This is a genomic window from Paenibacillus chondroitinus NBRC 15376 (genome assembly GCF_004000765.1).
GTDB lineage: Bacteria > Bacillota > Bacilli > Paenibacillales > NBRC-103111 > Paenibacillus_E > Paenibacillus_E chondroitinus.
The window spans coordinates 1-111,479 of record NZ_BILW01000023.1; the positions used below are offsets into that span (position 1 = coordinate 1).

General features: G+C 47.1%; 97 protein-coding genes and 1 riboswitch. Of the genes, 16 read left to right on the top strand and 81 right to left on the bottom strand.

Annotated elements, in window-relative coordinates; translation table 11 throughout:
- Positions 1-201 precede the first annotated feature (201 nt).
- The 18 genes from PCH02S_RS22545 to PCH02S_RS22630 form a co-directional block, all read right to left on the bottom strand.
- Complete coding sequence (locus PCH02S_RS22545; protein WP_127456286.1) at positions 202-1,686, bottom strand: putative glycoside hydrolase; 1,485 nt, start codon at positions 1,684-1,686, stop codon at positions 202-204.
- Positions 1,687-1,859: 173 nt separating this feature from the next.
- A complete protein-coding gene (metE, locus tag PCH02S_RS22550) occupies positions 1,860-4,148 on the bottom strand; it encodes a 5-methyltetrahydropteroyltriglutamate--homocysteine S-methyltransferase (protein ID WP_127456431.1) in 2,289 nt (762 codons plus the stop codon).
- 138 nt (positions 4,149-4,286) lie between these two features.
- Positions 4,287-5,192 (bottom strand): LysR family transcriptional regulator, encoded by a 906-nt coding sequence (locus PCH02S_RS22555; protein ID WP_127456288.1) that lies wholly within the window; start codon positions 5,190-5,192, stop codon positions 4,287-4,289.
- 10 nt (positions 5,193-5,202) lie between these two features.
- Positions 5,203-7,680: an ECF transporter S component gene (locus PCH02S_RS22560; protein ID WP_127456290.1), complete on the bottom strand. Its 2,478-nt coding sequence runs from the start codon at positions 7,678-7,680 to the stop codon at positions 5,203-5,205.
- Positions 7,653-8,543 (bottom strand): energy-coupling factor transporter transmembrane component T, encoded by an 891-nt coding sequence (locus PCH02S_RS22565; protein WP_127456292.1) that lies wholly within the window; start codon positions 8,541-8,543, stop codon positions 7,653-7,655. The genes PCH02S_RS22560 and PCH02S_RS22565 overlap by 28 nt, the downstream gene beginning before the upstream one ends.
- Positions 8,540-9,460 (bottom strand): DUF4430 domain-containing protein, encoded by a 921-nt coding sequence (locus tag PCH02S_RS22570; RefSeq protein WP_127456294.1) that lies wholly within the window; start codon positions 9,458-9,460, stop codon positions 8,540-8,542. The genes PCH02S_RS22565 and PCH02S_RS22570 overlap by 4 nt, the downstream gene beginning before the upstream one ends.
- Before the next feature lie 13 nt (positions 9,461-9,473).
- Positions 9,474-11,117: an S-layer homology domain-containing protein gene (locus PCH02S_RS22575; RefSeq protein WP_127456296.1), complete on the bottom strand. Its 1,644-nt coding sequence runs from the start codon at positions 11,115-11,117 to the stop codon at positions 9,474-9,476.
- A gap of 322 nt (positions 11,118-11,439) precedes the next feature.
- Positions 11,440-11,642, bottom strand: a riboswitch (cobalamin riboswitch).
- A 39-nt stretch (positions 11,643-11,681) separates the two neighbouring features.
- Complete coding sequence (locus tag PCH02S_RS22580; RefSeq protein ID WP_164819695.1) at positions 11,682-12,200, bottom strand: NUDIX domain-containing protein; 519 nt, start codon at positions 12,198-12,200, stop codon at positions 11,682-11,684.
- Between the two features lie 77 nt (positions 12,201-12,277).
- The gene (locus PCH02S_RS22585; protein ID WP_127456299.1) at positions 12,278-13,525 is read right to left on the bottom strand and encodes a serine hydroxymethyltransferase; all 1,248 of its coding nucleotides are present in this window, start codon (positions 13,523-13,525) and stop codon (positions 12,278-12,280) included.
- 137 nt (positions 13,526-13,662) lie between these two features.
- Complete coding sequence (locus PCH02S_RS22590; RefSeq protein WP_307719944.1) at positions 13,663-14,259, bottom strand: ABC transporter ATP-binding protein; 597 nt, start codon at positions 14,257-14,259, stop codon at positions 13,663-13,665.
- The gene (locus tag PCH02S_RS22595) at positions 14,252-15,169 is read right to left on the bottom strand and encodes an ABC transporter ATP-binding protein (RefSeq protein WP_127456303.1); all 918 of its coding nucleotides are present in this window, start codon (positions 15,167-15,169) and stop codon (positions 14,252-14,254) included. The genes PCH02S_RS22590 and PCH02S_RS22595 overlap by 8 nt, the downstream gene beginning before the upstream one ends.
- 36 nt (positions 15,170-15,205) lie before the next feature.
- A complete protein-coding gene (locus tag PCH02S_RS22600; RefSeq protein ID WP_127456304.1) occupies positions 15,206-16,033 on the bottom strand; it encodes an ABC transporter permease in 828 nt (275 codons plus the stop codon).
- Complete coding sequence (locus tag PCH02S_RS22605) at positions 16,030-17,058, bottom strand: ABC transporter permease (RefSeq protein ID WP_407670117.1); 1,029 nt, start codon at positions 17,056-17,058, stop codon at positions 16,030-16,032. The genes PCH02S_RS22600 and PCH02S_RS22605 overlap by 4 nt, the downstream gene beginning before the upstream one ends.
- On the bottom strand, positions 17,046-18,641 hold the full coding sequence (locus tag PCH02S_RS22610) for an ABC transporter substrate-binding protein (protein ID WP_127456305.1): 1,596 nt from the start codon (positions 18,639-18,641) through the stop codon (positions 17,046-17,048). Before PCH02S_RS22610 ends, PCH02S_RS22605 begins: the two co-directional genes overlap by 13 nt.
- A gap of 347 nt (positions 18,642-18,988) precedes the next feature.
- Positions 18,989-20,209, bottom strand: a complete 1,221-nt coding sequence (locus PCH02S_RS22615; RefSeq protein WP_127456306.1) for a GTP-binding protein — start codon at positions 20,207-20,209, stop codon at positions 18,989-18,991.
- 9 nt (positions 20,210-20,218) lie between these two features.
- Complete coding sequence (locus tag PCH02S_RS22620; protein ID WP_127456307.1) at positions 20,219-21,175, bottom strand: metal ABC transporter substrate-binding protein; 957 nt, start codon at positions 21,173-21,175, stop codon at positions 20,219-20,221.
- 39 nt (positions 21,176-21,214) lie between these two features.
- Positions 21,215-22,102 (bottom strand): metal ABC transporter permease, encoded by an 888-nt coding sequence (locus tag PCH02S_RS22625; protein ID WP_127456309.1) that lies wholly within the window; start codon positions 22,100-22,102, stop codon positions 21,215-21,217.
- On the bottom strand, positions 22,048-22,755 hold the full coding sequence (locus tag PCH02S_RS22630) for a metal ABC transporter ATP-binding protein (protein ID WP_127456311.1): 708 nt from the start codon (positions 22,753-22,755) through the stop codon (positions 22,048-22,050). Before PCH02S_RS22630 ends, PCH02S_RS22625 begins: the two co-directional genes overlap by 55 nt.
- A gap of 278 nt (positions 22,756-23,033) precedes the next feature.
- Between PCH02S_RS22630 and PCH02S_RS22635 the strand changes: the two genes are divergently transcribed.
- From PCH02S_RS22635 to PCH02S_RS22650, 4 genes are all read left to right on the top strand, one after another.
- A complete protein-coding gene (locus PCH02S_RS22635; protein WP_127456313.1) occupies positions 23,034-24,053 on the top strand; it encodes a CobW family GTP-binding protein in 1,020 nt (339 codons plus the stop codon).
- A 19-nt stretch (positions 24,054-24,072) separates the two neighbouring features.
- A complete protein-coding gene (locus PCH02S_RS22640; protein ID WP_127456314.1) occupies positions 24,073-25,086 on the top strand; it encodes a permease in 1,014 nt (337 codons plus the stop codon).
- Positions 25,087-25,111: 25 nt separating this feature from the next.
- Complete coding sequence (locus tag PCH02S_RS22645; RefSeq protein WP_164819696.1) at positions 25,112-26,122, top strand: TIGR03943 family putative permease subunit; 1,011 nt, start codon at positions 25,112-25,114, stop codon at positions 26,120-26,122.
- A 529-nt stretch (positions 26,123-26,651) separates the two neighbouring features.
- Positions 26,652-27,677: an ABC transporter substrate-binding protein gene (locus tag PCH02S_RS22650; protein WP_246069214.1), complete on the top strand. Its 1,026-nt coding sequence runs from the start codon at positions 26,652-26,654 to the stop codon at positions 27,675-27,677.
- A 238-nt stretch (positions 27,678-27,915) separates the two neighbouring features.
- Here PCH02S_RS22650 and PCH02S_RS22655 read toward each other — a convergent pair whose 3' ends face one another.
- The 14 genes from PCH02S_RS22655 to PCH02S_RS22720 all read right to left on the bottom strand — a co-directional run bounded on the left by PCH02S_RS22655 (position 27,916) and on the right by PCH02S_RS22720 (position 45,036).
- The gene (locus tag PCH02S_RS22655) at positions 27,916-29,301 is read right to left on the bottom strand and encodes a sulfatase-like hydrolase/transferase (protein WP_127456318.1); all 1,386 of its coding nucleotides are present in this window, start codon (positions 29,299-29,301) and stop codon (positions 27,916-27,918) included.
- Between the two features lie 47 nt (positions 29,302-29,348).
- Positions 29,349-30,296, bottom strand: coding sequence for an ABC transporter permease (locus tag PCH02S_RS22660; protein ID WP_127456320.1), 948 nt, complete (start codon positions 30,294-30,296; stop codon positions 29,349-29,351).
- Positions 30,293-32,572: a helix-turn-helix domain-containing protein gene (locus tag PCH02S_RS22665; RefSeq protein WP_164819697.1), complete on the bottom strand. Its 2,280-nt coding sequence runs from the start codon at positions 32,570-32,572 to the stop codon at positions 30,293-30,295. The genes PCH02S_RS22660 and PCH02S_RS22665 overlap by 4 nt, the downstream gene beginning before the upstream one ends.
- A 60-nt stretch (positions 32,573-32,632) precedes the next feature.
- Positions 32,633-34,216 (bottom strand): type 2 periplasmic-binding domain-containing protein, encoded by a 1,584-nt coding sequence (locus tag PCH02S_RS22670; RefSeq protein WP_127456323.1) that lies wholly within the window; start codon positions 34,214-34,216, stop codon positions 32,633-32,635.
- 67 nt (positions 34,217-34,283) lie between these two features.
- Positions 34,284-35,141 carry a carbohydrate ABC transporter permease gene (locus PCH02S_RS22675; RefSeq protein ID WP_127456325.1) on the bottom strand — a complete coding sequence of 286 codons (858 nt, stop codon included), beginning with the start codon at positions 35,139-35,141 and terminating at the stop codon, positions 34,284-34,286.
- A gap of 354 nt (positions 35,142-35,495) precedes the next feature.
- Entirely contained in the window at positions 35,496-37,484 is a 1,989-nt protein-coding gene (locus tag PCH02S_RS22680) for a YjhG/YagF family D-xylonate dehydratase (RefSeq protein ID WP_127456327.1), read from the bottom strand.
- Positions 37,485-37,521: 37 nt separating this feature from the next.
- Positions 37,522-38,991, bottom strand: coding sequence for an alpha-ketoglutaric semialdehyde dehydrogenase GucD (gene gucD / locus PCH02S_RS22685; protein WP_127456334.1), 1,470 nt, complete (start codon positions 38,989-38,991; stop codon positions 37,522-37,524).
- Between the two features lie 40 nt (positions 38,992-39,031).
- Positions 39,032-39,913, bottom strand: coding sequence for a fumarylacetoacetate hydrolase family protein (locus PCH02S_RS22690; RefSeq protein ID WP_127456336.1), 882 nt, complete (start codon positions 39,911-39,913; stop codon positions 39,032-39,034).
- 88 nt (positions 39,914-40,001) lie between these two features.
- Positions 40,002-40,763 (bottom strand): IclR family transcriptional regulator, encoded by a 762-nt coding sequence (locus PCH02S_RS22695; protein WP_127456338.1) that lies wholly within the window; start codon positions 40,761-40,763, stop codon positions 40,002-40,004.
- Positions 40,764-40,838: 75 nt separating this feature from the next.
- A complete protein-coding gene (locus tag PCH02S_RS22700; RefSeq protein WP_127456340.1) occupies positions 40,839-42,098 on the bottom strand; it encodes an FAD-binding protein in 1,260 nt (419 codons plus the stop codon).
- A gap of 78 nt (positions 42,099-42,176) precedes the next feature.
- Positions 42,177-42,806: a LysE family translocator gene (locus PCH02S_RS22705; protein ID WP_127456342.1), complete on the bottom strand. Its 630-nt coding sequence runs from the start codon at positions 42,804-42,806 to the stop codon at positions 42,177-42,179.
- A gap of 424 nt (positions 42,807-43,230) precedes the next feature.
- Positions 43,231-43,743, bottom strand: a complete 513-nt coding sequence (locus PCH02S_RS22710) for an SRPBCC domain-containing protein (protein ID WP_127456344.1) — start codon at positions 43,741-43,743, stop codon at positions 43,231-43,233.
- Between the two features lie 40 nt (positions 43,744-43,783).
- On the bottom strand, positions 43,784-44,110 hold the full coding sequence (locus tag PCH02S_RS22715; RefSeq protein ID WP_127456434.1) for an ArsR/SmtB family transcription factor: 327 nt from the start codon (positions 44,108-44,110) through the stop codon (positions 43,784-43,786).
- A gap of 122 nt (positions 44,111-44,232) precedes the next feature.
- Complete coding sequence (locus tag PCH02S_RS22720; protein WP_127456346.1) at positions 44,233-45,036, bottom strand: uroporphyrinogen-III synthase; 804 nt, start codon at positions 45,034-45,036, stop codon at positions 44,233-44,235.
- 192 nt (positions 45,037-45,228) lie between these two features.
- Between PCH02S_RS22720 and PCH02S_RS22725 the strand changes: the two genes are divergently transcribed.
- The 6 genes from PCH02S_RS22725 (at position 45,229) to PCH02S_RS22750 (ending at position 50,904) form a co-directional block, all read left to right on the top strand.
- Entirely contained in the window at positions 45,229-46,830 is a 1,602-nt protein-coding gene (locus PCH02S_RS22725; RefSeq protein ID WP_246069215.1) for a spore germination protein, read from the top strand.
- 127 nt (positions 46,831-46,957) lie between these two features.
- Entirely contained in the window at positions 46,958-48,055 is a 1,098-nt protein-coding gene (locus PCH02S_RS22730; protein ID WP_127456348.1) for a GerAB/ArcD/ProY family transporter, read from the top strand.
- Positions 48,042-48,839, top strand: coding sequence for a Ger(x)C family spore germination protein (locus tag PCH02S_RS22735; RefSeq protein ID WP_127456350.1), 798 nt, complete (start codon positions 48,042-48,044; stop codon positions 48,837-48,839). Before PCH02S_RS22730 ends, PCH02S_RS22735 begins: the two co-directional genes overlap by 14 nt.
- 8 nt (positions 48,840-48,847) lie before the next feature.
- Entirely contained in the window at positions 48,848-49,201 is a 354-nt protein-coding gene (locus tag PCH02S_RS22740; protein ID WP_246069218.1) for a Ger(x)C family spore germination C-terminal domain-containing protein, read from the top strand.
- Between the two features lie 119 nt (positions 49,202-49,320).
- On the top strand, positions 49,321-50,106 hold the full coding sequence (locus tag PCH02S_RS22745; RefSeq protein ID WP_127456354.1) for a class I SAM-dependent methyltransferase: 786 nt from the start codon (positions 49,321-49,323) through the stop codon (positions 50,104-50,106).
- A 162-nt stretch (positions 50,107-50,268) separates the two neighbouring features.
- The gene (locus tag PCH02S_RS22750) at positions 50,269-50,904 is read left to right on the top strand and encodes an isochorismatase family cysteine hydrolase (protein WP_127456356.1); all 636 of its coding nucleotides are present in this window, start codon (positions 50,269-50,271) and stop codon (positions 50,902-50,904) included.
- Between the two features lie 145 nt (positions 50,905-51,049).
- On the opposite strand, the gene PCH02S_RS35845 is transcribed toward PCH02S_RS22750, so the two are convergent.
- A complete protein-coding gene (locus PCH02S_RS35845) occupies positions 51,050-51,223 on the bottom strand; it encodes a hypothetical protein (protein WP_164819698.1) in 174 nt (57 codons plus the stop codon).
- A 172-nt stretch (positions 51,224-51,395) separates the two neighbouring features.
- On the opposite strand from PCH02S_RS35845, the gene PCH02S_RS22755 reads away from it, so the two are divergent.
- The 3 genes from PCH02S_RS22755 (at position 51,396) to PCH02S_RS22765 (ending at position 54,361) form a co-directional block, all read left to right on the top strand.
- Positions 51,396-52,460 carry an LLM class flavin-dependent oxidoreductase gene (locus tag PCH02S_RS22755; RefSeq protein ID WP_127456357.1) on the top strand — a complete coding sequence of 355 codons (1,065 nt, stop codon included), beginning with the start codon at positions 51,396-51,398 and terminating at the stop codon, positions 52,458-52,460.
- Positions 52,461-52,822: 362 nt separating this feature from the next.
- Positions 52,823-53,140 carry an ArsR/SmtB family transcription factor gene (locus tag PCH02S_RS22760; protein ID WP_127456435.1) on the top strand — a complete coding sequence of 106 codons (318 nt, stop codon included), beginning with the start codon at positions 52,823-52,825 and terminating at the stop codon, positions 53,138-53,140.
- Between the two features lie 105 nt (positions 53,141-53,245).
- Positions 53,246-54,361: an NADH:flavin oxidoreductase gene (locus PCH02S_RS22765; RefSeq protein ID WP_127456359.1), complete on the top strand. Its 1,116-nt coding sequence runs from the start codon at positions 53,246-53,248 to the stop codon at positions 54,359-54,361.
- 237 nt (positions 54,362-54,598) lie between these two features.
- Here PCH02S_RS22765 and PCH02S_RS22770 read toward each other — a convergent pair whose 3' ends face one another.
- From PCH02S_RS22770 to PCH02S_RS22805, 8 genes are all read right to left on the bottom strand, one after another.
- Entirely contained in the window at positions 54,599-55,360 is a 762-nt protein-coding gene (locus PCH02S_RS22770; RefSeq protein WP_127456360.1) for an arylamine N-acetyltransferase family protein, read from the bottom strand.
- Positions 55,361-55,452: 92 nt separating this feature from the next.
- Positions 55,453-56,271 (bottom strand): inositol monophosphatase family protein, encoded by an 819-nt coding sequence (locus tag PCH02S_RS22775; RefSeq protein ID WP_127456362.1) that lies wholly within the window; start codon positions 56,269-56,271, stop codon positions 55,453-55,455.
- Between the two features lie 34 nt (positions 56,272-56,305).
- A complete protein-coding gene (locus PCH02S_RS22780) occupies positions 56,306-56,749 on the bottom strand; it encodes a DMT family transporter (protein ID WP_127456364.1) in 444 nt (147 codons plus the stop codon).
- An 18-nt stretch (positions 56,750-56,767) separates the two neighbouring features.
- On the bottom strand, positions 56,768-57,712 hold the full coding sequence (locus PCH02S_RS22785) for a ComEC/Rec2 family competence protein (RefSeq protein ID WP_127456366.1): 945 nt from the start codon (positions 57,710-57,712) through the stop codon (positions 56,768-56,770).
- Between the two features lie 14 nt (positions 57,713-57,726).
- A complete protein-coding gene (locus tag PCH02S_RS22790) occupies positions 57,727-58,830 on the bottom strand; it encodes an ABC transporter ATP-binding protein (protein WP_127456368.1) in 1,104 nt (367 codons plus the stop codon).
- A gap of 12 nt (positions 58,831-58,842) precedes the next feature.
- Positions 58,843-60,489 (bottom strand): ABC transporter permease, encoded by a 1,647-nt coding sequence (locus PCH02S_RS22795; protein ID WP_127456369.1) that lies wholly within the window; start codon positions 60,487-60,489, stop codon positions 58,843-58,845.
- 87 nt (positions 60,490-60,576) lie between these two features.
- On the bottom strand, positions 60,577-61,689 hold the full coding sequence (locus PCH02S_RS22800) for an ABC transporter substrate-binding protein (protein ID WP_164819699.1): 1,113 nt from the start codon (positions 61,687-61,689) through the stop codon (positions 60,577-60,579).
- A gap of 66 nt (positions 61,690-61,755) precedes the next feature.
- Complete coding sequence (locus PCH02S_RS22805; RefSeq protein ID WP_127456373.1) at positions 61,756-63,090, bottom strand: hypothetical protein; 1,335 nt, start codon at positions 63,088-63,090, stop codon at positions 61,756-61,758.
- A 315-nt stretch (positions 63,091-63,405) separates the two neighbouring features.
- Here PCH02S_RS22805 and PCH02S_RS22810 point away from each other — a divergent pair, with 315 nt between their 5' ends.
- On the top strand, positions 63,406-64,119 hold the full coding sequence (locus PCH02S_RS22810; protein ID WP_127456375.1) for a GntR family transcriptional regulator: 714 nt from the start codon (positions 63,406-63,408) through the stop codon (positions 64,117-64,119).
- A 58-nt stretch (positions 64,120-64,177) separates the two neighbouring features.
- Here PCH02S_RS22810 and PCH02S_RS22815 read toward each other — a convergent pair whose 3' ends face one another.
- The 4 genes from PCH02S_RS22815 to PCH02S_RS22830 form a co-directional block, all read right to left on the bottom strand.
- The gene (locus PCH02S_RS22815) at positions 64,178-64,477 is read right to left on the bottom strand and encodes an iron-sulfur cluster assembly accessory protein (protein ID WP_127456377.1); all 300 of its coding nucleotides are present in this window, start codon (positions 64,475-64,477) and stop codon (positions 64,178-64,180) included.
- 113 nt (positions 64,478-64,590) lie between these two features.
- Positions 64,591-65,313, bottom strand: a complete 723-nt coding sequence (locus PCH02S_RS22820) for a stalk domain-containing protein (protein ID WP_164819700.1) — start codon at positions 65,311-65,313, stop codon at positions 64,591-64,593.
- 93 nt (positions 65,314-65,406) lie between these two features.
- Complete coding sequence (locus PCH02S_RS22825; protein ID WP_127456381.1) at positions 65,407-66,138, bottom strand: anti-sigma factor; 732 nt, start codon at positions 66,136-66,138, stop codon at positions 65,407-65,409.
- Entirely contained in the window at positions 66,135-66,713 is a 579-nt protein-coding gene (locus PCH02S_RS22830; RefSeq protein ID WP_127456383.1) for an RNA polymerase sigma factor, read from the bottom strand. Before PCH02S_RS22830 ends, PCH02S_RS22825 begins: the two co-directional genes overlap by 4 nt.
- 161 nt (positions 66,714-66,874) lie before the next feature.
- On the opposite strand from PCH02S_RS22830, the gene PCH02S_RS22835 reads away from it, so the two are divergent.
- Positions 66,875-68,500, top strand: coding sequence for a copper amine oxidase N-terminal domain-containing protein (locus tag PCH02S_RS22835; RefSeq protein ID WP_127456385.1), 1,626 nt, complete (start codon positions 66,875-66,877; stop codon positions 68,498-68,500).
- A 124-nt stretch (positions 68,501-68,624) separates the two neighbouring features.
- Here PCH02S_RS22835 and PCH02S_RS22840 read toward each other — a convergent pair whose 3' ends face one another.
- From PCH02S_RS22840 to PCH02S_RS22970, 28 genes are all read right to left on the bottom strand, one after another.
- Positions 68,625-68,834, bottom strand: coding sequence for an alpha/beta-type small acid-soluble spore protein (locus PCH02S_RS22840; RefSeq protein WP_127456387.1), 210 nt, complete (start codon positions 68,832-68,834; stop codon positions 68,625-68,627).
- 55 nt (positions 68,835-68,889) lie between these two features.
- On the bottom strand, positions 68,890-69,426 hold the full coding sequence (locus PCH02S_RS22845) for an RsfA family transcriptional regulator (protein ID WP_127456389.1): 537 nt from the start codon (positions 69,424-69,426) through the stop codon (positions 68,890-68,892).
- A gap of 122 nt (positions 69,427-69,548) precedes the next feature.
- Positions 69,549-69,707, bottom strand: a complete 159-nt coding sequence (locus tag PCH02S_RS22850; protein WP_127456391.1) for a DUF3934 domain-containing protein — start codon at positions 69,705-69,707, stop codon at positions 69,549-69,551.
- 59 nt (positions 69,708-69,766) lie between these two features.
- Entirely contained in the window at positions 69,767-70,675 is a 909-nt protein-coding gene (locus PCH02S_RS22855; RefSeq protein WP_127456393.1) for a DMT family transporter, read from the bottom strand.
- Positions 70,672-71,379 carry an ABC transporter ATP-binding protein gene (locus PCH02S_RS22860; protein ID WP_127456436.1) on the bottom strand — a complete coding sequence of 236 codons (708 nt, stop codon included), beginning with the start codon at positions 71,377-71,379 and terminating at the stop codon, positions 70,672-70,674. Before PCH02S_RS22860 ends, PCH02S_RS22855 begins: the two co-directional genes overlap by 4 nt.
- The gene (locus PCH02S_RS22865) at positions 71,379-72,161 is read right to left on the bottom strand and encodes an ABC transporter ATP-binding protein (RefSeq protein WP_127456395.1); all 783 of its coding nucleotides are present in this window, start codon (positions 72,159-72,161) and stop codon (positions 71,379-71,381) included. The genes PCH02S_RS22860 and PCH02S_RS22865 overlap by 1 nt, the downstream gene beginning before the upstream one ends.
- Positions 72,158-73,459: a branched-chain amino acid ABC transporter permease gene (locus PCH02S_RS22870; protein WP_127456397.1), complete on the bottom strand. Its 1,302-nt coding sequence runs from the start codon at positions 73,457-73,459 to the stop codon at positions 72,158-72,160. Before PCH02S_RS22870 ends, PCH02S_RS22865 begins: the two co-directional genes overlap by 4 nt.
- Before the next feature lie 9 nt (positions 73,460-73,468).
- Positions 73,469-74,455, bottom strand: coding sequence for a branched-chain amino acid ABC transporter permease (locus tag PCH02S_RS22875; RefSeq protein ID WP_127456399.1), 987 nt, complete (start codon positions 74,453-74,455; stop codon positions 73,469-73,471).
- 74 nt (positions 74,456-74,529) lie between these two features.
- A complete protein-coding gene (locus tag PCH02S_RS22880; RefSeq protein WP_127456401.1) occupies positions 74,530-75,744 on the bottom strand; it encodes a branched-chain amino acid ABC transporter substrate-binding protein in 1,215 nt (404 codons plus the stop codon).
- Positions 75,745-76,302: 558 nt separating this feature from the next.
- A complete protein-coding gene (locus tag PCH02S_RS36750) occupies positions 76,303-76,425 on the bottom strand; it encodes a hypothetical protein (RefSeq protein WP_268597584.1) in 123 nt (40 codons plus the stop codon).
- Between the two features lie 60 nt (positions 76,426-76,485).
- Positions 76,486-77,406, bottom strand: a complete 921-nt coding sequence (locus PCH02S_RS22885; RefSeq protein WP_407670119.1) for a C40 family peptidase — start codon at positions 77,404-77,406, stop codon at positions 76,486-76,488.
- A 20-nt stretch (positions 77,407-77,426) separates the two neighbouring features.
- Positions 77,427-78,530 carry a dipeptide epimerase gene (locus PCH02S_RS22890; RefSeq protein WP_218033175.1) on the bottom strand — a complete coding sequence of 368 codons (1,104 nt, stop codon included), beginning with the start codon at positions 78,528-78,530 and terminating at the stop codon, positions 77,427-77,429.
- 12 nt (positions 78,531-78,542) lie between these two features.
- Positions 78,543-79,475 (bottom strand): S66 peptidase family protein, encoded by a 933-nt coding sequence (locus PCH02S_RS22895; protein WP_127456405.1) that lies wholly within the window; start codon positions 79,473-79,475, stop codon positions 78,543-78,545.
- A gap of 74 nt (positions 79,476-79,549) precedes the next feature.
- On the bottom strand, positions 79,550-81,193 hold the full coding sequence (locus PCH02S_RS22900; RefSeq protein WP_127456407.1) for a peptide ABC transporter substrate-binding protein: 1,644 nt from the start codon (positions 81,191-81,193) through the stop codon (positions 79,550-79,552).
- Positions 81,194-81,224: 31 nt separating this feature from the next.
- Positions 81,225-82,271: an ABC transporter ATP-binding protein gene (locus PCH02S_RS22905; RefSeq protein ID WP_127456409.1), complete on the bottom strand. Its 1,047-nt coding sequence runs from the start codon at positions 82,269-82,271 to the stop codon at positions 81,225-81,227.
- A 5-nt stretch (positions 82,272-82,276) separates the two neighbouring features.
- Positions 82,277-83,194, bottom strand: coding sequence for an ABC transporter permease (locus PCH02S_RS22910; protein ID WP_127456411.1), 918 nt, complete (start codon positions 83,192-83,194; stop codon positions 82,277-82,279).
- A 3-nt stretch (positions 83,195-83,197) separates the two neighbouring features.
- A complete protein-coding gene (locus PCH02S_RS22915; RefSeq protein WP_127456412.1) occupies positions 83,198-84,130 on the bottom strand; it encodes an ABC transporter permease in 933 nt (310 codons plus the stop codon).
- Positions 84,131-84,151: 21 nt separating this feature from the next.
- A complete protein-coding gene (locus PCH02S_RS22920; protein ID WP_127456413.1) occupies positions 84,152-84,976 on the bottom strand; it encodes a M55 family metallopeptidase in 825 nt (274 codons plus the stop codon).
- Between the two features lie 123 nt (positions 84,977-85,099).
- A complete protein-coding gene (locus PCH02S_RS22925; RefSeq protein ID WP_127456414.1) occupies positions 85,100-85,456 on the bottom strand; it encodes a DUF3870 domain-containing protein in 357 nt (118 codons plus the stop codon).
- Positions 85,457-85,618: 162 nt separating this feature from the next.
- Positions 85,619-86,776, bottom strand: coding sequence for a serine hydrolase domain-containing protein (locus tag PCH02S_RS22930; protein ID WP_127456415.1), 1,158 nt, complete (start codon positions 86,774-86,776; stop codon positions 85,619-85,621).
- Positions 86,777-86,827: 51 nt separating this feature from the next.
- A complete protein-coding gene (locus PCH02S_RS22935; RefSeq protein WP_246069216.1) occupies positions 86,828-88,066 on the bottom strand; it encodes an MFS transporter in 1,239 nt (412 codons plus the stop codon).
- Positions 88,067-88,093: 27 nt separating this feature from the next.
- Positions 88,094-89,668: a response regulator transcription factor gene (locus tag PCH02S_RS22940; protein WP_127456417.1), complete on the bottom strand. Its 1,575-nt coding sequence runs from the start codon at positions 89,666-89,668 to the stop codon at positions 88,094-88,096.
- Positions 89,665-91,458: a cache domain-containing sensor histidine kinase gene (locus PCH02S_RS22945; RefSeq protein WP_164819702.1), complete on the bottom strand. Its 1,794-nt coding sequence runs from the start codon at positions 91,456-91,458 to the stop codon at positions 89,665-89,667. Before PCH02S_RS22945 ends, PCH02S_RS22940 begins: the two co-directional genes overlap by 4 nt.
- A 125-nt stretch (positions 91,459-91,583) precedes the next feature.
- Positions 91,584-92,411: a carbohydrate ABC transporter permease gene (locus PCH02S_RS22950; protein WP_127456419.1), complete on the bottom strand. Its 828-nt coding sequence runs from the start codon at positions 92,409-92,411 to the stop codon at positions 91,584-91,586.
- A gap of 28 nt (positions 92,412-92,439) precedes the next feature.
- Positions 92,440-93,312, bottom strand: coding sequence for a carbohydrate ABC transporter permease (locus tag PCH02S_RS22955; RefSeq protein WP_127456420.1), 873 nt, complete (start codon positions 93,310-93,312; stop codon positions 92,440-92,442).
- Positions 93,313-93,416: 104 nt separating this feature from the next.
- A complete protein-coding gene (locus tag PCH02S_RS22960; RefSeq protein ID WP_127456421.1) occupies positions 93,417-94,550 on the bottom strand; it encodes a Gfo/Idh/MocA family protein in 1,134 nt (377 codons plus the stop codon).
- Between the two features lie 20 nt (positions 94,551-94,570).
- Positions 94,571-95,368, bottom strand: coding sequence for a sugar phosphate isomerase/epimerase family protein (locus tag PCH02S_RS22965; protein ID WP_127456422.1), 798 nt, complete (start codon positions 95,366-95,368; stop codon positions 94,571-94,573).
- Positions 95,369-95,424: 56 nt separating this feature from the next.
- Positions 95,425-96,756, bottom strand: coding sequence for an extracellular solute-binding protein (locus PCH02S_RS22970; protein WP_127456423.1), 1,332 nt, complete (start codon positions 96,754-96,756; stop codon positions 95,425-95,427).
- Positions 96,757-97,025: 269 nt separating this feature from the next.
- Between PCH02S_RS22970 and PCH02S_RS22975 the strand changes: the two genes are divergently transcribed.
- On the top strand, positions 97,026-97,745 hold the full coding sequence (locus PCH02S_RS22975) for a 3-ketoacyl-ACP reductase (RefSeq protein ID WP_127456424.1): 720 nt from the start codon (positions 97,026-97,028) through the stop codon (positions 97,743-97,745).
- Between the two features lie 280 nt (positions 97,746-98,025).
- Here PCH02S_RS22975 and PCH02S_RS22980 read toward each other — a convergent pair whose 3' ends face one another.
- The 8 genes from PCH02S_RS22980 to kynU form a co-directional block, all read right to left on the bottom strand.
- On the bottom strand, positions 98,026-101,148 hold the full coding sequence (locus PCH02S_RS22980; RefSeq protein ID WP_127456425.1) for a glycosyl hydrolase family 95 catalytic domain-containing protein: 3,123 nt from the start codon (positions 101,146-101,148) through the stop codon (positions 98,026-98,028).
- A 46-nt stretch (positions 101,149-101,194) separates the two neighbouring features.
- The gene (locus PCH02S_RS22985) at positions 101,195-102,067 is read right to left on the bottom strand and encodes a carbohydrate ABC transporter permease (RefSeq protein WP_127456426.1); all 873 of its coding nucleotides are present in this window, start codon (positions 102,065-102,067) and stop codon (positions 101,195-101,197) included.
- A 12-nt stretch (positions 102,068-102,079) separates the two neighbouring features.
- Complete coding sequence (locus PCH02S_RS22990; protein ID WP_127456438.1) at positions 102,080-103,009, bottom strand: ABC transporter permease; 930 nt, start codon at positions 103,007-103,009, stop codon at positions 102,080-102,082.
- A 129-nt stretch (positions 103,010-103,138) separates the two neighbouring features.
- Positions 103,139-104,779, bottom strand: a complete 1,641-nt coding sequence (locus PCH02S_RS22995; RefSeq protein ID WP_127456427.1) for a type 2 periplasmic-binding domain-containing protein — start codon at positions 104,777-104,779, stop codon at positions 103,139-103,141.
- 227 nt (positions 104,780-105,006) lie between these two features.
- Positions 105,007-107,373: a helix-turn-helix domain-containing protein gene (locus tag PCH02S_RS23000; protein ID WP_246069217.1), complete on the bottom strand. Its 2,367-nt coding sequence runs from the start codon at positions 107,371-107,373 to the stop codon at positions 105,007-105,009.
- Between the two features lie 522 nt (positions 107,374-107,895).
- On the bottom strand, positions 107,896-108,753 hold the full coding sequence (kynA, locus tag PCH02S_RS23005) for a tryptophan 2,3-dioxygenase (RefSeq protein ID WP_268597563.1): 858 nt from the start codon (positions 108,751-108,753) through the stop codon (positions 107,896-107,898).
- 27 nt (positions 108,754-108,780) lie between these two features.
- Entirely contained in the window at positions 108,781-109,407 is a 627-nt protein-coding gene (gene kynB, locus PCH02S_RS23010) for an arylformamidase (protein ID WP_127456429.1), read from the bottom strand.
- A gap of 14 nt (positions 109,408-109,421) precedes the next feature.
- The gene (gene kynU, locus PCH02S_RS23015; RefSeq protein ID WP_127456430.1) at positions 109,422-110,708 is read right to left on the bottom strand and encodes a kynureninase; all 1,287 of its coding nucleotides are present in this window, start codon (positions 110,706-110,708) and stop codon (positions 109,422-109,424) included.
- Positions 110,709-111,479: the final 771 nt, after the last annotated feature.

Genomic DNA, 111,479 nt, shown 5'->3' on the forward strand with positions numbered 1-111,479 from the left:
AAAGTAATATACCATGTAAGATTTTCAATTGCAAGTGTTTTTTTTATTAATTTCTAGTAGCTATTCAGAAGTCTGCATCTCACTTCTTGCAAGACAGGTTTCATAATATACCATGGATGTTTAGGTAACACAAGCACTTTTTTCGCAATAAAAAAAGCCGCCGAGGACATCGAAATAATGTCCAAGACAGCCGCGGCTTTTTTACGGAATATAGGTCACACCTTCTGAATAGTTATTGTTTGCATTCCAGATGAGATACTCCTGAACGCCTGCATCGTGTAATGCTTTAATTTGTGCATCTACCTCAGCCTTGCCGTATTTGATATAATTGCCTGCCCCTAACCAGCTTGCCGTAAAATCTTGAATCCACGGCCGTGACTGGGGTGGAGACTGAAGCTGGGCAAACTTCGCTTTTTCGGCTTTCATGTACTCAGCCACGAGATTATATGGTTCTTTATCAGGTCTCGAAATACCGAAATAACCGTTAGACCAATGGCTTGGATAAATCATGGAAGATATGACATCTACCGAGCTGGCAATGCGATTAAAGTTCTGGCCGATCCCCGGAGCCTCAGGCAATGTCGCTGAGTACCCGAATATGTCCACAGAAACATCTACGCCATATGGTTTAAGCTGATCTTTGGCATAAGCAACAAAGTCGCTGACTGCATCAACACGAAGCTGCGTCATACGTGCCTTATCGCTAAAGTCCGGCACTCGAGGCGCTCCTTTTTTAAGATCAGACACGTTCTTTTGAGCATCGTCCATGACCTTTTTATTTGCTTCGCTTTTCTCAACATTGTAGGCATTGGAGGCATCTGCTAACTTCAACTCCAAGGAAGCCAGATCCTCTTGGTACTTCTTGGAAGCCTCGGCGTAGTCTTTTTCCTCCTGTACGAACTTCGTTGGTTTTTTATCCTTGTAATCGCCCATGGTATATTTGAGGACATTGTCCCTGCTTTCAAAACCTTCCGGGAAGCGAACATAATCAAATTGGATCTCTTTAAATCCAAGTTCAGCCGCTAATTTTGCTACTTCAACATTATGATCCCACGTTTCTTTCAGGAATGGGTTGATAAAACTGTCACCGTTCGAATTACGCCAAATGCTGCTGCCATCTATAAAAGAAAGATCAGACCGTTTTTTTGCCATAACCGTATCTTTAAAAACGACGATTCTAGCGATCGGGTAGATTTTATGCTCCTCGAGTGTCTTCAGAAGTGCTTTGGGGTCCTTGATGTAAGGTTGACCAAATTCCGCAAGCTTGCCATCAGGTTTAAAAGTGATATAGCCATCATCATCCTTCATATCGATGACCATTGCATTCAAATCCGTGTTATCAACGAGTGAAAGAAGTTTGGACATACGCTCCCCGCCAGCTGACCAGCCTGTCACATAAATTCCACGTACGGCATCTGGATATTCGAAATGAAATGGAGGAACAAAACCGGGTGCTTGCGTTGCCGCCGGAGTTGGCGATACCGCAAGTGGAGCGTCAGATGGCGATGCAGGTGTCGATGTTGGCATTACTGTTGATGCGAGCGTGGGTGACGGCGTAGGCCCTGGCGTCGTTACTGATGGCTGCTCCGATGGATTCGTTGTGGTCATAGCGTCTTGGGACGACTGACAAGCCGACAACATGAGAGCTAAACCTAACATCAAGCAAATTAGAACTTGTTTCTTCACCTTGCTCTCCCCCTATTTCAAAGCATGTTCTGTAATTCAATGCTCATACTTGAAGTATTCGGGAAACGGCAAAACTATGCTGCACTTGGCCCTCTCTCGCAAAAAAAAGAGCAGCTGCCATCGCAGATCTGCTCTTTCAATGCAATCTCTATGTTTGAATCGGTTGTTGTGCGTTACACCGTTGCAGCATGGTTCTCACGAGCAATCTTCGTTGCTTCAACCATGTTGCGCAGGGAAGCAACGGTCTCTTCGAGTCCGCGTGTTTTCAGGCCACAATCCGGATTAATCCAGAACAACCGGGCATCCAATACGCGTAGTGCTCGATCAATCATTCCTGTCATTTCTTCTACACTAGGAACACGAGGACTGTGGATATCGTATACCCCTAACCCGATACCTAACTTGTAGGTATTTAGCTCAAAACTATGAATCAGCTCGCCATGGCTGCGGGATGTCTCAATGGAGATAACATCGGCATCCATCGCTTCAATGGAGTCAATCATGTCATGGAACTCGCAATAACACATATGGGTATGGATTTGTGTTGTTTCTTGTACGGTGCATGTGGTAATGCGGAAAGCTTTGACTGCCCAAGCAAGGTAACCGGCTTGCTCTTCTTCTTTCAGCGGCAGACCTTCGCGAACAGCGGGCTCATCCACCTGAATCATGCCAATGCCTGCTTGCTCAAGAGCCTCCACTTCTTGTCTAAGCGCATAAGCTAATTGATAAGCAATTTGCTCACGCGGAATATCGTCGCGAACGAATGACCAGTTCATGATGGTAATCGGTCCTGTCAGCATCCCTTTTACAGGACGTGAAGTTTTGGACTGGGCATACTTCGTTTCTTCAACCGTCATCTCACCCTTGAACGCCACATCTCCGAAAATAACCGGCGGCTTCACGCAGCGTGAACCATAGGACTGCACCCAACCGTTCTGTGTGAAGGCAAAACCAGCCAGCTTCTCACCAAAGAACTCGACCATATCGGTACGCTCAAACTCGCCGTGTACGAGAACATCCAACCCGATCTCTTCCTGCAGGTCGATCCAAGTGTCGATTTGATCGCGGATATACTGCGCATACTGCTCGTTATTCCACTCGCCTTTACGCCATGATTGACGCGCTTTGCGCACTTCTGCCGATTGTGGAAAGCTGCCGATCGTCGTTGTCGGAAAAATAGGCAGCTGCCACTTTGCTTGTTGAGCTTGATGGCGCTCGGCAAATGGATGGGAGCGCTCCGGTTGTTGGGTGCTTAGCGCTGCGACGGCTTGCTGAATGTTGACGCGGTTGCGTTCCTCCGATTGCTGCAAGGCTTGAATGGCTGCATCGCTTTTGACTAGTTCATCTATAATGCCTTCGGTGTCGGAAGCTAATGCTTTTGTTAAAAGAACAAGCTCTCCGAGCTTCTCATCGGCAAATGCCAGAGCGTTTCTCAATTCTGTTGTGAGTTTCGTCTCGCGTTCTGTCGTTACCGGAACATGAAGCAAGCTGCAGGAGGACTGGACAATTAGGCGATCAGCGGATACGAATTCCGTTAGCTCATTAAGCAGCTCCAGCTTCTCGCGAAGCGACGCTTTCCAAATACCGCGTCCGTCAATGACACCTGCGCCTAACACCTTGTCCGCTGGGAACCCTAGCGCTTTAATGGCGATCAGATTGCCAGTATATCCATGCACGAAATCAAGTCCGATCCCTTTGACCGGTAATTTTACAATGTCGTTATAGTGCTCTACCGATTCAAAATAGGTTTGCAACATGATGTTAAGGCTTGGAACGGCTGCAGTAATCGTTTCATAGATACTCGACAAACGCTGTAGGTCTTCCTGGCTTAATTTGGTTACAAGAATGGGCTCATCGATCTGTACCCATTGCACGCCTTCTTCGGCAAGCTCTTGAAGGACTTGGACATAAAGCGGAACTAAGCGCTCCAGCCATGCATCCGTCTCCGATGCGCTGTATCCTTTAGAAAGCTTGAGGAAAGTTAATGGTCCAACAATCACCGGTTTCCCTTCGATACCAAGCTTCTCTTTAGCTTCTCTATACGCTGTAAGAGGTTTGTTTTCAGTAAGTACAGGGGAAGCATCCGCCAATTCAGGGACGATATAGTGATAGTTCGTGTTAAACCACTTCGTCATTTCACTTGCTGCCGCACCCTTCGTTCCACGAGCTACGCCATAATAAACCGATAACGGTACAGGGCCACCCTCATAAGAGAAACGTTTCGGAATAATTCCGAACATAGCGGCTGTATCCAGGATATGATCATAATAACTGAAATCATTAACCGGAATGAAATCGATGCCCTTTTCTTGTTGTTTACGCAAATGAGTCAAACGAATTTCTTGCAGTTTAGCTTGAAATTCTGTTTCTTCGATTTTTCCTGCCCAGAACGCTTCCAAAGCTTTCTTCCATTCGCGATCTACACCGATACGCGGGTATCCCAATACACTGCTTTTCGCCATCATTAAAACCCCTCTTCAATTTGTTATATAAAAATTATCACAAATTCGCAGATATAAAGTAATTCGAATAACATATATCCAGCTATAGTTTTGGGCTATAATGATCACGTGCAGAAAGTGCTTGGAATTGCATGTCGTTTACTTGGAAATTGCCTGCTTTAGCGCTTCAACATAAGCTGCGCCTAGCTTCGTTAACATCGTATTTTTATGGGATATCCAGCCCACATGGATGGTTTCCTCACAATCCAAAGGGACAGGAATAATCTCGTTACCGTTCAAATCCGCGTTCAAAACACCGGTTGAAATCGTATAGCCATTGAGTCCTATTAACAAATTAAAGAGCGTAGCGCGATCCGTTACCCGTATGCTTTTCTTATGGGAGATCGTACTCAGAATTTCCTCTGAGAAATGAAAAGAATTATACTCACCTTGATCAAAGGAGAGGTAAGGATATTCCTCGAGCTGTTCGATGGTGACAATCGACTGACTGGCCAATGGATTTTTAACGCTGATAAACACATGCGGTTTCGCTTTAAATAAACTGTTAAATTGCAAATTGGCGGATTTCAGCATCTTGTTTATGACTTTTTCATTAAATTCATTCAAGTATAAAATACCGATTTCGCTTCGCAGCGTTTGGACGTCTTCGATAATTTCATGCGTTTTGGTTTCACGCAGCGCAAATTCATATTCATCTAAACCGAATTCCTGGATCAGACTGACAAAGGCATTGACCGCAAACGCATAATGCTGCGTGGAGACTGAGAAATGCTGCGGTGAAGGCTTCGCATTCAGGTACCGGCTTTCCAATAATTCAGCCTGCTCGACGACTTGCCGCGCGTAACTCAGAAATTCAACACCTTCTTTGGAAAGTGTTATTCCTTTATTGGATCTTTCAAATATGGAGATTTGTATTTCTTCTTCCAAATCCTTGATCGCATTCGATAGGCTAGGCTGCGTAATAAACAACCTTTTAGCCGCTTCATTAATCGATCTGCGGTTCGCTACCTCAATTACATATTTCAATTGCTGCAAAGTTGTCATCGCTATCCCCCTAGGAATCAATTAGACCATATTTCAACTTTATTCGATCAAGCTTGGAAAGCATAGGTTTCGCAATAAAATACAAGAAAATCACTGTAGAAACGGCATGTATAAGATCAAAGGGGATTCCTTGCAGATAGGCTAACAGGAACATTTCTTTGGTTGGCTGTACAGGGGACATCAGCACGGAGGCAGGGTTGAGAAGACCGCCATAGATGAAGAAAGTCGTGAGCCCTCCAAAGATGCATAAGGCTGCTTTATTTCTCCTTAGTATACCTTTCTTGAATAGCAGGCCGGCCAGAAAGCCGATGATGCCGAAAGCAAACATTTGCCATGGTGTCCAAGGTCCTTGCCCGAAGAAAAAGTTGGAAACAAACCCGGTAACCACGCCAACAAGAAATCCCGCTTCTGCGCCTAAACATACGCCCGAGATAATCACCATCGCAACAACCGGTTTAAACTGGGGAACCATAAAAAACGCGGCTCTCCCAGCTACCGCTATTGCACATAATACCGCTATCACGATCAACTCTCTCGCTTGGGGTTTCCTGGATTCAAACAGCATCACGAAAGGCAGCATGGTTTCAAGGATCACGAGCAAGCTGATAAAATAGTACTTTCGATCATTCAAATAATAAATACCAAACCATATGGTTAACGGTATAATCAGCAAAATCATAAAGGATGCGATGATGGTTCGTTGAGATAACTTCCTTTTATCAATAGGTGTTTGATCCATTACATCACTTTTTGGGAAGTCTGCTTCTTTTTTTGTAAGCCGTGATTCTGGCAACTTTCGGATACGAAAATCCCGCTCCGGCACGGTTCCACCAAGAGCCCTGATCACATCTTCCGTTGTAACCGCACCGGGAATCAGATGCCTGGACATGCGGCTTGCTGCCGTTGTATAGAAGCTATTGCCTGTAAAAAACTGCTGCGGTGTGCCTTCTGACACAATCTTGCCGTCGAAAAACATTGCACAGGTATCCGCATAGGATGCACAAAACTCCACATCGTGACTGACCATAATGATGGCCGTTCCTGCAAGCTTGAGACTATGAAGAATCTCGCCCAACTTCAGTTTAAAATGGTTGTCCAGCCCTTTCGTAGGCTCATCCAACAACAGGATTTCAGGCTCAAGCAGCAAGATCTTCGCTAGTGCGGCTCTCTGCTGTTCACCTCCGGACAAGTCATACGGATGGCTTCGTAATAGAGCGCCAAGCTCACATAGCTCAGTTACTTGCTCTATTTTTTCTTGCACAACCTCTTTGTTGACATCTCTTCCGATGAACATCTCGCGAAGATCCGCTTCCACGGTTTTACTTACAAAAAGGATTTGCGGATTTTGCGGCAGCACCCCGAGCAAACCGCCGTATTTCTCATGATCGGATAGATCTTGAATTTTTTTGCCACCAAGTTTAACCTCTCCCCGATATGGCTTTTTTAAGCCTGCTATCAGAGATAAAGCGGTCGTTTTGCCAGCGCCGTTCCCTCCTAGAATGGCATATATTTCACCGGAGTGAACGGATATAGACAAGCCTTTCACAATATCTGGGGCTGTTTTCTCGTACTTAAACCACGTTTCCTTTAACTCAACGGCAACCTTGCCCTTTTGATTCGCTTGCGTCTTTTCCGGTGTAGTTGTCATGACATGCGAAGTCTGAACTAGGTCGTCCAGCCACTTCCGGCCTTCCCGAACCGTAATCGGGCACTCCAGATCATTAGGGATGTGAGAATAAATTCTCATTGGCGCAGGCATGGCGAAGAACATCGCATCCTTCGTTTCTTTAAGCAATTTACCCACATTTCGGGGTGAATCATAGGTAATGACTTTACCGTGATCCAAAATGGCTACCTTGTCGGAAACCGGCAGAAGCTCTTCCAAGCGATGCTCGGAAATAATGATTGTTGTTCCTAATTCTCTATTAACTTTCACCAGTGTATTCAGAAAATCTGAAGAAGCGATCGGATCAAGTTGGCTCGTTGGTTCATCCAAAATTAAAACCGAAGGCTGCATGACCATCACAGAGGCCAAGTTTAAGAGCTGCTTTTGCCCACCCGAGAGCTCTGAGACGGACTTATGAAACCAGGTTTGCATCCCGAAAAAGTTAGCGATCTCAGCAACCTTCAGCCTGATGGCTGGCGTACGATATCCTAAGCTTTCCAGCCCGAAGGCCAGCTCATGCCAAACTTTATCGGTCACAATCTGATTGTCTGGCGACTGAAATACATAACCGATCTGGGATGACTGCGTTCTTGTATCGACCGCACCAAGGTCGGCACCTTCAAAGCGAACCTTGCCGCTCCTTTGGCCATGAGGCGTTAGCATAGTTTTAAAATGGCGCAGCAGTGTCGATTTACCGCACCCTGATTTTCCACATAAGGTAATGAATTCGCCTTGTTTTATTTGTAAAGAGATGTTGTCGAGTGCCAGTTTATCGCTACCAGGATAAGAAAATGTTAAATTTTCGATTGCAAAAGCTTCCACTTCCTATCCTCCCATACATTCATAATTAAAGGAATTGCACACATAACAACATAAGAACCTAATGCACTAATCGTAAAAGCGGAAAGTCCATGCCCTTTCATCGACGGATAATATCGGAAATACATCGCTCCGTATAACGAGCTTATCAAGACATAACCTCCTACTAGCGTTAAAGCAGCAAGAGCCCATTGATCACGTCGGTCAAACGTGTAATTGGAATAGGCTGTTCTTCCCTTCAGCCCGTATCCGCGGCTTCTCATGGAATCCGACGTTTCGATGGCATTCTCTAGCACCCAGGTTATCATAATGGACATGATTCGAATGCCATGTCTGATCCGTGTAATCACGCCGCCATTCGAAATGTCTCTGCCCACACATTTTTGTGAATCCGATACCCTTTGGAATTGGGCCTTGAATGTCGGAACAAAGCGCAGCACCATCGAAAAAATGAGCGACATTGCCGGGATCAGTTTCCCGAATAAATAAATGAACTTATCGGAGGTCATAACCGCGTTGTAACAAGAGAACCAACAGATGACCGTTATCAGCATCGCAGCCGAAGCCACACCAAACGTAATGGATTCCAAAGTGAGCGGATTCCCGTTCTCCAAATACGTTAGGATCGTTACGCCTTCGTGATTAAATGCAGGATTGATGAGTGCCGTTATGATTAACATGGGCAGCATAACCAGAAAATTAAATCGAATCGCCTTTTTCCCGTTCAAGTAGATCGAGTAAGCGAATGAAAAAAACAAAGAGATGATCAAGCATGCCGGATGCAGAAAAAACATCGAACACGCAATGACCATAACAAAATAAAGAAAATTAACAAGAGGATGATAGCTTGAGAACGCATCTTTCATTGTTTGGTTGCTCCCATAGCATTATAAGTGTCGCCAACGTCACGTCCTAAGTCACACGTATAGACCCATTCAATCACGTCGCCATCTTTCAACTGATACCGGCTGCTTCCATAATTGGGAAACCAGCCGTTAACTTTAAACATCCAGCCCGAGAGTTCTCCGACATCAAATTCGTAGAGATTGTTGATTCCTTCGATATAGGCGGAATTGTAGATGGGGGTATTCACGAACTCCATATGAATTTTATGCTTTTTCATTTCCCTTTGCAGAACGTTAAACACAGATTCGCCTTCGTAAAAGGTTACTTTAGTGGCTGGAAGGATGATTCCATCCTTGGGCACCAGTTCTACCTTTTCCTTATCCAGCAGCTTCATGTTATCTAAAATGGTCAAACAAGTAACGGATAGGGTAGCCGTCATGGCCTTGTCAGAAATTTTGATGTTCTGAGGTTCAACAGGCAGCGGCTTCCCGGACGGAACTGGCTCCGTTAAGTATTTATCTTTACCTGTCTTAGGATCAATCTCTTGCTTGACGGCAGGTTGGCTGGCAGTAGGTTGGCTTTCAGCAGGTTGAGTGGCAACAGGCGTAGGCGTTTCCTTTGGAGAGTCTTTATCGGATTCTTTAGCAGGTACTGCCTTCGTTGGTTCCGGCGTTTGCGTAGGAGCTGCTTCGGGCGGTTTAACCGTACTTACAGGCTGTTCCGTTGATGGCTGCACGGCTGAGGGTTCAGCTTTAGAAGAATCAGGCTGCTGCCGGGCAGCTTGACTCTTCCCTTCAACTTGCTGCCCAGCCGCTTCCGTCGTTGGTGCAGGCAATTTCGCTGGGGTATTCGGTTGCGGTCCCATAAACAGGTAACTGGCTACGAGCGCAACCACGATAACGATGCCCGAAACGAGTTTCGTTTTCGTTATTTTCATAGGATCACCTGTTTCACAAAAGTTTAGATATCATTAATAGTTGATATAGCATATCTGATACTTCACTGCGCGTTACAGCCGCTTCAGGTTGTATCTCTATCATGTCTTGGGACAAAATATGTTCACGATAAGATAATGCTAGACTTGCTCTTGCCCATTCGGCCGTTTTCGTGTAATCCGTAAACTGAGCAAGCATATCTCGGATTTCGATGTCCTGTACATTCGTATCCAAGCCGCAAAGTTTGGCCGCACGGGCAACCATCACAGCAGCTTCCTGACGGGTAATGGTTTGTTCAGGTGTAAATGTATCCTCTGAAGTTCCTTGGATGAGGTCATAGGTGTAAGCTGTGCCTACATAGGGTGCATACCAGCTATCTGCAGTGACATCTTTGAAAACAAACGCTGCCTTCGGTGTCAGGCCCAGACTTCTGGTTACAATGGCTGCAAATTCAGCCCTTGTCATCGTTCGATCCGGTGCAAATTGGGTGTCCGATATGCCGTTAAGGATATTTCTGGCAGCCATCGCTTCTATGGATTTCTGATTGACATGTCCTTGAATATCCGTAAAAGTTCTACCTGCATTCGTGATAACGCTCGGCTTAACATCTTTATTTTTATTCGGCAATCCTTCGGTTTCCGGTGTCTTGGTTTCGTTGCCCGGATTCGTCTGGGAGCCCTTTTTGACATCTGCCATGTTGTAAAGACTAGTTTTCCCTGCACCTACTCTTTGTACGTTAACCAGCGTATAAAAAGCCTGCTCCGTAGACATCAGATTTTCACCGCTGCCGTCAGCTGTATGCATAAATCCCTGTCCTTCTCGATAATAACTTAACAGATTTTCGACAAGGTTATGACCATTTTTAGTAAATCTGCGATCATCTGGACGGATGCCAAGCTCACATAAAGCCATGAGAACTTGCGCTGCGCTTTCCACATTCTCTGTTCCCCAGGTCGCATACCCCCCCGAGTTATTCTGCATGTTGGATAGGGCTTCAACGGCCTTATCCGTTGCTGCTTTTACCTTTTCCCTACTTTGATATTTGGCAAGAGCTTGCAATGCCATACCCGTCACATCAGGGTCAGCTGTGTTACCGGATAAAGCAAATCCCCCGTCTGCCAACTGCCTTGTCAAGATTTCGTCGATATACATCTCTCTAGTCGCTTGAGTCTTCGCGTTTTTGTTCACAGGTATCTCATATCGGCCTGAATCTAAGGCAATCAGAGCGAAAATCGGACCGTTAATGCCCTGCCAGTTCGTTTTGTCGAAATCCCCTAAAGGCTCTAACAGGTTATAACCTGCTACATTAGAGGGATCTTTGCCAATAGCGCTCAAAGCCAGAATCACTCTCGAATACTCCGTGTATTTCTTGTCATGCAAAACGCCGCCAAGCTCCTTGACATACTTTTCTACAACTTTGTAATAATCGTCATAATAGCTCTGTGGGACTGAATATCCAGAACGAGCCAGCCCTATAACTGCCCATTCTCCACCTATAGATCCTACCTGCGGCTCTGAAACGGTCTTCGTCAGATAGGATGCTGTGTTCGTAACAACCTGAGAAATCTCGGCTTGATCTGCTGCAAAAGCTTGAATCGAACTGCTTAAATAAATACAAAAAATAAGAAGTAGAACTGAAAGCTTCTTCATCATTCTCATTGCTCTCCCTCCAATATTTCAAATCAAATATTGGAGAAGGAGCAGAAATTGTTCTGCTCCTTCTCCATACATGCCTGTGTACACCTAAAGATGAAAATAAAAGCATAAAAGACATCAATAGTGCAAAAACCGACTTCTTTACATGACTATGAGTTATATAGTAACATTCCCCTTCTCTCTTACTGATTTAATTAGCAACGCAAAAAAGCCACCCTCTTCAGGGTGGCCTAACTTCAAATCATTGCGCGCAAAAATACACAATCTCAAATAAAATTATGCTAACGCATAATTTTGGTTCCCTCTTCTCACCCCCAAAGAATTAGAAACACCATGAACAAAGGCAGGTCTCCTGGCTTATACGTCATTGCTTCTCTTCGCCTTCCCAATCTAGTATGTAAGACAGTGGCATTTTATGAAGAGTCGCTCAGTAATTACAGTGGTTGGGACCGCGTCGGCTTCGTACCGAGCTTCCCTTTTAAGCAAGCACCCGAAGGGAATACTTGCACCTTTATCTAGAACATTATTAAATTATGAACTAATGGTATCTTCTTTCTACTGTTTTGTCTACTTACTTTCATTTACTGTTAGCTTGAAACTATCTCTAATAAACCGATGATCCTTAATCCATTGGGATACAATCATATAGACATTATCCTTCATATAAGGACTAAATGTTTCATCATTCGTAATCTCAACTTGCTTCGGAATCGTGTCTACCAGCATGATACCATCGGTCTCAAATCCGCTCGGGAGCGCTCCAAGAACAAGGACCGTGGAAATATAAATATTTTTCACAAATACTAGCTGGTCATTTTCAAAAATCAGATATTGCCCAATTCTCTCGATCGCATCCAGCTCTCCTCCAGCCTCTTCCTGCATCTCTCTTCGAACCGTTTGAAGAACGGGCTCCCCCTTCTCTCTCTTCCCTCCTGGCAACTCCCACCCCCGGCTGTTATGTCGAACAAGAATCAGTTTACCTTGATAGAATGCACAAATCAGGACACAATTAGCTTCCTCAATGAGACATTCCCTGGATAAAATAATCTTTTGATTCTGTAAAGCACCTGGAAATTCATACTTCACTATGCCACCAACTTTATTTTTCTTGTAATAAAAAAAGTACTTGATCCAAAGATCAAATACTTGGTCCAGATGCAAATTTAGTAGCTCAACCCTGGATATAATGGGAATTGCTCTGTCAGATCACTGACCATTCCCCGTACTTGGTTATGCACAGCTTCGTCCGTAGGATTTTTCAACGTTAACGCCACAATTTTGGCAATTGTTTTCATAGCTTCTTGATCCATGCCACGGGCGGTAACTGCTGGAGTGCCGATGCGGACTCCGCTTGTAACCATCGGTTTCGCAGGGTCGAAAGGAATCGCGTTTTTGTTTACCGTTACGCCTACTTCATCCAGCAAATGTTCCGCCTCTTTACCGGTGATACCCAGACTACGCAAGTCGATCAGCATCAGATGGTTATCTGTGCCTCCGGATACAAGATTGACACCTTCAGCCAAAAGCTCTTCTGATAACGTTTTGGCGTTAAGAACAACATTTTGAGCGTACGTTTTAAAATCTTGTTGAAGCGCTTCGCCAAAAGCAACGGCTTTAGCGGCGATGATATGCATCAATGGCCCGCCTTGCGTTCCGGGAAATACTGCTTTATCAATCGCTGCAGCCCAAGGCTTGCGGCAAAGAATCATACCGCCGCGGGGTCCCCGAAGAGTTTTATGCGTAGTTGTAGTTACAAAATGAGCGTGCGGTACAGGGCTAGGATGCAACCCTGCGGCAACTAACCCGGCAATATGTGCCATGTCCACAAAGAACAAAGCTCCCACGTCATTTGCAATTGCACCTAATGCTTCAAAATCAATAATGCGAGCATATGCGCTGGCACCAGCTACAATCATGCGAGGCTTATGCTTGAATGCCAATTTGCGAACTTCATTGTAATCAATAAGCCCGTCGCTTTCTCTGACACCATAAGGAATAAAGTTATACAAAATACCTGAGGCATTAACATGACTTCCATGTGTTAAGTGACCGCCATGCGCCAAGTTCATACCCAGAACGGTATCTCCCGGGTTCAGAGCAGCTAAATATACCGCCAAATTGGCTTGCGCGCCGGAGTGCGGCTGCACATTGGCATGCTCTGCGCCAAATAATTCTTTCGCACGATCACGCGCGATATCCTCAACGATATCGACATGCTCGCATCCGCCGTAGTAACGTTTTCCCGGATAGCCTTCTGCGTATTTATTCGTCAAAACCGTTCCCATTGCTTGCAGAACAGCTTCGCTGACGAAGTTTTCAGAAGCGATCAACTCAATTTTGTCACGTTGACGGCCAATCTCCAAATTCATTGCCTCAACAATTTTGGGGTCTTGTTTACGTAATTGTTCCACAGTCTATTGCTCCTTAGCATCGTTTTGTTATAAAAAAGATATCATAGAGCTGTGGCTATAGAGTAACTGGATTTAACTATATCTAGATATAGTTAATGGCTATATCAGTAAGAGACAGAGGAAACTTACCTACCTCATTAGAATGGAAAACGAATCACCCGACTACACAGCCGCTCAATCAATTCCCGCTCATGGCTAATCACCATAACACCCGCACGCTGGCGCTCAGCCCAGCGCAGAACCGCATGCCAGATTTGCGCTTGTGTAATAGCATCTAACATGGTGGTCATCTCATCTGCAATCAAATAGCGTGTTTCCGGCCCCAGCGCTCTCGCCACACAAATCCGCTGCAGCTCCCCGCCGGACAGTTCGTTCGGATAGCGATCTAGCCATGCGTCCTCAATCGAGAGTTCCGATCGCATAACAGGGTCCATCATACCTGACTCTTGAAGAGTTCTCCGCAGCTTCCACCTCGGATTAACCGCTTGTTCAGGATGCTGCAGCACGAACTGAACGGGGTTTCGCAAACCCCTCCTATGCGGAACACCGTCCACACTCACATGTCCTTCTTGCAGTCCCACATGACCAGCAAGTAATTGACCTAGCGTGGACTTTCCGCAACCACTTGGTCCGACGAGTCCTACGATTTCTCCTGCTCCCACTTGAATATCAAGGTTATGGAATACCCACGCCTCTTTCCCATACCGATACCCCAAAGTTTTTCCCTCAAGCACTATGTATGCACCTAACCTTTCCGCTTCTTACCGTGCGCGACTCAGGAGCTTGCTGTTCACATTCCGAGGTGGCCATAGAACAGCGTGGAGCAAAAACACACCCTGTCGGCAAAGCATCCGGCAGCGGTTGAGCCCCAGGCAAAGGAATAAATCCGTTGCCCGGGAGCGCTCTCCATAGCGCTTGCGTATACGGATGCCGCAGTCTCTGCCCATCTCCTGTGAAATCGCTGCGGGGGGCAATTTCAATTACGGTCCCGGCATACAACACAGCAATCCGATCGGCTACCGTTAAAGCCGCTTCAATGTCATGTGTGATTAACATGACCGCACAACCTTCCTGAGCCAGCTGCTTGAATCGGCTTAAGGTCTCACTCATAGAAGGCGCATCCAAGCCTGGCGTAGGCTCATCCGCAATCAACAACTGAGCTCCGCTTACAGTTGCCGTTGAGACGAGAACTTTTCGCGCCATTCCTCCGGAAAGTTGTAAGGGAAACAGCTTGGCGACAAAGTCCGATAACTTATATTTGCTAAAAGCTTTCCGCTGAAGCTCGTCGGGATTTCCTCGCCGAACCGCTTGTCTCACCTGATCGCCGACGCGCATTAAGGGATCCAGATACTGCACAGACTGAGGAATTAGCGCGATTTCTTTCCCACGCAAACCCGCCTGCCTTTCAGCAGTCAGCTTCTCGCCTTTAAAGCGAATTGTCCCCGTAACTTGAGCATTGCCGGGAAGTATGCCCAGAATGGCATGCGCCAGCAGACTTTTGCCGGAACCGCTGGAACCTACGACGGCCAGAATTTCTCCTGCATCGATCGAAAGCTCCAATTTATGTATGGCTTCCGTTTTTTTAGGGCGAAAGTGGCGATCCAACGAATTAAAGCTGATCGATAGTTCACTAACCTCCAACATATAACTGAATCCCTCTTTTCCAAGCTTAAAATGTGTTTAATGCTTATGTGCGCGTCTGGGATCTACCCACGTCTTCAAGTTCTCTCCCAACATGGCAAAAGCCCGAACCAACAGAAGCAAGCACAAGCCAGGGAACAACGCCAGCCACCACATGCCGGAAGATAAATACCTCATAGATTCGGATAAAATAATGCCAATCGCCGGCTCATGCGGGGAAAGTCCCATCCCTATGAAGGTAACGGCAGCTTCGTGCAAAATAGCATGCGGAACGATGAGAATAAGCCCGACCAAAAGCTGGGGCAGCAGATGCGGGATAATATGCCTTGTCGCAATCCACCAACTGGATTTTCCGAAATTACGCGATATGGAAACATACGGTGCGAAGCGGATCTGCATCACCTCAGCACGTATGACCCTTGTTAAAGCAGGCCAATGCGTTAGTGCGACACCGATGATAATACCTTTAGCCCCCCCACCTACAACAAAAGCAATCAAGAGGAGCGTTACAAGATGCGGGACGCTGAGAAATAAGTCCGTCAGCCAGCTCACTAGTCGATTCACGGTTTTTCCCATAACGGCTGCCGCAAGCCCCATAATCCCCGCTATGATGACGCTTGAAGCTCCAGCAACAACACCGACCCTAAGGCTAAGCGCCAATCCTTTGATCGTGCGTGTTAACATATCTCTTCCTAACCAGTCCGTCCCAAAAGGATGCGCGACTGACGGCGCGAAATTACGCTGGTTCAAGCTGGTAGACAAGCCTGAGGAATCCATTCCTACAGACATAGCGAAAATGATAAGTAAGAAGAGCACAGCAGCAGCCGAAGTTAACGCAAGCCTGTGACGATCATGCAGCCATTTCATGGTTTACCGCCTTCTTTCATTCTGGGATCAATCAGGCGATAACTCATATCAGCCATTGCATTTCCTGAATACACGAACACAGCGCTGAATAAAACAATGCCTAGCAAAAGCGGAACATCGCCTCGTAGCCCTGCTTCCACCGCCGCCTGCCCGAGCCCAGGATACGAAAATACCTGCTCAGCAAGAACCGCTCCGCCAAACAACTCACTAAATGAAGCAAATTGCAGCGTGATTGCGGGTAAAGCCACATTCCGAAGCCCATGTCTCCAAAAAATTTGAAAACCCCGCTCCCCTCTCGCTCTTGCAAATATCCAATAGTCTTTGTTTGTAAGATCAACCAGTTTTTCTCGCGTATGCAAAGCGATTGCTGCAACTCCGGTTACACTGAGTGTCAATGCGGGCAGCAGCATATGGCGGATACGATCTAGCAGGTTCACTTCCTCTGAAGTAACCCCGGCAGGAACAGCCAGACCAACAGGCAGCCATCCCAACCATACCGCAAAAACGAGCATAAACAGCAAGCCAATCCAAAAAGTAGGCGTCGAGGATAGCGTGTAACAATACCAGCGAATCAGACGATCGATCCAAGTATTCCGATTCATAGCAGCTAGAACACCGGAAACAAATCCGATGATGCCGGAAAGTACCCAAGCAATCCCCATCAGCGCAAGAGAGGCAGCAAATCTTTCGCCAATCACTTCGAGCACAGGCCCTCGATAGATCATTGACGTTCCTAAATCACCGCTTGCCACAGCGCACAACCAATTCCAATACCATGTTACCGGCGGTTCATTGAGTCCCCAGTACTGCATGATCAGTTCTCTCTGTTCAGCGCTTACCTTCATCATATCGGCACCAACATAAGCCTGAACCGGATCAATTGGTGAGAAGTGAACTAATAGAAAAGAAATAGCGCTCACGGCAAGCAAAAGACAAATCAACCCTAGTCCTTTTCGTAAAAGGAAGGGAACCAGCATTCGGCTGACCCTTGTCAAGTTAGAGGATTCCCGCTTTATGACTTCCATTGCCATTCCTCAATGTTATCCGTTACCGGCCAGCCATGTCCGTGCGGATGGATTTTTTGCTTGCCGATATCAAGTCCTGTTCTCACCAAGTACAGATGATCCAGATTAATCAACCATGCCCAGGGTGCATCGCCTAACGTGCTTAATCCGGTTTCGCCATCCCACTGCGCCTTTTTCCAAAAGCCCCATGCCTCTTTTTCGTTCGTTGCTTTTAAAGCTTGACTCATATAGCCTTCAACCTTCGAGTTGCTGTAGTACCCCGGGTTATAATAGTCCACTCCTCCATATTTACTGCTATATACGTTATACATCTCCAAGGGATCTTGACTTCCCCATCCAAAAAGAACAGGGTTCGCGTGCATTTGTTTCTCGAGCTCATCCCAGCTTTTACCTTCGGCTTTCACTTGAATGCCCAGAGGCTTTAACATATCTGCCGATGCTATGGCGAGCGATTGACGCGTGACATCACTGGCAGGATAAAGCAGATTGATTACTGCTTTCAGTGTTCCTTTTTCAACAATGCCATCATTGTCGGTGTCTTTCCATCCGTTATCTGCGAGCATTTTCTTCGCTGCATTCATATCCGCGTCAGCAAAAACAGCTTCAGGATTAAACCAAGGAAGTCCATCATTTAACGTGTAAGCGGGAGTTCCGTGGCCTTCTAGAACGCCTTGAACCAAAGCTTTTCTATCTAGCGCTAGATTAATTGCCTTACGAATCGCAACATCCGCAGTGACATCGTTGCCGATCGGGTAACCGTCTTTCGTTTTCTCTCCGGATTTCACATAAGGAAACATGATGCCCCGATTGTCCACGGTTGCTGCTGTTTGTAACTCCATACCGTTCACGGTTTGCTTGCTAAAAGCCGCAGGAATCGCCGCCATATCCACCGTTCCGGCTTTGGCTGCTGCAAAAGCGGCATCCTCCCCTAGGAAAAGGAAGGTGATTTTTTCGAAAAACGGCTTTTTCCCATAGTAATCTTGGTTCAATTCGACAATCAGCTGCTGTCCTTTATCCCATTGGACCCATTTGTATGGACCGGAGCCAATCGGTTTGTTGGCGTAATCCTTGCCATGGGCATGCTTGGGGACAATACCGGTTGCAACAAGCATCTGCGTAAACGTCGATTGCGGTTCTTTCAGTGTGAACTTGACCGTTGTCTCGTCAGGAGCTTCTGCATGTTTGACATTGCTCAGATCAATGGCAGATCCGCTCGACGCAGCGGTTTGATAGGTATATACGACATCAGCTGACGTTAACGGTTGACCATCGCTGAACTTGATATCTTTGCGCAGCTTCACGGTCCAGATCAAGCCATCCGGGCTAACCTCATAACCCGTGGCGAGATCATTTGTAATATTCAAATTGCTGTCACGCTTAAGCAGTGTACTTTGGAAAAGCGGCGAACCGTATCGCCCCCACCCCGTCGTTGGATCAAAACCGGCTTCAGGCTCTCCGCCAATAGCTAGAACGAGCTCTTTCTTGCTTGCCTCTGCCAACGGTTTTGGTTTCTCCACCGAACAGCCGCTAATCCAAATCATGGTGACGATCAAAATCAAAAAAATGACTAGTCGATGTTTCATTTTTATTTCCACCTTTCAATGTTCACGTGTGCAGTAGCACGATTAATTGAAATGGTAGCACAAAAATGACGACTAGTCATTATTCATTTCATCGAAATCACATACGCCACTCCACAATTTCCCGAAAATGAGCCGGAATCCGGCCGATTTCGTAGCAAAAGGGAACTGGCGTCCTTTATTTTTGGGGAAGCTGAGCTGTTTGCTATCCGAGCGGAACTACAGGCTCTTATTTGTCCACCACGGTGCATTTTTCAGCTGAAAATTGGCCAAATAGCGGAACGTAGTTCCCATTCCCCGTGGCACTGGTGCTTTTTCACTGAAATAGCAGACCCTAGTTTCCTCCAAAACTATGCTTCTATAGCATCCTCGAATTCCGTCACTGTATTTGGCAGGCGATCATCAAATTGATGCCAATCGCTGAGCATCTCATCATCGGTCAATAAACAACCATCCAGCGAAGCCGTAATATCAGCCCGATCCATCTCTATCCCAATAAAGACGACCTTATTCATTCGATCCCCGTAAGTGGCATCCCAATGCGAGATCTGGTCCGCTTCCTCCTCAAGAATAGCGTCTCTTTCCTCTTCCGGAAGCGCCGCTATCCAATATCCTGCAGGACCGAATCGAACAGATGGACCTGCTTGGCTCAAATTCTGGGCATGATCGTTCCGGGTAGCGAGCCACATGATCCCTTTGGCTCTTACAATCTCTGCAGGCCAATCTGCCATCCAGCTCATCAGCCGCGAAGGCTCGAAGGGCCGCGCTCTTTCGTACACAAAGGAAGAAATCCCATATTCCTCGGTTTCGGGAGTATGCGCTTCCTTCGCCAGCTCCTTCATCCAACCTGCAGACGTGCTAGCCGCTTCAAAATCAAAAAGATGCGTATTCAGAATATCCGCTGGCGCCACCTGCCCATGAACAGAGCGAATAAACCTTGCTCTTGGCTGCAGCACACGAAGAACGCCTTCCAGCTCATTCAGCTCCTCTTCTTCCAGCATGTCGCATTTATTCATAATGAGCACATCGCAGAATTCGATTTGATCGATCAGCAGATCCACCACTTCTCTTGTGTCGTCATCCCCAACGGCCTGACTGCGTTCCAGCAGCGTTTCGCCTGAAGAATAGTCCGTCCAGAACCGGTAAGCATCTACAACCGTCACCATGCTGTCCAACCGACAAAACCGGGAGAGATCTATCCCCTGTTCCTCATCAATATAGGTAAAGGTTTGCGCCACTGGCAGCGGTTCGCCGACACCGGTTGACTCAATCAGGATATAGTCAAATGTATGATCTTTGGCCAGCCGTTCCACTTCCCTCAGCAAATCGTCCCGCAACGTGCAGCAGATGCAGCCATTGGACATTTCAACCAGACTTTCATTCGTCCGAGATAGTCCATTCCCCTCACGAATAAGCCCGGCATCGATATTCACTTCGCTTAAATCATTGACAATAACAGCAACTTTCAAGCCATCCCGATTATGTAAAACATGATTCAACAAAGTGGTCTTACCGGCTCCCAAGTACCCGCTCAAAACTGTAACTGTTATTTTATGATCTGACATATTCATTCTCCATTCCTATTCATTTAAAGCTTTCTTGAGTGCTTCCAGGTTTTTGGTCATGATCGCGAGATAATCCAAATTTTGCTTCTTATCATCGTCCGTCAAGCCCTCTAATGGATTCAGCACATCCGTTTTCGCATTGATTTCTTTGGAAATCGTTTGGGCGACTTTCGGATCGACCAATGTTTCAAAGAAAATCGTTTTGACTTGATTTTGTTTGGCAAAATCAATGATTTCGGCCATTTTAGCCGGTGATGGCTCTTCTTCCGGCGAGAGTCCCGCGATTGGCACCTGCGTCAACCCATATTCTTTGGCCAAATAACCGAATGCGGCGTGCTGTGTCACGAAATCTTTCTGTTTCACATTGTTGAGCCCCGTACGGAAGGACTCATCTAAGGCTTTGAGCTTTGCAATAAAAGCATCGGCATTCCTCCGATAGTCCTCTTTGTGCGCAGGATCCGCTTGGGTCAACCCAGCCACAATGGCCTCCACCTCTTTCTGAGCGAGGGCAGGGCTTAGCCACACATGCGGATCAAGGATTTTACCGTCAGCAGACTCCTTGTGTTCGTCCTTGTGTTCATCTTTGTGCTCTTCTTCTTCTTCCGGCAGTCCTTCCATCAATGCAATGCCTTGGCTGGCTTCCACAACAACCCGCTTCGAATTGCCTGCGCTCGCAAGCGCCTGTTCAGCCCAACCTTCGACGATCCCGTTGAACACGAACACATCGGCATCGCTCACTTTCTTCATATCTTTGGCGCTCGGCTCCCAATCATGCGGCTCGCTACCCGCAGGTATTAAAGCGATAACGTCTGCATGCTCCCCAGCTACTTGCTTGGTAAATTCATACATCGGATAAAAGGTGGTGACGACGTTAAGTTTCCCGGTGCCCGAGGACTGGGCTGCGCAACCTGATAAAATGAGTGTTGATAAAGCAGTGAATACGAGTGATTTTGCCATCCATGAATTTTTCATTGTCGTTAATTCCTCCAAATAGATGTGAAATGATAAGCATCAAGCAGACTCCTGTGAAGATGGAAGCAGAGCGCTGAATGCCGCTTGTTCGGCTTGAAGATTTTTTCGGCTGCTGACTTTGCTGAACTTGATGATTAACTTTTTGATGCTTAAGCCGGTGATTAAGACGATTAATAAAAAAATCGCAATGGTTCCGCCAGGCGGGGTGCTTAATTCATAGGAAGCTGTAAGGCCTGAAAAAACACCAACCAAACCAATCCCCATGGCGATAAAAAGGGATGAAACAAAGCTGGGCGCAATCCGGATTGCCAATGCCGCTGGAAGTATAATAAGCGCGGATACGAGGAGCACGCCGACAATCGGCATGGCAGCGGCCACGATCATGCCCGTCACAACACTAAAGCCAAGGGAGATCCACCTTACAGGCAATCCATTCGTTTTCGCGGTATCTTCATCGAACGTAATTTGATACAACGGCCGGCGAAATACAAAGAAGAAGAGACCGCCTATGCAGGCTGCGATGGACATGAACAGCAGCTCGATTTCATTGACGGCAACGACGGAACCGAACAAATAAGCGGAAAAGCCCTTATTTATGCTTGGATTAAGGCTCATGATGATGACAGCGGAAGACAAGCCGCCAACCATGATGATCGCAACTGAGATCTCACTATAGGATTTATAGGACCTTCTCACATATTCAACAGCGATCGCCCCCAAAGTTGCCACAACGAATCCGGATAAAGTAGGGTTGATATGCAAGTAAGCACCTCCCGCTACGCCCGCCAAGGAGACATGCGAGAGCATATCCGCCATAAGCGCTTGTCTTCGAAGCATCAGATACACTCCTAGAATGGAACCTATGATCGCGATTAACCCACCGGCACAAAATGCCCGCTGCATGAAGTCGTAGTGCAGCATTTCCATCCGCCATCCTCCTTTCTTTCCAGTTCAATGATGCGATTGAGATAAGGGGCTGCTTCTTCAAGATTATGCGTCACCATAATGACTGTGCGTCCGTGAGCTTTGACTTGATGATGCATAAGTTGATAAAACCCGCACCGGCTATCTTGATCCATTCCTGTCGTAGGCTCATCTAGCACAAGCAGATCCGGCTCCTGCGCGAGAGCTCTGGCGATGCATATCCGCTGCTTCTGTCCGCCGGAGAGTTCTCCTATTTTGCGCTTCCGCAAATCCCACATGCCCACCTGCCGCAGCGTAATCTCCGTCAAGCGGTCATCTTCTTTCAACAGCTTCCTGAACCAGGAGCTGCTCGCGTATCTGCCTGAACGGACAAACTCCAGGATTGTGCTTGGGAATCCGCTATTAAACGCCGAGATTTGCTGTGATACATAGCCCACTTTCAGCTTTCTGCCCTCTTCATTCGCTGTCGATAAGAACACCTTCCCCTTCCATGGCTCAAGCAAGCCTAACATGAGCTTAAGCAAGGTAGACTTCGCTGCGCCATTAGGGCCTGTAACCGCAACAAACTCACCGGATTGAATCTCAACATTCGCATCTTGTATACAGGGAATATCGTTATAGCCGAACTCCACCGCTTTCAAAGAAGCCACTAACATACGTGCAATCCTCCCTACATGTAAAAATTACGAATAAACATTAATAAAAAAAGATGCACCTGCTTATACATGTAAAAGTGATGACAACCGAATCATTAAATCGTAATTTTTACTATTACTCCGACAAATATAGCCTGTTAAAAAGACGTTGTCAACACCGAAATCACCAGATGCCTATCTTCTTGTTTTTTATTTAAAAGCTTATCTTGCAGCTATCCCTTATTTGTACTACAATCTAATTCGTAAACATTACACTTAAAAGAGAAGGGAACCTCCTTATGAATAAAGTACCCGTGATCATACTGAGTGGATTTCTAGGCAGCGGCAAGACGACTCTGCTTCTTCGCATGCTCCGAGAAGCTGCCGCCTATCACCTCTTGCCAGCAGTTCTAATGAATGAATTAGGGAAACAGGATGTCGATGGACATCTGCTGTTGGACGTTTCTCCACACCTTCCTCTGGCGAAACTGCTGGATGGCTGCATTTGCTGCACCAAAAAAAGCGATATCCAAGATTCGCTCAAACAACTAGTAGCACGTATGCCGGATGTCATTCTCATCGAGTTGACCGGTGTCGCTAACCCCGAAGAAATCGTCGATGCTATAACAGAACCGGCACTGCTGCCTCATATAAAACTTCATACTGTCATCACAGTTCTTGACGCCGAGCATGTACTTGATTACAACAGTATTTTTGCTTCAGATCGCGAGCTCGTTCATACGCTTAGAAGACAGATCGAAGTTGCCGACCTTCTTCTACTGAACAAAATCGATCTCATCTCAGACAAGCAGCTGAAGTCTATCGAGAAAACGGTTCGCAAGTTCAACAGTCAAGCTTTGTTGCTGCCTACGACATTCAGTCAACTGGATTTAGAGCCGCTTTTCGGCAACCTCCCATCCAGACAATCGCAACCCCGGGCCACACCTAATTTGAGTAAAAGTATAAACATGCGCGTAGTCAAAGCTGCACAAGAACCTCGCACGGCTTCCAAGCACACCGCTTCTTTCTCACGTATTCAAACACTCGCCATTTCAATTGGACATGATGTTGTGCTAAATCAAAGTCTTGTGGAGCATTACTTGGGAAAATGGGGCAAATCGCTGCTTCGCGCCAAAGGCTATTTACGAATTGGCACCAAACGCGAAACTTTCCTGCTGCAGTTTGCAGGCAAACGTACGACTTGGCAACCTGCTGCCTATCAAGAAGCTCCTTATCTGGTTCTCATAGGGCTTGATTTGGACGTGCAATTGATCGAGGATGACTGGAAAAAATGGCTGAATGACTCTCAAACGAGATAACAGGAAGGAGCCTTTTCTAATGCCGAACACCGTATTTCGAGTGAGTATGCATCTCATGACCGCCCTCATCTTCCTCCTTCTCGTCCTCATCTTTTGGAACAAAGATGTCTCGCTGCCGGTAATCCTGCAAACGGAGTCTATGCAAGCATTTAAAACTATTTTTATAAGTATCCTGTTAGAGGCCATTCCTTTCATATTGGTAGGTGTATTGCTTTCATCGCTGCTGCAAACCTTTGTATCCGAACAAACCATTCGTCGCTTTATTCCAAAGAACCCTATCCTCGGCATTTTATTTGCCTGCTTGCTGGGTATCCTTTTCCCCATGTGCGAATGCGGTATGATCCCTGTCGTACGTAGGCTTATTCTCAAAGGAATGCCTGTTTACATAGCCGTTGTTTTCATCCTGACCGGTCCGATTATTAACCCGATTGTGTTTGCAGCCACCTTCATGGCCTTCCGAAATCACCCTGCTATCGCCTATTCCCGCATAGGACTAGCTTTTGCCGCCGCTGTTATCATAGGCCTTATCCTCTATCGATTTGTCAAAAGCAATCCACTGCGCAACAGCCGCGCTAACTTCTCAAATCAAGCTGATTGGGAAGGCCATTCGCATCAAGGGGGAGGCTTCACAAGCAAAATAAACACCTTTTTCGTACATGCCTCTGATGAATTTTTCGAAATGGGCAAATATTTGATCTTCGGTTCCCTGCTTACAGCTCTGATTCAAATCTTTATGCAGCGCGAAAGCCTCCTGGCGATTGGTCAAGGCCCGATCAGTTCCCATGTGTTTATGATGGGATTTGCCTACATTCTTTCGCTATGCTCGACCTCGGACGCCTTCGTCGCTTCCTCTTTTCAGACTTCGTTCACGTCCGGATCTCTACTTACCTTCATGGTATTTGGGCCCATGCTGGATTTCAAAAGCACGCTCATGCTGCTTTCCATTTTTAAATCTAAATTTGTCCTTCTGCTTTCGATCTTGATTGTCATTACGGTTCTCAGCTGCTCGCTGCTCGCCCAACATTTCTTATAAAATTAGCTTCCAAGGAGGAATAAAATTGAGTCAAGCTCGCATCATCAGTTTTCATTATTTCTTACGCACAGCAATTTTGTTGGGATTCTCAAGCTATATTGTAGTCCTTTCCAAAGCGAATGCCCTTACTTATTACATTGCGCCGCGCATGATGATCTATGTGAAAATAGCTTCCGTTGTCCTGTACATCATTGCTTGTTTTCAAGGCTACATGGCCTTACGCGCCTACTGGGGAAATCCTGTCACCTGTGAATGCGAACAGCCCGTTTCCCGCTCCGTTTTACGGAATACGCTGGCGTACGGGCTTTTGATAATACCGTTGTTCATCGGTTTTGGGCTGCCGGATACGGCATTGAGCAGTACAATGGTCGCTGCCAAAGGGATGAATCTCTCGGCTTCCAAATCGAGTCTTACGAAGACTGCGGCGGCACCAACGACAGGGAGTACAGGGACAACAGGGTCAACAACATCGAAAGCAACGACAGAGACAGCGACAAAAGCGACGGATCCAGCCCCTGCAGCGGCTCCCTCCATTCCGAGCACGGAGATGCCAGCTCCCGCAAACACGGATGCGGACTTGCAGAAATTATTTCAAGCGGATAAGGAGTGGGACGAAGACTTTTCCAAAATCGGCATGATCCTTTATAAAAAAGATACCATCGTCGTGAAACCCGAAATTTATATGGAGATCCTCTCCTCGATCGACTTATTCAAAAATAATTTTATCGGTAAAAAAATTGAACTCACCGGCTTCGTTTATCGGGAAGACAATATGGCCAGCAACCAGTTTGTCGTTGGCCGCTTTGCGGTTAGCTGTTGTTCCGCGGATGCGACTCCTTACGGCGTTATGATTGACTTCCCAACTGCGGCAACTTACGCCAAGGACATGTGGGTCAAGGTCACGGGGACTGTTCAAAACGGCAGCTACAATGGCAATGATATTTTCATCATCAAGGCCACGCAAATTGATAAAATGGCAGCGCCCAGCTCGCCGTATGTTTATCCTAATTTTGAACCGCTCAAGGAGCTTCAATAAGTGATCTTGCTCCGCCCATCGAGGAGCTTCATTGAGCAATCTTGTCCTGGCCATCGAGGAGCTTCAATGAGCGAACTTGCCTTGCCCGGTTTTTAGGGGAACTCCTGTCCCTTATTTGACCCAAAAGCGCGATTCTGCGAGTTGGCGGAGAACTACAGGGTCTTATTTCGCCCCAATCCCCCAAGTTTCCGCCAGCAACGGCGAAATAGTGAACCACAGTTCCCTTGGCAGAATCAAATCGACAGTTCTGAGCAAAATAGCGCCCTCTAGTTCCCTTCCCCTGCTAATTATCCGGCACAACTCCGCTCTGGCGAGCAATACTTATGCACTACCGTCGATTTCCCAACGCGCGCGCTAAACATCGGCACGCATTGGGAAGTCGGCGTATGCCTGCGGTCGCGCTAGTTTGATCCGACAAGCCAAATTCACCAATTGTACCTTGACAATCTGCCCCATAATGCATAGAATTAGACTCGAAAATGATAATCATTCTCATAAAAATCATCTTCATCAGGGGGTACAGAGATCAATGTTACGAAGAAATGTCCAGATGTTTCGCAATTTCAGGAGTATGGCGCTAATCCTTATCACAGCCTGTGTGTTCATTGTGGCAGGTTGCGGTCAACAAGCACCAACTTCCCAAACCACAGATAAGGCAGCAGCAAGTAATTCGCCTGCACCTTCACCGTCCGCTCAACCGAGCAGTTCTGCAGAGTACACCGTAAAACACGCCATGGGTGAAACGAAAATAACAGGAACACCTAAGAAAGTCGTCGTTCTGACGAACGAAGGAACAGAGGCCGTTTTAAGCCTAGGTATCAAACCTGTCGGAGCTGTAAAATCTTTTACAAGTACGGGTGACTGGTACGAGCATATTAAAGCTGACATGCAAGGTGTTACAGTCGTAGGTGACGAAAATCAGCCCAATTTGGAACTGATTGCTTCCCTGAAACCTGATCTCATCATCGGCAATAAATTGCGCCAAGAGAAGGTCTATCAGCAATTGTCCGCTATCGCGCCAACTGTATTTTCCGAAAAGCTTATGGGCGACTGGCAAATTAACTATCGTGTGTACGCGGAAGCTTTGAACAAAAAGGCCGAAGGCGATAAAATCATCGGTGATTTTGAAAATCGCATTACGGCTTTCAAACAAAAAGCTGGGGACAAACTCAATACCAAAGTATCCATCGTTCGCTTCATGCCAGGTAAAGTTCGGATTTATATGAAAGATACATTCTCTGGCGTTATCTTGAAAAAACTCGGCTTCCAGCGTCCAGCACCGCAAGATCAAGAAAAATTCGCTGATGATGTGCAAAAAGAACGAATTCCGGATATGAATGGCGACGTGCTTTTCTATTTCACCTATGAGAATGATAAAGGCGAAGGCAGCAAAATTGAGCAGGAGTGGCTAAACGACCCTCTATGGAAAAATTTAGATGTAGTCCAAAAAGGTCATGTTCAACAAGTTAGCGACGCCATTTGGAATACAGCCGGTGGCATTAAAGCGGCTAATTTACTGCTTGATGACCTGGAAAAGTATTTTCTTAAAAAGTAAGGAAATGAAAAAAGAAGCCGGATCATAGATCCCAGCTTCTTTTTTTGTTGCGTTTGATGTGGCAGTAGAATTTAACCATGCTGCAGGCAATACTTCATACAATTTTCTATTCCAATTTGGATATCATTTTTCTAAGCGAACATTATCCGGTAAACAGGTTTTCTTTCTTTTCCGCTTTTCACGCAATAAAAGCTAGTATTCCCCGAATTCAATTAAATATACATGAAGAAATCTTTTTTTATAACGGCACTCTAACTTCCGCAACCGAGATCCTTCTTTGCTCCAGCTTTCTAGCTTTGGCTGGGCGTATCACCGGCTCCTCTTCACCTGCTTCAACGATGCGGGCAAGGAGTCGCTCTCTCAGTTCAGCCGTAATGGCTGTGTAGCTTTCCACGCCGATGAGATTGCTCAACTCATGCGGGTCCGCATGAAGATCGTATAAGAACTGTTCCTCATACACATCCGATGCCGCATCATTCCAAGCATTTTTGTCTGGCGCATGAACGCTGTATTTCCACCGGTTCGTCCGGATCGCCCGACCTACTTCGGATTCACTGATTTGCAAAAACACTTCCTTCGGCCAATCCACACTTTTCTTTTGCGCCAAAGGCAAGATGGAACGCCCCTGCATGCTTTCCGGAACAGGAATGCCAGCAGCGTCTAGCAGGGTAGCCGGCAGATCCAGCAAGCTAACCAGCTCCTGAATTCTACCTCCTGCCTGAAAGCCTGGCCCTATCAAGGCCGTTGGAACTCGAATTGAGCTATCATGGCAGGAACGCTTGTATTCCGAATTTCGCGTCTTAAAATGACAACCATGATCGGATGTGAACAACACGATTGTATTGTCTAGCAGCTGCAAGCTCCGCAATGCATCAATCAGGCGGCCAAGCGCTTCATCCAATCGCTTGACCATCCCGTAGTAACCGCCCAAGTGCTGATGGGCAGTTCCACCGAGAGCAGCGAGATCCGGCGGTATCCAACGTCCGCTATATTGATCCTCATACCCGATTGGAGCCGGATAATTGTCCAGATGATTTTGGTGATGAGGCTCGATATAGGACACGAATAGGAAGAAAGGATCTTCCGTCTTCTCCTGACGGTTCCGTTTCTGCTCCTTATGTACAAATTGGATCGCGGCATCCGTTAAAGCATCCGCTCGGTAACCCGGCAGGTTAACGGGTTCATTATCATTATTGTACATGACCGTATCGTACGCATCGGAGGAAAATTCCAACACATTAGAGGCCAACCAATGCTCGTAGCCACCCCTTTGTTCCTCAGGTACAGGTTCCGTGCCAGCCAAATGCCATTTGCCAATATACCCCGTATGGTATCCTGAATCACGGAAATAATGGGCTAACGTCTTGCTTTCAGCAGGCAGCGGAATCCCGTTCCGGTAACAGCCTGTAGACGTTGCATACTTGCCGGTTTGCAGGCAGGATCGAGCGGGACCGCATACCGGTTGGCAGGTGATCGAATGATACACATGCGTACCTTCGACCGCCATCCGGTCGAAATTCGGGGTAAGCCCCAGTGGATTGCCATGCACCCCTGTGGTATCCCATCTTTGTTGATCGGTAAAAAATACGATAACGTTCGGACGTACAGCTCCCTTTTCTCCCATAACATCACGCCTCCTTCATCTGATCCCTAACTATATTCTCTTGTAATCTACCATAATCCTTGATCGCTGAATCGGCGCGCCAGCCAGTTGGTAAACAGCAGCAGCAGCAAACCAGCCAAGGACTGAAACAATCCTGCGGCAGTCGCAATCGAAAACCGCCCCAAACTGAGCCCGACCCGATAGACGTACGTATCCAAAATATCCGCAACATGAAGCACAACATCGTTAGATAAAATAAAGACCTGATCGAAGCCTGCGGACAAAATTTGCCCTGTTCGGAGGATCAGCATAATCACAATCGTCCCTGATATCGCCGGAAGCGTCACGTGGCTGATTAACCGAAATCGATTGGCGCCATCCATGCGTGCCGCTTCATACATTTCCGGATTAATTCCTGCAATCGCCGCCAAATAAATGACCGTCCCCCAGCCCACTTCCTTCCAAATATGCGAGACGACGAGTAATGAGCGGAACGACTCCGGCTGCATAAGCGGGGAACTGCTGAACCCTAACCACGAGATTAAGCCCGTTCCCGGCGATAAAATAGCAAACAAAATGCCTCCCAGAACAATCCAGGATAAAAAGTGCGGGAAATACAAAATGCTCTGAATGATCCTTTTGAATCTGCGATGGATGACCTCATTCAGCAAAATGGCAAGAGCAATTGGCGCAGGAAAACCAAAGATTAGCTTATAAAAACTTATTAGAAGCGTATTGTAGAGCGCATTCCAGAAATCCCCTGTTGACCAAAGAATACGGAACCACTTCAGCCCCACCCAAGGGCTGCCAATTACCCCCTGCGTTAGCTTATAGTCTTTAAAAGCAATGATAACGCCGCCCATCGGAATATACTTGAATACAATAAAATAAATAAGGCCCGGCAGCAGCAACGCGTAATAATATCTATACTTCAGCAGCTTGCGAATAAAAGAGCTGGATGGCGCTGCTTTTGTACCTAAAACAGAAGGCTTTGGATGGCTCGCTTGACTGCTCATAAGGCACCTCCTTTTTCTAACTGAAGCTTGCGGTATTCACCTGGCGTGATTTTTTCCCATTTTTTAAAAAATCGGATGAAGCTCTGCACATCGTGGTAACCGATCTGACCACAAATTTCCTGCAAGGAATATTGGCAGTTACCTACGAACAGCAGCTCCTTGCTTTTATCAATGCGCAGCCGGGTCAAGTAATCAAGCGGTGCTTTCCCCGTCTCCGCACGAAACATTCGGCTTAAGTAGCTGGAGCTGACACCGACGTGCTCGGCAATATCAGCAATGGATTCGATCCGATCGTAATGGGCCTGCATATAGTCAATTGCTTTGCTGATGTAGGCATTGCTCATCTTATTATCCTGGAACTGTTCAAGCAGGTTCATGATGTCGGTGATATAGCCATAGAACAGCTCCTTTACTTGACCAATATGTTCGCATTCACTAACAGATTGGAACCGTAAATGGACCTTATCCAGCGAATAACCATCCTCATACAGCTCTTGTACGATCGCGCCCATCATCAAGGTGATGGTGTCTTGTACTTCATCTCGGGTATAGGATTTGCCGACCATATAACGGTCAAACAATTCGTCGAGAGACAACTTGGCTGACTCTCTATCTACCGATTTAAGGCGACGCAGCAGCTCCTTCTGGATAGCCAGTGGATAACTCCATTTTCTGGAATCCGCCGTATCTTCGAAAAAAACACAATCGGTTTGGTAGGTCCAAGCCGTATTGTGCAGCGCACGTTTGGCCTCGTGATAGGACTTGTTCAAACTGTTCATCGACGAATAAATGCCCCCTAGGGCAATCTGCAGGGTAATTCCGAATTCCTCCTGCCCGATCTGGTTCGCTGCCTGACAGCAAGCATCCAATTCCAGTTTTAGCTGGGTCATGTAAGTAGCAACAGGCGCATTCAAAATAAACCCGAACTGATGATTTTCAAGTATGGTGCCGACAACAAACAAGCGCCTCCTCAGTTCCTTCTCAATGGTGCTGAACAGCAGCAAGCGGATATCGTTGTAGTCCTCCTGGTCCTCCAATGGCTGCATGTCTGCTCGCACAATAATGGCAGCGTAATAAGAATGGGGGAATACAATGCCAAGATGCTGAAGTCGATTCGCCATCACCGAGGTTTCGAACACCCGATTGGTTAAAATGTCATAGATCAACCGGAACCGGATGATCGGTTTACTCTGCTCCAAGGTTTGTTTAATGTAGCGATTTTCTGATATGAGCTCCCGGATCGCCTCGGCGACCAGCTGGCTTTCATCCTTTTTCACGATATTCCCAGGGTGGCCAGCCTGCTGTTCGACATAGTCCCTCACCATGTTTTTCCATGGTCTGGTGAAGCGAATACTATAGAGGAATGCAAGCGCTATACTGATCAAAATAATGACTGCCGCCACCTGAGTTGCAGCATGTACTTTACTTTTCCAGGCAGCTTGGTAAACCGCGTAGGGAATGCGTTCTGCAACCATCCAAGGGGTCGTGTCAGACCTGGCATAGCTGAGGAAATAAGTTCCATCTTCCCCCTGTACTTTCACCATCCCTGTGGAATCTGACAGTGAATGTCCCGTCTTCAGAGATTGCAAAGCCATCGTGAATGCTTTGCTTCTGGCATTATTTTCTGAAAGAATGGCATAACTTTCGCTGTCCATAATCATCATTTTGCTGCTATCCACGTTCGCATAACGAAACAAGGCATCGAAGAACGCTTGACGCTTCACATTCAGAATGAGTTCTCCAAGAGGCTCTTTGGCGGTCAAAGGTACCAGCCTGTGAAAGGTAAGCAGTTCAACCGGCTCCGAGGGTGATGTATCCTTCAGACTTCGCATCTGATAACCTTTGCTGTTGTCAGCTTCAAAATTTGTCGTAATAATTTGCTTATCAAAAAATTGATCCAGCGCATAGATGCCTTCATTCGTCGTCAAAATACGGTTGTTAAGGCGAAAATACAAATAGATGGAATATAAGAGATTGTTGGAATTCACTTCCTCTTTCAACTGATTCTTTAAAGCGCCATATTGCAAAATGGAATAAGGATATGGATTCGTTAGCGCCTCATTGACTCCTGGCTTCAGAGAAACTTGCAAGGACAGCTGCTCGATATTCTCAATCAATGATTCGGTATGCTTCATCATCCCCGAGATTTCGTTCTGAGACGAACGCGCAAGCTCGGATTTGATATCGTGGGATACAATCATCAGGTACGACGAACCGACCGCCAAAATGAGGATCACTATGATAGTCATATAGGATACGAGCATTTTATTAAACATAGACTGTCCCCTCTCTGTTTCAAGCATGATTCGATTCGTCGTCCTTTGTTTACTTGCCGATTATTTCGCTTTCTTCCATTCCGCATTAACCTGCTTCTCAATTTCTTGCCCGCCTTCTTGGTAATACCGTTTGACTAGTTCATCCCATTTATCGACGGACCAGGCACCGGTGACAATTTTGGCGAAGTACTCATCCCAAAGCTTTTTGATATCCGGATAGTCGTTCATGGCCTGCACGCTCTTCCAGAACTCGTTGTGAACCAGATTCTGAGGGTCATTGGAAATGGTCATCGCCGCTGTCGCTTCGTCCGTTAACCAACGGCGGTCTACGACTTGCAGGAAGCGGATTGGATTCGAATACCCTTTCTTATACAGCTCGGAATAATTCGGTACAAGCAGCTTAATTTTGTTTTTGTCTTTATCGAATTGATAATCCTCATTCTCGATCCCGTAAGTGACCAGATCAAAACCTGGGCCCGCCGACCAGTTGATCAACTCCATCAGCTTCTCCGGATTTTTGGCTTTGGCCGAAATCGCCCGAATATCGCTATAGGCCGGCGAATTCTCGGCAGCTCCCTTTTTCCCGCCCGCGCCGGCAGGAGGTGTAAGGAAGGAAAGTTTCGCAGTCGCTACGGTCTTCTTCAGAGCGCTATAGTTGGCTCCTGTAGGATCGGCATCAAAGGCTGTTCCCTCAAAAATGCCGGCTTTGGAGTTAATGATCTTTTCATTCATTTGCTTCGCTTCCATAATAGGGAACTCCGGATCGATAATGCCTTCTTTGTACCAGCTTTGCAATAAAGCAAGCGCTTGCTTCGTTTCCGGCAAGACCATTCCCTGCTTCAATTGCCCGTCACGCTGCTGCCAGAACGTCGGAACGACACCGAAAGCGCCAAATACCGTGCTGAAATAATTCCCATTGGCACCGGCTCCGAGAAGCTTGTTAGTCGTTATGCCAAATGTATCCTTTTTCCCATTTCCGTCTGGATCATTAAACGTGAACGCCTTAAGCACATCATGAAGCTCATCCAACGTGGTCGGCGTTTTCAGCTTGAGGGCATCGAGCCAATCCTGGCGTATGAGAAGCCCATTCACGTTAGGTCCATTGAAGGTCTCCGGGCGATAGCCAGGCGGCAAACCGTACAACTTGCCTTTGTATTTGAGAATGTCCAAATCCTCAGGCTTTAGAAACTTCGTAACATTAGGCGCATTCTTTAACAAATCGTCCAATGGCAGAATCAAGCCTTCATCCGTCAACCGATTCAGTGTCAGGAGATCCGGCACACTAAAGTAATCCGGCAGATCCCCGGAAGAAGCAAGCAAGTTCAGCTTGGTCTTGTACTCATCCCCGGAAGCCATGGAAATGTTATAATCAATCCCTTTGATTCCCGCTTGATCCAGCGCTGCCAACACCTTTTGCTTCGCTGGCCCGCCATCTGCCGGGTATTCAGGTGCTTGGAAGTTGCGGAAAATCTTGAATGTGACTTTGGCAGAGTCCCCACCGCCGGAAGCATTGTTTGGCTGAGCTGCTGCGCTAGGTGCGCTTGTCGACCCGCTGTTCTCGGACGCTGGGTTACTGCTGCACGCGGCCGTAAGGCCAGCTGCTATAGTTAAGATAAGAACCGTTTTATATGTATGAAATGACATGGTTTTGTCCCCTCCTGTACAATCTATTCCATCTTGCTCCACAATAATATTAAATCCGAAGCTTATCTTAAGCTTTAACCGAACCGATCAAGGTCCCCTGTACGAAGTACTTTTGTAAAAACGGATAAACAATAAGGATCGGAAGCACCGCCATAATCGTCGTTGCTGCGATGACCGATTCCGTCGAGGAACCTGTGCTTTCCCCCGTCATTTGGGCGATGGTCTGCCCGTTGATAATATCCCGGAGAAGAACGGGAAGTACGTACTTGCTTTTGTCATTCAGATAAAAAAGCGCCTGCAAATAGTTGTTCCAATACCCAACCGCTTCCCACAAGGCAATTGTTGCGAGCACCGGTTTCGAGAGAGGGAGAATAACGCTGCCAAAAATACGAATGGCGTGAGCCCCATCCATGGTTGCCGATTCATCCAACTCCCGGGGGAGCGTCCGAAAGAAGCTCATCATAACGATGACGTTATACGCCGATATCACCGTCGGCAGAATCAACGACCATAAAGAGTTGATAAGTCCAACGCTTTTTACCAGTAAATAAGTAGGGATAATTCCACCGCTAAACAACATCGTGAACAAAATAAGAAGAACGAACCACTTTTTACCGGGCAAGTCTTGTTTAATGAGGGGAAATGCGGTTGCCGCCGTCAGAAATACGCCGATGAATGTGCCAACCACTGTAATAAATAAACTGTTGCCATACGCAAGCCATAAATACCGGGAATGCAAGATGTTGACATAAGCATCCGTAGTAAAATCTCTTGGCCACAGAAATAGGCCGCCTTTCATTGCCTCCTCCATACCGCTGAAGGACACGGCCGCTTCCCGCCACATCGGGTAGAGAGTGGCCAGGGTTAACGCGATTAAAAAAATGATATTGAAAATTGAAAATAGGTTGCCTCCTTTTGAACTCATCTGCTAGCTCTCCTCCGTCAAACGCTATTGTCATTCGGCTAATTCCGACTAATTTAATTATGTATAAAATGCGTGTATGAATATATATTTAGTTTTTGTACTAATGATAAAAATTTGAATTAAACGTCCGAAAAGCTTGTCCTATCAAGGTTTTATTAAAAATCAAAAAAATCAGCACGCCGTTCTCGATTGTAAAATAAATGAAATGAGCAAGCGATAAATTAAAATTAATCTTACTATTTAACTCGGAATAATTCAATGAAAAAACAATAAACCGGCACAACCTTTCAACAAACGCAAAAAAGCAGTCCTGTTGAAATCATCAACAGAACTGCTTTATTCGACCTATCCGTTCTACGCATTCCGCCCGGCCTCAGCCAAAGCTTTTTTACCTGCTTCCAAAACAGCGATAATCCGCTCGACGTCATAAACGCTTCCTGCCCATGTCCCACCGCTGACAGCCTGCAAAGCTGCCCATAACCGCGTATCATCTGGAAGTTTCGGATCTGCGGCGAGCTCGGGATGAGGCTCGCGGGCTGCAAGCACAAGCGCTCCTTCATCAGGGCTGAGCACTTCGTCACCGGCACCTAGGAAATGAATTGTGCCTTCCAAACTGTTGCGGTCCACTACGATATCGATGGTATCCCCATCCCGCAGCTTCCCAATCGGACCGCCGGCCAGCGCCTCAGGTCCCACATGGCCGATGCACGCACCTGTGGACACGCCCGAAAAACGCGCATCGGTAATTAGGGACACGTATTTGCCGAACGGCAGATGTTTTAGCGCCGAGGTTAATTGATACGTCTCCTCCATCCCCGTACCCGATGGGCCACGTCCGATTAACGCCATAATATCGCCGGCTTGAATGCCGCCATTTTTGATGGCCAGGATAGCGGCTTTCTCCGAGGTAAACACTTTCGCCTTGCCCCGATGCCGGTAAATGCCATCTTCCCCGACGGTTGTCGGGTCAATCGCTGTTGATTTAATGACCGAACCTTCCGGCGCCAAATTCCCCATAGGGAACGTGACTGTTGAAGTTAATCCTCTTTCTTTGGCACGTTCCGGACTCATGATGACCTGATCGGGATCAATGCCATCCATTTCCATGAGCAGGCTCCGCATTTTACGGCGACGATCGCTTGACTCCCACCAATCCAGGACAGTCCCCAGCGTTTCGCCTGTTACGGTCAACGCCTCTTCTTTCAGGACGCCCAGACGGCGAAGATGCAGCATCACTTCCGGCACCCCGCCAGCCAAAAATACCCTCACAGTCGGATGATATTCCGGGCCGTTCGGCAAAACGCTGACTAGTCTTGGCACTTGCTTATTCACACGGATCCAGTCCTGAACTGTCGGAACCGGCAGTCCTGCCGCATGGGCGACAGCCGGAATATGCAGCAGCAGGTTTGTCGATCCTCCGAAAGCCGCATGAACGACCATGGCATTGTGGATGGACGCTTCCGTCAAAATATCCTTCATCCGAATGCCCTTCTCCTCCAGTGTCATCATGGCGCGTGCCGATTGCCTAGCCATCTCTTCCCAAACGGGCTGTCCGGATGGGGCAAGTGCAGCATGCGGCACCGTCATCCCCATTGCCTCTGCAATGACCTGCGAAGTAGCAGCCGTTCCAAGGAATTGGCAGCCTCCGCCCGGTGTTGCGCAAGCCCGGCAGCCGAGATCCGCAGCGTCTTCCAGGCTGATTTCCCCATTCGCGTACCTTGCGCCAATGGTTTGGATTTTCCCGGCATCCTCACCTTCCGTCGGAGGCAAAGTTACGCCCCCAGGCACGATCACGCATGGAAGCTCATGCATCCCGGCCAGCGCAATCATCATCGCCGGCAGTCCTTTATCGCAGGTTGCCACACCGAGAACGCCTTTGCGTGTCGGCAACGAGCGGATCAGACGCCGGAAAACAATCGCTGCATCATTCCGGTATGGAAGAGAATCAAACATCCCTTCCGTTCCCTGGGACCTGCCGTCGCAAGGGTCACTCACATAACCGGCGAAAGGAACCCCGCCGCTTTCTGTAATCACTTCGGCAGCCGCCTGCGTCAAAAGGCCAACTTCCCAGTGGCCGGTATGATAGCCAAGAGCAACAGGACTGCCGTCCTCCTTACGAATACCGCCTTGCGTGCTGAGCAAAAGGTACTGCTTCCCCTTCAGGCGAGACGGCTTCCACCCCATCCCCACATTTTGGGTCAGACCGAACAACTCTCCGCTTGGAGCGTTCAATAACATCTCTTTCGTTAACGGCAACGAGCCTTTTGGGCCTTGTGCATGCGTATGAATGGTATATAAATCGTTATTTTCATTAGCCATAATCGATGCTAACTGCTCAGTCATTAACCTTCACCCTTCCGAATCAGCTTCTAACCAGGAGCTACGCTTTGAGAAATACGGTTTTTATCGAGGTGAAAAATTCAATAGCCGCCTGCCCTTGCTCACGCGAGTGAGAGCTGGACTGCTTCATACCACCGAACGGTGCCTGCAGCTCCACGCCGGCTGTCTCCGAGTTAATTCTTACCAAACCGGCATCCATATCTTGGATAAACGAAAGAATATTGCCGATGTTTTGCGTGTAAATGGAAGCGCTCAAGCCGAAATCCGAATCATTCGCTACCTGAATGGCTTGTTCCATGGACTCAACCTGAATAAGCGCAAGAACGGGTCCGAAGATTTCTTCCCGGGCAATCGCCATTTCCGGCGTTACTTTATCGAAGACGGTTGGTTGTACATAAAAGCCTTCGGCAAGATCCGGATGGTCCGGGGATGAACCGCCGAACAACAGCATAGCGCCTTCTTCAATCCCTTTTTGAATGTAGGATTGCACCGTTTTTAGCTGATTTTCGTTTGCGCAAGGTCCTAACCATGTTCCGGCATCCATACCGTGACCTACGGTTAATCCTTTTAATTTGCTCAGCAGCTTTTCTTTAAAAGCTTCATAGACCTCGCTCATCACAATGACACGGCTTGTCGCCGTACACTTCTGGCCTGTCGAACGGATGCCTCCGCTGATCGTCGCGTCAACCGCTAAATCCAGATCCGCATCCGCAGCGATCAGGATCGGATTTTTCCCGCCCATCTCGAGCTGATATTTCGCTCCTCTGGCAAGTGCCGCTTGGCCCACTCGTTTGCCAACTTGATTGGAGCCCGTAAACGTAATTCCGTTCACATCCGGATGCTCCGCAAGGCCTTGCCCAATAACGGCTCCGCTGCCGGTTACCAAATTCAATACACCCGCTGGAAGTCCCGCTTCTGCGAAGCATTCCACGATTTTGGCAGCCGTTACGGCCGTCTCCTGAGCAGGCTTCAGCACAACGGCATTGCCGTAGATTAAAGCTGGAGCCATTTTCCAAATTGGAATGGCCACGGGGAAATTCCAAGGAGAAATAACGCCGACAACGCCAAGGGGAGTACGAGTCGTAAACATCAGCGCTTCGCTATCTGACGAGGGAATGACATCGCCGATTTTCCGCATGCCTTCACCGGCGTAATAGCGCAAGATGGCTACGCCTCTTGCCGTTTCCCCTTTGGCTTCCGGCAGCGTTTTGCCCATTTCACGCGTCATGCTTTCCGCAATTTCATTGATGCGGCTCTCAAGCACATTGGCTGCTTTGAACAAATAGTCGCCTCTTGCTGCTCCCGACAGCTTTCTCCAACCTTGCTGTGCCGATTTGGCGGACGCAACCGCTTGGTTTAAATCCTCCAATGACGACGATTGCACGTAGCCCACGACTTCGCTTTTTTTAGCCGGATTGATGCTCGGGACCGTTTGCCCAGTACCGGCTGCCTGCCATTCCCCGTTGATGTAATTCAAATACGTTTGTCCGCCGACGAATTTGGTTGTCATGATTAATCCTCCTACAAGATATGTTTTTTATAAGGTAAAATTAGCGGCCAGCACTTACGACATGATTAACAAGTGTCCCGATACCTGAAATCTCAATCTCAATTCTGTCGCCATGAGCGAGCGTGAATTCGTTAGGAGGGACAATACACGTTCCAGTCAGCAAGACGGTACCTTCAAACAGCTCATTATCCCGTATCAAATATTCCGTCAGTTCCTCAAGTTTGCGTTTGAGTTGACCGGTACTCGCCGTTCCCTCGACTGCTTTTTCCCCGTCCCGATAAATTAGGCTTGTAATCTGCAAGTTATACGGGTCTTCTACGGTTTCGGCTAAGCGAATTGCGGGTCCTAGCGAGCACGAACGCTTCCACACTTTGGCTTGCGGCAAATACAGCGGATTCTCGCCTTCGATATCCCGGCAGCTCATATCGTTGCCAATGGTATAGCCGACGATGTTCCCCTTCGCGTTAAGAACAAGTCCTAACTCCGGTTCTGGCACCTGCCATACGGAATCGCTGCGAAGCTGTACTTCGCCGCCGGGACCTACTGTTCGCGCTGCGGTTGACTTAAAAAAGATTTCCGGACGCACAGCATCATAAACTTTATCGTAAAATGTGGAAGCATCCAGTCTGCCTTCCGTTGCTTCATAATTGCGCGCATCACGACTTCGCTCATAGGTAACCCCGGCAGCCCACACTTCCGGTGCTTCAATGGGAACGAGAAGTTGAAGTTGCTCGATTTGATCAGCTAACGCTTCACTACCTTCAATTGTTTTGAGAACCAATGCCAGCGGTGTTGTTCCCAAAGCGTCAGCTTCATGAATCAGTGCCAAAAAATCGCCTTGCGGCAGCGTAAAAATTTGCTCTTGATCATTGACGGCAGCTAGCTGTGTAGACCCTTCTTTTACATAACGGATAATTCTCATTGTTAGCTCACTCCTCTAATTTGTTTTATATTATAAAACAGTGTTCTATAATACAGTTGAAAAAAATGCCTGGACTCGACATGCTCGATCAAACGTGCCGAAACCCCAGGGTTAGCGAAATTGCTTCTGCCTCCTTTTTAAGAAGAGCAATATACGCCTTAAACAATGAATCATCCACCGTTGAGAGTAAAGTTGAAATACTGATTGCTGCTACAATCGAGCCATTATGCTCGAAAATAGGTGCCGCTGCACACCGAACGCCAGGTTCGTTCTCCTGGTTGTCAATGGAATAACCCTGCTCTCTTACCTGATTAAGCTCGTTAACGAAAGCGTCTTTTCCCGTAATCGTCATGTCTGTAATCTTGGAGAATTGGTAATTGCGTAGGAGCGCATCGATCTCATCCTTCGTTCTAAAAGCTGTCAGGACCTTGCCTACCGCACTGCTGTGAAGTGAAATTCGGCGCCCTATTCGGGAGTAACGAATTGCAGCTTTTTCCCCTTCGACTTTATCCAGATACACGCCTTCTTTCCCATCAAGAATAACGAGATGAGTTGTTTGCCCTGTCTGTTCCGACAAAGCAACCAAATGCTTGCGGGCTGCAGTACGGATGTCCAAGCTTTGCAGCATCAGCTGTCCTTTTTCCAAAAGCTTAAGTCCCAGCTTATACTTCCCAGTCTCTACATCCTGATTGATGTAACCGTGCATCTGAAGCGTTTTCAATAAGGAGTGTACCGTGCTTTTGTGAAGCTCCATTCTTGCGCTGATTTCTGTAATTTTTAACTCTGTCGTGTACTCGTCGAATAAATCCATAATCTTCAATGCTCTGTCCAGCGCTTGAATTATAGGCATGGTTTCACCTCTATCTACACATCCATAATAATCCTAATCGTCCATTCAAGCAAGATGAACTTCTTTTCGCAGATTTTATTCGCCTAATACATACGTGTTTAAAAAATCATTTCTAAACTTCCCTTGCGGATCATAACGAAGGAGCAGCTCCTGGAAATCCGGCAGTTTCTCATATAAGGATTTCAAAACCGCAGGCTGCATCGTGAACAATTTCGCCCAATGCGGACGAGCCTGAAATGGTGCAAGCTGCTTTTCAATGACCGGCAGAACTTGCTTCACGGCTTCCCAATTCGGCTTCCAAGTGAAATGAATACCAACAGAATCCTGTTTATAATTCGGACTCATCCACAAAAGATCTTTTGCGACTGAACGAACTTCAGAAATGTACAAAAGCGGTGCAATTTGCTCCCGGATTTCATTAATCGCACACAAGGCCTGATAAGCTGCTTCACGTGGCACGAAATACTCGCTTTGCAGCTCTTCTCCGGCGCTCGGCGTGAAATCCATGCGGAAGTGAGGCAATCTTTCGTGCGATGGTCCCGGAATCCCCATTTGCTCACTGCAATTCTCCCCCGTGTGTCCCGGTACCGGATGCCGTGGCGCATCTGCCAACTTGGCGCCAAAAAATTCAGCCTCTGCCTGAGTTGAAGCAGGATCTGTCACTTTCTTTTTTAGCCAAACTTGATTAATGGTCGTACTCTTCCAATCTGTAAATAAACTTACGCTGTAGGCGTGGGAAAAAATATCATCAAAGTGCGCCTCCAGTTGCTCAAAAGGAAGGTTGTCATAGACATGCTGGCTAATTTCAAAAGCCGGGATCACATCCAGCGTCATTTGAGTAACAACGCCCAGTCCTCCTAGTCCAACAACAGCGCCTTCGATATTTTGTTGTTCGCGAGAGAATACGTCCAGTTCTCCGTTCGCCTGAACTACCTCTATCGAGTCAACAATACTAGCAAGGTTGCTATTCCGATCGCCAGAACCGTGCGAAGCGGTAGCGCAGGCACCCGCAACGGTGATGTGCGGCAGGGACGCCAAATTGTGAATCGCGTAACCATGTTTATGTAGGTACTCACCTAACTCGCCATACCGGACTCCTGCTTCAATCGTTACCTTATTGCGAACGGTATCTAATGCCACTACGCGATTCAGGTTTTGAAGCGAAAGCAAACTTTCGGTACAATCGGCAATGCTATTAAACGAATGCCGTGTGCCAAGCACCTTGATTTGTTTACTTCTAGCCACTAATTCTTGGACTTCTTCTACTTTTACGGGAGTATGCAGTTCTGTAGCGCTGTACCGGAAGTTTCCAGCCCAGTTCAAATTGTTTTTCATCTGTTCACGCTCCTTCGAATTAAACGTTCGCTTTAAACATTCGCTACAGCGATCATAATTCCTTGCTTAGGAGAGAAATTACCGGCGCTGGATCGCCAGCTTCACGGCAAGCCCCGCCAGCACTCCGGACATAAGCCATCGCTGTGCTTTAAGCCATGTCGGGCGTTTGCCGAACCAGCCGGCAATTTTGCTTGCAGTAAGCACAATTAACAGATTCACTGCAAAGCTGATTACGATTTGCGTCAATCCTAGCGTCGCACTTTGCGCCAGCAAGGAGCCTTGTGTCGGATCTTGAAATTGCGGAAGAAGCGAGATGTACAACACGGCGATTTTGGGGTTAAGCAAATTGGTGATGAAACCCATCAGGAACAATTTCCTTGGTTTCTCAATCGGGAGCGCGATGGGTTCAAGCAGTGAGGCGGATCCGGATTTCATTGCTTTCCATGCCAGCCAAAGCAGGTACGCCGCTCCCGCCCACTTCATAGCCGTGTAAATAACCGGCACCGTATTGAAAATAGCGATCAATCCCACCATAGAGGCAATCAGATAAACGAGAAATCCGAGCACAACGCCCATTAAAGAGATCATGCCGGCTTTGCGACCTTGCGATATCGAACGCGAGATCAAGTAAATCATATTGGGCCCGGGAGAGCATACCATCCCTAGCGATACAATTCCAAAAGCAACTAATGTAGTAAGACTGATCAAGGGCGTCCCTCCTATGGTTAAATTCAGAACATCGTATCACAATTCAATTTTGATGTATATCTATAAAATAAAACCGCCAGGAGGTTTCTCTTGACGGTAAATTGTACTCGCTTCCACAAAGGGCATATTAGGTGATACGGCGGGGACGGGATTTAGCTTGTTCAAGAGCACGGGGGTACGCGTAACGCCGCTGACAATTCGGCGTTACTGAGGAGCTTGGTGGAGAGGTGCAACCTCAACAGAGTTAAGTTGGCTGCCCAGCCAACTTAAAGGAACGACAGTCCGCTATTTCGGTGCATAGCGGGGATCGGACTGCCCGCGGGGAACTACAGGGCTTTATTTCCCCATTCCACCATTACACGTAAAAGAGGGTGTCCCTCGGTCACTACAATGACTGAAGAATACCCTCTTTTTATCTGAATGATTATGCCTGAACCGACTCCAAGTGTTCGCCAAGTCTGTCCCAAGTTTCTGTGATACCTTGCAGCATGCCCATATCCATTACTTGCTGCAAACCTTCTGCTGAAGCATATTCTCCGCGGTTAATGACCTTGGTCCCGTTCTCCGTCTCGATGAATTCCAGTGTCACGATCGTTGACGGCATATTTGGCGCTTCGTTGCCTTCTGCATCGGAGAAGAAATCCACGTACACGATTTTCTCAGGCACGACGATTTCACGGTACACAGCTTTGCCCCATGATTCCATGCCATAGAAGTCGCCCTGGTTCTTATCCTCGCACTTCATGCAATAATGCCATACCCCGCCTACGCGGAAATCAACATGACATACTGGAACCGTCCATCCTCTAGGTCCCCACCAATGTTTCAGATGTTCCGCTTGTGTGAAAGCCTGAAATACCAGCTCGCGAGGGGCCTTGAACTCGCGCTCCAAAATTAATACCTTATCCTCTACCTTGGATACCAGTTGATCCGCCATTTTAACTTCCTCCTCGATATCTTTGATGGGTCACAATCGTTCAATTCTTGGTGTCCTTACCCTGCAGCTTTTGCAAATAGTCATCCAGGCGGTCGAAGCGCTCCTCCCAGATGACGCGGTAGTTCTCCAACCATTTGTCGAGTTCTTGAAAAGGATCCGGCCGCAGCCTGTAGATTCGGCGATTCGCATCCACCTCGGCTTCCACAATGCCGGCCTCGCTGAGAACACGCAAATGCTTGGAAGCTTGTGGCTGCCGCAGCTGCAGCCGTTCGGCGATTTCCCCTACGGTCAGCGGACATTCGCGCAAAAGCTCAACCATTTGCATGCGGGTTGGTTCTGCTAAGGCACTCATGACGTTAATATCCATTGTCATCATCCGTTCTCTTGCTGTAAGTATACGGGGCCTTCGGTTCGTGTGAGTCATGGATGCTTCACTTGCTAAACCGAATATACCACGAAAGGAATATTCCTGTAAAGGAATATTAAAAATTATTTACTGTAATCCTTCACTAATTCAATAATCATAGCTCCCATTCGTTCCGTTTCAGGCACAATAACCTGATTCAGCCCTTCATCTCTCAGTGCCTCGGCGGTTACTTTGCCGACTGCAACTGCTTTTACCTGGGTGGAAAAAGCTTGTCTCACGGCATCACTAATCCCTTGGCGTCTCGTATATTCGAACAAGTACCTCACTTGCACGGCGGTGGTGAAGCATACCGCATCAATCGAACCTGTTGTAAGTTCGTGGCACAACGTTTCAAGTACGGCGGATTCCGGTTCAATATGCCGATAAGGCAAAAGCTGAACGACAGCAGCCCCCCGCTCCTCCAGGAATTGAATCAACGCGGGCTGTGGTTCTCCATGCAGTTGCACGACGACTGTTTGATTCGCGAAATCGCAATTATCCAGACGGTTAATTAAACCTTGGATCGTCCCATCTTCATCAATGACGGTAGGTTTTATCTCTAACTTCTTAAGTAAATTGATTGTCTTATATCCGCGCGCAGCAACATTCGCATCTTTCATTTTTTGCAGCAGTATGGCAGCAACACCTAACTTTTCAGCCGCGTCAAGCAGCGTTTCGGTGCCAACTCCGGTAGTGAATACAAACCAGTCCACTTGGTTATTTGCGCAAAATAGCAATTCTTTCTCTACGGCCGACTCATCCAAATAAATGAAGCCCTGCAAGGGACGAACTACGGGTATTCCACCCTGTTTCTGAATGAGCAAACTCATTTCCTCTGTTTTTCTGGAACCCGCAATAACGATCTTTTTACCCGATAATTTATCCATCTCTCTCCAATTCCCCCTATCTTACTATGAAAAGTATATAGAAATTAGCCGCTGAATTCATCAACCAATTCGAAATTTTATGAACCATCCACAAACCAGGCTTCTGATCTTCCCCGATTTCAGCTTGTATCGCCACTCATCCATACATGAAAATTCTGTTAAATAAACATAATAAATGCGGGGGTGTTGTCGATGTGGCGCACAATTGTGGAAGCTCTTCCGGGTTGGAAAACGCTCATTTGGGCTTTATTCACTTTTCTTATTCCTTATAGTACCTCTAAATTATTCAATTGGTTTCATCAAAAGGAACGGATTAATCGCGGTTGGGACGAAGAAAATAAATCTACAGTTCCTAATCACCCCTTCACAACCAACAGCAGCAACTCACCATCAAAACCATGGACGAATTGGCCGCCTTGCGATACGCTGACTAACCAGTTACAAGTGAATTTAAATCTGCTATCCGAACGACTTGGCTGCGACTCGGACTATTCCGTGCGCGAATTTAACATCGGAGGGAGCTCTATTCGTGCGGCTATTGTCAGTATGAGCAAATTGTCCGACTCAACCATCATTCAAGAGCATATTCTCAAACCGTTGATGTTGGATCTTTGGAAATCCAATGTGACAGACATGTATGCCCGCACCGATTTCAAAGTTTTTATTAAAGATCATGTTTTACCGCTTTCCAAAATAAACGAGGCTGAACTTGTCCATGAGGTCATTGAAAAGGTGATAACAGGTTCAACCGCATTGCTTATTGAAGGTATTTCCGGTTGTTTAATCCTCGGAACCAGTTCTACTGCGCCGCAAAATTTCGAAGAACCGTCTTCGGAATCGCTTGTCCGCGGACCAAAGCTCGGCTTTGTCAACTCGCTCGACGAGAACATTTCCCTGCTGCGCTCACGAGCATCCGATCCGAATTTGCGAATGCTGAGCTTCCAAGTTGGCGAGAGGAATAAGAAGAACCTGGTTATCTCCTACGTAGAGGGAATCGCGGATCCGAATCTGGTGGATGAGGTGAAGCGCAGAATCGAGAAAATCAAGATCGATGACGTTCTCGAATCGGGATACATCGATCAATTGATTGAAGATAACTTCATGTCACCATTTCCACAGGTTCAAAGCACGGAACGTCCAGATCGAGTCATTGGCTCCTTGTTGGAAGGCCGAGTAGCCATTCTGACGAATGGAAGCTCCTACGTTTCCATCGTTCCAGTGACGTTCAGCATGCTGCTGCAATCACCCGAAGATTATTATGTGCATTGGATTCCATCTTCTTTGGTGCGCTTATTGCGCTTTTTTGCCGCTTTCGTAGCATTGCTCGGACCTGCCATCTACATCTCTTTCTTATCGTTTCATCAAGGGCTGATCCCGACGAAACTTGCTATTTCTATGGCCGGGACCCGCGAAGGCGTTCCATTCCCCCCATTCTTGGAAGCTCTGATCATGGAGGTTGTTATTGAAATTCTGCGTGAAGCAGGACTTCGTTTGCCCAAACCTGTCGGTCAGACAGTCGGCCTTGTCGGTGGACTGGTCATCGGTCAAGCCGCGGTTGAAGCAGGCATCGCAAGTCCATTAATGGTTATCGTTGTATCCTTAACCGCTATCTCCTCATTTGCTATACCTCAATACGATGCTGGTATTGCTTTGCGCATGCTGCGTTTTGTCGCCATGTTATCGGCAGCGGCGCTTGGGATCTACGGAGTTGTCATGTTCACCCTTTTCCTGAGCATACATTTTGTCAAAATTAAAAACTTTGGCATCCCTTATGCCAGCCCATTTGTCCCTTAGCGGCCAGGTGATTGGAAGGATCTCTTCATACGTGCTCCTCTTTCGAGTATGAAAAAACGGCCCCGGATGATGCATCCGCTAGACCAAACACGGCAAGGAAATCCTTCATTGAAAGGGAAACAATCACATGATCCGTCCGAATGATCGAATTACGACTCCTCAAGCTGCTGTCATTTTAGCGAATATTCTCCTAGGAGTGGGCATTCTGACCTTGCCAAGATTTTTGGCGGACAAGATGGAAACTCCTGACGGATGGATCACGGTGATCGTCGGTGGCATCCTGGCGTTTGGTTTCGGTTTGATTATGGTCAAACTTAGCCAGCGCTTTCCTGGGAAAACCTTTTTTGATTACAGTCAAATCATCGCAGGCAAATGGATAGGAAAATTGCTTAATCTGATTTTGATCGTGTATTTCGCTCTGTTTGCCGGATTTGAAATCCGTGATATGTCCGAGATCATCAACTATCTTTTCCTTGAAAAAACGCCTAAGGAGTTTATTATTCTCGTCTTTATGTGCGTTGCCGTCTACCTTACCACCGGAGGGATCAGCTCCATCGCAAGACTATTTGAATTCATTTTACCGCTCACCCTTGTCATTATTATTGCAAGCTATTCGTTAAGCTTAAATCTTTTTGAACTTGAAAATTTACGGCCGGTGCTGGGTATGGGGATTGGACCCATTTTCAAAGGATTACCGGAGACTTGGAGGGCCTTTGCAGGTATTGAAACGATGTTATTCGTTACGGCTTATATGAGTCGGCCTGAAAAAGCTAGCAAAGCACTTTTAGCCGGAATCAGTATTTCCGTTTTCGTTTATTTAATTACCATCATCGTCGTCTTGGGAGGCATACCGCACGAACAAGTCGCCACGTTGACATGGCCTGCGATATCCATCGTCCGGTCTTATGAGCTTACCGGCTTTTTCCTGGAACGTTATGAATCATTGCTCATCGTGGTTCGCTTAGTCCAAGTGTTCACGGGATTTGTTATGTACCTTTACATTGTCTCTCTGGGGCTATCGCATACGTTTAATCAAGCTTACTACCGCTATATTTACGCCGTATTACCGGTGATTTTCATCATAGCGATGTATCCCAAAAGTATCAATCAAGTTAAAGCGCTCGGAGATGTTATCGGCGGCATCTTTTTTGGAATCATCGGCCTGGTTGCCCCCATTCTTCTTCTCATTACTGTGCTAAGGAAGATCTCTTATGTTCAAAATTAAAGTACTCACCGCCAATTTGCTTTTGCTGTCGCTATTCTTGTTAACGGGATGCTGGGATAGTAAAAACATAACGGAAATGTCGATTGTCGTTGGCGAAGCTATCGATCAAGGCGATGAAGCCCCGAAAGAGGACAAATTGGACGAAAAAGGCGGCGGCTACCGCAAACAAGACTTGATCACCATCACATGGCAAGTTGTTATCCCCAAGATTGCTGCGTCAAGGAATGCCTCCGGCGACCTGAAGCCGTATAAGAATCACTCCCTGTCAGGAGATATGATTCATCAATTCGCACGCGAAGTTTCACTCGAGTCCAAACCCCTTTTCAACCAGCATCAGAAAATGTTCGTCTTCGGGGAGAAGCTCGTGCGCAGCATGGATTTACAGACGTTGATCGATCAACATTTCCGCGATAATGAGGTGAGAGAAAGCGGTCTTGTCCTCATAGCCCGAGGGTTGGCCAAAGATACATTAGAGTCAAAAAGCCCGGAAATCCCCGTAGACCGGCTAGTCCGAATTTCAAAAAATCAATACAGATCTACGAGGATTTTACCGTCCATGACGATTCAAAATGTGATGGAAAAGATCGCAACCCATTCCAGCTTCCTGATCCAAAGCGTAGCTGCTTCGCAGGGAGAAGTGAAATTTGCCGGAGCTGCCGTGTTCAAGCAAGAGGAAAATAAGCTGATCGGCTTTCTAAGTGAAGAAGAATTGGAAGGCTTGACCTGGTTAACACTACGGATGAGGGCAATCATCCCTTTATCATCTATGAGCTGGAATCGCTAAAAAGCCATATTCAACCGAAAGTATCCGGAGACCGGATTTCCTTTCACGTGGACATTGATTCAGTAGGCCGTCTAACGGAGGACTGGCGTGAGAAAGTCGACTATTTCGATAACAGCTACCTGCGATCCGCGGAAAAAGCGGCGGAAGAAGAAGTTGCACGGCATATCGACCTGATTCTCCATACGATGCAAAGCAAATATTCTGTTGAAGTCGCCGGGTTTGGAACACAATTAAGAATCCATTACCCCAAAGTTTGGCAAAAAGTGAAGCAGAACTGGGATCAAGAATTCAGCAAGATCCCTGTTACCTACAGCGTGAAGCTGAAAATAAACGATTATGGCTTGAGACGCATGAAAAAATAAGACAGTATTTTCCCCATCGTGGATACCACCTTAGCTATTATTGTGATAAAATAAGTATGAGTTCCGTAATGTGATACTGAGTTTCATCTAATGAAATGATTATTTCGGAGGTGTTTCTTATGGAAAATGAAAGTACCATCAAACAACATGTTCAGCAGCAGTTCGGCAAACATGCCAGCAAGTACGTGACAAGCGAGAATCACGCAAAGGGTGATGATCTCGAACTGCTGCTTACTTGGCTGCCCTTGGAAAATACTTGGAATGTGCTGGATATTGCAACGGGTGGAGGGCATGTAGCCAAGAAGCTTTCTGCTCATGTCCGGCAGGTCGTCGCTACCGACCTAACGCGCCCCATGCTCTCTGTTGCCTCTGATCACTTGAAGCAGGCGCAGTGCGATAATGTCCTTTTCGTTGTAGCCGATGCCGAACAGCTGCCTTTTCTCGATCGTTCATTTGATGCGGTCACCTGCCGCATAGCTGCTCATCACTTTCCTAATCCGCACTTATTCCTTCATGAAGCGGCACGTGTTCTCAAACCGGGCGGCAAACTGGTTCTCATCGATAACGTCGCTCCTTCTGACGAAGCACTTGATCAATTTATGAATACATTTGAAGCTATGCGCGATACGAGCCATGTTCGGTGTCTAACCGTCCCCGAGTGGCAAAACCTTGCCGAAAAAGCAGGATTACAAGTGGGTATTTCCCTTATGAATCGCAAACCACATAAGTTCCCTGCATGGGTCATGCGTACCGCCGAGAACGAAGAACAAGCGAAGTCGGTAGAGCAATTTATTACCGGCGCAGATCAGGCGATTCAAGATTATTTTTCCGTTCACATTGAAAATGGCAAGCTTCAATACCTCGAAATTGACGAGTGGCGGGCTGTTCTCACCAAACCATTGTAAATAGCAATAGACAGGCAGCCAATTTACTTTGGCTGCTTATTCTTTTTTAACCATAGTTTACCACACTATTCTACCGGAATATGACCAGGCTCCCCTTCATATATTCATGGGATAATAGACGAGACGAATCCTCATAATTCAATGTGATTTGGAGGAACTTACATGTTTAAACCTCATCCCGCCAATACAGCAATTGTCATTACGGACCCGCAAAACGACTTTCTTTCCCCTGGAGGCAAGGGCTACCATTTAACTAAAAACTTGATTGAGCATTACAATACACTAGGGAACCTGGAAATTCTGATGCATACTGCGTTGAGCAAAGGATATCAGCTTTTTATCTCGCCCCATTATATCTATCCGCATGATTACAATTGGCAATTCACGGGCGCTGAACAAGAAATGTTATTAAAACTCGGTGTCTTTCAAAAACAACACGACTATACTTCGGTCGGCGCCGACTGGGTGCCCTCACTTAAACCATACATATTTTCTAGTCGAACCGTCATAACAACAGCCCATAAGGTAGCCAGCCCGCAGAGCAATGATCTAGTCTACCAACTGCGTCAGCACCGGAAAGAAAAGATCGTTCTCGCAGGAATCCTTTCGAATATTTGCGTGGAGTCGCATATGCGTGATTTGATCGAAAACGGCTTCCAAACCGCTGTTGTTTATGATGCCACTGCTACGATAAGTGAACAGGCTTTTCAGGCCGCGCTGACCAACTTTCAGGCATTCAGCAGCGCTACGTGGTCAACACAACAGGCAATTTCACAATTAGTATCGTCTACAAGCTGAACCGCATAATGCACAAAAAGAGACCCACAGCAACGGGCTGCGGGTCTAAAGTTTTATATTTTAAAGGGGGGTCGACTTTTATTATAGGCTTGTTTCATTAAAACCAGATGAATATAAGATTTCAATTGTGTTACATTTTTTCAATTTAGCTTTGGTTAATTTTTTGCGAAAAAAAAGATACTACAATGGTGAAAAGAAACCAAGATGCTCCACCGACGAAGCTGACACTGATATGTTTATCTAAAGAGTAGTTCACCGCCGCCCAACTAATCCCGCCTGCTAAACCCAACAATACGGCTTTACGCATTCTCTTTTGCATACCATTCCACCTTTCAACAAGCTCTATTTTACTCTAAACCCGTTGCTTAGGGTATTCATAAATATTTCCGGTCTATTAGCGCGTCACGGCGCGATCTGATATTTACTTACTTTTGTTGAGTTACAATAAAATATAAAGTATAATAATCTTATACAGAAGGGAGAGAAGAACCATGTCTAATCATACAACTACTTCACTCGAAATAGGAATAAGCACTTTTCTCGAGGCTGCCCCGAGAGCAGGCGGGATCACGCATGCACAGCGGCTCCGTCAAGCTGTTGAGGAAATTAATCTTGCCGAGCAAGTCGGCCTGGACGTCTATGCGATCGGCGAACATCACCGCGCGGATTACGCGAGTTCGGCCCCTGCCGTTATTTTGGCAGCCGCGGCTTCTACAACCAAGCGTATTCGGCTGTCTAGCGCCGTAACTGTGTTGTCATCGGACGACCCTGTTCGCGTGTATCAAGCTTTTTCCACGTTGGACGGCCTATCCAATGGGCGGGCGGAAATTATGGCGGGCCGCGGCTCGTTTATCGAATCGTTCCCCTTGTTCGGATATGACTTGAACCACTACGACGAACTATTCGAGGAAAAGCTGGAGCTTTTACTCGCGATCCGTGAAACGGAGAAAGTAAACTGGGGCGGCGGCCATCGCCCCGCCATCAAAAATCTTGGCGTCTACCCGCGTTCCGTACAGGAGCCGCTGCCCGTATGGATCGGAACCGGTGGCAATCCGGAGTCCGCGATTCGCGCCGGCCTACTTGGGCTGCCGGTCGTTTTTGCGATCATCGGCGGCATGCCGGAGAGATTCGCTCCTCTCGTCAAGCTATACAAAGAAGCCGCTGCGAAAGCCGGGCATGACGTCAGCAAGCTGCAGATTGCTACGCATTCACACGGCTTCATCTCTGATACAACAGAGAAAGCCGCCGACCTGTTTTACCCGCCAACGGCTGCTCAAATGAACACCATTGGGCGCGAACGCGGCTGGGGTCCCTATACCCGCGAATCGTTCGACGACGCCCGCAGTCTTCGCGGAGCACTCTACGTCGGCGATCCCGAATATGTCGCCGAGAAAATCGTGCTGCTGCGCAAAAACCTGGGCCTAACGCGCTTCCTCTTGCACGTTGACGTCAGCTCGGTGCCGCATAGCGAAGTGCTGCGCACCATTGAACTGCTCGGCACGAAGGTCGCGCCAATCGTTCGCAAAGAGCTTGCCCGCGAGACGGCTCAAGGGTGATTGAACAATACCAAACAATGGATCCGAGCCAAGATGTTACTCTCCTTGGCTCGGATTTTTTAACATGAGCGATTCCTCCGCGAGAGGGGAACTACAGGGCGCTATTTTTTCGCAATTGGCTCTTTTAGCTTAGCGGGGGGAGTGTGGTCCCCTATTTGTCCGTTTTCTTAAAGGAAACGGGGTTAGAAGGTCAAATAACGCCCTACAGTTCCGCTTGAACGCGGAAACGGGCTGAATTTGCTAGAATAGCGGCCTGTAGTTCCTCCCGTTCTAGAGATCCCTCTATTTCTCAAGCGCCGTACTTTTGGTATACTGGGAACAAATCAACCAGAAATGGGTGTCGAGTAGTGAAACATGAAGAAATGCTTGCGGTGCTGAAGGCTCTCTCCAATGAGACCCGTCTCAACATCCTTTGCTGGCTCAGGGAGCCGGATAAGTTGAACGAACATCTGCCGAACGTCATCAAAGAAGAGTTCCCGGGAGGTGTTTGCGTGGGAAGCATTCAAGAGAAGTCCGGGCTGGCACAGTCTGTCATCTCCTCTTACCTGTCTTCCATGCAGAAAGCGGGATTACTGGAGTCCCGTCGGTATGGTCAATGGACCTATTACAGACGAAATGAAGAAGCTATCGCCGAGTTTTTGGCGAACTTTTCCGCAGGGCTGCAAGGCATGAAGAAGTAGCTCTCAAAAGTTTTCTCCGTAGAACTTGCATCTTTATCGATTAATCTATATATTTGTATTTATAGATTAATTATAAACCTTTTACATGCAGGAGGAGAAAATAAGATGACTACATCCCAAACAACAGCAGCTTTGTTCCAACCTTTTGAAGTTGGTAACCTGAAGCTTGATAATCGTATTGTCATGGCACCGATGACCCGTACTTTTTCCCCAGGAGGCATCCCAGGACCTAACGTAGCGGGCTATTACCGCCGAAGAGCGGAGAACGCCGTTGGCTTGATCATCACCGAAGGAACCGTCATTAACCATCCGGCGGCGGCGGCGGATCACGGTGTTCCGCATTTCTACGGGGAGGAAGCTCTGGAAGGGTGGGCGCGTGTCGTTCGCGAAGTGCATGAAGCCGGGGGCAAAATCGCTCCGCAGATCTGGCATACCGGAACTGCCCGCGATAAGAATAAATTCCCCGATTCGGATATCGATTCCGTCGGCCCATCCGGCCTCAACTTGAAAGGCGAGAAAGTATCCGAGCCCCTTTCGGTCGAAGAAATTCAAGGTCTCGTTCAGGCTTATGCGCAAGCCGCAGCCGACGCGAAGCGTCTAGGCTTCGATGCTGTAGAAATTCACGGCGCGCATGGTTATCTCATTGATCAGTTCTTCTGGGACGTTACCAATAAACGCACAGATGTGTATGGCGGCGCAGACCTTGTTGACCGCACCCGATTTGCGGTAGAAGTTATCGAAGCGGTACGTGCCGCGGTTGGCCCTGACTTCCCGATTATCTTCCGCTTCTCCCAGTGGAAGCCGGTGAATTACGATGCCAAGCTCGCAGCGAATCCAGAGGAGCTGGAACGCTTCCTTGCACCGTTGTCCGCAGCTGGCGTTGATATCTTCCACGCATCCACACGCCGCTTCTGGGAGCCTGAGTTCGAAGGTTCTGATCTCAACCTGGCGGGCTGGACGCGCAAAATCACCGGAAAACCGGCGATTACCGTCGGTTCCGTTGGACTGGATTCCGTTTTCACCAGCCTATTTGAAGAAGGCAAAGGTGGCGAGGCTGCCGGCATCGAAAGCCTGATCGAGCGTCTGGATCGCGGAGAGTTCGACCTCGTCGCCGTCGGTCGCGCGCTATTGACTGACCCTGCGTGGGCAGCCAAAATCCGCGATAACCGCACGGATGAATTGCAGCCGTTCACGCGGGAGTCTCTTGCTACGCTGAGCTGATTCATCCCGAGTGTGCAGCCTTGTGAATTTCGGTGTAACGGACACCAGAGCCGTTAATGGCGCCAAAGGTAACAAAATTGCACTCAGAAGGAGTAAATAACTGCTCCTGGGTCCGTTAGAAATTATTCATGCCTTATTTTCTTGGAATAAGCGCTCCTGTGTCCGTTAGCGCAACAAAGTGCATCATCATAAAAAGGGTGCCCCCAACCATATCCATGGCTGGCGGGCACCCTTTTTTTATATAACAATACCAAAATAGGCTAACAACGCTTCTTTATACGCTTCATCAGTCTCAGGGGTAAAAGTTCGCACACCCTCAGAGTTGAAAACACGAAACTCACGATCAAAGACGGTATGCCGTCCCTCCGGCGTCCGGATTGCAACAATCGGGCATTTGGTGAAAATTGAATCGGGCGCATTTTCACACCAGAAACTCGCAAACAGATAATCTTTCGGCAGCTGCGGCTCCTCCGTGAACGAGTAAATACGGGGCCAACCCCCATGTTTCTGTTCACATAACACCCAGCCATGTTCGGAATCTCTCTCGAGGCGGTAATACTCCTCGCCTTGCTGCTGGACAAGCCCTTCGATAAGGGCAAGCGGCCTGATGGGAACGACCCCACCCACTCCGACATCGCACAAATATTCGGAGCCTTCGGCCTCTACCTTCAGGACGTGATGGCGCCTTTTGGGCGGGAGCTGCGTCTCATCGCGCCAAAACCTGGCAACAAGGTCAGTCACCTTGTACCCCAGTTCGCGCAGCAGCCAACCGAATAAGGCGTTTAACTCAAAACAGTATCCGCCCCGCTGGCGCACGACAATCTTTTGAAACAGCTCCTCTGGATCCAAAGATAGCGCTTTGCGTTCCAGAATATCCAAATTCTCATAGGGAACGGAGTACAAATGTCGCTCTTGCAGAGCAGCCAACGTCTTGGCACTGCCATCAAGCGAACCTTTAAAGCCGATGCGATCTAAGTAGCTCTGAACTTGGTTATTCAATCTAAGACACCGTCCTTACGAGAATTACTTGCCAGTAAGTAAACAGTCATTTGATTGAATCATACCACGGGGCACGAGAGGATGACAAAAGATCATTTTAATAGAGACATTAGTTCCTCATGGACGGCCGCATTGGAGGCAACCAAACTATCATCGCTTAGGACAAATGTTTTTCCTGCCGCATCGGTTAACAGACCACCCGCTTCCTGCAGAATAACCATTCCGGCGGCGACATCCCAAGGATATAGTCCATCATGCCAAAATCCCGTCAATCGCCCTGACGCAACCAAGCATAAATCAAGACTGGCCGCCCCCATGATGCGCACGCTCCGGGCTTTGCCTGTCATTCTTCCGATTTGTTCCACGACCACAGAATTTGGCTTCCAGTCCAAAGCGCGGAATCCCGTTGCCAGCAAAGCTTGGCTGATGTCCTGCTCCTGCCCGACCTGAAGCCTGCGGCCATTGAGAAAAGCCCCGCCCTGCTTTTGACCCGAGTAGAGCTCATTGGTTACAGGATTATAAACGACTCCGCCAATCGGAATGCCGTCTTTCACAATTCCAACCGAGATCGCAAAATGCGCGATGTTGTGAATAAAGTTAATCGTGCCGTCAACAGGGTCGATAATCCATCCGTAGCCTGTTGGCGACTGCTTTAACGTATGGTGGGAATCCTCCCTGCCCCCATCTGTTTCCTCCGATAGGATCCAATGATCCGGATAAGCATGGTTAATCCGACTGCGCAGCAATTGCTCACTTTGCACATCAACTGCCGTCACCAGATCGGCTTGATTCTTCTTTTCCTGAATGTGCAGCGGCATCTTCATGAGTTCCATAATCAAATCGCCCGCTTCTTTCACATAACTGATTGCATCTTGCATAATTGCATTCTCATAAGCTTGTTCCTCGTTCATATGCGCTCCTTCTCCTAAGCTTTCTCTGTTTGATTTATCTGGATGACTTAATGAAGCAAAGAATACCTGTCATAATAAGTAAAATACTTCCGAATTTCGCTAAAGTAATCGGATTTTTCGGCAAACCCATAAGCCCGAAATGATCAATCATCGATGAGGCAACCATTTGCCCGGCAATGATCAGAATAAATACGGGAAGGGTGCCGATTTTCCCTGTGGCATAGGAAGTGCTGAACATGATGCCTACACCCAAAACACCAGCTATCACAATCCACGGAATCACATGAAGCTGCAGCGGAGCAGGAGATTTCATACGCCATAATAAAAAGGTAGCAAACACGATTTGGATGGCGGAAACACCGATAATCATTCCGTATTGTCCCTGCACTTTCCCGATGTGCGCATTCATCATTCCTTGGGTAACGCCCAATAATCCAGCAGAAAAAGCAAGTATGAAGCTGATCTTGTTGACTAACATTCGCTTATCTCCTTTTAATTAAAAGCCAATCTCAATGGGCAATGATCCATTAACAATCCGGCAAGTCTTCCCTCTGTCGTAACTCCCTGTCAAATAAAAAGCGGCATCCGTCTCAGAGCGGAGCTCTTCCCATTCTCCCTTCAGCACATGTGAGCGTCCGATACTGACAGGAATGATGCAGTGTTCAGGCTGAATCCATGCGAGAATGCGGGCATTAAAGCCGTCATCCATCCCATGATGGGAAACTTTCCAAATGCTGCACGTAAGATCTGTCCGCTGTGCCAGCCGTTCCCATCCCGGTTCTAATTGATCCCCTCCGAATAAAACGCTCGACTGCGACTCTCCTTCGCTGCTAAGTCGATAAACGGAGCTATCATGATTAGATAAATCAAAAAAACGCGGTAAATTCTCTTTAAACCCATTGTCCTCAGCTTCATCATCTGAGAGAGCTTTCAAGAGCATCTCGTAGGCTGGAAGTGGATCTCCTTCCCAGGGATATAATTGGGTTAAGGTGATGCCTCCCTCCGACCAAATGGTCGACTGATCGCTTGATCCATACGCGCTGCGCCATTTAATCTCTGTCCCCTGTTCAATTAAAACCTGAATCAATTCCAGATAAGTGGCCAGCATGCGGTATACTCGATTAGTAAAATCGTCCCTTAGCTCTTCGACCAGCTCCACCGGTGGCAGCACAAAGGGCTCATACGGCAAAACGGCTTGGACGACCGACTTGGCTCTTGCTACATCCAGAAGCCCGTTGACATGGTCTTCATGAATATGTGTAAGCAGCATCCACTCCAGCTGATCAACGTCATTGCGGTTCATCCAGGACAAGGGATGATCTTGCTCTTCGGAGAACGTACCGTCCCCTCCGTCAATTAAGCAAACACCGCCGGAAGGCAGCCTGATCAGATGAGCATCCCCCCACCCGACATTCAGGAATTGAACTTTCGTATTCAACATAAGAATTTCCCCCTTTATCGTTCGTTTGTCGTTGTATCCTTCTCAAATGGCAGCAAATGAATGTGATGCTTATCCAACGCCAGATGCACCGTTCCCTCCAAATACCCTCGCATGCTAGGACTTGAGTCATCGACAATCCATTGCAGCGGAGCGTCATTGATCCAATAACGGATCATGCGCCCCAGGAAGCTGCTTCTCTGAATGACGCCGCTCCAAACATTGTGACCTTCCGTCGTCTTATCGACGAAGGAGATGCATTCCGGTCGGATGACAACCGTCACCCGGTCACCTATCCGAAAGCGGTAATCGCTTCGATAAACGCGAAATACGGTGGTTCCGCATTTTACAATCAAATCCTCGCCTTCTTCAGCCGCTACTTCGCCCTCTATAAAATTAGCCGTACCAACAAAATCGGCAACAAACTTGCTTTCCGGTTTAAAGTAAATATCCCAAGGTGTCCCCACCTGCCCGATACGCCCCTTGTTAAACACAGCGATTCGATCCGAAATCGATAACGCTTCATCTTGATCATGCGTAACAAAGATAGCGGTAATGCCCAATCGTTGCTGCAGCTCTCTTAATTCATCTCTGACTTCAACTCTCATTTTGGCATCCAAATTGCTGAGCGGTTCATCCATTAACAGCACTTTCTGCCCCATAACGAGTGCCCTCGCAAAAGCAACGCGCTGCTGTTGTCCTCCGCTTAGCGCTCTAGGGATCCTGTCATGCAGCCCTTGAAGCCCGAACATGCTGAGCATGGCATCGACTTTGTCCTTCACTTCTTGCCTAGTCGGCCTCTGCAGCTTTAAACCGTAAGCAATATTCTCAAAGACGGTCATATGAGGGAATAAGGCATACTCCTGAAACACAAGCGGTGTATTCCGTTTATATACAGGCAGCTCATTCATATTTTTACCTTCTATAAAAATGTTACCGGCATCCGGTTCGTGGAATCCGGCAATCAGCCGCATCAACGTCGTTTTGCCGCAACCGCTTGGCCCTAGGAGTGTTGTGAAACTGCCTGCGGGAATATCAAGAGACACTTGACTGATGGCGTCGAAGTCTCCGAACTTTTTTGAAACATTGACGATTTGGATCATCGGTTTCTCCGTGTTCATGGTTTCCTCCACTTATAGTTCTATCGATCTGCCCTGCTTCTTCAAGAAAAACTGTGCTGCCAACAGCACTGTGAAAGCGATGGAAATCAGCACAACCGTAAAGGCCGATGCGCTTCCCCAAGCCCCGTTCTGCACTAATCCAAGAATGGACACCGTACCTACGGAAGTTTTCGCCGAATAAATGAAAATAATAACGCTCAAACAGGTAACGGATCGCAGAAAAGACACGACAATCCCCGAGATAAACGGTCCTTTCAACAAAGGAAGCACAATTTTCCTGAAGGTAGCGAAACTGCTTGCGCCGAGATTAAGTGAAGCTTCTTCCAGCGCTCCGCTGATCTGCTGAAGACCCGCCAGACTGGCGCTATAGCAGGTCGGTAAATTCCAGAACATGAGGGCAAGAACCATAATGAGAGACGTTCCCGAAATCATCAGCGGTTTCTCATTAAAGGCCATTGCAAAACCAAGCCCTAAGAATACGCCCGGCACAGCTCCCGGCAATATCGTCAAGAAATCAAGCAGTCGGTTGATGCCAATACGCTTCCTTTGCACAATATAAGCTAATGGCAGGGCAAAGAATCCGGCCGCTAACGATGCAAACAAAGCAAATTTCAAGCTGTTGAAAATTTCTCGTCCTTTGGCCTCCACATAAAGGAGATTTTGCAGCGTGAAGGACCAGTCAAATCCCCAAGTCTTGGTGAAAGCTCCATAAAACAGAACCCCATAGACCGAAAGAACGATGACCGTGACGAGCATGCAGAAAGCGAATAGCCCCCATTTCACCGCAAAAGGCAGTGGAAAATGTTCCAGTGAAGATTCTTTACCTGTCACGGTGATGTAGGAACGTTTTCCTACCCATGCCCTGTTCCAAATAAAGAGACCAACTGCGGGAACCAGCAGCGCGGTTGAGAGCACAGCAGCCGAATTTAAATCGAACATCCCCGACATTTGCATATAAGCCTCTGTTGGAAGAACCGTAAAGTTCCCGGCTATGATCATGGGATTCCCAAAGTCAGCCAGAACATTCATGGCTGTAATTAAGGCTCCGCCTGCAATACCCGGCCTGCACAGAGGAAGAAAAACTTGTTTGAAAACTTGCCAATGAGAGGCTCCAAGATTATATGCGGCATACTCCAAATTGGTGGAAGTAGACTTGAGCACACCGTGAATAACCGCATAAGCATATGGAAAAAAAGTCATCGTTTGAACTAGCCAAAGCCCATGCCAGCCGTAGATATCTATATTAACGTGCAGCACATATTTTGAAATAATTCCCTGCCTGCCGAAGAGCAGGATGTAGGATAAAGCAACAATGAATGGAGGTGAAACAATCGGCAAAATCGTTATAAATTTAAAGAGTCCTTTGAAAGGAACTTTCAGCCTTGTGATCGTGTAGGCAAAAATAAACGCAATGACCGTACATGAAACGGTTGAGATAGCTGTCATGAATAAACTGTTTAGAGCTGCATGATACCATCTGGAGAACGTAAAAAGTTTAAAATAATCCTCCGGGCGAGTGAAGCTTAGCACCTTCAGAATGGGCCAAATGACAAAAAAACATGTGATCAGAATGATCGCTGCCACCCCCAACGCTAGGGCAGGTTCATTCCGCAACCTCTTTATTTCCGACCAGGTATCTTTGACAGTAGATGAAATCAAATCTTTCCACACCTTTCGGTTATAAGCATGCACCTCCTCCCGCCGATTGGCCGCAGGAGGAGGTGTACAAGCTTTTCCTTTACAACATTATTTGCCTGTCATTTCAGTAAATTTCTTCACAACATCTGCTTTCATCTGAGCAGCTTTATCTCTGTCATAGTTGACCAATTTGACATCCTCAATCTTGATCATACCGTCTGGTGGCGCTACATCTTTTCTTACAGAATAACGATTAGACATCTTCGTATTCATTTCCCCAACCGGTTTGGTTAACAACCAGTCCACGAATTTCTTCGCATTCTCTGTATTCGCTCCACCCTTAACTACACCAACACCGCCGATTTCAAAAGCCGTTTGCTCAGGAACGATAACTTTAATCGGGTAACCCTTTTGAGCTGATTTAACGATATCATGCGCCCATGACATACCAGCTACAAACTCGCCAGTCGCAGTAAGCGTAATCCCGTCCCCTGCTGCTGGTGTATAATGATGAACATTTGCATTTAGCTTTTTCAAATAGTCCCAGCCTTTTTCTTCTCCCAAACGGAACAACTGGTCAGCCACGAAGATATAACCGCCGCCCGCTGTCGCCGGATTGGACGTAAGGAATAGGCCTTTATAGTTAGGATCGAGCAGATCGTCCCATGTCGCCGGCTCTTTCACACCTTTTGGCGCAAGCTCTTTTTGGAATCTGTCTTTGTTCAGAACGATACCGAGAACGCCCATGTACCAACCTTGCCAGTAGCCCTTCGGATCGTTAAAACGAGCTTCGATATCCTTAGCATTAGGAGATGTGTACTTCTCAAGCAAACCCTGCTGAGCAAGCGGCTCGTAGAATTCGACCGAACCTCCTACAAAGATATCTGCTTTAGGCGCAGCCTTTTCAGCTTGAATGCGCGTACTCGCTTCACCAGCACCGCTTAAACGCAAGTATTCAATCTCAATGCCCGTATCTTCTTTGAACTTCTTTTGAATTTGTACGATATCATCTTCATTTAATGCTGCGTAGACAACCAGTTTCTTCGACTCCGGTGCTTTCGTCTCTTTCGCTGGCTCACTGCTCGCCGTGCTGGCTGGCGTTGATGTTGGTGAACTGGCTGTCTTGCTGCCACCAGCTCCACACCCTGATAAAACAGTGGTTAGCATGAAAGAAGCTGCTAATAACAAACTTACAGTACGTGCTTTCGGTTTCAGAAACATTTCCATCCTCCTAGATGTGTTCTCTTTCGTATATTTGGTTTGAATCGACTTACTCCTGCAATAACCCTATTGCGCAGTTACCGTAGCTGTAACCTTGGCTTGTCCATTACTTGTCAGTGCATCTGTCCAAGATTTGGTAGTTCCTGGCGCTACAATCGCTGATACATATCCCATATCGTCATCACCGGAAGTTCCGTCTGAATCATAGACATGGATTTCAACATTGGTATTTGATGGTTTCGCAACATAGACGGTGTTGTAGTTTTCTGAGAAGTTAGCTCCGAATTCAGCGTCGTTAGCACCAAAAGCTATATTGTACACTTGATTTTTAGGTGCATCATTTTTCTTCCAGAACCTGGCATCCGTCTGTCCTTGGCCGTTGACATAAGCTTTAATGTAGATATCGCTTTTACCGCCGAACGGATCGCGATCTTCAAGACTTTGCGTATTCTGGAGAACTATTTTATGAGAGTAGTAAGGATTAAACACATAGGTATGCGAGAAATTACCGAGACCATTCAGGTGCACATCGACTTGATGAGCCGGATCAGACCAGTTCATCCCCTGTAATGCTGGGCCATCATCGCTATCGTCCCATCCCCATGGGGCATTCGCTGAATTAGCCGTATTGTTATCTCCTGCAAAGGTCCCCCAAGAAGCGAAAATGTTAGGGTCATTCCGGCGGCTCCAAAGATCTCCCCACTCGATTAAGGCATAGCCGTAATGGTTCGTATAGCTGCCTGATGTATTCGTCGGAAACTGCGCTACACCCGTGTAATCGTAGACAATACCATCTCCGCCTGGTGCGCTTGATCCGTCGTAAGCTTTGACGCCATGCCCACCGCTAGGACTCTGTCCATTCGCCTGACAAAACACCATGGGATGACTTCCGTTGAAGAGAACGCCACCGTCAACGTTATCAGAACCAGAGGTAATGTTAGGATCATTCGTGTAATCGTACCATTGATTATGTGCCATGGTTTCCATCAGCTGGAACGAACCATAATTGGATCCATCCTTCTTGATGACTAGGAATAGGCCTTCAAGGTCATTTTCGTGGGCATCAAGCGGTCTAGTGTAAGCATCATCTCTTGCATGGAACAAGTCGTATTCGATAAAGTAATGCGTTGTCGTTTCGGACACTTTATAGTAGACATACGCATTCTCATTGTAATTGGAGAGATTATCCCAGTTATTCCGAGCCAAATAATCGCCGTCATAGTTGAAATTGGTAATAAAATCTGCCCTTACATCAAGATCAGCATTCACATCCTGGTAAATCTGAGGTGCCCAGTAGGCAGCCAGCTCTGAGTAACTTGCAGCATGAGTGGTGCTCGCACTAGTGAAGAAAGGAACCGCCAAAGTTAAAATCGACATTAGACCTAACATTTTTTTCCTCATTTAAAATGCCCCTCCGTGAAATCAAATTATTTTCATTCAACATCCTGTCACCCTATGATTAGCAAGTCCTCCTTCCTTCCCCGATGCGTATCATGCTGTCTGACATCTAAAATTATAGGTAAGATATCTCGTTTGTGTCAATCAATCCAATGTTAAGTAATTGTGTAGATAAATGGCTTGATTTTGCTAATAATATGGCTTAACTAGTCTTTCAAATTTCAAAAAATGTGATACACTATTGTTGTCAGACAGCTTTGAATTTTATGTAAACGTTGAACATACCATCATCAACCTATAGAGAGGAATCGCTGAAATTTGGAGAAAAAGCTGCTTTATCTCAGAGTCAAAGAAGAGATTGAACGAAGCATCAACGAAGGCGAGCTTAAGCCGGGAGACAAGCTTCCGTCTGAGCCGGAGCTCGCCAAGAAATACGAGGTAAGCCGCCCTACACTCCGGGAAGCGCTCAAGATGCTTCAGCGGGAGAAGGTGCTCATAAGTAAAAACGGTGTCGGGACCTACGTCAACAATCGTCCGGATTTCATTATCAATCCCCTTAGCAAGCTGCAAAGCGTGGGTCAAATGATCAAAAATGAGGGGTATATCGAAAGCGAATTAGACATCAAGATCTACACAAGAGAGCCTGAGGAAGATTGGAGAAAACAACTGCAAATCGATGATGAGGAAAAGGTTGTCATTTTGGAGCGTTCGCGAACAGCAAATGGCAAGAAAGTGGCATTTTATTATAATATTTTCCCGCAGAGCTTGGTCGCAGGTCATTTTGAGGGGGAATTTTCCGGAGCTATCTTTGATTTCTTAAAGAGCAGAATGGGCATCAACATCGCTTACGCCATCACCGAAATTTGCGCGTTAAGCAGCTCCGAAGAAATGGATCAGAATGCAGTGAACGTGCTCGGCAATGAAATTTTATTATTAAAACAGCTGCATTTCGATGAAGAGGATCGCCCCGTCTTCTATTCGCTGGACTATTTGAAGAATAGCGTTTTTAAATTTTTTATTAAACGTGAATAGAAACGAAAAAGACGTATGTTCCTGTCCCTCTTTTGCGACAAGAATATACGTCATTTCATTACTTCTCAAGAAATCCTGTAGAAGGATTCGTAATAAAAAAACCTTCTTCCGGAACATGAAAATATTGAATCCAAACGCCGTCTAACAGGCTCTCTCTTTTATCCAGCAACACAGGAATCCCTTTATCGGTTTCTACGATTTCATCATTTTCAGTTGCATCATCCAAGATAACGTCATAATGGCCATGATCCCCATGATTCTGTGTAATAATGACTCGGACCATCTTCCCCTCTGCACCTTCTTGACTCAACATATCCTTTAAAATTTTAGCTGCATTGCGGTTTATTTTGCATTTCATCGCGGCTGTCTCCTTGAATCAAGATTAGTTTCGCCTTCCTAACTTCACCCAATCGCCCATAAAATATTCCAAGTAAACACAAAAAAAGGGGGGGTCCCCCAGTCGCTCACGACTTATTTGACAGTAATCGTCCCCTGCATCGCATTTTTGTGCAATTCGCAGTAATACGCGTAATCCCCTGGCTCGGTAAGTGTTATACTCCCCGATTCACCTGTTGCGAGAAACGGAGTTTTGAAACTTCCATTTTCCGCTGCGGCATTATGCTTAACTTTATCTTTATTCGTAAAAACAATGGTCGAACCTGCCTCCACTGTGATATTCCCGCCCTTGAATTGGAATCCCTCAATCGTTACATAGTAGGTTTTAGAAGCCGGTTTTTCTGAACTTTGCTCAATATTACTGACCAAATGAACAGTCCTCGTCGCTTCATCGTATTGAACCTTGATACCAAACACTTCAGAAAGAAAGCGGGAATGAACAAACGTCGAGTTATTTATTAGTTGGGCAGGCCCCACCATCTTATGAATGCTGCCACCAACAAGCGCTTCTGAGGATCCGATGGTTAATTGAACCGTCAACCCGTTTTTTTGGACAGTTACTTTCTGAGACGATGCTTCATAGCTCACCTCGGCACCGATCCCCTCGGCGAACCAGCGATACGGAACAAATAGGGAATTATCGATCAGGTACGACTCATCTAGTTGCAGCGGCTTTCCATTTAACTCCAACTTCATATCCGATTTAATTTGCTGATGCTCCTCAGCAGATACAGAAACGGCTCCCATCATCCACATTGCGACACATAGACAAACCAGCAGCCAACTTTTTCTCAACATAAAAATCCTCCTTTGTGTGTTCATCCACTCTTATGAGTAACGAAACAAAGGAGGATTCGGATTACTTTCGGCTAAAAAAATAACTTCTTATTATCAACTCTTCAACAAAGCCGCCGCCAAAACAGGCGTTCCTCTTGGTTTATCACCGTGAGCGTCAGGCTCCAGCGTAATGGCGATGGTATCATAGCTATTGGGGTCAAACGTGTAGTATAAACCACCTGTACCGTTATGCGTCAGAAATGTGCCTGCGTTAACCGGCGTTTCTTTTCCCTTGATCAACCACACTTGATAAGCCTCGTTATTTTTAAGTTCAGGCAGTTGTTCCGCTTGGACGAGCAGATGTGTGCCCTTGGCATCAATCACGATGGTCGCAAGTCCTTTCGCCACGATTTCTTTGGCCGTGCTGCTCAGTTCCACAACATTATTCACCTGAACAGCTTCTGCGGGACGATTCAGCAGTGTTATTTTCGACTGCAAATCATTGACATGTTGCTTTAACGTGTAGCTATATACACCAAGGAGAAGTACAGCTGCCGACAACCCTCCAACCAGCCATGGACGGATTCGTGTTGCTTTGACCGTGCTGGATTGAAGGTTATTCTCTCCCAGAACATGTTCAAGTACACGAGCTTTCATTCCTTCAGGTACGGGGACAGGCTCCGATGCCATCGGTAGAAGATCCACAAGTGCAATAAGCTCAACTAGTTCCTCTGCACAGGCCGAGCATTCTTTGAGATGGCGTTCGAACTCCGCCCGTTCTTCCGGATCTAATCCTCCAACCGCATACATTTCGAGATTCTCGCAACCATTCATTGGCTTATTCATCTTTGAACTTCCTCCTTCCCCACACCTGCAAGACGTCCTCTTAATTGCTTTAAAGCCAGCCTTACCCTGCTTTTCACCGTTCCAAGCGGGATTGCCTGCTGATCAGACACTTCTTGCTGTGTGTAACCCTGATAATAAATAAGATCAACAACTTGCTTCTGATCCGGATTTAGTTCATGTAAAGCCTCACGTATTTCTCGACCTCTCCACCCCTCCAGGGCGACTTCTTCCGTGCTCTTGCCACTATCCGGTATTTGATTCAACTGTTCGGCTTCCATTGTTTGCACAATCGTGCGATTTTGCTTCTTACGCAGTAGATCGATGGCAATATTTCGAGTCAACGCGAACATCCAACTCGTTAATTTTCCATGAGCTGCATCGTAGCGTTCAGCAGCTTTCCATATTCGCAGGAATAGTTCCTGCACAACTTCTTCTGCCATCATCGCGTCTTGTACGATTCGATAAGCAAATGCATATATGGGCTTCTCATACTTGTCATATAGAAATTTAAGCGCATCGGCATCTTTATTGACGATTAGCATCATAAGCTCTTGATCGGTACGCGTACCATTCATGAAGGATCTCCTCTCCAAAGTCTCCTTCCTAGTATATACTTCGCAAATTCTTTTGTAATGGATGATAGATAAAAATAATTGTGATCCATGTGATCCAGATCTCAACATGCCACGTTCTATTATCCGAGAGAACACAAAAACCATTTTGAGGAGCGATCACTATGAAACCCATGATGAAAACATTCGTTACCGCTGCACTTGGAATTACACTTATTTTTCCAGCCGTAGCAAGCGCACATACGTATTCGATTAAAAGCGGGGCGTCCGACCTGCGCATCACACTCGAAAGTCTGCTGGGCGAACATGCCGAATTGGCAGTCATTGCGATGCAAAAGGGCATTGACGGTGCTGCCGATTTCAACGATGTATCCGCCGCTTTACTCGACAACGGCGATGATTTATCGGCAGCTATTGGTTCTGTTTATGGCGCTGATGCAGCGAAATCTTTCAAGGGACTGTGGAATACACACATCGGCTTCTTTGTTGACTACGTAACGTCGACTGCGAAGAAAGATGAGGCAGGACGTAAAGCCGCACTCGATAAATTAGAGAGATACGGGACCGACTTTGGCGCTTTCTTAGAAAGTGCCAACCCTAACCTGAAAGCAGCTGATGTGGCTGACGGACTGAAATCCCACGTTAGTCAACTGATTGAAGCTTTCGATGACTATGTAAACAAAGATTATGCCGGCGCCTACAAAGCCGATCGTGAAGCTTACACACATATGATTCATTTCGGCCACGTGCTGGCTGATGCCATTGTAAAGCAATATCCCGATAAATTCACCAATCAAGGTGCATCCGTCGCTTCTGTCGATCTGCGTTCCGGGCTGGATGCTCTGTTAAGCGAACATGGTGGCTTGGCTGTACTGGCTATGCAAAAGGGAATAAGCGGAGCCCCGGATTTCGATGCTGCAGCAGGCGCTTTACTGGCGAATAGTGACGACTTAACAGCAGCAATCACCTCTGTCTATGGGGAAGGCGCTGGCAAAGCATTCAAAGGACTATGGAACACGCATATCGGATTCTTTGTCGATTATGTGAAAGCAACAGCTGCGAAAGATGAGAGCAAGCGCAAAGAAACCTTGGATAAACTAAACCAATACGGAACGGATTTCGGAGCTTTTTTAGAAGCAGCCAATCCAAATAATTTTAAAACAGCCGATATTGCAGGCGCCTTGAAGCCTCATGTTGCCCAATTGGTTAAAGCGTTTGATAGCTATGTGAATAAAGATTATCCCCAAACTTATGCCAGTGCTCGCGAAGCTTATGCCCACATGTCGCATACTGGCGATTACTTGGCATCAGGTATTGTTGCACAATTCCAAGAGAAATTCCATGATCCTAAAACACCTGACATGACTTCCACCATGAAAATTTGGCTGAAAATAGGAAGCAGCAACATCATGATTGATGACAAATCGACGATGATGGACACCGCACCTTTCATGTGGGAAGGCAACACTTATGTCCCCCTCCGCTTCTTAGCAGAAGGCATTGGTGCGAATGTGACCTGGGATCAAGCCAGCCAAACGGCTTGGGTGAAGGCCGGGAATGATACTTTAACGTTCTGGGTCGGTAAAGATGACATGGAAGTGAATGGGATGAAAAAAGAGATCGGAGCTCCTGTTGTTCTCAAAGATGGACGCACACAAGTCCCGTTACGTTTCATCACTGAATTGCTAGGCTGGGATGTGAAATGGAACGAAGCTGATGGGTCCATTACTTTAATCAAAGCTATGGCCATGGAGCCGGGTATGGAGATGGGTTCTCATATGCACGAATAAGGAAAAGGAGGGAGCGGCCAGCTCTCTCCTTTTTTGAATGGCGCCTCCCAACATAAAAAAGACTGCATTCACCCAAGGAGGAAGAGTGATTGTAGTCTTTTTAGCTCTAGCTATTAGGTAATGATTAGCGTCTGAAGCCTTGCAATTGCTGCTCTGCTATTTGTACCAAACGTTTGGTGATAGTACCTCCAATTGAGCCCGCATCGCGCGTAGCCAGATTGCCATTGTACCCATTGGGTTGCAACGCAATCCCTAACTCTTGAGCAACTTCATATTTCAATTGATTTAGAGCCGCTTTTGCCTCTGGAACAACTAATGTGTTACTGTTTGCCATAACTAAATCACTCCTTCTCGTGGTGTAATCTTATCATGCGGAGTGAAAGGAAGACTTATACATTCAAATTCAAAGAAGTTAAATTTCTTGCTCTGTTCATGATTTTGAGGAAGGTTTGAAGATCCTCTGTGGCCACATCTTCATTGCTTCTGACGATGTTTACGTTTTCCTTCTGGCTTCTCAATTCATCTATTTCAAGCTTGAGCTTCGAATTCTCGTGCATCAACTGCTCAAATTTTTGTGCTTGATCCTTCGCGATCTTAATGATTTGCCTAAAGGCATCCTCATATTTCGGCATAATCGGTTCATCATCCAATGTTGGCATGACAGGATTTGCTGCATGGATGTCTCTTTTTTGTTGTTTGCGTTTCATCCTGAAAAATTTAGCGTCATTGATTTCGGTTTCATATTGATGTCTCAATTCTTTATTCCACCGAAACCCACAGGCGGCCGCCGTGCGATTCAGTTTACTCGCTGAGTCTTCAAATGCAGCAAGCTGCGTACTCCCATTTTTAATATGGCTAATTACCGTTTGAGCTAACGTTACATCATGATTATCTGTCCAAGCATCTTCTCGTCTTTTATCTTTCATTCTAGTTCACCTTCTTTACTATGTTATTAGAAATTGTTACCTGTAATATTATTTTTATTCAATGGACATGCATAAAAGACCCACATATCGTATATGTAGGTCTCTTTTAACTAGTTTGCAATCTATTCTTTACTGCTGGTACTTACTTGATTGTCACTTTCTTTTTTAACCCCTTTGCTTTTGTACGGTTTCGGGGCGCTTTTTGCTCGATTGGCACTAGCTTGCCATCTATTCCAGCCTTTTTTGTCCGTTCCTCTGCCTGTTCCTTTGCCTTTGCTCATGTAATCACTCCGTTCCATTCATCTGATAGAAAGCTATTGTATCATGAAAATGGAATTAATCATCTATTCTTTGGTAGTAAGCTATGGAAAATCACGCCGAAAATCACGCAGCACATCCCCGTCCAAGAGAGCATCGTCGGAAATGCCGCACCAAGAAATAACATTTCACCGAATATGGTAAAAATAATTTCACCGGCTTGCGTAGCTTCTACGGCAGCCAGTTGCTGAGATGAGCGTTTCACCCGCTCCGTTGCTGTGAAAAAAAGAACCGTGGCAATCACGCCTGAGCACACAGCCACAAGAGCGGACTGCCCGATTTGCCCTACGGTAGGTGCGCCTGCTTTAACACCAGCATAAAGCGAGAGTACGATCCATAGGGGAAGACTGGCTATTGTCATGCCTAGCACGCGCTGATACGTATCTAACCGCTCTTTGCAAACCTCCATCATCTTCCGATTGCCCAGCGGATATGCAAAAGCTGCCAGTAACACCGGCAGCGTACCTACAAGATCCTCTTTCACGGAGAGTTGATCGCTATGCTCCGCCTGGACAACGATTACACCAATTATAATAAGAAGTGAAATAAGCAAACCCTGTACAGGGAGTTTTTCCTTGAATAATGGAGCAAGCAATGAACCTGCAATAATGGTTATTTGCCAAGTGGCTGCAAGCAACCAGCCAGGTGTATAGGCGGCGGAAAAGCAAAGCGGCACATAAAATAGCCCGAATCCGACAAAACTCCACCCCATCCACACCCATAATTGCTTTCTTATTTCATAAAGAAGAACCTGTAGATTCCCCCTGAGCCCTACTATTAACAAGAGCAAAGGGAGCATGAATAGATAACGAAGTGTAGCACTCCATACCCAATAGCCTCCAGATAACTCCATGGATCGGTTCATGATGAAGGAAAATGAGAAAAAGAATGACGCCATGATGCCATATAACATCGGCAGAAATGAACTCATCCCGCTAAATAGGCTTCTTTTACTTGATCATTGACAAGCAATGTTTTGGCGTCATCCTCCAAAATAATTTCTCCCGTCTGTATGACATAACCGCGATTCGCAATTTGCAGAGCTTGATAGGCATTCTGCTCCACAAGTAGAATCGTCATCCCAATTCGGTTCAATTCGCGGATAATGTCAAAGATTTGATCCACGATAACCGGGGCCAACCCCATCGATGGTTCGTCAAGCAGCAGCAGCTTGGGCCTCATCATAAGCGCGCGGGCGATGGCTAACATTTGTTGTTCGCCGCCACTCATGGTGCCTCCCGTTTGATTCAAGCGTTCACGCAAACGCGGAAAATAATCAAAAGATTGCTCCATACGCTCTTTCATCACTTTTTTATCTTTCACAGAAAATGCGCCCATCTCCAAATTCTCTTTGACGGTTAGCTTGGGGAATATGCGCCTGCCCTCCGGAACATGCGCGATTCCTTCCATTGCCGTTTGGTGAGGCTGCCAACTCGAAATGTCTAGCTTGTTAAACACGATGGAGCCTTTCGTTTTCACTTGACCGCAAATGGACTTCAGTGTCGTGGACTTTCCCGCTCCGTTGCACCCGATCAAGGTAACAATTTCTCCTTCATGAACATGAAGAGAAATCCCTTTTAATGCCTGAATACCTCCATAATAAGCCTGAACCTCTTGAAGCTGTAATAAGCTCATCATTTCACCCCTTCTACTAAGGCGCTTTTACCTAAATAGGCTTCAATGACACGCGGGTTTGAACGAACCTCCCGAGGAAATCCTTCCGCAATCTTCACACCGTGATCCAATACCAGGATGTAATCGGATAATTCCATGACTAGCTTCATATCGTGTTCAATCAATATAATCGTAAGATCCATTTCCCGTTGAATCCTACGAATAAGTGCCGTCAAATCTTTGGTTTCACTCGGATTCATACCCGCCGCGGGTTCATCGAGCAACAGCACTTTAGGTTTTGCGGCGAGCGCTCTCGCAATCTCAAGCCGTCTTTGCGCTCCGTAAGAAAGGCTGTTCGCATTTTCATTAAGCGATGAGGCAAGACCTACATACTGCAATAACCGATAGGCTTCATCCATTGCCTTTTGTTCCTCAAGCCGAATTTTCGCCAATCCCAGTAAAGTACTGACGATTCCACCTTTCAAATGGATATGCATGCCGACCATCACATTTTCAATCACCGTCATATTGCCAAATAAACGTATGTTCTGAAACGTACGGGCAATGCCTCTTCCCGTAATGCGATCAGGCTTGACATTCACAATCGACTTGCCTTCCAATTCGATTTCACCTTCATCAGGCATATAAATACCGGTAATCATATTAAAAAAAGTCGTCTTCCCGGCACCGTTGGGACCGATAACTGCGGAGATTTTCCCTTTTTGAAAATCAAAATGAACACCATTAACGGCTACAAGACCGCCGAAACGTTTGACTACCTGTTTAACTCTTAAAACGGTCATTGGACGATCCCTCCGCTTTGCGGGGCTATTGGATTCACCGACGTTGAAGGCGTCGATGTTGATGAAACCCGTTCCTGAATCAGCCTTTCGTTCACTTTACGATTTTTCACGGAAATCAATCCATTGGGCCTAAATACGGCGAAAAGAATCAGAATAGCCCCAAATATGAAGCGCTGCATCTTAGCTGGAGATAAAGCAAAAGGAATGTGGACGACGCCTTGCAGCGTCAATTGATTGAGCCAATTCGCAAATTCCGTCAGCACCTGCAAGTTAAGAATCGTAATAAGCCCAGCTCCAAGTATGACACCGGGAACACTTCCCATTCCGCCTAATACCACCATGACTAATATCGTTATGGATTCAAGCAAGGTGAAGCTGGACGGATCGATAAACGTCTGTTTGGCTGCAAAAACGACCCCCATCATGCCGGAGAACGATGCTCCAACAGCAAATGCTGTCAACTTCGTGCGAATTAGCGGAACGCCCATCGATTGGGCAGCAATTTCATTCTCTCGAACGGCCTTCCAGGAACGCCCTATGCGGGAATGCTCGAATCGTTTTACCCCGAAAATCACGAACGCCAATATCCCAATCACAATGAAATAAAATTCATGAGGATGCGTGAATTCCAGTCCGAAGAGATCAGGCGGCTTAATCGACGAGATGCCCTTTGCGCCGTTCGTAATATTAATCGGCTTCTCTAAGTTATTGAAGATGATCCGAACAATCTCACCGAAGCCCAATGTCACAATCGCCAGATAATCGCCTTTTACCCTAAGTACGGGTAATCCGAGGAGGACGCCGAACAGCGCAGCTATAAATCCGCCAATAAAAATAAACAGCCAAAACGTTGAGCCTGAAAGCGGAAAGAAATCCCCTGACAAAAACTTGTTCGCTTGGGCGGTAGAGAAGATGCCGTATGTATAAGCTCCAATCGCGAAAAAAGCGACAAAACCCAAATCCAGCAAACCTGCAAAACCAACGACAATATTCAGTCCGAGCGCCATGGCGATATAAATGCCGCTTTGCGTAGCAACTTCCATATAAGACTCGTAGGCCGGGCCTCCCGATGAAGCAAACGGAATAATAAGAATGACCAGGACACCGCCAATGATCCATTTGATCTTCGTCGTGAAGGAGGTGTAGTGCAGCAAAAGCAAGGATGCCAGCAAGAATAAAAAGGCGATGACCGATTTAGCCATCGTATAAACGCTTAGCGCCGAAACCAAGACAAGAAGAACAAGGATCAGAGCTTGCATTTTCGAGTTCTGCGCGAATGCCTGTTTTATTTTATCCATATGAGTCACCTACACTTTCTCCTTGACGGCTTTGCCAAACAGGCCTTCCGGCTTAAAAATTAATACGATGATAAGAATCATAAAAGCAAACACATCTTTATACTCTGAACCGAAGCTGCCCCCCGTCAGTAAACCCAGATTCGACGAGGCAAACATCTCGAGAACGCCGATGACCAATCCGCCAAACATGGCTCCCCGAATGTTTCCTATACCTCCAAGAACAGCTGCCGTGAACGCTTTCAACCCTAATATGTAGCCGATAAATGGATCGATTGTACCGTATTGCTGCGCAAATAGAACCCCTGTTGCCCCACCTAAAGCGGATCCGATAAAAAAAGTCAGGATAATGATTTTATTCACGTTAATCGACATTAACGAAGCCGTTTCCCGGTCTTGCGCGACCGCTCGCATGGCGACTCCCCATTTGGTACGGTTAATAAAAAAGTCAAGGCCGATCATTAAAAGAACTGCTACTCCAATGATAATGACCGTATTGGTTTTCAAAGATGCGTCACCGAACCAAGAACTAAGAGATGATATGCCGATGGTCATGCTTTTATCGAATAACGTAATACTGCTAATGATGTAGTTTCCTGTGCGCAATTCGGAAATAAAACGAACGATATCTTGAATTACGAAGGATACACCAATCGCGGAGATCAGCGAGATGAGCTTGGGTGCTTTTCGCAGAGGCTTGTAAGCAATTCGTTCAATACCAACCCCGAGCAATCCCGTAACCAGCATGGCGATAGCGAGAATCAGAACGTAGGCGACCCATCCCGGCATTCCGCCAAGCCATCCTGTCGATTGGAAAAGGAATAAGACCCCTGTTCCAACGAATGCCCCAGTCATAAAAATTTCACCATGCGCAAAATTGATCAGTTCCAGAATGCCGTAAACCATGGTATATCCTAAGGCAACGACCGCATAAATAGCTCCTAAAGCAAGCCCGTCGATCAATACTTGGGGGAGTGCGTGCAGGATGTTAAGGATCATTGAGCTTCTCCTTTCGCTGATAAATAAAACGTAAAGAGGTATATCTCCCTAAGCACATACCTCTTTACTTAAATTTACTTGCCTACTTCAGAAATCATCGTGCCTGGATATTTCGGGCCATCGAATTTGTAAATAAATACTTTGGCGTATGTATTGTCACCTTTGCCGTCGAAAGAGACCTTCGTTGCCACGCCTTGGAAGTCTTTGGTGGCGCGCACCGCATCGCGAACTTTATCGCGGGCAGGCACTTTTCCTCCGTCTGCACTGCTCGCGGCTTTAATTGCGTTAAGAATGATCGTCATACAGTCATAAGCGTATGCGGAGTATCCGTCTGGGGCTTTGCCGAACTTGGCTTTGTATTGATCCGCCCATTTCATGCCCTCCGGCGATTTCGTAATATCCGTTGAGATGGAGGCGTACAAGGCATCTTTGACTTTATCGCCGGCTACATCAACCAGGCCTTGCGTGTCCCAACCGTCAGCCCCCATGAAAGGCGCCGCTATTCCTTTGTCCCGAGCTTGCTTGATCAGCAAACCGCCCTCAGCATATAAACCACCGAAGAATACGAAATCCGGTTTCTTGCTCAGCGCAATGTTCAGCACTCCGTTGAAATCCTTCTCCCCTACGGTAATTCCCTCGTAGCCTACTATGTTGGCTCCTTGCTTCGTCGCCGCGTCTTTGAACGCTTCCGCCAAACCTTGGCCGTAGGCTGTTTTATCTTGAATGACGAAAATATTTTTGGCTTTCACTGTTTTAAAAGCATAATCAGCCGCAGCAGGACCTTGGAAATCATCCCTTGCAACGATTCGGTTCACAACCTTCAGATTCCGGTCCGTTACCTCCGTCGCTGTATTCGACGGTGACACCATAACGATATTGTTCTTCTCGTAAACAACGGAGGAGGGGATTGCCACGCCCGAGTTCATATGCCCGACAATTCCGAGGATGGCTGGATCCGCACTAATGATCTCGGCATTGGCAACGCCTTTTTTGGGATCTGCCTGATCGTCATAAGGGACCAATTGAAGATCAAAGCCTAATTTGGCGAACTCCTCTTTGTGGTCATCCAAGGACATTTGGGCGCCTAGCTTGATCGCTTCTCCTTGAACGGCGCTGCCTCCTGATAAAGGCGACTGAGTAGCAATTTTGATGACGCTCTTCGTGACTGTGCTGCTGGGTGTAGTTGTTCCTGTAGCAGTACTAGAAGTTGTTTCATTTCCGCATCCTGCCAACACGCTAATGGCAAGAGCCGATACTGAGATCAGTAGAGCCGTCTTTTTCAAAATCATGAAACATCCTCCTCAGATAATTTGGTACGCAAAAATGCCGATATAGCAGCATTCAGAACTTCGATTTAAGCTACGAAATTCGTACAAAAACTACTCCATCGGCACTTTCAATACGTGAACCTTCCTAATTTATCATATTAAAATTCATAGTTTATGTCAATTAAAGTAACATATAAATAAGTAATTTTATAGTTTAGGTTAATTTGTGTTATATTACATAACATTAAAGGTAATTAAATTACTATTTTTTGTTATTTTTAGCATCATGAGTCCAGTTAGAGCGCTATAAACTTTATCAATAGCAGTTCCTCCGCATGAGACCACTCTACCAATGCAGTTATCCAACTCACCCCATTCACCCATAGCAAATCAACCGCAAACCACTCTTCCATCATCACACCTCCACCTTCAAAAGTGACTTAACCGACAAACCTCCGCATGAGACCAACGGTGACACAAACACCTCCCCACCAAAGTAGCCAAAGTTCCGTAACGGACTCAGTAGCCGTTATTCCGCCATACTCGACTGATCCGGCCAGCTAACGGACTGAGATAACGTTATGTATGGATTTTGCCGCTGTTTTCGGCATTTTCAGCACCGATAACGGCTCCTGAGTCCATTAGATGCTGAACATGCTCCAAAAACAGCAAATAGAGTCCTCTGGGTCCGTTAGCCGCCACAACCACCCCCTACAACACAAAAAAAGCGCATAAGATCAGCATCTTACGCGCTTTTTTATGTCACTTCCAATACCGCCTAGACACACAATGCTCCTTGGCGAGCTTACACGTTTTCAAATCCACCATCTCAATAGAACTGATAGTTTCAGGAGAGTGAATCATCTGTCCGTCCCCTGCATAGATCCCTACATGGTGAATAGCACCCTCACCTTCATCATGGGCAAAAAAGAGCAAATCCCCCGCTTCCAGCTGTTCCTTCTCAACGGGAGTTCCCTGCCTCGCTTGGTCCGAGGCGTCCCGAGGAATCAAAATCCCATAATATCTATGCATGGTATGCGCAAAACCGGAACAGTCAAAACCATAGGAAGACATGCCTCCCCATAAATAAGGCAGATCCAGGAACCTCTTCGCCTGTTCCACAATCCCTTGCCCAATGTCAGCTACTCCTGCATACGACGAAGCTGCAGGGCCATCAATCAAGCGGATATCATCCGCTTTCAGATACCCCGCCCCTTCCGGTGTCTGCACTTTCACCAGCTTCTCCATTTCCTCCAGTACAGGAAGAGAGGTCAGATAGCTCAACTCAATCAACTGTTGGGACGGACTTTTATACAACCATGCTTTATCGGAAATCACTTCCGCTCTTTTCGAGCCGAGAGGGACATCCGATTCATCAACCAACTGGCAGCTTGGCACCCATCCAGGATAACCCAAGTCATCCTTGCGCGTTCCCTGTTGAGGGATAAGCACCTTGCTCCAGCCCTCCACTTCTTCCATAACAAGAACAGATGCCCCATAAAGAATCTGCGTCTGAACACGGTTCGCCAGACACAAATCCAACCTATCGCCAAGTGTCATATTCCCCAGCCATTCTCTCATATCGGCTGGACACCTTAATGCCGCTTCATCAACAGGACGCGGCGAATCCGGCTTTGACCATACGGTTGCAACAGATACAGCGACCATCTTCCGTACCGGCACTCTCATATTCACCTCCATACTCACGACCCCACTGGACTTTGGCTGTGCACCACATCCAAGATGCCAAGCCCGGATGCTTTCGGAAAGGTCATGACCCTTCCATCATACTTCACACCGCCAACTACAATATCCTGAAGCATCATTAAAGGCGCATCGAAATCACAACGGGTGATGTTCTTCTTGCTGGCCGCAAGATGAGCGGCGGCCGTCACAGCCACACGGGATTCGATCATACTGCCCACCATGCACTCGACCCCGAATTCTTCTGCAATATGATTAATAATTTGCGCTTTGTATATTCCTCCGGATTTCATCAGCTTAATATTAATTAAATCCGCCGCACGGCTTTTCAGTACCTCGAAGGCTTGAATCGGTGAAAATACACTTTCGTCTGCCATAATAGGGGTTTCTACGTGATCCGTCACCATCTTCAGCCCTTCGATGTCTCCCGCTTTCACCGGCTGTTCAACCAGCTCAATGTCCAGACCCAAATCCTCCATACGCCGTATCGTACGAATGGCATCCTTGACCTGCCATCCCTGATTCGCATCGATGCGGATCTTCACGCTGCTGCCAATGCACCTGCGAATTTCTTTGATCCTTTCAATATCCTCGAGAATGTCATCCTTACCAACTTTAATCTTCAATACATTGAAGCCTTCTTGCACATAACGAACCGCATCTTCTCCCATTTCCTTAGGGGAATTGACACTAACCGTAAAATCCGTTTCAATCTGATCCTTATAACCGCCAAGGAACTGATACAACGGCAAACCGCAATGCTGCGCAACCAAATCATAGATCGCCATATCCACAGCCGCCTTAGCGCTGCTGCTCCCGATCATCGATTGATGAATCTCCTGCAGAATACGTTCATAGGCCAGCAAGCTTTTGCCCACTAACAACGGTGTGAATGTATGTACAATTGCCGAATGGATACTATCCAGGCTGTCACCTGTAATAACGATGGTCGCGGGGGCTTCCCCCCAACCAACTCTGCCGTCATCGCTCTGAATTCGGACAATGATAGATTCCGTACTGTACACGGTACGCAATGCCGTTTTAAATGGTTTCTTAAGCGGTGTCGACTGCCGCATCACTTCAACACTTTGAATCATGCTCATGAATTTGCCTCCTTATGCCTCTACACCGGGTTCCGTACATGCCAGCAACTTCTCGTAAGTACTCATCCTCGCCCCAATACCAAAGGGAATTGCAATATTCGGAGAGCAGTGGCCAATCTTGAATCCGGATAATGTCGGCTTCCCGGCAGGTACGATATGATGATGAAAAACTTCCTCTAACGTGAACGACACTTTCCGTTTATCCGGCTCGCAGTTATGAAAATCGCCAATCAATATGCCGGCAGCATCCGTAAATTTCCCTGCGTGCTTGAGCTGATTTAACATACGATCCACTCTGTAAGGCTCTTCGTCAATATCTTCAATGAATAGAAGTTTACCCTTTGTATCCAACTCATAAGGCGTCCCTAGCGTACTCACGATTAAAGAAAGGTTTCCTCCAACGATATGTCCAACAGCCTCTCCCTCAACTAACGTTTGGAGCGGGGAAATCTCTTCGGTATACCGAAGAACGGAAGGACGAAGTAACGTTTCATAATTCTGAACCGTGAGCGGATGCAGCTCATCTTTGCCCAGATCAATCAACATGGGGCCGTGAAAAGTAACCAAACCCGCAAATCGACGAATGGCAGCATGTAAAAAAGTAATATCACTATATCCCCAAAAAATCTTCGGATTAGCGCGGATCAGGTCATAGTCCAGCAAATCCGCAATTCTTCCTGTACCGTAGCCGCCACGCGCACAAATGATAGCTTTAATACCAGGGTCGGCAAACATAGCATTTAATTCCCCTGCCCGCTCCTCATCCGTCCCCGCCAGATAACCATGTTTCTTATTCAAAGTATCTCCAAGCCGTACTCGCAGCCCCATTTTCTCCAAAACGGTTGAGGCGGTTTTCACCTGCTCTGTATCCACCCAGCACGCCGGCGCCATAATGCCTACTGTATCGCCAGGACTTAGCCGCTTTGGCTTTATGAGTTCAGCCATGATTACCCATCTCCTTTCCTGCATGAAAAAGGGAGAAGTACCCCTTGCACGGTGCACCCCTCCGTCTTCCAACTTTATTTCAAATCCGCCCACTTAAAGTCCAGGAAACCGAAAGCATGTCTAACGACACCTTCCAATTTATCGCTTTGCAAGTAAGTCGAGTTGTAGAAGTAGAGCGGTAGAACCGGAGCTTCATCCATCAGAATCTTCTCCGCATCATGCATCATTTTGAATCTTTTCGCCTCGTCTGTTTCTACATAGGCATCTTTGATCAATTTATCATAGGTAGGATTCACCCACCCTGTACGGCTGAAAGGATTCGTTGATTGGAAACCGTCCAGGAAGTTGATCGGATCTGCAAAGTCAGGCAGGAAGGATGAGCGGGACAACTGCAGCTGCAGATTCTTTTGCTCCGTAGTCAGTACTTTACCTTCCTTGTTTGCCAGTTTCACATCAATACCGAGGTTATCCTTGAGCATCGCTTGCAGCGTTTGGGCAATCCGTTGACTAACATCATTTGTGTTATACGTCAAAGTTACTTCAGGCAGCTTCGAGTATCCGGCCTCCTGCATTCCTTTTTCCAGCAGCTTTTTCGCTTCTCCCGCATCAAATTTGATCAGGCTGCCGCCTACTTTACGGAAATCTCCCCCAGCAGGATCGTTAAGCCCCGGAGATACATAACCGTCTGCCGGCTTCTGCTTTTGCTTCAGCACCAAATCTACAAGCTTCTGTCTGTCTACAGCCGCAACGAAAGCTTTTCGAATGTTGACGTTGTCGAATGGAGCCATTTTTACATTAAAACGATAGAACGCTGTACCTGCGGCATCTTCCACTTTCACTTTGTTATCCGCGAACAATTTGTCGCTCATGTCAGCCGGAATGGATCCCGTCGTATGAAGCTCGCCAGTCGTGAAGAGTTGGTAAGCCGTGTTCGTATCATTGATCATTTTAAAAGTAACGCCGGACAATTTTACATTTGCGGCATCCCAGTACTGATCGTTCTTTACCATTGTAAGCTCGCTATCGTGCTTCCATTCCGTAATTTTGAACGGTCCGTTGCTTACGATCGTAGCCGCTTCACCCGCCCATTTGGCGTTTCCTTCCACTGTCGCCTTATGCACCGGGAAAAAGGCAGGACTGGATACCATGCCCACCAACCAAGAAGCAGGCTGTGTCAAAGTAATCTCCAGCGTTTTGTCATCCAACGCTTTGATTTTCACATTGTCCGCCGATCCCTTGCCGGAATTATAAGCTTCTGCGCCTTCAATCGGATAGGCAAGGAATGCCGCATCGGAAGCTGTTTTGGGATCTAGCAGACGCTTCCACGCATACTCAAAGTCGGCAGCTTTCACCGGATCTCCGTTGGACCATTTTATGCCGTCGCGCAGCGTAAAGGTATATTTCTTCCCATCCGGCGTGATTTTCCACTCTTTGGCCATCGCCGGCTCAGGCGTCTGGTTTTTGCCAAGGCGCGTCAACCCCTCGAAGGCGTTATTGACAACGTCGTAAGACACTTGGTCAAATCCTTTCGGAGGATCGAGAGATGTCGGCTCTTTTAAATTGTTGTAGAGGAGGACCTTGGACTTCGTTTCTTTGGCCGCTTCCGTCTGGCTGGCTCCAGACGCTTGCGTTCCGGAACCTGGATCTTTGCTGCACCCGGCAAGCATCGTACCTATTACCAATACGGAGCTGATTAGCAATGCTGATACTTTTTTCATGAGCACTTCTCCCCTTCATTCATCGTCTTATTTATCCTAGAGCCGTCATGTTATTTCTTTGAATCGACGGCTGGAATACAACTTGAGAGCGCGGATCCTGCAACCAACAGGCTACGGAATGGCCGCTTGATACGGCAGTCTGTTCCGGCTGATAGACACCGCACACTTCCATGGCATAACTGCAGCGCGCTGCAAATGCGCAGCCTTGCGGTGGAGCAAACAAATCCGGCGGCGTTCCTGCAATCGGCGTAAGCGGAAGCGACTTGTCCGTGTCCAGTCGCGGCATAGAGGCCAGCAGCCCTTTCGTATAGGGATGCTGCGGGTTATAGAACAGCTCATCCACGGTGCCCGATTCAACCACCTTGCCGGCATACATCACATTGACCCGATCGGCCATATTCGCAACAACACCAAGATCATGTGTGATAATGATGATGGACACGCCGGTTTTCTTCTGAAGCATTTTGAAAAGCTCAATGATTTGCGCTTGAATGGTGACATCGAGCGCGGTAGTCGGCTCGTCCGCTATTAGCACCGAAGGCTTGCAAACCGCAGCGATGGCAATCATAATCCGTTGTCTCATCCCGCCGCTAAACTCATGTAAATACTGCTTCAAGCGCATCTCAGGATTAGAAATGCCAACCAACCCCAGCATCTCCGTAGCTTGTTTACGAGCTTCTGCCCGTGATATTTTTTGATGACGAATAATCCCTTCCATAATCTGCTCACCGATGGAGATGGTGGGATTCAGCGCCGTCATGGCATCCTGGAAAATCATGGATATTTCTGAGCCTCTTAGCTCTCTCAGCTGCTTTTCGCTAAGCTCGGTCAGTTCCCTTCCCTTATACCGAACGCTGCCTTGGCTGATCTTCGAGCTTTGCTCGGGAAGAAGACGTGTCACGCTGCGTGCCGTTACACTTTTGCCGCAGCCGGATTCGCCTACGATAGCCAACGTTTCTCCTTTTCCTAACGAAAAACTGACGCCGCGAACCGCCTTCACTTCTCCACCATGCGTGGTGAACGAGACGTGCAGATTATCCACTTCCAATATAACGTCGGGCGAGTTCGTTGTTTTCACCACGGCTACCTCCTCCTTTTCGGATTAAAAGCATCCTGCAAGCCATCACCGACCAAGTTAAAAGCAAGCATCGTAATCGATATGAAAAACGCCGGATAAAATAACCGCCACCATTGCCCCGACAAAATGGTCGACAGACCATCATTGGCCATAACGCCCCAGCTAGCCAAGGGAGGCTGAATACCCAGGCCGAGAAAGCTTAGGAACGCTTCCGCGAAAATGGCGGAGGGCACTGAAAACGTCACTTGTACGATAATGACGCCGATAGCATTAGGCAGCAAATGCTTGCGGATGATGTATCCTGCGCCTCCACCTAACGTTCTTGCCGCCAGCACATACTCCGAAGATTTCAGGCTGAGCACCTGCCCTCGCACAATTCGCGCCATTCCGATCCAGCCCGTTGCGCTTAAGGCTACAATGATCGTCAACAGCCCAGGTCCCATAACAACCATCAACAAGATAACTACGAGCAGATACGGAATTCCGTACAAAAGATCAACGAACCGCATCATGATGTTATCGATTCGTCCGCCCAAGTATCCGGCGATACCACCATAGATGATGCCGATGACCAGATCGATGAAAGCCGCCATTAGGCCGATAAATAGGGAGATACGCGCCCCGTAAAGGATTCGGGCGTAGACATCGCGCCCCAGTTCATCCGTACCGAACCAGTGAGCCGCCGACGGCTTCTGGTTGGCATCCAGCAGCACCTGCTTCGAATAGCTTTGGTCTGTAAGATGAGGTCCGACTATCGCGAGCAGCGCCATCACAATAATGATCATTAGCCCCGCCATGGCCAATTTGTTGGCACGCAATCTAATCCAAGCTTCCTGCCAAAACGACAGCCGTACTCGAACGATCGCTTCCGCCGTCCCTTTGTTATTGACCATTGGAACAAATAAGGAATCCGGCACGCTCATCGCTTACCCCTCCTTCCTGTGCAGCTTGATGCGGGGGTCAACCAGCCCGTAGGCCACGTCCACCAGAAACATCATCACAACGAGCAGCGCACTATAAAATACGGTCGTCCCCATAATGAGCGAGTAATCGCGATTATTAATGCCATCAACGAAGTATTTCCCCATTCCCGGGATCGCGAAAATCTTTTCAATCACAAAACTCCCTGTAAGAACATTGGCCACCAGAGCCCCAAGCAAAGTGATGACCGGAAGGACCGCATTTCGGAGCGCATGCTTGATAACAATTGTCGCGGGCGACAACCCCTTCGCCCTCGCCGTTTCGATGTAGTCGGCAGTCAGCACCTCCAACATGCTCGCTCTCGTCAATCTGGCAATGATCGCAAGCGGTCCGGTAGAAAGGGCAAGCGCCGGAAGAATAACATGCTTCCATGTTCCCCAAGTAGCTACCGGAAGGAGTTTCCATTCGACCGCCACATATTTAATCAACAAAGTAGCTACGATAAAGTTCGGCACTGCTATGCCGATAACCGCAAAGATCATGGCGAGATAGTCGACCATACGGTTTTGCCGGAGTGCAGCGACCGTTCCTAGCGCAATACCGGTAACGATTGAAATGAGGATCGATACGATTCCCAGCTTAAACGAAACCGGAAATCCCCGGGAGATCATGGAATTAACGGTATCGGGAAAATGCCCGATGGAAGGTCCAAGATCCAAGGAAAGCAGTGATTTTAAATAAAGCAGGTACTGTGTCGTGACAGGTTGGTCCAAATGGTAAAATTCCATTAAATTCTGAACCGCCGTCGGATTCGAACTCTTGCCCTCTTTCTCGAAGGGCGACCCCGGAACAGCGTGCATCAATGCAAAAGTAACCGTAATAATTAGCCACAGTGTGACAATCATGGAGATAAATCGACGAAGAATATATTGTGTCACGCCATCACCTACTTTCGCTTTTTAACAAAATGCCGTTCTCATCGCCAACTCCGTCATCACCAACATCGCCCGGTACGCCTCAAGAATGTCTTTCGCCTGAAAGGTGACAGTCGGACTGTTATCATCTATGGTCGTACCCGGCATCAGATGAGCCCACTCCGCTTGGCCATAGTTGGCAAATTCAATCTTCAGCACCGGCTGATCCGGCGGCACAAGCGGCTTCACTCGGCCCGCGTTAGCCAACGCTTCCTTTGTTTTTTCCTGAAGCAGCAGTCCGCTTTTCTCGGGGGTCAAACACATGGCCGAAGTTCGCGATATCCGTTTTTTCACAATGGCTGTCGTAACACCTGGAATCAGCTCCTCCGCCTCAATGGCGGTTTCATCGTCCCCAGCGACCAGTAGAACAGGTACACCATAATGGCCGGCAACATAAGCATTAAACCCAAGTTCGCCAATGACTCTATCATTGATATACATATTCCGAACGCCGAAAATCATCGTATGGCTGAGGACGCCTTTGGTCGCCGCTCTCGTGTGATAACCTAGAAAAGCTGCGCCAGAGAAGGAAGCGTCCAATCCTTGCACCATGGAAAAAGGCTTCACATCACCTGATATCAACTGCGTTTCGGGATGCAGCTTCTCGATAAGCAGATTATTCATTTTGGAGTGGCTATCATTCACAATGACTTCCTTGCAGCCTTCATCAAAAGCGGATCTGATGACATGGTTTGCTTCATCCGTCATGATGTGCTGCCCGCGCGTGTAATTGTACTGTCTGGAATCAACAAACGTGTTATCAACAAGTCCGGTTATCCCTTCCATATCGATGGAAATATAAAGTTTCATAGGTCGCCTCCAGGTTTGTGAGTAACAAAAACCCAGCAAACAGCCCCAGGAACCTGTGTCCCAAGAAACCATTTGCTGGGTTTTATTTACGTGTATGTTGCCATACGGATAAATAAAGCAGCTTTACACTGTACCGGAAGATTGAAATCCCAGCTCTTCCCGGCCGCTAAGTGCTAATTTGTATTTTTTTTGTGCGTCTTTATACGCTACGATAAGGGCCTTCTGAGATGATCCGTGATATCTCTGGCGGATTTCCTCCGCCACCACATCAAGGAGAAGCATATTGTGTCCAATGAAAATCGAGCGGACAAAATCCGATGTGAGCGGTATGGTGGATGAACATCCTGCATCAACAATTTTATGGCTTGCCGTATCGACAACAAGACCAATAAAAAAGGCGTTAAACTGTTGGGTAATCGGATTGTTCACAGAAGCTTGCGCGTCGCCGATGATGTAAATTGTATCTTTGTCGTAGACCAAACGACCACTCTCCTTATTAGCATTCCGTTCGATTTCTGAGCGGGATGTGAGAGAGATAGAGTCTCCTACGACCGCCAGAAGCTAGAACACTAATGATGTAATATATACTAACATCGAAATAACATGTTGTAAATATGTAAATATCGAATCTCTTTCTCTCCCTCACAATCCGAGGAAAGCAGTCTTCAATACTTGCGCAAGCTCTTCTTCCGCCTCAAAATATACGCCTCTCCCTTTACTCTGAATAACCCCGTTAATGAGCAGAATGAAGCCCCACTTTTCCTGTTTATGAAAATACATGTCACTTAGCAGCCCATACGCGTCACCGGAATGCCCAATCAGTTGGTGTCCCGGGAGCAAATCGTCCGTGATCTGGAACTGGAGTCCGCAATTGCGGAAAAACCCCTCTTGTCGGTGCCCCGACCAATGCGGCGCGTGCATCAGATCCACAGTTTCCGGCTTCAGGATTTGAACATCGTTCAATTTACCGCCATTAGAATGCGCTTCCATAAATCGAGTCAAATTATCTACGTTTGTGCGAAGTCCGCCTTGTGGACTAAATAACGCTCCGTTAGTGCCTGGCACATAGCCGCTGTAATCGATGGCTTCCGGTTTCTCCCCGCGAAAATCATCCGCACTTGCGATAAATCGCTCATCGGCCGCTGAATATTCATAAAGCACAGCGACAGAGTCCATGTCGTTCAAATCCGCGATATTGAAGCTAGTATCATCCATCTGAAGCGGTTCGAACAGATGCTTCTTGCAGTATTCGTCAAATCGTTCATTCGAAAGCCGCTCCACCACCGTCGCTAGAATGACAGCCCCCAGATTTGAATATTCGAAGTAATCCGGATCTCCCGGCCGTCCATCTCCCCAGAGGCTGTCGGTGTAATAAGTCCCGCCTGGAAGAAGAAGATCCGTAAGACGAATCTTCGGTGAATTCTCATTGCGCGAATCAACGACAAAACGAACATATTCATCTTGCAGTCCCGAAGTATGCGTCATGATCATCCTGAGCGTTATCGGCGTTTCCGGATACTTGAAACTGCGCACCGGAAATCCGAGTATTTCGCTCACATCCTGATCGATTCCGCATAAGCCTTGCTCGACAAGCTGCATTATCGCAGTCGCAACCACCGTCTTCGAGATTGAAGCGATGCGAAATATTGTTCGAGATGTAACAGGGATGCGTCTATCGACATTCGCCCATCCATATCCCGTACTCCAAATCTGTTTCCCTTCACGCATCACGGAGGCAGCCAATCCAACGATTCGATGCTTGTCCATCACCCGCTGAATCTGTTCATCCAAAGAATTCAAGGAGATCCTCCTTCGACCTGATTTGTCAAAGATTTGATTCTTATAAATCCATTATAATAAAGTCTTTTCGTACTGTGTAGCATTTTTTTGGCGCACTTCCATTCTAGCGGCAATCACGAACATAGAAGTGAACCCCGCTACACCTATAAGCGCCATCATCGCACTGATCGTATACATGGCATGCGCGCCTAGTTCCTGGAAGATCAAGCCCCCGGCGATCCCGGCAACCATACCGGACAAGCCTCCCCAACTCAAAGCATAAACCGCTTGCCCTGACGCTCTGAATGCCGGCGGAATCAAATATGCCGTCAACTGAGTCCCCACATAGTAATAACCGGCGAACGTAATGGAATTTAACGCTTGGATGAAAAGGATGTGATACGGCGATGTCGCCGCTGCCATCAGAAACCAGCGCAGCGCGTACAATAAGCTAACAGCCGCCAGACAGAAAAACATACTTCTACGGTCTTTTCGCAAAAAACGGTCGAACAGCAAGTAAACCGGGATTTCAAATATAGAGGCAAAAAATGCGGACCATCCGATCAAGGAGCTATTCCCGCCCAGTTCAGACATGTAAATAGAGACAAATGTGTTGTTCATCGCATTCGGAATCGAAATAAGAATTCCCATCAGAATGAAGACTAGAAACCATTTATCACTCATAATTTGCAGATAATTACCTTTCTTGCCGCTTTGGATTGAGCTGCCTGACTCCCGCTTCCCACTATTTTGAGCCTGAGGCAGCATCCAAGCGAACACAATGGCTAACCCCATCATGACGCCGCATACTTTCCACAAATCCCGAATGCCCAGCCACTCCATCACAGGACCTGTCGCTAAGGCCATCAACGCCCAACCGAGCGCCCCCCATAAACGAAAAGAACCAAATTTATGATTCGTATGCTCGATCGCCTCCAAAATAAGGCTATTGGATTGAGCAAATAAAGGGCTCTGAAAGCAGAAAAAAACAAGTAAAAAAGTGACAAGGAACGGGAAAGAATTTGTAAAAAAGACCGTTTGCAGACTAAGAAAGCTGCCAATCAGGAGAATGATCAGAATGCGCCTTACATTAGACAAACGGTCGCTCCAATAGCCCCAGAACGGATTGGCGAATAACGAAAGAATAGGCCCGCCGGCCAGCAGCAAGCCTATCGCTACGCTAGAAATGCCTAATTCTTTCAAGTACAACGGGAAAAATGCACTATAAATCGCGAAGGCGCCATATAAAATAAAGCTGAATGCTTTGATGACGCCGAACGGGTGATCTTTCAGTCTTCCGATTACTGACATAGGTGCCACGCTATCCTTTCTAAGCTCTTAAGTCGAATGGACAAGTTTCCGATATTGCGTTGGCGTTACTCCGGTGTATGTTTTGAAAATGGAACAGAAGTATTTATATTCTTTGTAGCCGACGCTTTCGGCGATTTCGAAGACGCGATCATCCGTCCCGGACAACTTCGCTTTCGCCTGTTCAATGCGCACTTCGTTCAGATACTCCGCGAACCCTTTGCCGAACTTTTGCTTGAAGAGGATGCTGAAGTAATTTGGCGTTATTTTTAACCACGCAGCAACCTCAGATGCCTTAATATCCTTGTTGTACCTGGCTTCAATGTAGGATTTCACCCTGTCTGCCAGCCAATGATTTTTCCCTGTAAGGGAGTTGTTGATTAAAGAGAACATGGACTCTAGCTCCGCTCGCAGCAAGGACTCCATCGCTCTGTAGGAGTTGTGCACCAAAAGATCGATCTCCTGAGAATGAAAGACATTGAGATATCCCGTCAAATCGATCCCCGCCGCACGCAGCCGCCTTTGAAGAATAATGACCAGCTCCTGGAACGCCTGCCATATTTCCTTAATCAAGCTGCCGCTCTCGCGAAATTCCTGCATGATTTCATCCATTTGCTGGCGTAGTTCCGCATCATTTTCTTGAAATAAAGCATGAATCAGATTTTTCTCCCATACGATCAGCTCAGGAAGACGATGGCTTCTTTTGAGAATCAGTTCTTCATCATGGAAAATAATTGGAGCAAGGGATGATAGCACGGCATAGTGCAACAAGGAAATAGCCTCCATGCAGCTAGCGTGAATCTGATCTGAACTATGGAAGGGCCGGGATATGCTGGCATGCAGATCAAGATCCTCCGACAACTTCAGTACGCCGCTTAAAATGCCTTGAATATTCTTCGTGCTCATCGATTGAGATCCAACTACTAGAGACAGCAGCAAATTCTGATGTTGAAAAAATGAAACGGTCTCCAGCCCGGATGATCGCAAGGCTGTATCAACGTTTATTTCCCAGAGGCTCCGCTTCTCTCTGCGCATTTCTTCAGACGATCGGCGGGTCCATTCCGCATAATCGGAGAGCTGCGTGGCGATCATCCAATAGCTGCACGACCCGGTTGTCATCATCAAAGGCATATAATCCTCATTTTGATCGATGACTCTCTGCTGCAGCTGCCCCATCAGCCATTTGCGCGTGCGCTCCACCTCTTGCTCATCCTCAAGCTTCCGTTCTTGCATGATCTCTTCACCAATTCGCTGCACCATGCTCATCAACTCGTCGATATTTACCGGTTTCAGCAAATAATCTTCGATACCAAGCCGCAAAGCCTGTCTGGCATACTCAAAATGGTCATATCCGCTAACAATGATCACACGCGACTGAGGGAAGCGCTGCTTCAATTCCTTCGCAAGTTCAAGTCCGTCCATGCCTTCCATGTTCACATCCGTCAACACGACATCCACCGGACAATGCTCCAGGAAGGCAAGCGCTTCTATTCCGTCATACGCTTCACCGACAACTTCAACACCAATCGTCTCCCAGGAAATGGTACGACGTAATCCTTGGCAAATAATGGGTTCATCATCTACAATTAGCATTTTGATGGTCATCGCTTTTCCTCCTGAGCACTCATTTGAAATGGAAGTCTGATCCTTACGCAAGCTCCGGTAAAGGGCGGTTCCGAAGGAAGCTCGATGCCATACCCCTCGCCGTATTCAAGCGTTATGCGCTCATGAATGTTGCAGATCGCATGGTTCATGATGCCCTCGTCCCCGGATCGATCTTGAAGCACCTGACGGATGACCTCCAGTTTGTTCTTCACAAAACCGACGCCGGAATCCACAACATCAATCAGCACATCCTGCTCCGCCTTATAGCAGCGCACCTCGATGCGGCCACCCCCACGCTTAAAACCATGTTTGATGCTGTTCTCCACCAAAGGCTGAATGATTTTCTTCAAAAGGACGGCATGGTTCAACTCCTCGTCCATGTGCAGAGTGAATTGGAGTTTGCTCCCCATTCGCTTCTGCTGCAAATCCAGATAAGCATGAACAAAATCCAATTCCTCAGGCAATGTCGTATATCGCTTGCCGCTATTCTGCCCCATTCGAAAGAAAAGCGATAGTGTTTCGATCAACTGGCTCGTCTCCGTCGCTTTCTCCAGCCTCGCCGTCCAACGGATCATATCCAGCGTATTATATAAAAAATGAGGGTCCATTTGGCTTTGCAATATTCGAAGCTCCGATTCTTTCTGACGAATCTCCAATTTATACTTTTTGTCGATCAGCTCTTTGATGGTCATAACCATGTTGTTGAACTGTCGGCCCAACTCCCCGACCTCATCTCGCGATCTGACTTTGACCTGCGCCGAGAAATCACCTTTTTTGAGCTTGGAGGTTTGTTTGCTCAATTCGAGCATGGGGCGAATCATGGCAAACTCGAACCCGATTAAAGCGATTAATCCAAAAATAAGAATAATCAGAATCAAAAATTTGAGCGAGGCTTTAATCGCTTCTGTTTTTTGAACGATGGTTTGATCCTTCACCATCGCAACGATATACCAGCCCGTCGACTTCATGGGTTGACTAAAAACAACGTAAGAAGCTCCGTCTTCCTTCAAGGAAGAGACTTTTTTGGACAGCCCCCCGTGAAATTGGCTCAACAGCGTATCGCTTGGGTAGGGATGCCCAACCAGGTTTTGATTTTGATGCAAAACGACATTGCCCTCAGGCCGAACAATAAAGATGGAACCTTGATCCTGAGGTACAGCAGACATTAATAAGTCCGTAATCTCTGACTCATCCAAACGAACGATCACTTCGCCCACCGGATGCGAAGTGTTATCGAAGGAATTAATGACACGAACCATGGAAACAACACGCTTATTTCCCGTCCAACCACTCTCCAATTGATAGGAGTCCGTCCAAATGACCCCGCCTCTTCTCTCCTTAGCAAGATCTGTCCAAGATTGTTCCAACCCTTTGACAGGCTCGCCCATCTGGAGTTGATTGCCTCCAACACCTTCAAGGGAAATCGATTTAATGTACACCTTGGACATAATTTGAAAGGCAATAAATCCCTCGATGGTCGTTTGATCCTTGTTCATTTGCTCCATATTGCCGGGTGTGGTTGGTGTCTCCATAAACCGTCTAAAGTTTTCTTGATAAATCATATAGTTCGATAAATCTTCAATAGCTTTTATTTTCTCGGATAAATTCAATTCAATTGTATTCAAATTCTTTTCCATGGCATCAATATATTGCTGCCGGAGAACAGCATCATAACGGCTCAGAATGACATTCCCGATCAAAAGGGAGGGGAGCGTTACCAGAAGGATGAAGATAGCGATCGACTTTGTTCTCAAACTGAAGTGCAAGAAAGGATATCTGTTTAGTATCATCAAGGTCCATCCCCTTCGTCGGTATTTCCTCATTTTACTATAAAACGGGGTCGACCTACCTGAAAAGGATGTAGAATGACTTGAGAAAAGTTTCGAGCGGTTAAAGTGCCGCCACCATCACATCATCACCCTTTAACAGCGCCGGCCGTCATCCCTTGCACCAGCTGCTTCTCCATGGCCAAGTAAAAGCCAACAAGCGGAATAAGCGCCATTGATAAGGCAGCCATCTGAAGCGTCTGGAACCGTGTTTCGGTGCCGGCGAAGTTAGCCAAGCCTAACGGCAGCGTTTTGAGAGCCGCTTTATTGATCAAGACAAGTGCAAATAAAAACTCATTCCAGTTATAAATGAAATTGATAATAATGACTGTTGCCAGTGCTGGACGAGTCATCGGAAGAATGATGGACCAGAAAATTTTATAAAGTCCAGCACCGTCCATAACGGCAGATTCCTCAATATCTTTAGGGAAGGCCTGCATGAAACCTACCAGAATGAAGATGGTGATCGAGAGGTGGAATGCCGTGTAAGGAAGAATTAGGGCAAGATGGGAATTCAACAAACCTATTTTTTTCATAATAATAAAAATCGGCACCAACGTAGCGTGAATCGGTATCGTCATGCCAATAATAAACAAACCGTAAAGCCATCCGCGTATACGGAAGTTAAACCTGGAAAGAAAGTAGGAGGTCAATGCACTGAGCAGCACCGTTAATACAATTGCACCAACAGTAACAATGACACTGTTCCAGAAGTACGTACCTAAATGCGCGACTTTCCAAGCGCTCGTATAATTGCTGACCTGCCAAAACTTTGGCAATCCCAGCGGATTCGTCGCATAATCTTCCTCTGATTTAAATGAACTGACAACCATCCATACAATCGGAATGACATTAATAACACTTAGAATAGCTAGGATCAAATGAATGATCGTTTTTTTCCCTAAAGATGTTCGCATAAGCTCCTCCTTTCTCTACATACAGCAATTAGCCGTTTCGACGGGTGACTAACTTGGCTGCATAGATGGCTAATAGGCTAAAAATTAGAATAAGAATAGAAACTGCGCTCCCAAGTCCGAAGTAACTGTTGTTGAAGGCCTGGGTATACATATAGATGGTCATCACTTCGGTATTATGAGCCGGCCCACCGGCTGTCATGACATAGATGAGATCGAAAACCCTGAAGCTGTTGCTGATGGAGAAGATCAGGGTGACCCAGATCGTTTCTTTCAGCATCGGGAGGGTGATGAACCAGAATCGCTTCCAACCCGTAGCGCCGTCCATGACCGCCGCTTCCCTTACTTCTTCGGAAATATTTTGCAAACCGGCCAAGAAAATGACCATATAGAAACCGTAATTTTGCCATAGATACGTGATGCTTACCGACAGCATGCCCCAACGCGGGGAACCCAGCCAGTTTTGTTTCAAGCTGTCCAAACCGAAGAGTCCGAGCATGTTATTCATCAGACCCGATTCCGTGCCGTAGACCATGTTCCAAATGAGTGAAACGATAACCGCCGAGATGATGACTGGCAGGAAAAGCACAGAGCGGTAAACTTTGAGCCCGCGCATCGAGCGGTTCAATAGCAAGGCAAAAAACAAACCTACCGGCAGCTGCCCCACAATACCGCTAACCATCATAAACAGGTTGTTCTGTACACCTTTCCAGAAGATCCCGTCTTTCAAGACCGAGATATAATTGTCCAACCCTACAAAAGACATATGGGATAGACCGTTCCAATCGAAAAATGAGTAATAAAATGACATCAAGATCGGAATCATGGCGATGCCAATATAAATGATCAAGGCTGGCAGCATGCCGATAAAAATTGCCCAGCCCATCCGCCTCGTTACATGCATACATAGCCCTCCTTATGCGCTAAATGATAAGTTGAGAGATGCCAAGAAGACGGAGACCCCGTAGGCTCCGCCTCTTGGCAGCCGAAGAACGGCTGTCGCCTCTCTTACAATGGGATTGACAGTGAACGAGATGCAGCCACAATTTCCGCAGCTGTCGTTTCCCGCCCGAGCGAGTCGGATAAATATAAACCTTCGCTAATCAACATCGTCGCAAGCGCTATTTCCGCAGTCGGCATAAGTTCTACGCGTCCCTGCAGAGCAGCGATCCAGTGCTTCTGCGATGAATCATAAGCCTCTTCGTTGTCTCTCATTCTGTGCCAGCGAATGTCCATGCGGTTAAGATCAATCTTGCTGTCCAAATCAATGTCGGCTACTGTCGTGTGAAAAGTAATATCGGAAGTCATTTCACCGGAATGGTACGATGGAAGCCGGATACCGCCTTTGGATCCCATAATGCTGCTTCCCTCAACGCCACCAAGATTAACAGCCCAAGCTTCAAAGATGTCCAGCGTGAGTCCATTGCGAAGTGTAACGAACCCAAGCGCCAACTCTTCCACATCGAATCCGCTTTCGGCACGCCGGCCCTCATCCATGTCCATTTCTTGAATGAGCTTCCCGGTGACTCGCTCTACTTCGGTTTCACCAAGCAAGTAGAGCATTTGAGCGATATGATAAACACCCATATCGAGTAAAGCTCCCCCGCCTGCGCTTGCTTTTTTCGTGAAATAAGCGGTGCCGAAGCCATCGACATAAGGTCTACCGCGACGCCGGAAGCCATTCGACCGAGCGTGGAACAATTTACCCAATTGACCGCCGTCAATCAGCGCTTTGGCCGCTTTTGTTTCTTTTTTATAAAGCGTACTAAGTTGAATGTGAAGTTTCTTGCCATACTCCTTGGCTGCGTCAACCATAGCTTTGCCGTCGTAATAGGAGCCTGCGATCGGTTTCTCACAGTATACGTGTTTACCCGCCTGCAGAGCAGCAATCGTTAATGGTGCATGAAAGTTGTTATGCAGACATACATCCACCGCATCGATATCATCTCGCGCCAACAGGTCTTTATAATCGGTGTAGACATGAGCAACTCCGTACTTGTCTGCGACTCGGCGCGCTTCCTGTTCATTAATATCGCACAAAGCCACGACCTCGGCGCCTTCTATGGCTGCATACTGATCCAAGTGGGCTTTCCCTATAATTCCTGTTCCGATAACACCAATTCGAATCTTGGCATATTCCATCACGCACGCCTCCAGATCACTTATCCATTGTTCGGGCACGCAGATGCAAGCAATCGTTTCGCAGCTGCCAATGCCCACTCAATCTCGATATAAGGATTGGACAAAGCATTATATTCGACTGCCCAATACCCCTGATAACCAAACTCACTCAGGAACTTGATTGTTGATTCCGTATTCTCCGAGCTTAATGTTCGTTTGTCCAAATGGACGTGATTTACCCAGGGAGCCACTATTTCATTGCCTTGATTCCCGTCTATCCAACGATCGATATGTAGTAAAATACCGTATCCCGGATGATCCACGGCTTCAGCAACGCGCTTCATCCAAAGGGGATCCAGCGAAATCCCTGTATGATTCTCAGGCCCCACTGTAAATCCGTAGTCGGAAGCTCGCTGAGCCAATTCCTGATAAGTACGAACCGTGTATTCGAACTGCTCCTCTGTCACTTCACCGGGGCCGCGATTGGCATCAATCCGAACCGTCTTGGCACCAAGCAATTTCGCCGCTTTCATATGTGCTATCGCATTCTGATACAGCAACTGCCTGGTATCCGGATCAGCATCCCATAAATGAGCGCGGTCCACCGCTATGTTAGCAACTGTTAATTCTCTCTCATCCAGGTTGCGTTTGATCTTCAACAACTCATCGTTATCCGGAAGTTCCCAGATGGGAACCTCACGGTTTGCGAAAAAGCCGTTCCAAAGATCTACAGCATCCAAGCGATACCGGTATTTCACCGTCTCCAGATAACCGTATATATTCATTTCGTTTTGACTTAAAAGCTGAAAGAAGGAAAATGCTCCGAGAGAAGCTTTCATCTCCATCACCCTTTCAAATCGCTAGCTTCAAGCTTACTTTGGCTTTAGCTAGCCGATTATTTTTTCACTTTATCCATGGCCTCTTGCATTTCTTTGGCGATTTGCTCAGGTGTTTTTTGTTTCATCGTAATGGCTTGCAGCCCGTTCTCAATCGAATCTTTGACTACCGCCGGCATTACACTGTCAAAGACAAGCGCATCGCCCGATTTCGTAAGTTCCAACATTTCTTTCAAATATTTGCTGGTGTCCGCAGGCATTTCGACTTTCGCCGGTACGACGATCCCTTTACTCATCAAGTTTTGGTACAGTTCAGGGGAGTAGAAATATTTCAGGAATTTATACGCCGCTTCTTTTTTAGCTCCCGTTAATTCCTTGCTTAAGCCTATTCCGTATTGGACAACGCCTGCACTTTTGCCTGCCGTTCCTTTTCCGCCGTCAATGGATGGGAACAAAGCGATCCCAATATTAGCGCCACCTTCTGCGTTACTGACGCGGAACTTCGTATCAATCGTCGAGCTTGTCATGGTCATAGCCGATTTCTTCTGTAAGAAGTAATCTTGCACTTGCACTTCATCCATCGTATTCAAATCAGCATTAAAAGCATCAAGCTTCGTCAACTCATCGAAAATGCCAAGTGCTTTCACATAATCAGCATCCGTAAACTTAGCTTGTCCTTGTTTCACCTTCGTCAAGAAATCCGTACCGGCAATACGATCCTCAACAGCGGACATCACCGTGGATTGAAGCGGCCAACGATTTTTATTGCCAATTCCCATCGGTGTAACGCCTGAAGCTTTGAGCTTTTTCACCATATCGAGGAAATCGGCATACGTTTTCGGAAACTCATTGTAGCCTACTTTCGCCAACATATCTTTGTGGTAGTAGATAATATCGACAAAAGTCATTTTGGTTGGCACAGCGTACTGCTTACCGTTTACTTTATATCCACCTAACGACTGTGGCGGCAAAATATCTTTCCAAGTATCCATAATTTCATCCAGCGGCATCAGTACGCCGGCATCGATGAACGGATCCATATCAACACCTGGATACAGAATAAACATATCCGGCATGCTGTTGCCCGCTGCTTCGGTACGGAGCTTAGTCCGGTATTGGGCCGACGGGATATCCTGCATTTCAATCTTGATATCTGGGTTCAACTGTTGAAATTTCTGAATTCTTTCTTTGTACAGCTGGTTATCTACGTTCGGGGTGGACCAATTCTCCTCAAAAGTGAGCGTAACTTGTTGTTTCGAGGCAGGCTGTGTTGAGGCTTGCGTTTTTCCTGTTTCTTTTGCCGGTTCTGCTCCATTACTGCAAGCCGTAATTGTCAGTAAAGCAGCCGAAGCAGCAGCTAACACCGATTTTCTAATTACTCCATGAATCATCCATGAACCCCTCACTTTATGTTATTATTTTTGACATTCACCTTACGCTTTTATTATATGTTAACGTTTACCGGGTTTGTATCCCATCAATTTATCATAATGTCTGAATTTTTAATGTAATATAAACTAACATACATATGAGATGACCCATTTGGCAATAGTAAAATATCCCAGCAGCTAAAATTGACTCCGCCAGGTAAATGGCATAAAATGAGGCCATACTTTTCAAAATATGAATACCTATTTCACCAATAAAAAGGAGATTTCTCATGAGCTTACACAACCAAACGGCCATCATTACAGGAGCTGGAAAAGGAATCGGCAAAGCTGCCGCCATCGCTTTGGCGAAAGAAGGTGTCCATCTTGGATTAGTAGCGCGCAGCCACGCCGACCTCGAATCCCTTCAACAAGAATTGACAAGTGGATACGGCATCAAAGTGAGCATTGCCACAGCGGACATTTCCAAGAGAACCGAAGCGGTACGTGCCGTGGAGTTGCTAATCGAGGAACTGGGTTCCCTGGATATCCTGCTCAATAATGCCGGAACGGCACAGTTCGGCAAGTTGGTCGATATGGATCCCGATCAATGGGAGCAAATCATTCAAACCAATCTGATGGGCACGTATCATGTGACGCGTGCTGCTCTTCCAACCATGTTGAGCCAAAATGGCGGAAGCATCATCAACATTGCCTCAACCGCAGGAGAACGAGGTTTCGCCACCGGTTCAGCCTATTGCGCCTCGAAATTCGCTGTCATCGGAATGACGGAAGCGCTCATGCAAGAGGTTCGCAAATCGAACATCCGAGTTACAGCGCTCACGCCATCTACCGTGAACACAGAACTATCCGTCAAAGCGGGTCTGCCGATAGGCGATGAGGACCGCATGATGCAGCCGGAGGATGTGGCCGAGCTCATCATGGCTGCTTTGAAATTGCCGCAGCGCGTGTTCCTGAAGACGGCGGGGATTTGGACAACGAACCCGCAGTAGCTGGCAGTTGTGGGGAATAGCAATAAGACCGATGAAGCCCATATGGGCTTTATCGGTCTTATTTTCGCTTCCTAGGGCAGGCGGAAACTAGGAAGCTCCACTTCGTTGCCCAGTCCCAGTTGCATCAGGGGCGACGCCTCAGCTGAAACAGATGGAAAACCTACCGTTATTCTGCATCAAATTGAGGCAGGGAATGAAATAACTGTAGAAACTCCATCTATATCGGTAGCTGCTGCACGAAATCTGCTCGATCCGGTGAAATCATCACCCCTTCCCGCTTCTATAAATACGTGTAATTTTTATTAATAATCAGCGCATTCATTCTCCACTGCGAGCCTTCGCAGGTGCGAAGACGCAGCTTTAAGTAACCATCACCTCTTTGTGCGATTGGCACAATATCCGTTGCAAATTCGCCTGCCTTTAACATTTTCTCAGGCTTCCACGTGGTGGTTCCCCCTACGATTTCTATCTCCGTATAAGAAGGCTCCTCTTGATCGCCGGATACGAAGAGTAAATCATATCTGCCCTTTGGAAGCTCCACCACAAACGTTGCTTCCCTCTTTCCACCGATAAAATCCCTCCGCAGTTCGTCCGGTCCCCCACGGTCCATCGCTCCGAGATCCTCCGCACACTCCCAGCCGATGCCGGTATAAGGCTTAAACATCGAATCCAATGTTACTTTACGGAACGTCTGACCGAGAACCCCATCCACATGAACCTGTCTGGGCAGCACGTCGGTATAATCTTTCTCCACGAGATGCGATGCCACGCCAAAATCCAACCGATAAGCAGCCAACCTCGATTCCCTGGTATTACCTGAGTAATAATCAAAGGTGAAGTGGTCGAGCAGTCTGGCATGCTGCGTATCATGGTTTTTGCCAAGGAACACTCGCCGATGTGTATGAGCTTCATGAACAAGCGGATAGTCTCGCTCGCCAGCCCGCCCATCAGAGTCAACTCCAAATAACTCAGGAGTGGAAAATTCTCCGCGAGGATAAATCGCATACTCCACGTTTTTCTCCGTTTCAAACGAAATCCGTCCGTCTTCGTCGACATGGTCCACCCTGTTCCAGAATTGACCCTTTTTTCTTGCAACCAGTACCTCATCACTAATGTGAAAAGGATTGCGAATCACTACCCGCTCGCCAGCCTTACTCTGGATCGTAACCCAAGCGGTTCGGCCATTTTTCAGCTCTGCGCTAACTTCGAAGGCGCCTACAGCCAACAGGCCTCGAAAGGAGCAGTCGCTCCATTTCTCATATTTCTTAACCTTCCAATCTACCTCATGTTCGTAGAGACCAAGCGAAAGTTCTGGCTCTAGCTCACCATCAGGCAGCGCCGGGAACACGTCAATCACGCCATCATAGCTCTGAAGCAGCATTTCGTTCACAGCAGCAACCATTTCACCCGAGGCTTCCATCATGTGGGGATGGTACAACGGCTCATTGGTGATGTTGCAATAGTTCATCCAGCGTTCCGTTTCTTCCGCAAACAAGCCATTGCACCTGAGCGACAAATCGATGCCTTGTTCATAGAGCAGCCTAAGTGCTGTGTTGCCCTTCCCCAATCTCGAAGCGGCACAGGAGAGCCAACCGAATTGAAACATCCCATATTCCGTCTGTTTTGCAGCATACCGGAGCGTATTTTCTCCTCTTTTCCGCAAATGGGTTTCACTATTCTTATCAATTTCTCCAATGGGATAAACGGGCATAAGCAGCGAAGGATGCCGCAAATGCATGTCGGCTGGCGCCCATTCCGAGTCCAGGAAAACATCGCCATACGATTTGGAAACGGCTGTTGGATACTCGGCCAAGCTGTCCGCAAGCGTCCTCCACCTGAGCCGATCCTCTTCCGCTTCACCAAGCAGCTCTCCCGCATCCGAAGCGATCTTCAATAAGTATTTCACAGCTGCAAGGGAGCAAGTTGAGTTCCGAGTCAGAGGCCCCTGCTCCGGAGAAATGTCAGGAAATATCTCATAACACCCCGAGCTCTCGTTCAGCTGTAAATATCCTTCGAAAAATCTGGCGATCCGTTCGAACAGCGGATATGCCTTTTCTCTTAAGAAATCAATATCCATGCTGTAGCGATAATAATCCCATAGGAATTGTGCGCACCAAGGCCAAATGCTCACATACAAGGCATGCGGGTAATCACCCGCAATGCCTTCAAGACCATAAAACTGCTGCGACATTCGCTCTGCGAGCTGCACATAAGAAAGCAGCCCCTCGTTAAACGCCTCAGCAACTTCAAGCCGATTAGCCGTATAAAGCGGCCAAAATGCCGCTTGAATGTTAACGTCCCAATACCACATGCTGCCCCACTTGGTTGGCTGCTTAATATCCCACAAGCCGTTCAATCCGCACGCTTGCTCTCGCATCCTGCCGCCTTTTCCGCTGCTGCAGGCGATTGCGTATAGATTGATATACCAGAGATCTTCCATCATTTTATCCGGCAAGGTGATCGAACTCCGGGACCAAAAGCTTCTCCAATGCGCTTGGTGATGCTCCACCATATCCTCCACATCCACATGCGAAGCTGGCTTCGTCAGCCTCATCAGCGCAGTCGAAAGGAGTTCCTCGGTCTCTTCCTCCGTGACCACCGTTGTTAGCAGTGTCAGGTTTGCCTCCGCATCCCGAAGAGCAATTTGCAAGCTGTCGTCGGGACCAGCAACAACAATTCCTTTGGCACCAATGATTCTCACCATCACAATGAACGAAAACGGACCGTAACAATCCTTCTCTTCACCGTCCGGGTAGAAAGCGCCCATGTAATACAACGTCGTATCATCCAATTGATGATACGTCACTTGCATATCCACATATCTTCTACGGGGAACAGTTAGCGCAACCGAGGGTAACAACGCGCCATTCGTCTGGCTGACTGTGGTGATGACGTAATCGCCATCCTGAGCAATGATCGTGCGCACGCCAAGTTTATCCTCATTTTTGACCACATTTAACTGAACAACTGCCTTCTCAATATCAAGGGATAACGAATAATGATCAGGGTCTGAAAGCTCCTTGGATGGAAAAAGATGAAGTTCCCCCGTCGGATAATGGGAGGCCCCACCCGAGGCTTTACCATATTTCCTGTACATGCTGTTCGGGCTTAATGCGTCGCCATATAGATAAAACGGGCCTTGTTCGGGGTCACGATACCTCTCATCAGCCAGCTTTTTCAATTCATCAAATGTACGTCCATGTTGAAGCGTGAAATCCGGTCCTTCACCATTCCGGTACTTCTTGCTGTAGCGATGCAGTTTTTGATAATAAACTTCATAATGATTAAGCGCCAGCGTCAGCTTGTTGTCTTCAAAATAGACCATACCGCCAAAGTGTCCATTGCCGATCGGTAAAGCTTCGTTCCAGCTGCTAGGAGCATTTTCAAAAGTAACGCCTCTCACAGGATCCCCTCCTTCTGCATCCATCTCATGGTGAAATCGTCCCTGTTTACTCCTTAATGGCACCAATCAGCACGCCTTGGACAAAATACTTTTGAAGGAACGGATATAAGCAAATGATCGGCAGCGTAGAGACCATAATAGCCGCATATTTAATCGTTTCTCCAATGGCATATTTATCGTCGCCTCCACCCGCCATCATCGAATCCGTATTGTTGGAAATCAATATTTCACGGAGCACAAGCTGGAGAGGATACGCTTCACGATTCCGCAAATACACAAGCGCGTTAAAATAGGAATTCCAATGCCCAACCGCATACCACAAAATCATAACGGCAATAACCGGCATCGAAAGCGGGATGACGATTCGGAATAAAATTACCCAATCATTGGCCCCGTCCATCCTGGCCGACTCCTCCAAACTGACCGGGATGCCTTGAAAAGAAGTTCGCATAATAATCATATTAAACGTATTAATCGCACCTGGAATGAGGATCGCCCACATCGTATTCATCATCCCCAGAGAGTTCACAAGCAGGTAACTCGGAATGAGTCCCCCATGGAAAACCATCGTCACAACGATGAAGAACATGATGATATGTTTAAAATAGAGATTCGGCCTGGACAACACGTAGGCGCCAATCGACGTCATAAGCAAGTTAATCGTCGTACCTAGCACGACATAGATCAGCGTATTCTGATACCCTTTCATGATCATCGGATTTTCAAAAACAGCCTTGTAGGCACCGAGATCAAAACCCGCCGGTTTGAGCATTATACCGCGATGCTGCAGCAAGGATGTCGCATCGCTAAGCGAAGCGAATGCCACATATAAGAAGGGATACAGCGTGACCGCGCAAAGCACGAGCATCAACAGCATATTGAAGTAGCCAAATGTTCGCTCTCCACTGGTTAGTTTCATGTGCAAATCTCCTTACCACAGTTTGTTCTCGCTGATCCGTTTGACAAAGCTATTGGCCGCAACGATTAGAATAAAGCTGATCACCGAGTTAAATAACCCGACTGCTGCGGTGAAGCTGTAGCTTGCCTCTAATACCCCTTTACGATAGACATAGGTCGAAATAACGTCTGCAGTTCCATAGGTAAGCGGATTATAAAGCAACAGCACCTTTTCGCTGCCAACCGTCAACATATTGCCCATTTGTAAAATGAACAAGATAACAATGGTCGGCATGATGCCTGGAATCGTAATGTGCAGCGTCTGCTTCCAGCGGTTAGCGCCATCCATTCTGGCAGCCTCGTACAGCGTCGGGTCAATCGTCGCCATTGCCGCCAAATAAACGATTGAACCCCAGCCAATGCCTTGCCAAATGCCCGACGAAACGAACAAAAAGCGGAACCAGTTCTCATTTTGCAAGAAATCAGTCGGCTCTATGCCAAAGATTCCGGTCAATTGATTTATAAGCCCATTGCGGCTTAAGAAATCGATCATCATCCCGGCCACAACCACGATCGAAATAAAATGCGGCAAATACGAGATCGATTGAACAACCCGCTTAAATACACTATGGCGGATTTCATTGAGCAGCAGAGCCAGAAGGATCGCTGCCGGGAATCCGAACAATAGATCATAAAGGTTGATCAAGATCGTATTTTTTATTAAGCGCCAGAAGTAAATCCCGTTAAAAAAACTCACAAAATGTTTAAATCCAACCCATGGACTTCCCAGAATCCCTTTGGCTGGTGAAAAATCTTTAAACGCGATTTGCAAGCCATACATCGGGCCATAGTGAAATATAAGGTAATATGCAATGACGGGAAGCGCCATAACGTAAATGGACCAGTGCCGTCTCACATCAGCGCGTATGGTTTGCAGGACAGTCGGATTGCGACTCGTTTTCATTGTCGTTACGGCGTATTCAGCCTTTCCATTTGCAGGACTTTGCCTCATCGTCTCCCTATCCTTTCTTTCAAGCTGCTAAAAAAACAAGGGGATAAACAATTCCGGTTCATCCCCACATTCAATTATTTCTTACCGTTTGTTGAAACGTTCAAGAGCCCCTTGCTGGATTTTAATCGCTTCATCAATCCCCATGCCCTGAATCTTTTTCACATATTGATCGAAGTTACTGATCGGTTCGACCCCCATAATGAATTTCAGCAGCATCTCATCTTGGTACGTTTGGATGTCCGTTACAATGGATGCGAATTTGCTGCTTTCATCCTGCGTTGGAGATACAAGCGGGATCTTCCGCTCCGACGTTGGCTGCGACCAGATTTCCAATGCTTTCTTCTGCTGTGGCAGAGCCAAATATTGCAATTGGAAATTATCGCTGAGGACAAAAGGACCACTCCATGTTGCCCGATTATACTTGGCGATGGCTTGCTGGATGCTGGTTCCTGCCGGAGGGTTCAAAATTTCAGGCAAGAAGGTTGCTTTGCCATTTTCCATCTTATAGCTGGTGCCCTCCACCCCGTAGTTGAAGAGCAGATCACCTTTGTCACCATAAGCATAATCCAGCCATTTGACGGTTTCGATCGGGTTTTTATTGGCTGTCGAAATCGCCGCTCCAACGCCGTTATAGGCAAAATCCTTTTGCCCCCAAATCGCTTTATCCCCTGCTTTCAATACCGGGTAAGGAGCAGCTTCCAGATCGAATTTGGGATCCTTGTCCTTCATGAGCCCTGCATATTTCCCAATGCCTCCCCCATTAAATGAAGCGGTTGCTCCTATGAGATTGGTCGTCATTTTGTTATCGAACAGCTTATCGTTAGGCGCTGCGAAATCCTTATCAAGCAAACCTTCCTTATACCATTTGTTCATCGTGGTCAGGAATTCTTTGTATTCAGGCTGGATCGGTCCGTATTTCACCTTTCCTCCGTCCTGGTAGAAGCTGTAGTTAATACCCCAAGCTCCAAGGAAAGGCGCGTCGGTAGCAAACAGATTTTTGTCTAAATAAATGGGAATCTCATCCGCTTTGCCGTTGCCGTTCGGGTCTTTTTCTTTAAATGCTTTCAAGACGGTGTACCATTCGTCGATTGTCGTCGGCATCTTGAGGCCCAGCTTATCCAGCCAATCTTGGCGGATTGACGGCCCAAAGAACACTCTGACCTTGTCATCGCCACGTAAGAACGGGAAGGCATAGATGCTTCCTTCATCTGTTGAAATTTGCTTTTTCCAATCCGGATGCTCATTCAGCAGCTTTTTTAAATTTGGTGCATATTTATCGATCAAGTCGTTCAATTTAATGATTTTTTTATCTAAAATCGCTTTTTCCGGTCCGCCGGGATATCGGACGACTGCACCGCTAGTGGCTCCCCAACTCGCTTCAATAACATCCGGCAGCTCGTTGGTTGCAACCATTAAGTTGAATTGCTCTTGTGCCTGCGGAACTTCAAGGGGCGGATGTTGAAACTCAACTTTGACGCCGGTTACTTTCTCAAGCTCCTTGTACATGCCCATTTCAGCGTATGTTTTCATCTGACTGGAAGCTGCAGGGTGATTCGGTACCCAATACGATAATTTAGCCAATTTTGCCGGTTCAGCACCGCTGCCCGTCTGTGGCGCAGCCGATGAACTTTCGGTACCCGAATTACTGCTGCAGGCAGCTGTCGAAGCCACCAGAGCCGAAAGCAATACGACAGATCCAACTTGTTTCAAACGTTTCTTCATTCTTCATGCCTCCCTTTATATGAGTAACCCTAAGCTTGGTTGGCACCGCAATCGTCTTCCAGCACCTGTTCCCCAGTATGCTTCCCCAGCACCGACCTGACTACTGCCTAGTTCTCATCCCCGTTGTATTTTAGTAAGAAATACGGGCGATATGAGAATTCATCAGTCCATCTTAGAAATCGTCAGTAGCTGGCGCTACAGAAAAAGCAGCCCCAAGAGGCTGCCTTTTATGCGTCTGAGCTAATGATTTCCGGCAACATCGTTTCACGGTATTTACCCGGCGTTACGCCCTCGAGCTTCTTGAATGCCCGGATGAAAACGACATCATTGTTGTAGCCGATTTTTTGAGCAATCTGTACAATGGTCAGTTCTTTGTTCTCCATTAACTGCTTAGCTTGTTGAATCCGTTTATGCGTAATATAATCCAGCAGGTTTTGTCCCTGATGTTTTTTGAAGAAGGTAGACAGATACTGCGGTGTCATTTGAATACGTTCAGCAATTTGAGCCACGCCAAGGTTCGAGTCATCGAGGTGCTCGTGTACAATGCTAATAATTTCCTCCAGGCGCTGCGTACTATGGCCGGATCGATCCACATTAAAAGAACGGGTCAGCGTTTCGTATAACTCCTTCGTTTTCGCGTACATCCCTTGCGCAGTTGGATAACTGAACACTTCTTTGATCGGATCAAAGTCAGCGCCAAGCACTTCCTCCTGATTCGTATTCGAGGAGTTAACAATTTTCAGAAGCGTACTCGTCACGTTGAAAAACAAACCTTTGCCTAACTCAGGCGTCATATGTCCGGAGTCAAAATTCATCGCATATATTTTATTAAGCAGCTTTTCCACATTTTCGGTATCCCCGCTTCGCACGAAATTAATCAGCTGGATTTCACTTTCAAGCGGAAAGTAGTAATGCTGTTTCACTTCGAGAATATCCTGAAAATGGATTGTGGCATGTTTCCCCAAAATCAGCCTGTATTCAAGCGCTGCCAGTGCTTCAGGGTACGAGTCTCGAATGGCTTTGGGTCCTGAATGAATCCCGCCGACAGCAATCGTAATGCCAATCTGGAATCTTTGCGACGTGATGCTGAAGAGCGAATCCGCGATATCCCGGATATCGGATTCGGCCAATTCCTCGCGATCTGCTGTTAGATTCATGAGAAGCGCAATGCGATCCCGGTCGAGTTCGACCGAAAATCCTCGATGATTCGCCGCAATCAGATCCGCGCCAATATTTGAAATAATGAACCTTGCATGCGCCCATTGCTTCTCATCTTCTTCCACTGCTACAAGCGGAATATCCTCAATCATGACGAGCAGGACGGCAAAACAGTCACTTGTAAATTTCAAATCCATAAATTGCAGCGAATCTCCGTTTGCTGCCGACACATCCACATCCATATGACCATTCAGAAGACGGGATAAGTAGTTGGCTCGAATGAACGGGATTTGCTGCGTTAGCGTCATACGCAGATTTTTCTCTTCATGGATGGAGCCCTCGACGGTCTGCCGAATAAATTCGTATTCATTCGAGGCCGGGCGCCGGATCATCTCTTTTCCGCGCATAATCGCGTTTACTGTTTTTTGGAGAGGTTTGTACGTGCGGTAGGCGCCAATGCTGACAGCCACTAAACCGCAAATTAAGCAAAGGATGAACAAGCCGATGGACCAGCTCTGGATTTGATTCACCTGCTGCATGAATACGTCATTGGGCATGATCGATACATATTTCCAGCCCGCTTTTTGCGAGGAGGACACCGAAACCACTTGGTCAACCCCTGCGAGTCGATAATCAAATGGGCCTGAACTCTCTTGAACGCGCTCTAACAAGTCGGTTGGGAACGGGGAATCACTGTTGCTCATAATGGTTTGCCCAGCATGATCAATGATATAAACAGAGCTATGGCTGGCGGACTCCATTTGTGCGAACAATTCCTTGACTTGATCACCATCAATCAGCACGATGAAGCTTCCAAGATTTTGGGATTGCGATTGAACAGGAAGGGATTGCATATAAGTAATCACATTTTTCGGGATTTGCTCTTGCTCGTTGGATAAGGGAGTTGCCGGCAAGTAGGACATTTTATGCTCCTTATCCAGCAGCTGATGCCACTTTTCGTAGGACATGTCCTTATAAGCGTAATAGATGGAATAAAACGTCCGCGAATCCGACACCAGGTCCGGTTTGACGATGGTATCGCTGTTTGCGAAGTAGACATAATAATCGAGGATGAAATTGCTGGTCATACTGTGATACTTACTCATTTTGTCGCGCATGAATTGGATGAATTCATATTTGTCAACATCCGTTGAATTGGCAGGGATTCTAAGCATATAATCCAGCTTCGGATCAAACACAACTTGGCGCATTAACGTATCTACTTCCGCCAATTTGTTATCCAGCGACAGCTTCAACTGCTCGAGCATGGCGCCATTCGATCTTGTCGTGCTTCTCTCCAAGCTTTGTTCCACCTTCGTATACAGAAAAAGCCCCATTGCAAGCGGTATCAAAAGTATAAATAAGTTGGAGGCGATGATCGTTGAAAGCGCACTTTTGCGGCTATCGACGAGGCGTAAGAGGAAGGGCAATTTCAAAACAAACCCACCGTCCATTCCGTAAGCGAATTTATTAGAAATTGTATCTTCTCTTCACCAAAGTTGCAATACAACTTTTTGATTGTTGGGTCCTATGCCGCAACACGTATCGGATTCAGCTCGTTCAGAATCCGTCTGGCAGGGACCGCCGCCATGCGTCGGCGAAGCAGCGCGCCCCGTATTTTACTTAGCGGAACTGGAGGCCTCTATTTTGGCGAAAAGGAGGTGTTTCCTCTCCGAGCGGAACTACAGGCGCTTATTTGTCCCCCATACCATGTTTTTCGAGTGAAACTGGCGAAATAGCGACCTGTAGTTCCCCTCGCGTGTGGGAATGCCCCCTTTTCAGCGATATAGTGTACTGTAATTCCCTCAAAAAAAACAACCTCCCCCTAATGCAAGAGGAAGGTTTTTGGCGTTAACTGAACGACTCGTTCACTCTTCTATTTTTAAATAAAAGCAGCAAATAAATACCGAACAATCGGCCCTACCAGAATGAGTTGAAGAGGGAGCGGATCCTTTCGTTTACAAGTCTGTGCGAAGACTCCATAATTCCGGGAAATAACGCTGCGCAACAACGTGTTTCAAATACTCCACACCTGCTGATCCGCCTGTCCCCGACTTGAATCCGATGATCCTTTCAACCGTTACCATGTGATTGAATCGCCATTGTTGTTGGCGGCTGTCGATATCAACCAGCTTCTCCGCAAGCTCATATAGATCCCAGTACTGTTCCACATCTTGATACACCGTCAACCACGCGGCTTTGACACTGGCATTCCCCTTGTATTCCTGCGACCAATCCCGCTGCAAATGATCCGCATCGATTTCCAAGCCTCGCATAGAAAGAGCTTTAACCGAAGCATCATAAAGGCTAGGTTCATGAAGAGCTTGGCTCAATTGTTGGTGGAGCTCCGGTTGGTGCTCATAGACCGACAAAACCTTGGATTGTTTGCCTCCCAACATGAATTCGATTAGCCGATTTTGGAAGGATTGGAACCCGGATGAGCGGCCCAGACTGTTCCGAAATTGCATATATTCAGCCGGTGTCAATGTCGACAGAACATCCCAGGATTGGATCAATTGCTGCTGGATTCTAGAGACGCGGGCTAACATTTTGAAAGCCGGCTCCAAGTTATTTTGCTGAATCAGAAGACGAGCGGCCTCCAACTCGTGCAATATCAGCTTCATCCAAAGTTCACTGGCTTGATGGATGATGATAAACAGCATTTCATCGTGATGCCCGGATAGCCGTTGTTGGCTGGATAATACTTTATCTAGTTGGAGATAATCCCCATAGGACATTTCTTTGGAAAAATCGCCATGAATGCTGGCATCCGCTGCTTTAGACTGTGTTTGTTCATGGTTCTCTGAATTGGACACGTGATTCACTCCTACTCTTGTTTTCGATTATGTCAAAGGGCGCAAAATAGCTCTGACAGGGCTTCCATCCGCCTCAACAAGCGGTAGAGGAAGTGCGATTAATTCATAATCGCCAGGCGCAATTTTTGCAAGATCAATACCTTCCAGAATATGAATATCGTTAGCATGCAGAGTATGATGCGCAGCCAACACCTTGCTATCAAGCGGATCAACAGAGGGGACATCCACGCCAATAAGCCGTATTCCCTTTTCAGCTAAATAAGGTCCCGCATCGTCCCTCAAATAAGTAATCTCTGTAGGAAATTCATTCGGATTTGTCCAGGAATTTGTACGAATCAGCAACCGAGTGATGCCGTCCAACTCAAACGCCTTCAACTCCTCTGCACCGATGCTCGATTTACCCGAAATTTCAATAACCCGCGCAGGTCCGATGTACAGCTCCAGATCCAGCTCCATGACCTTCCGACCTTCATTGTCAAAATGAAATGGCGCATCGATATGCGTGCCCGTATGGATACTCATCGTCAGTTTCCCGACATTCACGGAACCGCTTTGTTCCTTCGTCCAGCTGACCTCGTAAGAGAATGGCGTGTCTCCAGGCCAAGTCGGCACCCCTGTTGCCAATAGGCGAGAAATATCAAACATGGTTGTCATCCTTTCTTTCCTACTTAAGCGACTACGTCGCGCGTATTCTCAAACTTCTCGTATTGCTTTTCAACCATGATGGCTTTTAAACGCTGTACAGTCTCCCACACCTCATCGTAAGTTGTATAAAGCGCAACCGGAGCCAGACGAATAATGTTCGGAGCTCTGAAGTCCGGTACGATCTTATTTTCTTTTAATGATTTGCAAATGCGGGCCGCTTCTTCATGCTCTAAACAAACATGGCCGCCTCTGCGCAGATCATCCCGTGGATTCCCAATCGTGAAGCCCATTCCGGCCAGTTCCTGTTCAATCAAATCGAGCATATACGAGGTAATATGCAAGGATTTTGCGCGGAGTTTCTCGATGCCGGCCTCTGCGAACATTTCCAAAGAGCCGATAAGCGGAGCCATACTTAAAATATGCGGTGTGCCAATTTGAAAAGCACCTGCATGCTCCGCTGGCACAAATTGATGCTCCATATCAAATTGTTTGTCTTTCCGTGAACCGAACCAGCCTGCCAAACCTGGCGAGCGGCCGAAATGTTTGCGGTTTACGTATAAACTTGCTGTGCCGCCGGGACCATTGTTCAAATATTTGTAGTTGCACCAAAAAGCAAAATCAACGTCCCATTGACTTAAGTAATGGGGAACGGCACCGACCGAATGGCATCCGTCAAAGCCGATGAGGATTCCACGAGCATGCGCTTCAGCCGTTAAACGCTCGATATCGAGCAGCTGACCACTACGGTAGAGCACCGTCGGCAGAATGATCAAAGCAACTTCGTCCGTCATGGCCGCAATGATATCCGCTTCTTCAATGATACGCCCATCACGGCTTTTCACTTGAATCAAATGCTCCGCCGGATCGTATCCGTGCAGCTGCAATTGACTTTGAAGGGCATAAATATCCGATGGAAACGTCAATTCATCTGCCAAAATTTTCGTTTTCTTCCCCTCAGGCTTATAAAAAGTCGCCACAAGCTGATGTAAATTCGTTGTCGTGGAACCCGTCACAATGATCTCATCTTCTGATGCACCAACTAGCGGAGCGCTTAAAGCCGCCAATTTTTCCGGTAGGTAAAACCATGGGTATTGGCCTTGCAGCCAGCCATCGATGCCTTGGGTTTTCCAAGCATCAACGACTTCCAAAAGCGTTCGCTCTGCGCGTCTGGATAACAGGCCCAAGGAGTTGCCATCCATGTAGATCGATTCCGCCTTCACATAGAATTCATCTCGAAAGCGGGCTAGCTCATCTTCTTTATCAAGTTGCCGGGCAAATTCTTGGGAGTAATAAAAAGGTTCTCTGGACATAAAGCCCTCCTTGTGGATTATACAACTAGATCGAATCGTGCTTATCTTACTTAAAATTGTAGATGCCGTCAATTATTATACTACGGTTAATTAACGCGTGGACATAGGAGCGGATGTTTCGCGAAAAATAGGCACATCCACATTTCATCACACTACTCCCCCTTCAGCCAACTGCCTCCTTAATTGCCAATGACAAATTTCAAACAAGCCGGTTGGCAATGCGTGGCAACGCTTCTCGACTGTCTAACGGACTCAGCTGCTCTTATTTGGCGAAATATAGCCGTTTTGAAAATTTAACGGACACCAGCGCAGTTATTTTCTTATTTCCTGTGATGTCGCCCCGAAATCGGCAAATAACGGTTCCTGTGTCCGTTAGATTTAAAACAGGGCGATATTCACCCTATTAACGTTTGTGGAGTCCGTTAGAATTGGCTGGCGAGTTCACATGAAATAGAGCCCAGTAGTTCGTTGAGGAGAACGGAATCGTTGGAGGAGTTAATTTTCCTCCATAGTTTAGCTTGTTAAAAGCACAGTGGGAGCGAATTTTGGAGGTGGAGAACACCCAACGCCGCTAAAAATTCAGCGTTACTGAGACATTTGGCGGAGAGGGCTTCCTCATAGGAGAGGTAAGCTGGCTGGCTACTTAGAGGAACTACAGGGCGCTATTCTAACAGAATAAGTCCGTTTCCGCGTTCAAGCGGAACTGTAGGGCCCTATTTGCCGCCGAACCCCAATTTCTTCAAGAAAACGGACAAATAGAGGACGTCAGTT

What these genes read in the sequence shown, in the direction of transcription:
- PCH02S_RS22650 (WP_246069214.1), top strand. Translation starts at nt 26,652, where the DNA reads ATGTTACGAAGAAATGTCCAGATGTTTCGCAATTTCAGGAGTATGGCG.
- PCH02S_RS22675 (WP_127456325.1), bottom strand. Translation starts at nt 35,141, where the DNA reads ATGAGTTCAAAAGGAGGCAACCTATTTTCAATTTTCAATATCATTTTT.
- PCH02S_RS22570 (WP_127456294.1), bottom strand. Translation starts at nt 9,460, where the DNA reads ATGAAAATAACGAAAACGAAACTCGTTTCGGGCATCGTTATCGTGGTT.
- PCH02S_RS22620 (WP_127456307.1), bottom strand. Translation starts at nt 21,175, where the DNA reads ATGAAAAATTCATGGATGGCAAAATCACTCGTATTCACTGCTTTATCA.
- PCH02S_RS22940 (WP_127456417.1), bottom strand. Translation starts at nt 89,668, where the DNA reads ATGACCATCAAAATGCTAATTGTAGATGATGAACCCATTATTTGCCAA.
- PCH02S_RS22845 (WP_127456389.1), bottom strand. Translation starts at nt 69,426, where the DNA reads ATGAAAGATAAAAGACGAGAAGATGCTTGGACAGATAATCATGATGTA.
- PCH02S_RS22750 (WP_127456356.1), top strand. Translation starts at nt 50,269, where the DNA reads ATGTTTAAACCTCATCCCGCCAATACAGCAATTGTCATTACGGACCCG.
- PCH02S_RS22775 (WP_127456362.1), bottom strand. Translation starts at nt 56,271, where the DNA reads ATGAACGAGGAACAAGCTTATGAGAATGCAATTATGCAAGATGCAATC.
- PCH02S_RS22635 (WP_127456313.1), top strand. Translation starts at nt 23,034, where the DNA reads ATGAATAAAGTACCCGTGATCATACTGAGTGGATTTCTAGGCAGCGGC.
- PCH02S_RS22970 (WP_127456423.1), bottom strand. Translation starts at nt 96,756, where the DNA reads ATGATTCATGGAGTAATTAGAAAATCGGTGTTAGCTGCTGCTTCGGCT.
- PCH02S_RS22655 (WP_127456318.1), bottom strand. Translation starts at nt 29,301, where the DNA reads ATGGGAGAAAAGGGAGCTGTACGTCCGAACGTTATCGTATTTTTTACC.
- PCH02S_RS22665 (WP_164819697.1), bottom strand. Translation starts at nt 32,572, where the DNA reads ATGTTTAATAAAATGCTCGTATCCTATATGACTATCATAGTGATCCTC.
- PCH02S_RS22700 (WP_127456340.1), bottom strand. Translation starts at nt 42,098, where the DNA reads ATGAAAAACAATTTGAACTGGGCTGGAAACTTCCGGTACAGCGCTACA.
- PCH02S_RS22875 (WP_127456399.1), bottom strand. Translation starts at nt 74,455, where the DNA reads ATGATCCTTAACATCCTGCACGCACTCCCCCAAGTATTGATCGACGGG.
- PCH02S_RS22720 (WP_127456346.1), bottom strand. Translation starts at nt 45,036, where the DNA reads ATGGATAAATTATCGGGTAAAAAGATCGTTATTGCGGGTTCCAGAAAA.
- PCH02S_RS22995 (WP_127456427.1), bottom strand. Translation starts at nt 104,779, where the DNA reads ATGAAGAAACGTTTGAAACAAGTTGGATCTGTCGTATTGCTTTCGGCT.
- PCH02S_RS22730 (WP_127456348.1), top strand. Translation starts at nt 46,958, where the DNA reads ATGATCCGTCCGAATGATCGAATTACGACTCCTCAAGCTGCTGTCATT.
- kynU (WP_127456430.1), bottom strand. Translation starts at nt 110,708, where the DNA reads ATGTCCAGAGAACCTTTTTATTACTCCCAAGAATTTGCCCGGCAACTT.
- PCH02S_RS22865 (WP_127456395.1), bottom strand. Translation starts at nt 72,161, where the DNA reads ATGACCGTTTTAAGAGTTAAACAGGTAGTCAAACGTTTCGGCGGTCTT.
- PCH02S_RS22850 (WP_127456391.1), bottom strand. Translation starts at nt 69,707, where the DNA reads ATGAGCAAAGGCAAAGGAACAGGCAGAGGAACGGACAAAAAAGGCTGG.
- PCH02S_RS22985 (WP_127456426.1), bottom strand. Translation starts at nt 102,067, where the DNA reads ATGAAACTAACCAGTGGAGAGCGAACATTTGGCTACTTCAATATGCTG.
- PCH02S_RS22895 (WP_127456405.1), bottom strand. Translation starts at nt 79,475, where the DNA reads ATGGCTGAACTCATAAAGCCAAAGCGGCTAAGTCCTGGCGATACAGTA.
- metE (WP_127456431.1), bottom strand. Translation starts at nt 4,148, where the DNA reads ATGGCGAAAAGCAGTGTATTGGGATACCCGCGTATCGGTGTAGATCGC.
- PCH02S_RS22825 (WP_127456381.1), bottom strand. Translation starts at nt 66,138, where the DNA reads ATGAATAAGCCAATGAATGGTTGCGAGAATCTCGAAATGTATGCGGTT.
- PCH02S_RS22990 (WP_127456438.1), bottom strand. Translation starts at nt 103,009, where the DNA reads ATGAAAACGAGTCGCAATCCGACTGTCCTGCAAACCATACGCGCTGAT.
- PCH02S_RS22835 (WP_127456385.1), top strand. Translation starts at nt 66,875, where the DNA reads ATGAAACCCATGATGAAAACATTCGTTACCGCTGCACTTGGAATTACA.
- PCH02S_RS22610 (WP_127456305.1), bottom strand. Translation starts at nt 18,641, where the DNA reads ATGAAACATCGACTAGTCATTTTTTTGATTTTGATCGTCACCATGATT.
- PCH02S_RS22555 (WP_127456288.1), bottom strand. Translation starts at nt 5,192, where the DNA reads ATGACAACTTTGCAGCAATTGAAATATGTAATTGAGGTAGCGAACCGC.
- PCH02S_RS22605 (WP_407670117.1), bottom strand. Translation starts at nt 17,058, where the DNA reads ATGGAAGTCATAAAGCGGGAATCCTCTAACTTGACAAGGGTCAGCCGA.
- PCH02S_RS22900 (WP_127456407.1), bottom strand. Translation starts at nt 81,193, where the DNA reads ATGAAAAAAGTATCAGCATTGCTAATCAGCTCCGTATTGGTAATAGGT.
- PCH02S_RS22790 (WP_127456368.1), bottom strand. Translation starts at nt 58,830, where the DNA reads ATGAACACGGAGAAACCGATGATCCAAATCGTCAATGTTTCAAAAAAG.
- PCH02S_RS22690 (WP_127456336.1), bottom strand. Translation starts at nt 39,913, where the DNA reads ATGAGAATTATCCGTTATGTAAAAGAAGGGTCTACACAGCTAGCTGCC.
- PCH02S_RS22615 (WP_127456306.1), bottom strand. Translation starts at nt 20,209, where the DNA reads ATGAATATGTCAGATCATAAAATAACAGTTACAGTTTTGAGCGGGTAC.
- PCH02S_RS22735 (WP_127456350.1), top strand. Translation starts at nt 48,042, where the DNA reads ATGTTCAAAATTAAAGTACTCACCGCCAATTTGCTTTTGCTGTCGCTA.
- PCH02S_RS22625 (WP_127456309.1), bottom strand. Translation starts at nt 22,102, where the DNA reads ATGGAAATGCTGCACTACGACTTCATGCAGCGGGCATTTTGTGCCGGT.
- PCH02S_RS22945 (WP_164819702.1), bottom strand. Translation starts at nt 91,458, where the DNA reads ATGATACTAAACAGATATCCTTTCTTGCACTTCAGTTTGAGAACAAAG.
- PCH02S_RS22805 (WP_127456373.1), bottom strand. Translation starts at nt 63,090, where the DNA reads ATGAGGAAAAAAATGTTAGGTCTAATGTCGATTTTAACTTTGGCGGTT.
- PCH02S_RS22960 (WP_127456421.1), bottom strand. Translation starts at nt 94,550, where the DNA reads ATGGAATATGCCAAGATTCGAATTGGTGTTATCGGAACAGGAATTATA.
- PCH02S_RS22670 (WP_127456323.1), bottom strand. Translation starts at nt 34,216, where the DNA reads ATGTCATTTCATACATATAAAACGGTTCTTATCTTAACTATAGCAGCT.
- PCH02S_RS22600 (WP_127456304.1), bottom strand. Translation starts at nt 16,033, where the DNA reads ATGAAATGGCTGCATGATCGTCACAGGCTTGCGTTAACTTCGGCTGCT.
- PCH02S_RS22640 (WP_127456314.1), top strand. Translation starts at nt 24,073, where the DNA reads ATGCCGAACACCGTATTTCGAGTGAGTATGCATCTCATGACCGCCCTC.
- PCH02S_RS22815 (WP_127456377.1), bottom strand. Translation starts at nt 64,477, where the DNA reads ATGAAATGCAAAATAAACCGCAATGCAGCTAAAATTTTAAAGGATATG.
- PCH02S_RS22860 (WP_127456436.1), bottom strand. Translation starts at nt 71,379, where the DNA reads ATGAGCTTATTACAGCTTCAAGAGGTTCAGGCTTATTATGGAGGTATT.
- PCH02S_RS22630 (WP_127456311.1), bottom strand. Translation starts at nt 22,755, where the DNA reads ATGTTAGTGGCTTCTTTGAAAGCGGTGGAGTTCGGCTATAACGATATT.
- PCH02S_RS22695 (WP_127456338.1), bottom strand. Translation starts at nt 40,763, where the DNA reads ATGCCTATAATTCAAGCGCTGGACAGAGCATTGAAGATTATGGATTTA.
- PCH02S_RS22950 (WP_127456419.1), bottom strand. Translation starts at nt 92,411, where the DNA reads ATGCGAACATCTTTAGGGAAAAAAACGATCATTCATTTGATCCTAGCT.
- PCH02S_RS22890 (WP_218033175.1), bottom strand. Translation starts at nt 78,530, where the DNA reads ATGAGCATGATTCAAAGTGTTGAAGTGATGCGGCAGTCGACACCGCTT.
- PCH02S_RS22880 (WP_127456401.1), bottom strand. Translation starts at nt 75,744, where the DNA reads ATGATTTTGAAAAAGACGGCTCTACTGATCTCAGTATCGGCTCTTGCC.
- PCH02S_RS22800 (WP_164819699.1), bottom strand. Translation starts at nt 61,689, where the DNA reads ATGTTTCTGAAACCGAAAGCACGTACTGTAAGTTTGTTATTAGCAGCT.
- PCH02S_RS22785 (WP_127456366.1), bottom strand. Translation starts at nt 57,712, where the DNA reads ATGTTGAATACGAAAGTTCAATTCCTGAATGTCGGGTGGGGGGATGCT.
- PCH02S_RS22565 (WP_127456292.1), bottom strand. Translation starts at nt 8,543, where the DNA reads ATGAAAGATGCGTTCTCAAGCTATCATCCTCTTGTTAATTTTCTTTAT.
- PCH02S_RS22855 (WP_127456393.1), bottom strand. Translation starts at nt 70,675, where the DNA reads ATGAGTTCATTTCTGCCGATGTTATATGGCATCATGGCGTCATTCTTT.
- PCH02S_RS22765 (WP_127456359.1), top strand. Translation starts at nt 53,246, where the DNA reads ATGACTACATCCCAAACAACAGCAGCTTTGTTCCAACCTTTTGAAGTT.
- PCH02S_RS22870 (WP_127456397.1), bottom strand. Translation starts at nt 73,459, where the DNA reads ATGGATAAAATAAAACAGGCATTCGCGCAGAACTCGAAAATGCAAGCT.
- PCH02S_RS22710 (WP_127456344.1), bottom strand. Translation starts at nt 43,743, where the DNA reads ATGGCGGATCAACTGGTATCCAAGGTAGAGGATAAGGTATTAATTTTG.
- PCH02S_RS22745 (WP_127456354.1), top strand. Translation starts at nt 49,321, where the DNA reads ATGGAAAATGAAAGTACCATCAAACAACATGTTCAGCAGCAGTTCGGC.
- PCH02S_RS22920 (WP_127456413.1), bottom strand. Translation starts at nt 84,976, where the DNA reads ATGAAACTTTATATTTCCATCGATATGGAAGGGATAACCGGACTTGTT.
- PCH02S_RS35845 (WP_164819698.1), bottom strand. Translation starts at nt 51,223, where the DNA reads ATGCAAAAGAGAATGCGTAAAGCCGTATTGTTGGGTTTAGCAGGCGGG.
- PCH02S_RS22575 (WP_127456296.1), bottom strand. Translation starts at nt 11,117, where the DNA reads ATGAGAATGATGAAGAAGCTTTCAGTTCTACTTCTTATTTTTTGTATT.
- PCH02S_RS22760 (WP_127456435.1), top strand. Translation starts at nt 52,823, where the DNA reads ATGCTTGCGGTGCTGAAGGCTCTCTCCAATGAGACCCGTCTCAACATC.
- PCH02S_RS22840 (WP_127456387.1), bottom strand. Translation starts at nt 68,834, where the DNA reads ATGGCAAACAGTAACACATTAGTTGTTCCAGAGGCAAAAGCGGCTCTA.
- PCH02S_RS22975 (WP_127456424.1), top strand. Translation starts at nt 97,026, where the DNA reads ATGAGCTTACACAACCAAACGGCCATCATTACAGGAGCTGGAAAAGGA.
- PCH02S_RS22755 (WP_127456357.1), top strand. Translation starts at nt 51,396, where the DNA reads ATGTCTAATCATACAACTACTTCACTCGAAATAGGAATAAGCACTTTT.
- gucD (WP_127456334.1), bottom strand. Translation starts at nt 38,991, where the DNA reads ATGACAACCAAATTCGTCGGCGGACAAACGTATTTGAATTACATCAAC.
- PCH02S_RS22680 (WP_127456327.1), bottom strand. Translation starts at nt 37,484, where the DNA reads ATGACTGAGCAGTTAGCATCGATTATGGCTAATGAAAATAACGATTTA.
- PCH02S_RS22965 (WP_127456422.1), bottom strand. Translation starts at nt 95,368, where the DNA reads ATGAAAGCTTCTCTCGGAGCATTTTCCTTCTTTCAGCTTTTAAGTCAA.
- PCH02S_RS22725 (WP_246069215.1), top strand. Translation starts at nt 45,229, where the DNA reads ATGTGGCGCACAATTGTGGAAGCTCTTCCGGGTTGGAAAACGCTCATT.
- PCH02S_RS22955 (WP_127456420.1), bottom strand. Translation starts at nt 93,312, where the DNA reads ATGCATGTAACGAGGCGGATGGGCTGGGCAATTTTTATCGGCATGCTG.
- PCH02S_RS22660 (WP_127456320.1), bottom strand. Translation starts at nt 30,296, where the DNA reads ATGAGCAGTCAAGCGAGCCATCCAAAGCCTTCTGTTTTAGGTACAAAA.
- PCH02S_RS22780 (WP_127456364.1), bottom strand. Translation starts at nt 56,749, where the DNA reads ATGTTAGTCAACAAGATCAGCTTCATACTTGCTTTTTCTGCTGGATTA.
- PCH02S_RS22820 (WP_164819700.1), bottom strand. Translation starts at nt 65,313, where the DNA reads ATGTTGAGAAAAAGTTGGCTGCTGGTTTGTCTATGTGTCGCAATGTGG.
- PCH02S_RS22715 (WP_127456434.1), bottom strand. Translation starts at nt 44,110, where the DNA reads ATGGATATTAACGTCATGAGTGCCTTAGCAGAACCAACCCGCATGCAA.
- PCH02S_RS22935 (WP_246069216.1), bottom strand. Translation starts at nt 88,066, where the DNA reads ATGTCAGTAATCGGAAGACTGAAAGATCACCCGTTCGGCGTCATCAAA.
- PCH02S_RS22910 (WP_127456411.1), bottom strand. Translation starts at nt 83,194, where the DNA reads ATGAGCGTGCCGGATTCCTTATTTGTTCCAATGGTCAATAACAAAGGG.
- PCH02S_RS22595 (WP_127456303.1), bottom strand. Translation starts at nt 15,169, where the DNA reads ATGTTGGAGGTTAGTGAACTATCGATCAGCTTTAATTCGTTGGATCGC.
- PCH02S_RS22830 (WP_127456383.1), bottom strand. Translation starts at nt 66,713, where the DNA reads ATGAATGGTACGCGTACCGATCAAGAGCTTATGATGCTAATCGTCAAT.
- kynB (WP_127456429.1), bottom strand. Translation starts at nt 109,407, where the DNA reads ATGACAACCATGTTTGATATTTCTCGCCTATTGGCAACAGGGGTGCCG.